This is a genomic window from Tolypothrix sp. FACHB-123 (assembly GCF_014697075.1).
Lineage (GTDB): Bacteria > Cyanobacteriota > Cyanobacteriia > Cyanobacteriales > Nostocaceae > Aulosira.
On record NZ_JACJRE010000029.1, the window covers coordinates 1 to 102,849 of the forward strand.

At 40.2% G+C, this 102,849-nt stretch carries 87 protein-coding genes, 2 tRNA genes and 1 pseudogene; 49 read left to right on the forward strand and 41 right to left on the reverse strand.

Annotation, left to right across the window (positions count from 1 at the left end):
* Positions 1 to 140: 140 nt before the first annotated feature.
* A complete protein-coding gene (locus tag H6G41_RS19025) occupies positions 141 to 1,094 on the forward strand; it encodes an NAD(P)/FAD-dependent oxidoreductase (RefSeq protein WP_242037975.1) in 954 nt (317 codons plus the stop codon).
* Between the two features lie 3 nt (positions 1,095 to 1,097).
* On the opposite strand, the gene mutL is transcribed toward H6G41_RS19025, so the two are convergent.
* The gene (mutL, locus tag H6G41_RS19030; RefSeq protein WP_190747750.1) at positions 1,098 to 2,780 is read right to left on the reverse strand and encodes a DNA mismatch repair endonuclease MutL; all 1,683 of its coding nucleotides are present in this window, start codon (positions 2,778 to 2,780) and stop codon (positions 1,098 to 1,100) included.
* 157 nt (positions 2,781 to 2,937) lie between these two features.
* On the opposite strand from mutL, the gene H6G41_RS19035 reads away from it, so the two are divergent.
* On the forward strand, positions 2,938 to 3,273 hold the full coding sequence (locus tag H6G41_RS19035) for a rhodanese-like domain-containing protein (protein WP_190747751.1): 336 nt from the start codon (positions 2,938 to 2,940) through the stop codon (positions 3,271 to 3,273).
* A gap of 190 nt (positions 3,274 to 3,463) precedes the next feature.
* Here H6G41_RS19035 and H6G41_RS19040 read toward each other — a convergent pair.
* The 3 genes from H6G41_RS19040 to hisF all read right to left on the reverse strand — a co-directional run bounded on the left by H6G41_RS19040 (position 3,464) and on the right by hisF (position 4,704).
* Positions 3,464 to 3,536: transfer RNA gene (locus H6G41_RS19040), tRNA-Ala, on the reverse strand.
* A gap of 102 nt (positions 3,537 to 3,638) precedes the next feature.
* Positions 3,639 to 3,830, reverse strand: a complete 192-nt coding sequence (locus tag H6G41_RS19045) for a hypothetical protein (protein ID WP_190747752.1) — start codon at positions 3,828 to 3,830, stop codon at positions 3,639 to 3,641.
* A 100-nt stretch (positions 3,831 to 3,930) separates the two neighbouring features.
* Positions 3,931 to 4,704: an imidazole glycerol phosphate synthase subunit HisF gene (gene hisF, locus H6G41_RS19050; protein WP_190747753.1), complete on the reverse strand. Its 774-nt coding sequence runs from the start codon at positions 4,702 to 4,704 to the stop codon at positions 3,931 to 3,933.
* Between the two features lie 155 nt (positions 4,705 to 4,859).
* Between hisF and ruvB the strand changes: the two genes are divergently transcribed.
* Both ruvB and H6G41_RS19060 read left to right on the forward strand, forming a co-directional pair.
* On the forward strand, positions 4,860 to 5,963 hold the full coding sequence (gene ruvB, locus H6G41_RS19055; RefSeq protein ID WP_190747754.1) for a Holliday junction branch migration DNA helicase RuvB: 1,104 nt from the start codon (positions 4,860 to 4,862) through the stop codon (positions 5,961 to 5,963).
* Between the two features lie 193 nt (positions 5,964 to 6,156).
* Entirely contained in the window at positions 6,157 to 6,963 is an 807-nt protein-coding gene (locus H6G41_RS19060; protein WP_190747755.1) for a tetratricopeptide repeat protein, read from the forward strand.
* Between the two features lie 671 nt (positions 6,964 to 7,634).
* Here the strand turns inward: H6G41_RS19060 and H6G41_RS19065 are convergent.
* The 4 genes from H6G41_RS19065 to H6G41_RS19080 all read right to left on the reverse strand — a co-directional run bounded on the left by H6G41_RS19065 (position 7,635) and on the right by H6G41_RS19080 (position 12,092).
* A complete protein-coding gene (locus tag H6G41_RS19065; protein WP_190747756.1) occupies positions 7,635 to 8,465 on the reverse strand; it encodes a metallophosphoesterase in 831 nt (276 codons plus the stop codon).
* A 163-nt stretch (positions 8,466 to 8,628) separates the two neighbouring features.
* A complete protein-coding gene (locus H6G41_RS19070) occupies positions 8,629 to 9,459 on the reverse strand; it encodes a metallophosphoesterase (protein ID WP_190747757.1) in 831 nt (276 codons plus the stop codon).
* Between the two features lie 186 nt (positions 9,460 to 9,645).
* The gene (locus tag H6G41_RS19075) at positions 9,646 to 10,839 is read right to left on the reverse strand and encodes an MFS transporter (RefSeq protein WP_190747758.1); all 1,194 of its coding nucleotides are present in this window, start codon (positions 10,837 to 10,839) and stop codon (positions 9,646 to 9,648) included.
* 425 nt (positions 10,840 to 11,264) lie between these two features.
* On the reverse strand, positions 11,265 to 12,092 hold the full coding sequence (locus tag H6G41_RS19080) for a carbohydrate ABC transporter permease (RefSeq protein WP_190747759.1): 828 nt from the start codon (positions 12,090 to 12,092) through the stop codon (positions 11,265 to 11,267).
* Positions 12,093 to 12,271: 179 nt separating this feature from the next.
* Between H6G41_RS19080 and H6G41_RS19085 the strand changes: the two genes are divergently transcribed.
* The 5 genes from H6G41_RS19085 (at position 12,272) to folE (ending at position 17,584) form a co-directional block, all read left to right on the forward strand.
* Positions 12,272 to 12,967 (forward strand): aldehyde oxygenase (deformylating), encoded by a 696-nt coding sequence (locus H6G41_RS19085; protein ID WP_190747760.1) that lies wholly within the window; start codon positions 12,272 to 12,274, stop codon positions 12,965 to 12,967.
* Between the two features lie 195 nt (positions 12,968 to 13,162).
* On the forward strand, positions 13,163 to 14,182 hold the full coding sequence (locus tag H6G41_RS19090) for a long-chain acyl-[acyl-carrier-protein] reductase (RefSeq protein ID WP_190747761.1): 1,020 nt from the start codon (positions 13,163 to 13,165) through the stop codon (positions 14,180 to 14,182).
* 213 nt (positions 14,183 to 14,395) lie between these two features.
* Positions 14,396 to 15,376, forward strand: coding sequence for an acetyl-CoA carboxylase carboxyltransferase subunit alpha (locus tag H6G41_RS19095; RefSeq protein ID WP_190747762.1), 981 nt, complete (start codon positions 14,396 to 14,398; stop codon positions 15,374 to 15,376).
* Between the two features lie 589 nt (positions 15,377 to 15,965).
* Positions 15,966 to 16,691 (forward strand): SDR family oxidoreductase, encoded by a 726-nt coding sequence (locus tag H6G41_RS19100; RefSeq protein WP_190747763.1) that lies wholly within the window; start codon positions 15,966 to 15,968, stop codon positions 16,689 to 16,691.
* Positions 16,692 to 16,876: 185 nt separating this feature from the next.
* Complete coding sequence (folE, locus tag H6G41_RS19105) at positions 16,877 to 17,584, forward strand: GTP cyclohydrolase I FolE (protein WP_190747764.1); 708 nt, start codon at positions 16,877 to 16,879, stop codon at positions 17,582 to 17,584.
* Positions 17,585 to 17,618: 34 nt separating this feature from the next.
* Here folE and H6G41_RS19110 read toward each other — a convergent pair whose 3' ends face one another.
* Positions 17,619 to 18,257, reverse strand: a complete 639-nt coding sequence (locus tag H6G41_RS19110; RefSeq protein WP_190747765.1) for a phosphoribosylanthranilate isomerase — start codon at positions 18,255 to 18,257, stop codon at positions 17,619 to 17,621.
* Between the two features lie 128 nt (positions 18,258 to 18,385).
* Here H6G41_RS19110 and psaK point away from each other — a divergent pair, with 128 nt between their 5' ends.
* Positions 18,386 to 18,637 (forward strand): photosystem I reaction center subunit PsaK, encoded by a 252-nt coding sequence (gene psaK / locus H6G41_RS19115; RefSeq protein ID WP_190747766.1) that lies wholly within the window; start codon positions 18,386 to 18,388, stop codon positions 18,635 to 18,637.
* A gap of 190 nt (positions 18,638 to 18,827) precedes the next feature.
* Here psaK and H6G41_RS19120 read toward each other — a convergent pair whose 3' ends face one another.
* Positions 18,828 to 19,115, reverse strand: a complete 288-nt coding sequence (locus H6G41_RS19120; protein ID WP_190747767.1) for a hypothetical protein — start codon at positions 19,113 to 19,115, stop codon at positions 18,828 to 18,830.
* A gap of 535 nt (positions 19,116 to 19,650) precedes the next feature.
* Between H6G41_RS19120 and H6G41_RS19125 the strand changes: the two genes are divergently transcribed.
* On the forward strand, positions 19,651 to 20,847 hold the full coding sequence (locus tag H6G41_RS19125) for a site-2 protease family protein (protein WP_190747768.1): 1,197 nt from the start codon (positions 19,651 to 19,653) through the stop codon (positions 20,845 to 20,847).
* A 144-nt stretch (positions 20,848 to 20,991) separates the two neighbouring features.
* Here H6G41_RS19125 and H6G41_RS19130 read toward each other — a convergent pair whose 3' ends face one another.
* The 3 genes from H6G41_RS19130 to H6G41_RS19140 all read right to left on the reverse strand — a co-directional run bounded on the left by H6G41_RS19130 (position 20,992) and on the right by H6G41_RS19140 (position 23,959).
* The gene (locus H6G41_RS19130; RefSeq protein WP_308796223.1) at positions 20,992 to 22,746 is read right to left on the reverse strand and encodes a DnaJ domain-containing protein; all 1,755 of its coding nucleotides are present in this window, start codon (positions 22,744 to 22,746) and stop codon (positions 20,992 to 20,994) included.
* 60 nt (positions 22,747 to 22,806) lie between these two features.
* Positions 22,807 to 23,568, reverse strand: coding sequence for a PspA/IM30 family protein (locus H6G41_RS19135; protein WP_190747769.1), 762 nt, complete (start codon positions 23,566 to 23,568; stop codon positions 22,807 to 22,809).
* 229 nt (positions 23,569 to 23,797) lie between these two features.
* Entirely contained in the window at positions 23,798 to 23,959 is a 162-nt protein-coding gene (locus H6G41_RS19140) for a type II toxin-antitoxin system HicB family antitoxin (protein WP_242037976.1), read from the reverse strand.
* A 73-nt stretch (positions 23,960 to 24,032) separates the two neighbouring features.
* On the opposite strand from H6G41_RS19140, the gene H6G41_RS19145 reads away from it, so the two are divergent.
* Positions 24,033 to 25,226 carry a Coenzyme F420 hydrogenase/dehydrogenase, beta subunit C-terminal domain gene (locus H6G41_RS19145; RefSeq protein ID WP_190747770.1) on the forward strand — a complete coding sequence of 398 codons (1,194 nt, stop codon included), beginning with the start codon at positions 24,033 to 24,035 and terminating at the stop codon, positions 25,224 to 25,226.
* Positions 25,227 to 25,394: 168 nt separating this feature from the next.
* On the opposite strand, the gene H6G41_RS19150 is transcribed toward H6G41_RS19145, so the two are convergent.
* On the reverse strand, positions 25,395 to 26,624 hold the full coding sequence (locus tag H6G41_RS19150) for a methionine gamma-lyase family protein (protein WP_190747771.1): 1,230 nt from the start codon (positions 26,622 to 26,624) through the stop codon (positions 25,395 to 25,397).
* Between the two features lie 87 nt (positions 26,625 to 26,711).
* Here H6G41_RS19150 and H6G41_RS19155 point away from each other — a divergent pair, with 87 nt between their 5' ends.
* The 4 genes from H6G41_RS19155 (at position 26,712) to H6G41_RS19170 (ending at position 31,391) form a co-directional block, all read left to right on the forward strand.
* A complete protein-coding gene (locus H6G41_RS19155) occupies positions 26,712 to 27,530 on the forward strand; it encodes an acyl-CoA desaturase (RefSeq protein WP_190747772.1) in 819 nt (272 codons plus the stop codon).
* A gap of 219 nt (positions 27,531 to 27,749) precedes the next feature.
* Entirely contained in the window at positions 27,750 to 28,802 is a 1,053-nt protein-coding gene (locus H6G41_RS19160; RefSeq protein WP_190747773.1) for a fatty acid desaturase, read from the forward strand.
* A 249-nt stretch (positions 28,803 to 29,051) separates the two neighbouring features.
* Positions 29,052 to 30,167: a fatty acid desaturase gene (locus H6G41_RS19165; protein WP_374939437.1), complete on the forward strand. Its 1,116-nt coding sequence runs from the start codon at positions 29,052 to 29,054 to the stop codon at positions 30,165 to 30,167.
* A 102-nt stretch (positions 30,168 to 30,269) separates the two neighbouring features.
* Positions 30,270 to 31,391, forward strand: a complete 1,122-nt coding sequence (locus H6G41_RS19170) for an acyl-CoA desaturase (protein WP_190747774.1) — start codon at positions 30,270 to 30,272, stop codon at positions 31,389 to 31,391.
* A 290-nt stretch (positions 31,392 to 31,681) separates the two neighbouring features.
* Here H6G41_RS19170 and H6G41_RS19175 read toward each other — a convergent pair whose 3' ends face one another.
* The 5 genes from H6G41_RS19175 to psbZ all read right to left on the reverse strand — a co-directional run bounded on the left by H6G41_RS19175 (position 31,682) and on the right by psbZ (position 35,320).
* Entirely contained in the window at positions 31,682 to 32,947 is a 1,266-nt protein-coding gene (locus tag H6G41_RS19175; RefSeq protein WP_190747775.1) for a glutamate-5-semialdehyde dehydrogenase, read from the reverse strand.
* A 3-nt stretch (positions 32,948 to 32,950) separates the two neighbouring features.
* Complete coding sequence (locus H6G41_RS19180) at positions 32,951 to 33,358, reverse strand: hypothetical protein (protein ID WP_190747776.1); 408 nt, start codon at positions 33,356 to 33,358, stop codon at positions 32,951 to 32,953.
* Between the two features lie 770 nt (positions 33,359 to 34,128).
* Positions 34,129 to 34,200 (reverse strand) — tRNA-Gly (locus H6G41_RS19185).
* Between the two features lie 167 nt (positions 34,201 to 34,367).
* The gene (gene ribH, locus H6G41_RS19190; protein ID WP_190747777.1) at positions 34,368 to 34,946 is read right to left on the reverse strand and encodes a 6,7-dimethyl-8-ribityllumazine synthase; all 579 of its coding nucleotides are present in this window, start codon (positions 34,944 to 34,946) and stop codon (positions 34,368 to 34,370) included.
* Between the two features lie 185 nt (positions 34,947 to 35,131).
* Positions 35,132 to 35,320 carry a photosystem II reaction center protein PsbZ gene (psbZ, locus tag H6G41_RS19195; protein WP_096643653.1) on the reverse strand — a complete coding sequence of 63 codons (189 nt, stop codon included), beginning with the start codon at positions 35,318 to 35,320 and terminating at the stop codon, positions 35,132 to 35,134.
* Positions 35,321 to 35,776: 456 nt separating this feature from the next.
* Between psbZ and H6G41_RS19200 the strand changes: the two genes are divergently transcribed.
* From H6G41_RS19200 to H6G41_RS19220, 5 genes are all read left to right on the forward strand, one after another.
* Entirely contained in the window at positions 35,777 to 38,488 is a 2,712-nt protein-coding gene (locus H6G41_RS19200) for a CBS domain-containing protein (RefSeq protein WP_190747830.1), read from the forward strand.
* Between the two features lie 1,199 nt (positions 38,489 to 39,687).
* Positions 39,688 to 41,136, forward strand: a complete 1,449-nt coding sequence (locus tag H6G41_RS19205) for a glycoside hydrolase 100 family protein (protein WP_190747778.1) — start codon at positions 39,688 to 39,690, stop codon at positions 41,134 to 41,136.
* A 332-nt stretch (positions 41,137 to 41,468) separates the two neighbouring features.
* Positions 41,469 to 42,884, forward strand: coding sequence for a glycoside hydrolase 100 family protein (locus H6G41_RS19210; RefSeq protein ID WP_190747779.1), 1,416 nt, complete (start codon positions 41,469 to 41,471; stop codon positions 42,882 to 42,884).
* A 33-nt stretch (positions 42,885 to 42,917) separates the two neighbouring features.
* Positions 42,918 to 44,270 (forward strand): 16S rRNA (cytosine(967)-C(5))-methyltransferase, encoded by a 1,353-nt coding sequence (locus H6G41_RS19215; RefSeq protein WP_190747780.1) that lies wholly within the window; start codon positions 42,918 to 42,920, stop codon positions 44,268 to 44,270.
* Positions 44,271 to 44,327: 57 nt separating this feature from the next.
* Positions 44,328 to 44,750: a TerB family tellurite resistance protein gene (locus tag H6G41_RS19220; protein ID WP_190747781.1), complete on the forward strand. Its 423-nt coding sequence runs from the start codon at positions 44,328 to 44,330 to the stop codon at positions 44,748 to 44,750.
* A 93-nt stretch (positions 44,751 to 44,843) separates the two neighbouring features.
* Here H6G41_RS19220 and psb35 read toward each other — a convergent pair whose 3' ends face one another.
* Both psb35 and H6G41_RS19230 read right to left on the reverse strand, forming a co-directional pair.
* Positions 44,844 to 45,068, reverse strand: coding sequence for a photosystem II assembly protein Psb35 (gene psb35 / locus H6G41_RS19225; protein ID WP_190747782.1), 225 nt, complete (start codon positions 45,066 to 45,068; stop codon positions 44,844 to 44,846).
* Positions 45,069 to 45,185: 117 nt separating this feature from the next.
* Complete coding sequence (locus H6G41_RS19230; RefSeq protein WP_190747783.1) at positions 45,186 to 47,666, reverse strand: transglycosylase domain-containing protein; 2,481 nt, start codon at positions 47,664 to 47,666, stop codon at positions 45,186 to 45,188.
* 249 nt (positions 47,667 to 47,915) lie between these two features.
* Between H6G41_RS19230 and folK the strand changes: the two genes are divergently transcribed.
* The 3 genes from folK to H6G41_RS19245 all read left to right on the forward strand — a co-directional run bounded on the left by folK (position 47,916) and on the right by H6G41_RS19245 (position 49,782).
* The gene (gene folK / locus H6G41_RS19235; RefSeq protein ID WP_190747784.1) at positions 47,916 to 48,428 is read left to right on the forward strand and encodes a 2-amino-4-hydroxy-6-hydroxymethyldihydropteridine diphosphokinase; all 513 of its coding nucleotides are present in this window, start codon (positions 47,916 to 47,918) and stop codon (positions 48,426 to 48,428) included.
* Positions 48,429 to 48,510: 82 nt separating this feature from the next.
* Entirely contained in the window at positions 48,511 to 49,059 is a 549-nt protein-coding gene (locus H6G41_RS19240) for an NUDIX hydrolase (protein WP_190747785.1), read from the forward strand.
* A 258-nt stretch (positions 49,060 to 49,317) separates the two neighbouring features.
* Complete coding sequence (locus tag H6G41_RS19245; protein ID WP_190747786.1) at positions 49,318 to 49,782, forward strand: hypothetical protein; 465 nt, start codon at positions 49,318 to 49,320, stop codon at positions 49,780 to 49,782.
* A 242-nt stretch (positions 49,783 to 50,024) separates the two neighbouring features.
* Here H6G41_RS19245 and H6G41_RS19250 read toward each other — a convergent pair whose 3' ends face one another.
* Positions 50,025 to 50,420: a nuclear transport factor 2 family protein gene (locus H6G41_RS19250; protein WP_190747787.1), complete on the reverse strand. Its 396-nt coding sequence runs from the start codon at positions 50,418 to 50,420 to the stop codon at positions 50,025 to 50,027.
* A gap of 526 nt (positions 50,421 to 50,946) precedes the next feature.
* Here H6G41_RS19250 and H6G41_RS19255 point away from each other — a divergent pair.
* Positions 50,947 to 52,251, forward strand: a complete 1,305-nt coding sequence (locus H6G41_RS19255; protein ID WP_190747788.1) for a DegT/DnrJ/EryC1/StrS aminotransferase family protein — start codon at positions 50,947 to 50,949, stop codon at positions 52,249 to 52,251.
* Between the two features lie 357 nt (positions 52,252 to 52,608).
* On the opposite strand, the gene H6G41_RS19260 is transcribed toward H6G41_RS19255, so the two are convergent.
* From H6G41_RS19260 to H6G41_RS19270, 3 genes are all read right to left on the reverse strand, one after another.
* Positions 52,609 to 53,241 carry a pentapeptide repeat-containing protein gene (locus H6G41_RS19260; RefSeq protein ID WP_190747789.1) on the reverse strand — a complete coding sequence of 211 codons (633 nt, stop codon included), beginning with the start codon at positions 53,239 to 53,241 and terminating at the stop codon, positions 52,609 to 52,611.
* A 197-nt stretch (positions 53,242 to 53,438) separates the two neighbouring features.
* Positions 53,439 to 53,660 carry a hypothetical protein gene (locus H6G41_RS19265; RefSeq protein WP_190747790.1) on the reverse strand — a complete coding sequence of 74 codons (222 nt, stop codon included), beginning with the start codon at positions 53,658 to 53,660 and terminating at the stop codon, positions 53,439 to 53,441.
* A 239-nt stretch (positions 53,661 to 53,899) separates the two neighbouring features.
* Entirely contained in the window at positions 53,900 to 54,298 is a 399-nt protein-coding gene (locus H6G41_RS19270) for a hypothetical protein (protein WP_190747791.1), read from the reverse strand.
* 477 nt (positions 54,299 to 54,775) lie between these two features.
* Here H6G41_RS19270 and H6G41_RS35205 point away from each other — a divergent pair, with 477 nt between their 5' ends.
* The 3 genes from H6G41_RS35205 (at position 54,776) to H6G41_RS36090 (ending at position 60,352) form a co-directional block, all read left to right on the forward strand.
* Positions 54,776 to 56,161 carry an NB-ARC domain-containing protein gene (locus H6G41_RS35205; protein ID WP_242037977.1) on the forward strand — a complete coding sequence of 462 codons (1,386 nt, stop codon included), beginning with the start codon at positions 54,776 to 54,778 and terminating at the stop codon, positions 56,159 to 56,161.
* A gap of 122 nt (positions 56,162 to 56,283) precedes the next feature.
* On the forward strand, positions 56,284 to 58,392 hold the full coding sequence (locus H6G41_RS35210) for a WD40 repeat domain-containing protein (protein WP_242037978.1): 2,109 nt from the start codon (positions 56,284 to 56,286) through the stop codon (positions 58,390 to 58,392).
* A gap of 193 nt (positions 58,393 to 58,585) precedes the next feature.
* On the forward strand, positions 58,586 to 60,352 hold the full coding sequence (locus tag H6G41_RS36090) for a radical SAM protein (RefSeq protein ID WP_190747792.1): 1,767 nt from the start codon (positions 58,586 to 58,588) through the stop codon (positions 60,350 to 60,352).
* On the opposite strand, the gene H6G41_RS19285 is transcribed toward H6G41_RS36090, so the two are convergent.
* A complete protein-coding gene (locus tag H6G41_RS19285) occupies positions 60,299 to 63,007 on the reverse strand; it encodes a zinc-dependent metalloprotease (RefSeq protein WP_190747793.1) in 2,709 nt (902 codons plus the stop codon). The two genes, H6G41_RS36090 and H6G41_RS19285, sit on opposite strands and share 54 nt — an antisense overlap.
* Positions 63,008 to 63,848: 841 nt before the next feature.
* Here H6G41_RS19285 and H6G41_RS19290 point away from each other — a divergent pair.
* The 3 genes and pseudogenes from H6G41_RS19290 to H6G41_RS19300 all read left to right on the forward strand — a co-directional run.
* Entirely contained in the window at positions 63,849 to 65,579 is a 1,731-nt protein-coding gene (locus tag H6G41_RS19290) for a diflavin flavoprotein (RefSeq protein ID WP_190747794.1), read from the forward strand.
* A gap of 165 nt (positions 65,580 to 65,744) precedes the next feature.
* Complete coding sequence (locus tag H6G41_RS19295; protein WP_190747795.1) at positions 65,745 to 66,257, forward strand: phosphate-starvation-inducible PsiE family protein; 513 nt, start codon at positions 65,745 to 65,747, stop codon at positions 66,255 to 66,257.
* Positions 66,258 to 66,372: 115 nt separating this feature from the next.
* Positions 66,373 to 67,251 (forward strand): annotated as a pseudogene (locus H6G41_RS19300) (FprA family A-type flavoprotein); the annotation flags it as partial.
* A 29-nt stretch (positions 67,252 to 67,280) separates the two neighbouring features.
* On the opposite strand, the gene H6G41_RS19305 reads toward H6G41_RS19300, so the two are convergent.
* Together H6G41_RS19305 and H6G41_RS19310 are read right to left on the reverse strand one after the other, a co-directional pair.
* Entirely contained in the window at positions 67,281 to 67,961 is a 681-nt protein-coding gene (locus H6G41_RS19305) for a PAS domain-containing protein (protein WP_190747796.1), read from the reverse strand.
* Positions 67,942 to 68,397 (reverse strand): hypothetical protein, encoded by a 456-nt coding sequence (locus H6G41_RS19310; RefSeq protein ID WP_190747797.1) that lies wholly within the window; start codon positions 68,395 to 68,397, stop codon positions 67,942 to 67,944. Before H6G41_RS19310 ends, H6G41_RS19305 begins: the two co-directional genes overlap by 20 nt.
* Positions 68,398 to 68,939: 542 nt before the next feature.
* On the opposite strand from H6G41_RS19310, the gene H6G41_RS19315 reads away from it, so the two are divergent.
* The 3 genes from H6G41_RS19315 to H6G41_RS19325 all read left to right on the forward strand — a co-directional run bounded on the left by H6G41_RS19315 (position 68,940) and on the right by H6G41_RS19325 (position 71,504).
* Positions 68,940 to 69,251 carry a hypothetical protein gene (locus H6G41_RS19315; protein ID WP_190747798.1) on the forward strand — a complete coding sequence of 104 codons (312 nt, stop codon included), beginning with the start codon at positions 68,940 to 68,942 and terminating at the stop codon, positions 69,249 to 69,251.
* Between the two features lie 80 nt (positions 69,252 to 69,331).
* Entirely contained in the window at positions 69,332 to 69,868 is a 537-nt protein-coding gene (locus tag H6G41_RS19320) for a GAF domain-containing protein (RefSeq protein ID WP_190747799.1), read from the forward strand.
* Between the two features lie 262 nt (positions 69,869 to 70,130).
* The gene (locus tag H6G41_RS19325; RefSeq protein ID WP_190747800.1) at positions 70,131 to 71,504 is read left to right on the forward strand and encodes a GH1 family beta-glucosidase; all 1,374 of its coding nucleotides are present in this window, start codon (positions 70,131 to 70,133) and stop codon (positions 71,502 to 71,504) included.
* Positions 71,505 to 71,642: 138 nt separating this feature from the next.
* On the opposite strand, the gene H6G41_RS19330 is transcribed toward H6G41_RS19325, so the two are convergent.
* From H6G41_RS19330 to H6G41_RS19340, 3 genes are all read right to left on the reverse strand, one after another.
* On the reverse strand, positions 71,643 to 72,329 hold the full coding sequence (locus H6G41_RS19330) for a hypothetical protein (protein ID WP_190747801.1): 687 nt from the start codon (positions 72,327 to 72,329) through the stop codon (positions 71,643 to 71,645).
* Between the two features lie 1,013 nt (positions 72,330 to 73,342).
* Positions 73,343 to 73,819 (reverse strand): hypothetical protein, encoded by a 477-nt coding sequence (locus tag H6G41_RS19335; RefSeq protein WP_190747802.1) that lies wholly within the window; start codon positions 73,817 to 73,819, stop codon positions 73,343 to 73,345.
* Positions 73,820 to 73,915: 96 nt separating this feature from the next.
* Positions 73,916 to 74,707, reverse strand: a complete 792-nt coding sequence (locus tag H6G41_RS19340; RefSeq protein ID WP_190747803.1) for a hypothetical protein — start codon at positions 74,705 to 74,707, stop codon at positions 73,916 to 73,918.
* 81 nt (positions 74,708 to 74,788) lie between these two features.
* On the opposite strand from H6G41_RS19340, the gene H6G41_RS19345 reads away from it, so the two are divergent.
* The 7 genes from H6G41_RS19345 to H6G41_RS19375 all read left to right on the forward strand — a co-directional run bounded on the left by H6G41_RS19345 (position 74,789) and on the right by H6G41_RS19375 (position 82,499).
* A complete protein-coding gene (locus H6G41_RS19345) occupies positions 74,789 to 75,961 on the forward strand; it encodes a sigma-70 family RNA polymerase sigma factor (RefSeq protein ID WP_190747804.1) in 1,173 nt (390 codons plus the stop codon).
* 164 nt (positions 75,962 to 76,125) lie between these two features.
* Positions 76,126 to 77,289 (forward strand): DUF1822 family protein, encoded by a 1,164-nt coding sequence (locus tag H6G41_RS19350; protein ID WP_190747805.1) that lies wholly within the window; start codon positions 76,126 to 76,128, stop codon positions 77,287 to 77,289.
* Between the two features lie 73 nt (positions 77,290 to 77,362).
* Entirely contained in the window at positions 77,363 to 77,830 is a 468-nt protein-coding gene (locus H6G41_RS19355) for a DUF4870 domain-containing protein (protein WP_190747806.1), read from the forward strand.
* A gap of 141 nt (positions 77,831 to 77,971) precedes the next feature.
* Entirely contained in the window at positions 77,972 to 79,792 is a 1,821-nt protein-coding gene (locus tag H6G41_RS19360; protein WP_190747807.1) for a sensor histidine kinase, read from the forward strand.
* 161 nt (positions 79,793 to 79,953) lie between these two features.
* Positions 79,954 to 81,027 (forward strand): WGR domain-containing protein, encoded by a 1,074-nt coding sequence (locus tag H6G41_RS19365; RefSeq protein WP_190747808.1) that lies wholly within the window; start codon positions 79,954 to 79,956, stop codon positions 81,025 to 81,027.
* Positions 81,028 to 81,142: 115 nt separating this feature from the next.
* The gene (locus H6G41_RS19370; protein WP_190747809.1) at positions 81,143 to 81,484 is read left to right on the forward strand and encodes a hypothetical protein; all 342 of its coding nucleotides are present in this window, start codon (positions 81,143 to 81,145) and stop codon (positions 81,482 to 81,484) included.
* A gap of 1 nt (position 81,485) precedes the next feature.
* Positions 81,486 to 82,499 carry a DUF6745 domain-containing protein gene (locus H6G41_RS19375; RefSeq protein WP_190747810.1) on the forward strand — a complete coding sequence of 338 codons (1,014 nt, stop codon included), beginning with the start codon at positions 81,486 to 81,488 and terminating at the stop codon, positions 82,497 to 82,499.
* A 275-nt stretch (positions 82,500 to 82,774) separates the two neighbouring features.
* Here H6G41_RS19375 and H6G41_RS35215 read toward each other — a convergent pair whose 3' ends face one another.
* A complete protein-coding gene (locus H6G41_RS35215; RefSeq protein WP_308796224.1) occupies positions 82,775 to 82,897 on the reverse strand; it encodes an element excision factor XisI family protein in 123 nt (40 codons plus the stop codon).
* Positions 82,898 to 83,104: 207 nt separating this feature from the next.
* Here H6G41_RS35215 and speB point away from each other — a divergent pair, with 207 nt between their 5' ends.
* Together speB and H6G41_RS19390 are read left to right on the forward strand one after the other, a co-directional pair.
* Entirely contained in the window at positions 83,105 to 84,142 is a 1,038-nt protein-coding gene (speB, locus tag H6G41_RS19385; protein WP_190747811.1) for an agmatinase SpeB, read from the forward strand.
* A 288-nt stretch (positions 84,143 to 84,430) separates the two neighbouring features.
* On the forward strand, positions 84,431 to 85,522 hold the full coding sequence (locus tag H6G41_RS19390) for a glycosyltransferase family 4 protein (protein WP_190747812.1): 1,092 nt from the start codon (positions 84,431 to 84,433) through the stop codon (positions 85,520 to 85,522).
* A 344-nt stretch (positions 85,523 to 85,866) separates the two neighbouring features.
* Here H6G41_RS19390 and H6G41_RS19395 read toward each other — a convergent pair whose 3' ends face one another.
* The 5 genes from H6G41_RS19395 to H6G41_RS19415 form a co-directional block, all read right to left on the reverse strand.
* Positions 85,867 to 88,059, reverse strand: coding sequence for a protein kinase (locus H6G41_RS19395; RefSeq protein WP_190747813.1), 2,193 nt, complete (start codon positions 88,057 to 88,059; stop codon positions 85,867 to 85,869).
* An 88-nt stretch (positions 88,060 to 88,147) separates the two neighbouring features.
* Positions 88,148 to 89,836 (reverse strand): serine/threonine-protein kinase, encoded by a 1,689-nt coding sequence (locus H6G41_RS19400; RefSeq protein ID WP_190747814.1) that lies wholly within the window; start codon positions 89,834 to 89,836, stop codon positions 88,148 to 88,150.
* A 199-nt stretch (positions 89,837 to 90,035) separates the two neighbouring features.
* On the reverse strand, positions 90,036 to 90,395 hold the full coding sequence (locus H6G41_RS19405) for a VOC family protein (RefSeq protein WP_190747815.1): 360 nt from the start codon (positions 90,393 to 90,395) through the stop codon (positions 90,036 to 90,038).
* Positions 90,396 to 90,433: 38 nt separating this feature from the next.
* Positions 90,434 to 91,558 carry an AAA family ATPase gene (locus tag H6G41_RS19410; protein WP_190747816.1) on the reverse strand — a complete coding sequence of 375 codons (1,125 nt, stop codon included), beginning with the start codon at positions 91,556 to 91,558 and terminating at the stop codon, positions 90,434 to 90,436.
* 148 nt (positions 91,559 to 91,706) lie between these two features.
* On the reverse strand, positions 91,707 to 92,492 hold the full coding sequence (locus H6G41_RS19415; protein ID WP_190747817.1) for an RNA ligase family protein: 786 nt from the start codon (positions 92,490 to 92,492) through the stop codon (positions 91,707 to 91,709).
* Between the two features lie 532 nt (positions 92,493 to 93,024).
* On the opposite strand from H6G41_RS19415, the gene H6G41_RS19420 reads away from it, so the two are divergent.
* The gene (locus H6G41_RS19420; RefSeq protein WP_190747818.1) at positions 93,025 to 94,806 is read left to right on the forward strand and encodes a M61 family metallopeptidase; all 1,782 of its coding nucleotides are present in this window, start codon (positions 93,025 to 93,027) and stop codon (positions 94,804 to 94,806) included.
* Positions 94,807 to 94,986: 180 nt separating this feature from the next.
* On the opposite strand, the gene H6G41_RS19425 is transcribed toward H6G41_RS19420, so the two are convergent.
* Positions 94,987 to 95,169, reverse strand: a complete 183-nt coding sequence (locus tag H6G41_RS19425; protein WP_190747819.1) for a CsbD family protein — start codon at positions 95,167 to 95,169, stop codon at positions 94,987 to 94,989.
* Between the two features lie 253 nt (positions 95,170 to 95,422).
* On the opposite strand from H6G41_RS19425, the gene H6G41_RS19430 reads away from it, so the two are divergent.
* From H6G41_RS19430 to H6G41_RS19450, 5 genes are all read left to right on the forward strand, one after another.
* Positions 95,423 to 96,295, forward strand: coding sequence for a TIGR02587 family membrane protein (locus H6G41_RS19430; protein WP_190747831.1), 873 nt, complete (start codon positions 95,423 to 95,425; stop codon positions 96,293 to 96,295).
* Positions 96,292 to 96,696: a TIGR02588 family protein gene (locus H6G41_RS19435; protein ID WP_190747820.1), complete on the forward strand. Its 405-nt coding sequence runs from the start codon at positions 96,292 to 96,294 to the stop codon at positions 96,694 to 96,696. The genes H6G41_RS19430 and H6G41_RS19435 overlap by 4 nt, the downstream gene beginning before the upstream one ends.
* 200 nt (positions 96,697 to 96,896) lie before the next feature.
* Positions 96,897 to 97,718, forward strand: coding sequence for a nitrate ABC transporter permease (gene ntrB, locus H6G41_RS19440; protein WP_190747821.1), 822 nt, complete (start codon positions 96,897 to 96,899; stop codon positions 97,716 to 97,718).
* A gap of 122 nt (positions 97,719 to 97,840) precedes the next feature.
* Positions 97,841 to 98,632, forward strand: a complete 792-nt coding sequence (locus tag H6G41_RS19445) for an ABC transporter ATP-binding protein (protein ID WP_190747822.1) — start codon at positions 97,841 to 97,843, stop codon at positions 98,630 to 98,632.
* Positions 98,633 to 98,686: 54 nt separating this feature from the next.
* Positions 98,687 to 99,991, forward strand: coding sequence for a CmpA/NrtA family ABC transporter substrate-binding protein (locus H6G41_RS19450; protein WP_190747823.1), 1,305 nt, complete (start codon positions 98,687 to 98,689; stop codon positions 99,989 to 99,991).
* A 58-nt stretch (positions 99,992 to 100,049) separates the two neighbouring features.
* Here H6G41_RS19450 and H6G41_RS19455 read toward each other — a convergent pair whose 3' ends face one another.
* The 3 genes from H6G41_RS19455 to H6G41_RS19465 form a co-directional block, all read right to left on the reverse strand.
* Complete coding sequence (locus tag H6G41_RS19455; RefSeq protein WP_190747824.1) at positions 100,050 to 100,817, reverse strand: ChaB family protein; 768 nt, start codon at positions 100,815 to 100,817, stop codon at positions 100,050 to 100,052.
* A gap of 115 nt (positions 100,818 to 100,932) precedes the next feature.
* Positions 100,933 to 101,472, reverse strand: coding sequence for a Dps family protein (locus tag H6G41_RS19460; protein WP_190747825.1), 540 nt, complete (start codon positions 101,470 to 101,472; stop codon positions 100,933 to 100,935).
* Between the two features lie 407 nt (positions 101,473 to 101,879).
* On the reverse strand, positions 101,880 to 102,239 hold the full coding sequence (locus H6G41_RS19465) for a hypothetical protein (RefSeq protein ID WP_190747826.1): 360 nt from the start codon (positions 102,237 to 102,239) through the stop codon (positions 101,880 to 101,882).
* Positions 102,240 to 102,849: the final 610 nt, after the last annotated feature.

Below are 102,849 nucleotides of genomic sequence, written 5' to 3' on the forward strand. Positions count from 1 at the left end.
ATGTCAATACATATAAGGCTTTTGGCAAAATAAAGATGCTTTTTTTGTGTTTATATGAGTGCTATAACTAATAATTTGGCATAATAGCTACTGAAGAACCAGAAATTATTGCTCAATCGACAGATAACGAGCAATTGATCTTGATTCCTCATCTTTTAGTGGGTTGTGATGGGTTAAACTCTATTGTCCGTGAAACTCTGCATCAAATGTCAGGGCGATCGCATTTATTTGAAATGCAGAAATTTCCTTCTCCTAGCTCTGGTTTAAAATACAAAGTTCTCAGTTTACCGCCGCAATTTCCTTTATCAGAACAACCAGGGGATATATCGCAATCTACAATGGCTTATGCGATTAGGTCTAATTTTAAAGGGCGTAACAAAGCAATTTCTCTCGGTTTATTACCCTTAAAAAATCAGGATTTCCCCAGAACTGCAAATATTATTGCTTATCCAGAACATCAAATATGGCAGTTAAAAACTAAGGAAGAAATTGCAGAATTTTTTAAACAAGCATTTCCTCAAATACCTATAGAAAAAATTATTTCTTCAGAAGAAATTGCTAGATTTACATCTAGTGATGGAGGTAAGTTTCCTGTTCCTCAATATTGTGAGGGATTGTATAAAATTTTGGGTAATCCTGATAACAATGAAGGTACAGCCGTAATTTTATTTGGTGATGCGGTTCATTGTTTTCCCCCTGATATTGGACAAGGAGTAAATTCTGCTTTAGAAGATATTTATGTTTTTCAGGAAATATTGACTGAAACTCAAGATAATTTATCTCAAGCTCTCCCTCAATATCAGAAAATACGCCAGCCGGATATTAAAGCTTTAATTCGGTTAGTCCAAATTAGTTATCCTTGGCAATATAATCAAGACCCTTTACAAAAACGTTTATGGAGTCTGAATTTCTTTTTGCGTTTAGTTTTGAGTAAGTCATTGCCTTTTATATTTTATCCTCATTCTTTTGTAATGATTCAAAATCAGGAACTATCTTACTCAGAAATTTTAACTAAAAGTAATCGCACTACGCAAATTTTGTTAATGACGATAGTAATATTGATATTATTTTTCAGTACAAAGTTCTCTTTCTAAAAATCAAATTCCATGACTCTTGCCAATCACCCAATTACGCCGGAAAAATCTTGCTAAGGCAGATTCTTCTAATGATAAATAAATTGGTCTGCCATGAGGACAGGTACGGGGGTTACGAGTACGTTGCCATTGATCTAAAAGTGTTTGCATTTCTGGCAAACTCATTGGTGTACCATTACGAATAGCGCTGCGACAAGCAACTGCTACTTGGGCTGTTTGTAAATCGCCGCCTAAACTTAGTTCTAAAATTGCATCGGCGCAATCTTCTCTATGCTGCAACATTGCAGGTATATTTCGGACTGCCCAAAGTTGTTCGCCAAAGGGTTCTATATCTAAATTTATACGTTGTAATTGTGCTACTTGTTTGGGAGATAATTGATAAAGAATGATTGCCGGTTCAACAGGAATTAGTTGCCAATCATCACATAATTGTTCATATAAAACTCTTTCATGGGCAATGTGTTGTTCTACTAACCAAAGTCCTTGAGGATGTTCCACAACAATATATGTATTGCTAACTTGAGCAACAGCTTTTAAAGAGTAAAGATTACTGATTTCTGCATTTTGATTGTTATCACCTTCATGGGGATTTTTGGGATTGAAATTGTAACCGCCTTTGGCTTCTGCGGCTTTGAGTAATTTACTCACGCGCGATATATGAACCGACTCTTTAATATTAGCTGAACTGAGGCGGAGAGCTTGCTCAATTGCTTGGTTAACTTGTTCTTGCCAATAGGTGACTTCGTTGAGGTATATTTCTGTTTTTGCGGGGTTGCGATTCCAGTTAATTTGATCGGGAGCAATGACAAGATGTAATAAACATACTGGATAGCGATCGCGTGGTAATGTGCGATGAAAGGCTGTTAAAATTGTTTGTTCTAGTTCTGGGGACTTCACCATCCGCCCGTTAAAGGCTACACGTACCCAGTCTGGACGATGGCGATGACAGCGATCTGGCAATCCTACTACTAATAAAAGTTCAGAATTTTCTGGCTGGGTTATTGCTAGTTTAACTTCTTGCAAGTCAGCTTCTTTCACTTGCGGTAAAAACTGGGGCAATAATTTTTTCAGCGATGTCGCCGGATAGATAGCGAACCATTCACGGTCATTTTGGCGAATCTGCCAGTTAACATGGGGATGACACAGGGCGATTTGCTGAATTGTGGCTTGCACAGCTTTCATTTGCTGAGCTAAAGCTGGTAAACCCTGACGGCGCGCTGGACAATTGGCAAATAAATTCGAGACTGTGACTACTGTACCAGGAGCGATCGCGGCGATTTCTACTCGTTGGGCTTTCCCCCCATCAGCATAAGTCACCCGCCAGCCAAAATTCTCATTTGCCGGACGACTTAAAATTTCTAAACTTGCTAAATTTGTCAAACTATGAAGTGCTTCGCCACGAAAACCTAAACTGCTAATTTTCCATAAGTCTGCACTACTATAAATCTTACTGGTGCTATGGGTAGCAGCGGCTTTTTGCAAATCTTCTAAGTTCATTCCGCAACCATTATCGGCTACGGTGACTTGCCACTGTTGCGGCCATAAAGACACAACAATTCTCGTTGCGCCTGCATCCAAAGAATTTTCTACCAATTCGCGCACGACAGCTGCTAAAGAGTCAATTACCTCTCCGGCTGTAATTAGATATACGACTTCTGTTGGTAAAGCGTGAATAGTAGATGTCATAGATTACAGTGTAGGCGAATAGCCAACTACTGAATAGAATATGCAATTTTGATTACTGCTTTCAAAGAATTTTTATTAATTGTAAAGAAATGTCGATTGAAATTAGATTTTTGATAGATTGCTTTTAAGGTTATAAGCTTAGAAGCGGAAAAAGCCGATGAGTAACAGTTTAGTCACGGATGCCCACGATTTAAAGCTGCGTCTAGAATGGGGACACCCAGCTTTGACAATTATTGATGTACGCGATCGCCATACCTACAACCAAGGTCACATTAGCGGTGCAATACCCATCCCCTTAAATGAATTAGCCCAAAGAGCTAAATCTTCATTGCATACAGAACGCCATATCTATGTTTATGGTGCAGACGATCAACAATCAGCTAGTGCTACCCAAACATTAAAAGCTGTTGGGTTTGCAGAAGTTTCTGCCATCCTCGGTGGTCTTCCTGGCTGGAAAGCCGCTGGTGGTGCAACAGAAGGTCTTAGTGCTTAATTATTATTTGTTAATATTGTTTGGTTTCTGTGTACTGCATCATGTGCAGTACATTTTTTTCTAAATTGACAATAATTTTCTCTAACTTTAGAAATTTTGTATTACATTGTAAGGTAAAATTGCAAGATATGAAGTTAAAGTTCTTCATTTAAGTCACATTTAAGCTGACAATAATTATTTAATCTACAAGTGGAGCTAAGCGGATTCGAACCGCTGACCCCTTCAATGCCATTGAAGTGCTCTACCAACTGAGCTATAACCCCTTGAGAAGCCTTATCTATTATGCCTAAACAGATGAGGTTTGTCAATCATAAAAATGTAAAGCGCGATCACTGCTACTAATAAACAAGTACTGAGTGCTTAGCTTAAGAAACTTGTAGCAGGTAGCTCATACAGTGCCCCATCAGAAAGTAAACTACTAACATTGCAGCTGCTGCCAGGGCCACTAAGGTGCCGGCTAACATTAATGAGAATTCCTTGTTTTCAAAGGCTTTCTCCATTAGGTGCAGCGACCAAGCTACCAGTGCTACGTCAAATAATAAAATAGGAATCAACATATTTGTTAATATTTATTCATACTAGTTAATTCATATTAACACTGTTTGGAGGAAGCGTCTCTGACCTGGGATAGATGTGGCTATAAGGATAATTCATGATTTAGGTAAGCATTCTTACTGGAATAGAGCGATCGCGCAGATAATTTTTGATTTGTTCGACGCTCAATTGCCCATAATGTAAAAGTGATGCTAGTAAAGCGGCTTCAGCCTTACCTTCAGTGAGTGCAGCGTGGATATGTTCGCAATTTCCAGCACCACCAGAGGCAATTACGGGAATTTGGACAGCATTAGCGATAGATTTTGTCAATTCCAGGTCATAACCGGCTTGAGTACCATCAGCATCCATACTTGTGACTAGCAATTCTCCGGCTCCCCGCTTTTCAACTTCCTTTGCCCAAAGTAAGGCATCTTTACCTGTATTTTCTCTACCACCTCGCACGTACACATCCCAGCCTGGGTTTTGTGGGTCATTTCTGCGTCTAGCATCAATAGCAACTACTATGCATTGATTACCAAAGCGATCGCTTGCCCGATTAATGAGGTCTGGGTCACGTACTGCCGCAGAATTAATACTAACCTTGTCTGCCCCGGCTCGTAACAAACCTTTAACATTTTCTAAGGTTTGAATTCCCCCACCCACAGTCAGGGGAATAAAGACCTGTTCAGCAGTTCGGTAAACTACATCAATAATTGTGTCTCGGTCTTCATGAGTCGCGGTAATATCCAGAAACACTAACTCATCGGCACCGGCATCATTGTAAACCTTTGCCAGTTCTACCGGATCGCCCGCATCTTTGAGATCAACAAAGTTAACTCCTTTAACAACCCGTCCCGCCTTAACATCTAAGCAAGGTAAGATTCTTTTAGATAACATAAAATTTTTTTAACTCCTGGGTAATTGTCCGGAATTTAAATTTTAAATGGGCGTGCGTATTCTCAAGCGAAAATCTTTGTATGCCTTGTTTATGCCTAGTTTTGTAGCCTCAATGGCACTCACATAGTCCTCAAGTTAAAGTTGATAGCTGAATTATGGCGATTATCTCCTCGAAAAAACAGCCTCAAGAACCCAATGGACAACCAGGAAAGCAGCATCAGGAATCGGTGAAAGATTCTTCCCATCAAGAACTTTTACAAGCTGAAGCTGCGCTGGATGAACAAGGTAAGCAGGAAGAAAGTATTCGGCCACAGCGATTCGCCGATTACATTGGCCAAAAAGACTTAAAAGATGTGCTAGACATTGCCATCAAAGCTGCTAAGTCAAGAAGTGAAGTGCTGGATCATTTGCTACTATACGGGCCGCCGGGATTGGGTAAAACCACAATGGCAATGATTTTAGCATCAGAAATGGGGGTAAACTACAAAATTACCAGTGCGCCAGCACTAGAACGTCCACGGGATATTGTAGGGCTACTTGTGAACTTAAAACCAGGGGATATTCTGTTTGTTGATGAAATTCATCGACTTTCGCGGATGACAGAAGAAATTCTCTATCCAGCGATGGAAGATTATCGCTTAGATATTACCATCGGTAAAGGTTCCAGTGCCCGCATCCGCAGTTTACCTTTAGCCAAATTTACGCTGGTGGGAGCCACAACTCGTGTAGGTGCTTTAACTTCACCATTACGCGATCGCTTTGGCTTGGTGCAAAAACTGCGATTTTATGAAGTTGATGAACTCAGCAAAATTGTACTCCGGACTGCCCAATTACTCCAGACCCCAATTACAGAAGATGGGGCAACAGAAATTGCTAAGCGATCGCGCGGGACGCCACGGATAGCAAATCGGCTACTAAAGCGTGTACGGGATTATGCGGAAGTCAAGAAATCTGGAGAAATTAACCAAAGTATTGCTGGGGAAGCATTACAGCTATTCCAGGTAGACCCCTGCGGTTTAGATTGGACAGACCGCAAAATGTTGAGTGTCATAATTGAACAATTTAATGGCGGGCCAGTCGGCTTAGAAACCATCGCCGCCGCTACAGGTGAAGATACCCAAACAATTGAAGAAGTTTACGAACCATATTTGATGCAAATTGGCTATCTCAGCCGCACCCCCCGTGGAAGAACAGCCACAACCGCAGCATACAAACATTTAGGTTTTAAGCCACCTAACGAACAGATGTCTTTGCTGTAATGATTTTAGATAAGAAATGGGTATGGGGTATGGGGCATGGGGCATTGGGCATTGGGCATTGGGCATTGGTCAATAGTCAATAGTCAAGAATTTTCCTCCTTGTCCCTTAGTTCCTAGTCCCTAGCCTCTAGCCCCTAGCCTCTAGCCCCTAACCCCCCTTCCCATTACAGATAGACACAGATCGACAAATTAGATGATTCAGTTAATTAGTATTTTTCTCAGTCTGCTGGTTGTGTTTGGCTGGGCGACACCAGTCATGGCACAATCTCCACAACCCGAATTTACGCAAGAGCAATTAGAACAGGGAAATGAGTGGGCAAATCAGGCGTTTGCAGCCACAAATCAGGGTGATTTTGCCAAAGCTGAAGATTACTGGACACAGATAATTGAGCAATTTCCTACCAATGCAGGTGCATGGAGTAATCGCGGGAATTCTCGCGTAAGTCAGAATAAATTACAAGCTGCATTGACAGATTACAACAAAGCCATAGAATTAGCACCCAATGTTACCGATCCTTATTTAAATCGGGGTACAGCATTGGAAGGTTTGGGTAAATGGTCAGAGGCGATCGCAGATTATAATCATGTCCTAGAACTAGATCCTAAAGATGCGATGGCATATAACAATCGTGGTAATGCCAAATCTGGTTTAGGTAAATGGGAAGATGCGATCGCGGACTATAAAAAATCTGTGGAAATTGCCCCAAATTTTGCCTTTGCTCGTGCCAACTACGCCTTAGCTTTGTATGAAACTGGACAAATTGAGCCAGCAATTCGCGAAATGCGAAATATTATCCGTAAATATCCAAAATTTGCCGATATGCGTGCGGCTTTGACTGCTGCTTATTGGGTAACAGGAAATAAAGGCGAAGCTGAGAGCAATTGGGTAGCAGCTTATGGACTGGACAACCGCTATAAAGATATTGATTGGGTACAAAATACCCGCCGTTGGCCTCCTAGTATGGTGGCTGCTTTAGATAGATTTTTGAAACTTCAGTAAAAGATTACTCCTGCATTCATCAAGGACTTTCGGTCTTAACTAGGAACTCATCAATATTATTGGTGAGTTCTCTTCATTAAAGAAGTAGATTTTTAAGAAATATTGCTAAATTATTGCAATAAATAAATACCGATCAAGTTTAGTAAATACATGGTGCAGGTAAAAAATAAAGTGCTAAATTAAGAGCAAGGTACAAAAAGGTTAAAAGTTCATCCAAACCTTTCACATTAGAGCCTGTGCCTCCTGCTCTAATCTCCTCGCATTTCCCCACTCAATTGTCGCATCCGTTGAAAGTGTTTTCGCCTGAAGCTCATTGATTGATAATTGTTGTGGAGGTGATTGAACGCACAGCCAGAAATACCTGCCTAGTTGAATCTTGGATGCACAAGCAGTTCTGGTTTAGAGATGGGGTTGCGAAAGTTGTTCACCGTTAACATTAGTTTAGTTATTCCCTCTGAATTTTAAAATTTTCTCGAACGATTGCGTTCTCAAGGAACCGCCCAAGCTGCTGATATTCTCCCATCGTAGCTTGAGGCGGTTTCAACTATGTTAGTCAATAGTCAATAGTCCAAAGTTAAAACTGTGAAGCAGAAAATGAATAACTAATCACCAGTGACAACTGACAACACTTCGACAAGCTCAGTGCATCGCTGACAACTGACAACTGACTATTAACTAATTAAAGTAATTACTGTAACTTCTGGCGGACAAAACAAGCGTCCTGGGCGATAAGTTCCTAAGCCTCGGTTAACGTATAACTGATTATTGCCTACTTGGTGAAACCCTTGGGCCCATTCCCAATAGCGCACCACTTTTGAGAAATCTCCTAACAATAACGATACCCAAAGCCGCAATTTTTTGGGTAATTTTTTCAACAACTTTTTATAGTGAAATACTAGAGGCCCAAGACCTGGTAATACGATATGTCCGCCGTGAGTGTGACCAGATAACTGTAAATCTACGCGCCATTGTTCCAATATTTTAGCGGTATCTGGGTTGTGAGATAAAACGATGCGCGGTGTAGCGGAGTCTAGTTGATTGATGACTGGCGCAGGTTTAAATTCTCGCGACCAATAATCAGCTAAGCCGACTAAGGCTAATTCTTTACCTAATGGATAGGCAATTTGATTCCATAAAACATTAACACCAATGCTAGTAAAAGCATCTGTAATTTCTGATTTTGAGTGATTGTAATGGATATCATGGTTACCAAGTATGGCATAGATACCATAACGACTTTCTAAATATTTTAGTCGTTGCACCAATTTATAAATTGGGGAGGGATCGTCAGTAACATAGTCACCAGTTAAGACAACTAAATCGGGTTCAGCTTCATTACTTAGTGCGATCGCTTCTGCTAGCATAGCTTCCGATAGCCGCATTCCATCATAATGAAAATCAGACAATTGTACAATCTTTATCCCTACTAAAGATGCAGGTAGATCCGCAATCTTAACCGTGATTTTATCTACTCTTAAATGTCCTGTAAATAACCAATGCATAATCCAATAAAAACTCCCAATAGCAGCGTTTACAGCTTACCAAAAAATAAAATCAATCTTAATTAATTGCTATAAAATACAGCACTTTTTATATATTGAGAAAATATGTAATACGTAAAATAATCAATTTAATTACTAAATTATTTGCAATTTTGCTACTAAATTACCAACGTTGTAACGTCATGACTGTCACTTCTGGCGGGCAAAATAAACGCCCGGGGAGATAAGTTCCTAATCCGCGATTGATGTATAATTGATTTTTTCCTAGTTGATGTAAACCCTGGGCCCATTCCCAATGGTGTATTACAAATTTATCGCCGCGAACATAGGGAATTCGATTTCGTAATTTTTTAGGAATTTTTTGCACTATTTTTCTGTAATACTGTAATGCAGGCCCCAACCCGGGAATGACGATTTGTCCGCCATGAGTATGACCAGATAATTGTAAATCTACTCGCCATGTTTGCAATAATTCCGCAGTATCGGGATTATGAGATAAAACAATGCGCGGAATATTGTTATCTAGCTGGTTCATTACTGCTATGGGGTTAAATTCTCTTGAGTAAAAATCCGCTAAACCAACTAAGGGTAATTCTTTTCCTAAGGGATAGGCGATTTCATTCCAGAGAACCCGAACACCAATGTTATTTAGCGCCTCTGTAATTTCTATTTGTGAGTGTTGGTAACAGATATCGTGGTTACCTAATATGGCATAAATACCAGCGCGACTTTGAAGATTTTTTAGATGTAAAGCTAATTTATGAATGGGTTTTGGATTATCGTTGACATAGTCACCAGTCAATAAAATTAAATCTGGTTCGGCTTGATTAGTAAGTGCGATCGCTTTTTTTAACATCGCTGACGATAAGCACAAATCATCATAATGGAAATCTGACATTTGCACCAGCTTCTTACCTTGTAAGGAAGCTGGTAAATCTGCAATCTTTACGGTCAACTTCTCTATACTCAACGACCCAGATAGTAACCAGTGCATAAAGTGCGCGATCGTTCCGAATATTAGCGCTTATAGCTTAACTAAAAATTATGCGATCGCCTGTGACAATTACACAACTTCTTGAAAAATTCATGAACTTTGGTAGCTTTTTGCGCATTTATACTTAAATAATTCCAATTTAGTTGGGCTGTAGATTTTAAAAATAGAGTTAAGAAGGTGTAACAATTAGCTAATTTGAATTTTCTTCGCTATAGCCACACATCCAGCCACTACAAAAAAAGCCACCTCAGACAGTAAAAACGCTCCTAACGAGCCGATAATTGCTTGTTTAACTAACAGCGACACTAAAGCCATAGCCCCAGCAGCACCGCCAAAAAATAAACCAGTAGCTAAACCTGCTTGATGTGGTGCTAACTTTCCTAAACAGAAAGGAATCATGCTGACAAAAATTAAGCTAAAACTGACACCAAAAGCAAAAATATAACCAACAATAAATGTATCGATATCATTTAATAATGCTAGCCCCATTAAACCTGTTAGGCTACCTAAGCCGAGTAATAAAGCTTTATTAGCACCTATCTGCGCTGTCCATTCGCCAAAAATAACAGCAGCGATCGCACATACTATCAGTATGCCAGAGGTAATAAATTCTAATCTCACCGCCGGGAATTGACTTTGTAATTCTTGGGGAAATATTGACATTAATAAATTTACTTCTAATCCTGTACCTAAACCAACTACAAACAGTAAAATTAATAATAAAGTTGGAGCCTTATTAGGAGCTTCTTCATTGACTGGATAAGGTTTCCAGGTATGTAGAGGTACTAACGATCGCAAAATATACGCTCCCATCATCAAAGTGATCGCTGCTAATAAAAAAGTTATTGATGCACCTAAATTATTCAGAAATATTCTTAACAATGGTTCAAGCGCAGCCACAAAGCCAAAAACGAAGACTAAAACCGCATTAGCTTGGGGTAATTCACTAATAGGTGCGAACTGTATTAATAATGCGATCGCCGGGCTGCGAAAAATAATTATTACTATTAGCCAAAAAGTCATCAGTACAGGTACGAACCAACGAATTTTTTCTGGTAAATCCTGTTCTACTAATAGAGAGATAATCGCCAAAATTAAACCAGCTAATGTTACCCCGATACTAATTATAGGTAGGCGATTACCGACAAACTGTTGCAGGCGATCGGAAAATTTACCTATTATCGGTTCTATGACAGTAGCTAATAACCATGGAATAATCCCTAACCAACTGGCTAATTCAGCAAATTCTAGCTTATGTAAAATTTTTGGCTGATAGAAACTATACACTATCCAACTGAAGATAACTGCCGCTAACAAAGCAGCTAAACCCCAAACTTGTTGCCATAAAATCTCTGTACGAGCATCGTAAGATTTCACCATAATCAATGCCTCACTTTCTTGTACCAGTGGTGCGATTCTAGGACAAGTCTGATAGGAAAAATCGCATTATAATTGGCATAATGCTGAGATCGCAACCCACTTATTAATTGATACTTAGGGTTAGCTTTGAGGAAATATGCACTTCTTGGACAATAACTATTTATTAAGGTGAAAAATCACTAAATAACTCATTTTGCTAGAAGCTTATTTTGCTGGTACTCAAGTATTATTTTGCACTTTTAATTTTCCGGCTAAAAATGCCTCCATACAGCAAGCAGCAGGATAATTTCTTAATTACCAAGCAACAAATATTTTTCATTTTATTAACTTTGCAGTCAATACACCTAGGGGTTTATCCCCATCACGAAATACCCTTTTGAAAGGTCATTTGTTAAAAAAGTCACAGTCAATTGTTACAAGACTCGCTAATTCTTAATTCCTGTAGTTGCTATACCACGAATAAACTGGCGCTGACCGATGAGAAATAGTAGCATTACTGGTACAGTTGCAATTGTTACCGCTGCCATCATCAAAGGCCAATTATTGGTAAATTGTTCCTGAAACTCTGCTAATGCTAGTTGTACTGTTTTTAATTCCGGACGTGTAGTAAATACCAAAGGTTTAAATAAATCGTTCCATTCACCAATAAAGGTGAACAAAAACAGGGTTACTAAAGCAGGGCGCGCTAAAGGTAACATAACTCGCCACAAAATTTGCCAGCGATTCGCCCCGTCGATGGTTGCGGCTTCTTCTAACTCGACGGGAATTGTTTGAAAATATTGACGTAACAAAAAAATGCCAAAACCGTTTACAGCCGTTGGGAGAATCAAAGCTCCATAGGTATTGATTAAATGTCCCCACTTCAACACCAAAAATACTGGAATCACCAACAATTGAAAGGGAATTACTAAAGTTGCTATGACAATCAACAGCAGTGCTTGTCTACCTCGAAATTTCAATCTTGCTAGGGCATAACCTGCTAATGCCGAAGTTACAATCTGAAACCCTGTCACTGCGATCGCTACTAAGGTAGAATTAGCAAACGCCAATAAAAATTTACCACGCTGCCAGGCATCCCGATAATTAGCTAATGTCCAGTTATTTTTCGCTAAACCTTCTGCTGTTACCCCTGCGGGAGCCAAAGAAGTCAAGAAAACCACAAACAGAGGTAGCAAAACGATAAAAGCGCCTATTAGTAAAACTGCGAGGCTCAAGAAATCGGTGAATTTCAGATTCCAGCTGGGTTTAGACATACGCATTGCTTTCTTTGTATTTATGTTTGTACTAGTAGAGCATCGCCCCCAGTAAAAGCTAATCTATAAATATAGTGACTTGTTAAGTTAAATTAAATCACAGTGATCATTACCCTAAACTCATAGGGTAGATTTATTTTTGGTATCAAATGATTCACGTTTACAGGGGTAAACATAACATGCAGCAGATGACAGAGCAATCTGAAATTGATTTCCACAGCGAACAATACAAAGATGCATATAGTCGTATCAATGGAATTGTCATTGAAGGTGAACAGGAAGCTTATGATAATTACATCCAATTGGCGCAACTGTTGCCAGCTTATCAAGAGCAATTGATTCGCCTATCGAAAATGGAAAGTCGTCACAAGAAAGGATTTGAAGCTTGTGGACGCAATTTACAGGTAGTGCCAGATCTGCAATTTGCTCAAGATTTTTTCTCACAATTGCACTCCAACTTCCAAAAAGCAGCAGCAGAAGGTAAGGTAGTTACTTGCTTGCTGATTCAGTCTTTGATCATTGAATGTTTTGCGATCGCCGCATACAACATCTATATCCCTGTTGCCGATGATTTTGCCCGCAAAATTACTGAGGGCGTAGTCAAAGATGAGTACAGTCATCTTAACTTTGGTGAAGAGTGGTTGAAAGCAAACTTTACAGAATCCAAAGCTGAACTCGAAGAAGCAAATCGACAAAACTTGCCAATTGTGTGGAAAATGCTCAACCGAGTTGCAGATGATGCTCAAGTATTGGCAATGGAAAAAGATGCTTTGGTTGAAGACTTTATGATTCAGTACGGGGAAGCCCTAAGTAACATTGGCTTCAGCACTCGCGACATCATGCGCCTATCAGCTTACGGACTTACAGCCGCTTAAACATAACTCATAGGGGTAACTGAAGAAAGCAGCATGAAGGTGGAAATTGACAATTTCATACCTTCATCCTTGTAGTTGACATTGTTGCCCCTAATGAATCTTACGCTTTGTGTAGTATTTTTAAGAGTAAGTTCATCCCTCTTAACTCACTTAATTCCACGCTTTCGACGCACCACGCGCCTAATATATCAATACATGTTTGGTCTAATTGGACATCTGACTAGTTTGGAACACGCTCAATCCGTAGCTCAAGAATTGGGATACCCAGAATATGCCGATCAAGGGCTAGATTTTTGGTGCAGCGCCCCGCCGCAAATTGTCGATAACATTACCGTTACTAGTGTTACTGGACAAAAAATTGAAGGCAAGTATGTAGAATCCTGCTTTTTACCAGAGATGCTGGCAAATCGCCGGATTAAAGCAGCGACACGCAAGATCCTTAACGCTATGGCTCATGCCCAAAAGCATGGGATTAATATCACAGCTTTAGGCGGGTTTTCTTCCATCATCTTTGAAAACTTTAACTTGGAACAGTTTAGCCAAGTTCGTAATATTAAACTAGAGTTTGAACGCTTTACCACAGGTAATACACATACTGCTTATATTATTTGTCGGCAGGTGGAACAAGCATCAAAACAATTAGGGATTGAGTTATCCAAAGCCACTGTAGCTGTATGTGGCGCAACGGGAGATATTGGTAGTGCAGTAACCCGCTGGCTAGATGCGAAAACAGATGTCAAAGAACTACTGCTAATCGCCCGTAACCAAGAACGGCTGCAATATCTACAAGATGAATTAGGGCGGGGCAAAATTATGTCCTTAGATGAAGCTCTACCCGAAGCTGATATTGTCGTTTGGGTGGCTAGTATGCCTAAAGGTGTGGAAATTAACCCCAAGGTTTTGAAGCAACCTTGTTTGTTGATTGATGGTGGCTATCCGAAAAATTTAGGGACAAAAATTCAGCATCCTGGCGTATATGTGTTAAACGGTGGGATTGTCGAACATTCTCTAGATATTGACTGGAAAATCATGAAAATAGTCAATATGGAAGTACCTGCAAGGCAGTTATTTGCTTGTTTTGCGGAATCTATGCTTCTGGAGTTTGAGAAGTTATATACGAACTTTTCTTGGGGGCGCAATCAGATTACCGTAGACAAAATGGAGCAGATTGGTCAGGTTTCAGTTAAGCATGGATTTAGACCACTGCTAGTTTAGAACTAGGGGCTAGGGACTAGGGGCTAGGGGCTAGAGAGTAGAAGAATATAGGGGTTAAAAGAGAACTTAGACATCGAATTTAACTCTTTTTCTTCCCTAAGCGCTCCCACTTTCTGAATTACATCTTCACTTTAGCCTTCTAGCCTCTAACCTCTAGCCCCTAGCCTCTAACTCCCATACCCAATACCCGAATCCTCATACTCATCCCTAACTATGGCAACTACCGAGCGTAAACCGCTACTGTTAGATTTTGAAAAGCCGCTAGCAGAACTCGCCACCCGCATTGACCAAATTCGGCAACTTGCAGAAGAAAATGGCGTCGATGTATCTGGTCAAATACGCCAATTAGAAGCACGCGCTATGCAACTGCGTGAAGAAATTTTTACAAGTCTATCTCCTTCTCAAAGACTGCAAGTGGCTCGTCATCCCCGCCGCCCTAGTACTCTAGATTACATTCAGGCGATTAGCGATGAATGGATGGAATTACATGGCGATCGCTGTGGTGGTGACGATCCGGCTTTAGTGGGTGGTGTCGGTCGTTTGGGTGGACAGCCTGTAGTCATGTTGGGTCATCAAAAAGGACGGGATACCAAGGATAATATCGCCCGTAACTTTGGGATGCCCTATCCTGGTGGCTATCGCAAAGCCCTGCGGTTGATGGAACACGCTAATAAGTTTTCCATGCCGATTTTAACGTTTATCGACACGCCAGGAGCTTGGTCTGGGGTAGAAGCAGAACATCAAGGTCAAGGTGAAGCGATCGCTTACAATTTGCGAGAAATGTTCTGCTTTGACGTGCCAATTATTTGTACAGTCATTGGGGAAGGCGGTTCTGGTGGCGCACTTGGTATTGGGGTAGGCGATCGCTTAATGATGTTTGAACACTCTGTTTATACTGTAGCCACACCCGAAGCCTGTGCCGCCATTTTGTGGAAGGATGCTGCTAAAGCACCACAAGCTGCTACGGCGCTGAAAATTATTTCCCACGACTTAAAAAACTTGGGCATTATTGACCAAATATTGCCTGAACCCATTGGTGGCGCTCATTCTGACCCCATCGAAGCCTCTAACACCCTCAAACAAGCTTTATTAGAGAACTTAGACGAACTTAACCGTTTAACCGCTTCCGAACGCCGCCAACTGCGCTATGAGAAATTCCGGAAAATCGGTGTGTTTACAGAAGTTGCCCACTAAAAACCTTGAGATGCTTGATTAGCATGGCAGCAATGCTATAATTGCCTATGACGCTTAAAGATTTTTAACAATCTTCTCAGTCATAGGCGTTTTCATTTTCGACAAACTCAGTCAAGGTAATTCTTAATTGATAATTCGTGAGGGAGTCCGGTCGTGGTTGTTTCCCTGACATAGGCACTACCTGAATCGAAGGTTAATTCGTAGTCATTATCAGTAGGCGGGTTCCTCTACCTAGAAGCACAACTAAATCTCTAATTTAGTGACTGCTATGTAATTTTTAATTATGAATTACGCATTAAGAATTAGTCATTATTGAACTTAGATGGTTTGTCTCATACTTTGGTAAGTACTTTTGAGTGTTCCCATGAAACTTTCCAGACGGATACTTTGTTGTCATCCCTGGGCAAAGACTTAACTATCAAAAAACCCATCATGGCACTGTAATATAACAGTTGCCACAGGTAATCATCGGATTTTTTTAGATTTCCTTAATCTATTCATTAGATTGCTTTAATCTATAGCAAACCGAGAGATTTAAATAATGGGTTAGAAAAAAGCTTGCAGAACCGCCAACAAATCTGGAGATAGAATGAGCGTTGAGCCGAAACGACGCGCCTTAATTACTGGGGCAAGTAGTGGAATTGGAAAAGCAACTGCTTTGGCATTCGCAAAGGCAGGAATAGATGTGGCTTTGGTTAGCCGTTCCCTAGAGAAGTTGGAAGCAGTTGCAGTAGCAGCAAGACATACAGGAGTTGAAGCCAAAAGTTATGCTGTCGATTTAGCGAGTGTTGGGCAAGTCAAAGCCCAAATGCAAGCGATCGCCCTTGATTTTGGCGATATAGACATTCTGGTAAATAGTGCTGGGATAGCATACACAGCCACAATTAGCGAAACACCCTTAGAAGATTGGCAGCAAGTGATTAATTTAAATCTCACCAGCGTCTTCCAGTGCATTATGGGGATTTTACCAGGAATGCGCGATCGCCAGAGTGGCACAATTATCAACATCGTCTCAATTGCTGGGAAGCAAGCTTTTGCTAATTGGGGTGCATATAGCGTGAGTAAAGCTGGTGCGATCGCTCTTTCTCAAACCCTAGCGCAAGAAGAACGCCCTTACGGCATTCGCGTCACAGCGATTTGTCCTGGTGCTGTGAATACTGAATTGTGGGATACACAAACAGTTAACGCTAATTTTGACCGTTCAAAAATGTTAACGCCAGAAATTGTGGCTCAGTCAATTCTGCACGCGGCTTTATTGCCACAACAAGCAGTGATTGATGAATTAATGATTATGCCTAGTGCTGGCGTCCTCTAATCAATACTTCGTTGTAGGTCATTTGTTTTGCCCATAACAAATGACAAATGACAAAGTGCAAAGCCTGGAATAAAACTGCTTTAAATTCAGACAAGCAGTTACTTTCAGCGGTGGAACCCAGTCAAGGGACTGCCTCAACTTTGCAAGCAATGACCAATAATTAAACCTTTACCAAGATTTACCATATGACTATCGCGAGTTCTAACGGTTCTAATCGCTCTCAATCGCCCCTAATTCCCGACTTAGCAGATGCTATTAGTCTCAGACCAGATCGCAATACCCACGACGGTCACGAACCAGACTTGCATCAGCCAAAAGACGAAGATATGGAACAAATGACCGCAGCAGTGCGGCAAATAATCTTGGGTGTGGGAGAAGACCCTGAACGTGAAGGTCTTTTGAAAACTCCCAAGCGGGTAGCAGAGGCGATGCGGTTTCTCACCAGTGGCTATAACCAATCTCTGGAAACACTGGTAAATGGAGCCATTTTTGATGAAGGCCATAGCGAAATGGTGTTAGTCCGGGATATTAGCTTCTTTAGCCTGTGCGAACATCATATGTTACCTTTTATGGGTAGAGCGCACGTTGCTTATATCCCCAACCAAAAAGTTGTTGGACTCAGTAAACTAGCAAGAATTGTGGAAATGTATTCCCGCCGTCTGCAAGTACAAGAAAGGCTAACCCGCCAAATTGCCGAAGCAATCCAGACTATCCTCAATCCCCACGGAGTTGCTGTAGTCATGGAAGCTTCTCATATGTGCATGGTGATGCGTGGCGTGCAAAAACCTGGTTCTTGGACTGTTACCAGCGCGATGCTAGGTGTATTCCAAGAAGAACAAAAGACCCGCGAAGAATTCTTGAACTTGATTCGCCACCAACCTGCATTTTTTTAAAAGATGAAGTACCAGGGATGAAGAATGAAAAATTTCAGCCTTCAGGCTTCATCCTTAAGCTGGCAAATAACTTGGCGACTCGATCTAAATCCTTATTTCCTGGTGCCTTTTCCACGCCGCTAGATAAATCAATACCGTTGGGTTTGATCTTACTCAGGGCATCCAAAATATTATCTGGTGTTAAGCCTCCTGCTAAGAACCAAGGGCAACTGGGGCTAAATTGTTGTAGCATAGTCCAATCTAAAGTTTGACCTGTACCACCCAATTGCTGGGGATGATAGGCATCAAGCAAGAAAGTATCTATATAACTGCTGTATTCTGCCACTTGCTTGAGATGCTCACTGCTGCGAATCCGAAAGGCTTTAATAATTTCTATCTCTGGTAATGCTTGGCGCAACTTCAAGCAAAATTCTGGTGATTCATTACCGTGCAACTGCACGCTAGTCAAACCAGACTCAAGAATTGTTTGCTTGACGATGGTAATACTGGTATTGGCAAACACACCAATTTTATCAATATTTTTTGGTAGCGGTGCGACTGCTGCTTGAATTTGAGCTATGGTAACATAACGCGGCGAAGTTGGCACACAAATAAATCCTAATGCTGTAGCACCAAGAGAAGCGATCGCAACAGACTGCTGGGGTTGGGTAATACCGCAAATTTTAACTCGCATAGTTATTGAGTAATCTCGGATAAATACCTATATAAAGGTAGATATTTTGGCAATATTTTCTAGTTTTTTCCTAATAAATTTTATAATCTTGATGGTTTACATGATTTTCCTATTTAGGAGATACAACCTTGAATTTATCAATTTTACTAGCTGCTGCCTCTGTTCCGGCTACACCCGCGTGGAATCCTACAGTTGGAGCTATTATCAGCATCAGTAGCGTAGTTGCTCTGTTGCTGGCTACCAGAATTGAATATCCTAATGTCGGCCCCAAATTACCTGGTCTACCTGTAAGTATTCCTACATTCATCGGTGCAATGGCCTTCGGTCACATTCTTGGTGTGGGGATTGTTTTAGGCTTGACTAATATTGGTCGCTTGTAATTTTTAGGAATAGAAGCTGGCAAATCCTGAAAATCCAATCAGGTTGTTTCTCACCTAAATATATGCGTCGCTACCGTTTTCAGATTAACTAAACTATCAATCTATTCTGACTAACGGATTCTCTAGGCAGAAAGCTAGGTGCTTAGAAGTGCTTAGTTTTCTGCCTGATTGTTAATATTTAATATGATTTTCAAATATTAAATTTTCTGACAGAATCACAAATTATAAAAACTATTTTGTAGCAAACCCAGCGACATGGTTTGAGAATAAACGTAAACATAAAACCTTGAAAGGCTTCTTTCGCTGGTTCATAACAGTAATACAAAATCATTAGTAGTGGTAAAAATAGCGCATAAATGCCAAAAGCTGGAATTAAGGAAATATTTTTGGCAATCTGACGCACTTGAATTTCACCGCGAGATAGATTTTGACTGTCTATTTTATCTAGGCTTTCCATGTATAAAACTGGTAAAAGCATACTGTCTATCTCAAAAATATAGTATTCCTAAATCCAGTATTAAGCTCACTCTAACAGAATCTGCTTTGTGCAGGAGTTCAACTATTTACAAAAAGGATAAATTGGTTAATTAAGCGTTTAATTGAGTTGTATAAAGTAACAAAAACCTAAATCCTTATTAAGTAGTAACTGCATCTAGAACAACATATCTAGAACAATATTGAGAAATTTATTGTAATAAGTATTTCAGCAGTTTTAATAAATTTTATGGTTTTTGCTTTCAGTCAAATTTACAACTTGAGTAATTGCGATCGCTGACTGCGTACTTATTTATTGATTCTTGAGGAAGAATAAATTTGTTTTCTCAAAGTGATTAAATATGATTAATTGTCTATTCTAGAAATGAGAGCATTACCCTCAAGGTCTGGTAGAGCCATTATCCCAGCCTGAGTTTTTCGCGAGCGATCGCTTGTCCATAGGCAAATATTCAGTATAAAAACACACTTGTATCATTTATATCACTTGGAAATGTAAATATCTACTTTTAGGACAAGTCATGCAAACAAATTGGAAAATCGGGTCTTTATTTGGCATTCCATTATTTTTAGATCCTTTGTGGTTCGTGATTTTAGGGTTAGCCACCCTCAACTTTGGGGTAGCTTATCAAGCATGGGGAAGCGCTTTAGCTTGGAGTGCAGGAATGGTTATGGCACTGCTACTATTTGGTTCAGTGTTATTACACGAACTCGGTCATAGTTTAGCAGCGCGATCGCAAGGAATTAGAGTTAATTCCATTACCTTATTTTTATTCGGTGGAATTGCCGCAATAGAAGAAGAATCGAAAACTCCGCTGAAAGCATTTCAAGTAGCGATCGCGGGGCCTTTGGTAAGTATTGGGTTATTTTTTATTCTGCGTTTACTATCTTACTTCTTACCAGAAACTAGCCCCATTAGCGTCATGGTGAGCGATTTAGCCAGCATTAACTTAGTTGTCGCCTTATTTAACTTAATTCCCGGCTTACCCCTAGATGGCGGACAAGTCCTCAAAGCTGCATTATGGAAAATTACAGGCGATCGCTTTCAAGCCGTACACTTAGCAGCCAGAGCCGGACAAATTTTAGGTTATGGAGCGATCGCTTTAGGTTTTGCCATAGACTTTTTTACCAGAGAACTAGCCTTAGGTTTGTGGATTGTCTTGATAGGTTGGTTTGGAATTCGCAACGCTAACACCTACGACAGCGTCACAACATTACAAGAAACTCTGTTAAAAGTCCCAGCTAGCGATGCAATGACTCGTGACTTTCGCGTAGTTGATGCCGAGCAAACATTGCGTTCCTTCGCTGATTCATATTTATTAGATAGTAATGCACCACCAATTTATTTTGCAGCTGCTGAGGGACGTTATCGCGGTATGGTTGCCATTGATGATTTACGCTTAGTAGAAAGAAGCGCCTGGGAAACACAAACCCTTCAAAATATTGTCCATCCTTTATCAGAAATACCCACAATTGCCGAATCTACTGTTTTAGCAGAAGTAATTAATAAAATGGAGAATGAACAGTTACCAAGGATTACCGTACTTTCTCCTGCTGGTGCAGTAGCTGGCGTCATCGATCGCGGAGATATTGTCAGGACAATAGCGCAAAAACTGAATTTGCGAATTGGTGATGCAGAAATTAAACGCATCAAAGAAGATGGTAACTATCCATCAGGTTTGCAATTAGGCGCAATTGCCAAATCAACTACAAATTAATTATGAATAGGGCATGTCATTGCCATGCCCCTACCAATTGGTCACATTTTTTTTGAGAATAATGATTAGTTAAAATTTCCAACCTGATGGTTTTACCGCAACAAAAACCGACAATTAATCAACTCTGCTTTGATTATTAACTTGCTATTGTTTGAGAAACTTTTGATAAGCCTGATTAAGTGCTTGCATTGATGCTTTAGCATTCTCAGAAGTATTGATATCAGGATGATACAATCTAGCTAATCGACGGTAAGCAAGCTTTACTTCTTGAGGATGAGCATTTTTATCGACACCCAAAACTTCCCACCAAGAGCTAGAAAGTAAATTATGGATTATTAATTCTTCAAAGCTTTGAGTTTGTTGCCAAATTTTGGCTGTACCGTGATTACCCCCACTAATCAAGGTTTTACCATCTGGGCTAAAAGCTACGGGACTAAATCCATAACAAGTTTGGATAATTTCCCCTGTTGGAATATCCCAAATGTAAATTACACCATCACGGCCGCTACTAGCTAAAGTTTTCCCATCACTGCTGAGACTAATAGATAAAATAGCCGTTTTGTGTCCATTTAGAGTGCGGATTAATTCGCCATTGTTGAGATGCCAAAGTTTAATGGTGGTGTCTGTACTGCCACTAATCAAAGTTTGACTATCAGCACAAATAGCAATTGTATTAACTGCTCCTAAATGTGCAGATAATATAAAGCACTGTTTCCCAGTTTTGATACCCCAAATTCTGATAGTTTTATCTGCGCTACCACTAGCAATGTATTTACCATCGGGACTAAAAACAACAGATATAACTGCATCTAAATGTCCATTTAACGTAGATTTGATTGTTCCCGTATCACTTCCCCAAATTCTGATAGTTTTATCGCTACTACCACTAGCAATGTATTTACAATCTGGACTAAAAGCTACTGAATTAACAAAACCATTATGACTGTAGGGAGAGTTTAAATAAGAATATGTCCGCCAGAATTTTTGAGTATTGATCTGCCAACTGCTAATTTTGCGATCGCCACTACCACTAATAATTTTCTGTCCATCGGGACTAATAGCTACAGATAAAACGGCTTCTGCTTGCCCAGAGAAGGTATACAGCCATTTTCCGGTGCTTAAATCCCAGAGATGAACTTGTTTGTCATTACTGCCAGTAGCCAGGATTTTACCATCAGGACTGAGAGCGATCGCATTTATTGCCGCTAAGTGTCCCTTGATTGTGCGTACACATCTCCAAACTTCATTTGCTGAAATTGTCACAGGAATTATATTTGTTTCAGTTTTGGGAGTAGAAGGTTCACAATTAACCAAATTAGGGTTTTGCGTTAAAGTTTTTCTCTTTAATTCTTTTAACTCATCTTCAATTGCCAAAGCCGCAAATTTTTGACTAAGATCCTCACCAGATACAAATGCTTCCAACTCCATCACAGATGTAGCATAATCATCCATCTGCAAAACTTTCGCTTCTATTCGCTGAAAAACCTGAGTTGAAGTTTCCCTAACCTCTGATTCATCTAAAAGCTTAGTAATTCCAAAAGTAGCAAGCCCTACAACCACACCAATCCCTACCATAGGTACTGTACCAATACCCAACACCAGCCCTAGTTTTGGTGCAACTAATCCCATCCCACCCACGACGCTAGAAACGCCAGCACCACTAACTGCGCCAATTCCTATTGCACCAAAAGCAGCCACATCTCCTTGGGCTATTGCTGTAACAGCGCCATAAATTGCTGCACCACCCACAGCACCCATTCCCACTACTGGAACTGTACCAACTCCAACTGCGCCAAATCCTCCGGCTAACCCCATTCCGCCAACTGTTACGGAAACACCAGCGCCTGTGATGCTACCTCCAGCAATAAATGCTGCACCTGTTTTAAAGTTTTCTGTCACGAAGTTTATATATGTTACTAGCTAAAAATTTTTCGGATTAACAAAAATTAGCAGCTACACTTAATCTTCAGTAATAAATAATAGTTTTTCGATATTTTCTAGAGCAATCAGGTTTCTTACAAGAATATCTACTGTTGCTTTCTGCTGCTGAAGCTGAGTTTGAAGAATAAATACAATTTTACTCTGAGCTTTTTTATTCACTACAGCTTGAAGAGCTAAATCATCATCATTGTTTATCAAAGCTGTCTGAACTTTTTCATTCCAGTATGTAGCTTCTTGCTGCGCTTTTTTAAAATCTTTTTTAATTTTTTCTTGATGTTCTACAGCCTGTGTTAAAGTTTCTTCTATCTCGTGAAGGGACTCTGCTAAAAGCACTATATTGTCTTTTCTCGCTTGAGTTTTATTTTGCGGTTCATTTGGTGTTAATAATACTTCTTTAAGTAGCTGTAAATCATCAATATCTTCATAATCAATGTTTAAAAATGTCGGTAATACTTCATTCTGTGATGCTGAAACCTTTTTCTCCCAATTATTCAAACTACTTTTAATTGCATCAACTTGTAGTTGTTGCCCCTCTACCAGGGTTTTTAGCTTACTAGCTATTGCTTGGTATCGTTCTTTTTGGAATTTTGTTTGACCAATTAAATCCTGATTGCTTCCTTTTAAAGCAAGTTGATATTCTTGTTCCCATTTATCAGCTTTAGCTTGAGCTTTCGCGTAGTCTAGTTGAGCAATTTTTTGGGCAGCAGTGGAATGACTTGTTCCTTGGCGTAACTGTTGTAGGGCATCTTGTGATGATTGATTTTGCTCGTAAAGTCCCATAAATTTATTTGACTAGCCTTATTATCCAGAAAGTAGACTAATTAATAATGTTGCGTCTTCGGAAAAATTACTTAAGCCTTGACTTTTGCTTTTAATTCTATGACACAAAAGCCTCACTACAATATTTAATAAATTCGTAGCTAATTAAATCAGGCAAAACTCTGCGTTACTTTGCGTTCCTCTGCGTTTAAAAACATGAAGATTTTACGCAAAGCTGTACTTAGCTAACTTAATTTGGCGTGACTTCCCCATGTTCAAGCTTATCTGTCAACACAAGCAAAGCTAAAGCCTGAACCCTAGCAACTACTTCTTCCCTAGTCTGCCCATAAGCCAGCACGCTAGGAAAATTCATCACTTCCCCCAAAAAGCGTCCATCTTCATTTTGACTCAATTTCTATCGTCAAGTTCATAGCCTATGAAGGTATTGTAGTAAAAGCGATGCCTGGATAAAACAACGAATTTATATGACTTCGGTTTCTCCTCATAAAAAAGCCAAAGCCTTAAAACCCACTAGCCGCCGCCCTGCTAAAGAACTGTGCAGCGAGTGCGGATTGTGCGATACATACTACATCCACTACGTTAAAGAAGCTTGCGCTTTCATTAATCAACAAATCGGCGACTTAGAAACACAAGCCCACAGCCGCCCCCGCAATCTCGATAACCCCGATGAACTCTACTTTGGTGTTCATCAAGACATGATGGCGGCGCGGAAACAGCAGCCCATCGAAGGCGCACAGTGGACGGGTATTGTCAGTTCCCTCGCCATTGAAATGTTGAATCGTGGCATAGTTGAAGGTGTTGTTTGCGTGCAAAACACCAAAGAAGACCGCTTTCAACCCATGCCCATCATTGCCCGTACCCCAGAAGAAATACTGGCAGCTAGAGTAAATAAACCAACACTATCGCCCAATCTCTCAGTTTTAGAGCAAATCGAAAAATCTGGGATGAAGCGGCTATTAGTAATTGGCGTTGGTTGTCAAATCCAGGCATTAAGAGCCGTAGAAAAACAACTAGGCTTAGAAAAGCTATATGTTTTAGGTACACCTTGCGTAGATAATGTTACCCGCGTCGGACTGCAAAAATTCTTAGAAACCACCAGCAGATCGCCTGAAACAGTAGTGCATTATGAATTCATGCAAGACTTCCGCGTTCACTTCAAACATGAGGACGGCTCTACAGAAACTGTGCCATTCTTTGGTTTAAAGACCAACAAACTCAAAGATGTCTTTGCCCCCTCATGCATGAGTTGCTTTGATTACGTGAATTCCCTAGCAGATTTAGTTGTCGGCTACATGGGTGCACCCTTCGGCTGGCAATGGATTGTGGTGAGAAATGATACAGGCAAAGAAATGTTGGACTTGGTGAAAGACCAGTTAGATACTCAACCTGTAATGTCTCAAGGTAATCGCAAAGAAGCTGTACAGCAAAGCATTCCGGCTTACGATAAAGCTGTTACCTTACCAATGTGGGCAGCAAAATTGATGGGTGTGGTAATTGAGAGAATCGGCCCTAAAGGTTTAGAATATGCGCGATTTTCCATTGATTCTCACTTTACAAGGAATTATTTGTATGTGAAGCGGAATCACCCGGAAAAGTTGGAGGCTCATGTGCCGGAATATGCCAAGCGAATCGTTGAGCAGTATAAGTTACCGGAATAAAAGGCAGAGGGTAGGAGGCAGAAGGAAAACGGCTGTTGACACTTTTGCTAGTACAGTCAAGAGCAAGGTAAAAGACTACACCGAAATAGAAAAGTTGGTAGCTCTAGTTTCAGTGGATATTTCAAACCTACATAAATAAAACCTTCTGCCCTCTGCCTCCTGCCTTCTTCAAGCCATCCCCACAGCTTCAATTGCCGCCTCTAGCGCGATCGCAATATGCGTCCAATGCGTCCCCCCTTGGCAATAAACTACATACGGCTCTCGTAACGGCCCGTCTGCGGAAAATTCCAAGGTGCTACCCTCAATAAACGTGCCCCCAGCCATGACTACTTGGCTCTCATACCCCGGCATTTCATCGGGGATGGGGTCTAGGTAGGAACCGATGGGTGAATTCTGTTGTACGGCTTTACAGAAGGCAATTAGCTTTTCGGCGGAACCGAGTTTGATGGCTTGAATCACATCGCCACGGGGAGCTAAAGGTGCTGGATTGACGGGATAACCAAGTTTGTCAAAGACGTACCCTGTCAGGTGAGTGCCTTTCATCGCCTCTCCTACCATCTGCGGTGCGAGAAATAAGCCTTGGAATAACAGCCGATTTTGGTCAAAGGTAGCACCACCATAACTGCCAATCCCAGGTGCAGTGAGGCGACAGGCTGCGGCTTCTACTAAGTCAGCGCGACCTGCAACATAACCACCAGCAGTGACAATCGTTCCACCAGGATTTTTAATCAAGGAACCCGCCATGAGATCGGCACCAACATGTGTGGGTTCTTGGGTTTCAATAAATTCGCCGTAGCAATTGTCTACAAAGCAGACAGTATTGGGATTTTGCTGTTTGACTAATTTCACAATTTTTTCAATATCGGCAATTGATAAACTCGGTCGCCAAGAATACCCACAAGAACGTTGAATTAATACTAAACCTGTGTTATCTGCCACGCTAGTACTTAAAGCCTGCCAATCTATAGTTCCTTCGGTAGTTAAGTCTAATTGGCGGTAATTTATGCCAAACTCAATAAGGGAGCCTTGTCCTTGACCCCTTAAACCAATGACTTCTTCGAGCGTATCGTAGGGAGAACCGACCACTGCTAACATTTCATCTCCAGGACGCAGCACACCAAATAACGCACAAGCGATCGCGTGAGTCCCCGACACAAACTGCACCCGTACTGCCGCAGCCTCGGCACCCATTACTTCGGCAAATACTTTATCTAAAGTTTCTCTTCCTAAATCATCGTGTCCGTAGCCGCTTACACCTGCAAAGTGGTGTGCTCCTACCCGTTGGTGACGAAAGGCATTTAACACTCGTTGAAGATTTTGCTTGACCTGAGCGTCAATTCCAGAAAAAATCTCTAACAGTGCCTGTTCTGCTTGCTGCAGCTGTTCCAAGCTGTTCATTGGTTCCTCGTTAAAAAAACATTAAATAAATATGCGGATTTTTGGGATCGCGCAGATTAGGCTTAACCGTTCCTATTCAGGTTTCTCATGACAATTGCTACCTCAACCAAACTTCAAATTAACTGGGTTAATACCCTATTCTTTGCTGCGTTGCACATCGGAGCGCTGTTTGCCTTGCTACCTAGCAACTTTAGCTGGACAGCAGTTGGTGTCGGTTTATTGCTCTACTGGATAACTGGTGGTTTAGGTATTACTTTGGGTTTTCACCGCCTGGTTACCCATCGCAGTTTTCAAACTCCCAAATGGTTGGAATATCTACTGATGCTTTTTGGAACTCTCGCCTGTCAAGGCGGGCCAATTGAGTGGATAGGCACACACCGTATCCATCATCTACACTCGGATACGGAACAAGACCCCCATGATTCTAATAAGGGTTTTTGGTGGAGCCATATGGGCTGGCTGATTTATCACGCACCCGCTCACGCTGAAGTTCCTCGCTTCACTAAAGACATTGCCGAAGACCCAGTTTATCAGTTTTTGCAAAAATATTTTATTCTCATCCAAATAGCTCTGGGTGTCTTGCTATTAGCGATTGGTGGCTGGCCAATGGTTGTTTGGGGGATTTTTGTGCGGATTGTCTGGGTTTATCACTGTACTTGGTTGGTAAATAGTGCTACTCATAAATTTGGTTACCGCACTCATGAATCAGGCGATAACTCCACAAATTGCTGGTGGGTAGCTTTACTAGTATTTGGTGAAGGCTGGCACAATAATCACCACGCCTACCAATACTCAGCTCGTCACGGCTTGGAATGGTGGGAAATTGACATGACTTGGATGACTATTCAATTGCTACAACTGCTAGGTCTCGCTACAAATGTAAAGCTGGCAGATAAAAAGTCCTAAGTTCAGTCAATGCTGCTCAGTCCAACCTTGACATGAGACGGTTGGCTGTAGACAGTAAATTTAGTGACAAAGTTTTCTTAGCAACAAAGATATCCATTCATTAATTCCGCATAAAGGATGGGTTAGGTTGCTATAATCCAAAACGCTAATGTTAAGAAACTTTGCGGCAAACCACTTTGTGGTGTGTTGGTGATAGATTGTGTTGTTTTTCAGGTTTTCATGACTACATCAATAATCAAAAATCAAAATCAAACTTATGACCTTGGTAATTCCGACCTAAGGCTAAAACATATTATTAAAACCTTGCCAAAGGAGTGCTTTAAAAAAAATCGCCTTAAAGCTTGGACAAATGTAGCGATCGCTGTTTTAATGGTTGCTTTGGGCTACGTCAGTATCGCTATTTCTCCTTGGTTTCTCTTGCCCTTTGCCTGGATTTTTACCGGCACTGCTTTAACAGGTTTTTTTGTTATTGCTCATGATTGCGGTCATCGTTCATTTGCTAACCGTCGTTGGGTAAATGATTTAGTCGGGCATATATTACTCCTACCTTTGATTTATCCCTTTCACAGTTGGCGGATTAAGCACAATCATCACCATAAACATACAAATAAGTTGGATGAAGACAATGCTTGGCATCCAATTAGAACAGAAGTATTTGAAAGTTGGGGCCCATTCCGCAGAGCAGTTTTTGAAGGCTTTATGCGTAACCGTCTCTGGTGGGTAGGTTCTATAGGACATTGGGCAGTTGTCCATTTTGATTGGCGGAATTTCCAAAAGAAAGACCAATCCAGCATTAAGTTTTCTGTGGCTGTAGTAGTTATATTTGCCGCAGTTGCCTTTCCTTTACTCATCGCCACAACTGGTATTTGGGGATTTGTCAAATTTTGGCTTTTACCCTGGATGGTTTACCATTTTTGGATGAGTACTTTCACAATTGTTCACCATACAACCTTTGATGTTCCTTTTGTCGCAGCTAATAAGTGGAATGAGGCCATAGCACAACTATCTGGTACTATTCATTGTGATTATCCACGTTGGATAGAATTTCTCTGCCACGATATTAATGTTCATGTACCGCATCATCTGTCTACGGCAATTCCTTCTTATAATCTGCGACTAGCTTACAAAAGCATTAAAGAAAATTGGGGGTCTTACCTACATGATGAAAGTAAGTTCTCTTGGGCTTTAATGAAGGAAATTACAGATAAATGTCAGCTGTACGTCACTGATGTTGGCTACACTACGTTTGACGAATATTATACAGGGCGATAAATCAAGGATGAAGTATAACTGGGAAAGTTGTATATTTTTCCTGTCAGTTATGTCTTTATCTGTGTTTTAATTAAACCTTGTTTAGTAGTTTTAATTCTGGCAGTTCCTATTGATGAACATTGTTCAAGAACTTGCCAGAAATCTCCTCGTGCGGGTTAGTGAGAACAGAAATGTCTCCCAAGGTGTCCATTGCAGAGGTAACATTTCCTTGCTAATAACAAGGCTAGAATCTATATTTCATTAAATCCAGTGCCATCAAATAGTATCCCTGCAAATAACCTTAAGCTAATCACTCTCTCTAGCTCACAATCATCTGAAGACTCCCCAAAATTACCTTTTACCCTTCAGGAATTAAAAGCTGCAATCCCACCTGAATGTTTTCAGCCTGATTTAGGAAAATCTCTCTATTACTTTTTTCGAGACATCCTGATTATTGGTCTACTCTATGCAGTTGCTAATTATCTCGATTCTTGGTTTTTCTGGCCGGTTTTTTGGCTAATGCAAGGAACAATGTTTTGGGCTTTGTTTGTAGTTGGACATGACTGCGGACATCAATCTTTTTCTAAAAAGAAATGGCTCAACGATTTGATTGGTCATCTTGCGCACACACCAATACTCGTTCCTTATCATGGTTGGCGAATTAGCCACAGAACCCACCATCTCAATACCGGTAATATCGATAATGATGAAAGCTGGTATCCTGTGAGCGAATCACAATATAAAGAAATGCCGTGGGTACAAAAGATAGGCCGATATTACGTGTTTTTCTTAGCTTATCCGGTCTATCTGTTTAAACGTTCTCCAAATAAAGAGGGTTCTCATTTTTTACCCGGTAGCCCACTTTTCAAGCCATCAGAAAAATGGGATGTGATTACTAGCACTGTCCTTTGGACTTGCATGGTAGTTTTGCTTGGGTTTCTCACATACCAATGGGGTTGGATGTGGTTATTAAAAAATTACGCCGTACCCTACATTGTGTTTATCATTTGGCTAGATGTGGTGACATTTTTACATCATACTGAGTCGGATATTCCCTGGTATCGAGGAGAAGATTGGACTTTCTTAAAAGGTGCTATTTCTAGCATTGACCGTAATTACGGTTTCATCAATCACATCCATCACGATATTGGTACTCATGTAGCTCACCATATTTTTCTCAATATCCCTCACTACAATTTGCTCAAGGCAACTGAAGCAATTAAACCTGTGATGGGAGAATTTTTCCGTGAGTCTCAAGAACCAATTTGGCAGTCATTATGGCGTTCATGTTTTAGCTGTCATTTTGTACCTGATTCTGGAGGAAAAGTTTACTACACATCTAATAGTAAACGTTTTCAAGATTCATCAATAGACAGCATGTTATGAACTGAAATCTAAGCGTAAATCGGGAGATTTAAAGTTGATTTTTACTATATATCTCCCTACGCTTTTTTATGTTTCGACATGAAATTTATGCGAGCAAATTCTATGACAACAACACCAGAAACGAGAGTTACTTTTACTAAAAACCTTGGTTTTAGAAAAGAACTCAATAAACGAGTAGATGCTTATTTTAAAGCGAATAACATTGCTACGCGAGATAATCCAGCAATGTACTTTAAAACATTCACTATTGCAATTTGGGTGATTTCTGCTTGGACTTTTACTCTCTTCGGCCCACCACAAATTTGGCTAAAAATAATTGGCTGTATGGTTTTAGGTTTGGGTATTGCTGCTGTAGGATTTAGTATCGGACATGATGCTAATCATGGTGGCTATTCGAGTAAAAAATGGGTCAATACTCTGATAGGTTCGATATATGACGTAATTGGATTATCTAGTTATTTATGGCGATATCGACATAATTTTTTACATCATACTTACACCAATATTTTAGGTCATGATGTAGAAATACATGGTGATGGCTTAGTGCGGATGACTCCTTATATGGAGCATAAGTGGTATCACAGATTTCAACACATATTTATTCTATCTATCTATACAATTATCCCTATTTATTGGTCTTTTGCTGATATACATATCATTCTGTTTAAGCGTAGATATCATTCCCATGTGGTTCCTACACCTAAACCACTAGATATGCTGATTCTGTTTGGCGGTAAAATTATTTGGCTAGCACTGTTTTTAGGAATTCCCATTGCTGTAGGATACAGCCCAATACAAGTATTAGTTGGATTTCTCATTACTTACATGACCTATGGGTTTTGGATTTGTATTGTTTTTATGCTGGCTCATGTGATGGATACAGCAGAGTTTATCCAGCCAGATGGGCAACCAGAAGAAATTGATGATGAATGGGCAATTTTTCAAATCAGAACCACTGTGGATTTTGCGCCTAAAAATTACTTCTTAAATTGGTATTTAGGAGGGCTTAATTATCAAGTAATTCATCATTTATTTCCCCAAGTTTGCCATATCCACTATCCAAAAATTGCTCCTATTTTGACAGAGTTATGTGAAGAGTATGGCGTTAATTATAAAGTCTATCCCACATTTTGGGGAGCGCTAGCTTCTAATTTTCGCTGGCTGAAATATTTAGGCACCACACCAAATTTAGAATACAAAGTTTTACCTTTAGTTAAGAGTTAGGACAATTTTATCTTTCTTTTTGCTGAGATTTGCTAGGGGCATAGTATGACTATGTCCCTAATTCTTTAGGAGCTAAATATTACAGCATTTTTTACGTAGTTGAACCACACTCTCTGGGCACAGGAATGCTGTGCCCATACGGTAAAATAGATAGCTGTAATTAATGCCAATCTTGTTGGCGATATAGCAATCCTACACTTAAATCCCTATGAAGATTCTCAAGCCGTGGTAAGTAAGCTTGCGATCGCTCTCGATCAAATTACTGGTGTTATTACTCACTTATCATCGGTTTAAAATCGCCCATTCCCTTGGACAATATGCTTCACAGTTGTCAGAGTTTCTAGACTAATAAATCCCCGACGATGGCCTTTTTGATTAGACATTCCTAAAAATACGGAGTCTCCTCGCGAGGGGTTGCGGGAAAAGCGTGGGGAAGCATTGATATAAGTAGAGGCGCTATTTACTCCTAAGGCAAACTGGCGACTTTCTTGGTAAGATTCAGTGACAATGCAGTCAGCATGACCGCTACTGTATTGGTTAATCCAAGCGATCGCTGCTTCTAAGCTATCTACTAATTTAAAAGCTACTGTCTTGGTTAAATAGGCACTTCCCCATTCTGTTTCTTTAGCTAGCTGCAATTGAGGAAAGGCTTCGACTAATTCAGCATCGCCTTTGATTTCAAAGCCTTTATCTTTGAGACTATTCCACAAAACGGCTAAGGATGAAGGTAAAGCTTGGCGGTGAATTAAAACTTTTTCAATGGCGTTGACTGGATCGGGATCGCTTTCATGGCTATCGATAATCATCCAGCGCACCATTTCTAAGCTGCTATTGAGCGACCAATAAAGATAACAGTTGCCCATTGCTGATTTTAACACTGGGCAAGTTGCTTGTCGCATTACCTGCTGTACTAAGGTAGAACGTCCGTAGGGAATGACTAAATTCAAATATTGGTCTTGAACGACCAAATCCCGCACAGAAGCACCATGTTCTGTGGTAATTAGTTCTAAACAGCCAGGAGGTAGACCAACTTCGGCAATAGCAGTTTGTAAGACACTAGCGATCGCTTCGTTAGAATGACTGGCTTCAGTACTGCCTTTGAGGATAATACTATTACCAGTTTTAATACATAAACCTGCGGCGATCGCTCCTAAATCGGGGAATGCTTCATAAATAAAAGCGATAACGCCTAAAGGCATTAACTGGGAGTAACTTTGAGAATCATCTTGTTGATACTCAGCGTTTCTTACTCGCCGCAGTGGATCTGGTAATTCCCCCAACCGTTGCAGGATATCCACAGTCGTTTCTAACCTAGTGGGAGTTAATTTTAGCCAATCTAAAACTAACTCCGGTACTGCCATTTCTCGACTGGCTTCTAAATCTAAAGTGTTAGCCTCGAGAATATCATCAAAAGCGCGTTCTATCGCCCGCGCCATCGCTAATACAGCACGACTGCGGTCTACTCCTTTTGCGATCCCCAGCTTCAGGGAAGCTTGGTAAGCGCGTTGCGCGCTATTTATGGGTTCAGGGAGATCATCCAAAGCTTCAACGGTCATTGGTTAACGTCTGTAGGTAAGCCAGACCATTAGTGCTGGCAAAATAGCCAGAAGTACCGCCACCATTGCCCAAGCAATAATGGTGGAACCATTTGCTAATCGCAGTGCTAATGGTAGCCATATAATCACTAGCACGAAAATAATGCCCAGCGCTATTGGTAGATAGCTTTCTCCCAATCGCGGATGGACAACATGCCAACTGTTTCCTAACCAGCGCCAAGCACGCTTGTAGGGGTAAGTGGTGGAAAGTTGTTCTAGAACATAAGGATCGTTTTCCACCACGAATATTTGTTGACAGCGATCGCAACCAAAAGCATCTGTCAGGGTAATCGGAATTAACCGCCCACGGCGACGGCAGGGGCAGGGATATTCCGCATTAAAGTCAATTTTTTCAGGTTTTTGAGATTGCACAAGCGTTCTAATAACTTGAGCTTATTTTTTACAATATGTGAAAAAAAATTTCCTACTCTATGCCTTAGGTACTGGTTTTTTCATATTCCAGATTTATACAGATAGGGAGGCACAGCCAATACTGTTAAGATTCCCAAGGATAGATGAGGCTAAATCCGGCTGTGGTAAATACTATTATTAAGTTTGGATTTTAGGACAGAGACTATTTGCCTGTTGTTCTTCCCGATATTGGGCAATTTTGTTTAAGGATTTTTTTGTCTTCATCTGTAGCTTAAACGGTAAATTTAGTCGTGTTCTTAGACATTTCTGGTTTTGGAAGATGGCATAGTTTTCAGTTTACGTGGCGACATCTCATAAAACAACCGTTCTCTGAGATTCAGCCATTAAGTAATCATTACCAGTAAATCAACTACTTAGCTGTTTACAATGCGCTAGTTTGCCTTGTTCATGGCTGATTCTTCATCAATACCTTGTGTATTAATTATTGCTTATTTTTGAGTATTTCTACCCTATTATTTTCCAGAAATCGCAGATGTTTTTGGAGAACGGGAGTCTGAAAACATGAATGAGTTTATCTGACTCTTGCCCTTGGTAGATTTGGGCTGCACTTCACTGCCACAAGGCATTTTGCACCTAACAAACATTAATATTAATCTAGCCACTTCGATCCAGTGTAGTGTAATGTAAAAAAATTAATTTACTACACTTATGAAGATTAGCTTAAGGCAGTCTTACAGTATGGACTGTAAAATTTGTTTGCTGTTTTTCAAAGCGGGTAACGCGATTCGAACGCGCGACATTCACCTTGGCAAGGTGACGCTCTACCACTGAGCTATACCCGCAATCTCCAGACATTTATTAATGTCTCATATATATTCTTGCTTGTCAACCCTCTAATTGAAGTTTTTAGTTGAGGGCAGGGAGCAGGGAGCAGAGGGCAGGGAGCAGGGAAGATAAATTATTGACCAATGACCAATGACCAATAATTATTGACCATTGACCATTGATTTCACCCCAAATCTTCAGATTCAGGGGAAAAATTGCCTATAGTGGTGCCTGGAAAAGAAGCTGGTAGAGATTGGCTGTTGAGAGCGTATGGTTCTGCCATATTAGAGCGCAATTGCCGCATCAGGCTAGCCATTTCTAGGGCATTCATCGCATAGTCCCAGCCATGATTGCTTTTAATCCCGGCTCTTTCTAAGGCTTGCTGCATGGTGTCTACTGTCAATATGCCAAAAATTACTGGTACCCCAGTTTGGAAACTGGCGGCGGCGATGCCTTTGGCGACTTCGGAAGAGACATAATCAAAATGAGGTGTTTGTCCGCGAATGACAGCACCCAAGCAAATGATCGCATCATAGCGACGAGAAAGTGCAAGTTGGCGGGCGACTAGGGGGACTTCAAAGCTTCCCGGAACCCAAACATAGTCAACTTGATTACCGTGGGGGTTGGGATCTACACCGTGGCGTTTCAAGCAATCTTGACATCCCTCTAACAGTTTTACGGTAACAAGATCGTTAAATCGACCAATGACTAAAGCAAACCGCAAAGGTTCTGTTTGGGTAAAAGTTCCCTCAAAAACTGCCATGACCGCCTCTTTACAAACTATACTTCAAGGCTAATATACATTTCTTCTGAAAATATAGAAGAGCAGAAGAACACAATCAGCAAAAAATAACAAGATGAAAAAATTAATCCACCTCATTACTTTTTAGCTTAGCTCTTCTGCTGTTGTAGTATCTCTGTTATTTATCCGTGTAAGTAAGCGATCGCCTACACCACAAAAAAGTTTAATAACCCGACTAAAAGTACCAAAGCGATCCAAACGCCAGAACCTAACCAGAGTAGTCTTTTAGACTCTACCCAGTTTTGGGGTGTAGCATAGGCAACGGGAACGCCAATTACCAATACAAAAGATAGCAGAACCAGTGCTAACAAAGCGATTTGAAATATTATGGTCATTTTTGTTTCTCCCAATCCAGCGAAATACTAAAGTTGACACTCTCACCGCTATCAGCAAAGCTTTAGCAGGAGATTCTTGCTTCATCGGGTTTGTCTAGCATTAGGTCATCTCTGTCCTAAAACCCCGTCCAGATTCCCCTCCACAAGCATCTGTTTAAAGTTCACTGACTGTCCGTCAGCAAACAAGAAAATATTTATCCTATAGAATATAGAATATCGTACAAGGCAACACTGAGATTTTTGCTTCTCTGTTAAACTATCAGAAATTGCGTCACTATAGTCATTAATCCCAAGTCCAAATAATAAATGTTGCCCAGTCCTTTAGATAAGGGAGATAAGGAGGAGCCACTACGCTGCGAGGGTTTCCCGCGTTGTAGCAACTGGCGTTGACAAGGGAGACAAGGGGAAATAACCGATGCCCAATGCCCAATGCCCAATTCCCTATGCTCTATGACTATGGACTTAATTCTTTGCCACACTACATCTGATTTTGACGCACTCGGCGCGGCGGTAGGGCTGACGCGGTTAAAACCAGGTAGCAAGATTGTACTAACTGGTGGTGCTCACCCGCCTGTCCGCGATTTTTTGGCATTACATCGGGATGAGTATCCCTTAATTGAACGGCGTTCGGTGAATCCGGAAAAAATTCGTTCTATCACTATAGTCGATACACAACAGCGCGATCGCTTGGGTAAGGCTGCTGAATGGTTAGATTTACCCCATCTTCAGGAAATCATCGTTTACGATCATCACCTGGGACATGAGTCAGATATCCCCGCTACTCAAACTCATATTTCCTCTGTGGGAGCTACAACAACTCTCATGGTGGAACAATTGCAACAGCAGCAAATCTCTCTGACTCCAGCTGAAGCTACTGTGATGGCTTTGGGAATTCATGTTGACACGGGTTCTTTAACCTACGAGCAAGCTACACCCAGAGATGCTTTGGCTTTGGCTTGGTTGATGCAACAAGGAACCAGTTTATCTGTAATTTCTACTTATATTGACCCTGGTTTATCGCCACAATTGCAACAGCTTCTAACCAAGGCGTTAGATAAATTAGAATATCTTTGTTTGCGTGGATATACGATTGCTTGGGTAACTTTAAAAACAGATGATTTTGTCCCAGGGTTATCGAGTCTGGCTTCTCAATTGGTGGAATTAACGGAAATCGACGCTTTATTATTGGCAAATGAATATCCCTTATCAGAAGATGATTCTCGCTTGACAATCATTGGGCGATCGCAAATTCCCCAAACTAATCTCAATGATTTATTCCAACCTTTCGGCGGTGGTGGACATTCTCAAGCTGCATCGTTGAATCTCCGCGGAGTCGATTCTCAAGCTGTTTTAAAACAACTGTTAGAGGAATTTAAAGCCAGTATCCCCCATCCCCTAACAGCCAGAGATTTGATGTCCTCCCCTGTGCGCACTATTCGTCCTGACACCACAATTATCGAAGCCCAGCGCATTTTATTGCGTTATGGACATTCTGGGTTATCTGTAGTCGATACTACTGGGCAACTTTTAGGTATTGTTTCCCGCAGAGATATTGATATCGCTTTACACCACGGCTTTAGTCATGCGCCAGTCAAAGGCTATATGACAACAAATGTCAAAACCATCACACCAGATACCACATTACCTCAAATTGAAGCTTTGATGGTAACTTATGATATTGGACGATTACCAGTATTAGATAATGCTCAGTTAGTCGGTATTGTTACCCGCACCGATGTCTTGCGGGAATTACATCAAAAAGACGATCCGGGAAATTGGGAAGCAGGAGAACAAGGAGATTTTGTACTCTCAGAGTCTTTCCGTCCGAAACTTCCCCTATCTGCTGCTTTAACTCCCCAATTATGGCAATTACTCACCCAAGCATCACAAGCCGCAGAAAAACGAGGTTGGCATTTATACCTTGTTGGCGGTGCTGTGCGGGACTTGCTATTAGCAGAAAACGCAAGCGGAACCTTAATGATTAAGGATATCGACTTAGTAGTTGATGGGTTTCATAAATCAGCAGATGTGGGTGCTGGTGTAGAATTAGCCAAAGAATTACAGCAGCTTCACCCAGAAGCACGTTTAGAAATTCACGGTGCTTTTCAAACTGCGGCGTTATTATGGCACAAAGACCCAGAATTAGACTCATTATGGGTAGATATTGCGACGGCGAGAACCGAATTTTACCCTTATCCAGCAGCGAACCCAGAAGTAGAAGCAAGTTCCATCCGCCAAGACTTATATCGTCGTGACTTTACCATAAATGCGATCGCACTGCGACTAACTTACCCCCGCGCTGGCGAATTACTTGATTTTTTTGGCGGATTGCTAGATTTACAAGCTAAAAAAATTCGGGTTTTACACGCCAATAGTTTTATCGAAGATCCCACTCGGATTTATCGCGGTGTACGCTTTGCTGTGCGCTTTGGATTTGACATAGAACCACAAACTGAAGACTATATTCGCTATGCCATTAATAGTGGTGTTTACGATCGCACTGCACAAGAGAATAGCAAAACCCCAGCTTTACAAACCCGCCTCAAAGCTGAATTAAAACATATTCTCGAAGCACCATATTGGAAACCTACTTTACAATTACTCGATAACTTAGGCGCATTACAGTGTATTCATCCTACCCTAAAATTAGATGAAAATATCCTGCGAGAACTACGCTTATTAGAACGCTGTTTAAAAAGATTTGACAGCCAACAAACCTTAATTCATTGGCAAATGCGGTTAGAAACTTTAATCGCCCATCTAGCACCAAAATACCGCGATAAAGTCGCCAAAAATCTGCAAATGCAAGAGGACAGTATTAGCAGATTGCAAAAATTAGCTGACGTAGAAACAAAAGTTACTGCATCATTATCTACTGTGAAACTTCCCAGTCAAATAGTCAATTTACTGCGACAGTATGATGTAGAAATGTTAATTTTAATCGCCTTGCAAAGTCCTAGAAATATCCGCAGACAGATTTGGCATTATTTAACAGTTTGGGCGAACATTCAACCTATTATTAATGGTAACGATCTGAAAAAACTTGGCTACAAACCAGGCCCCCAATATCGTCAAATTCTCGATGATTTACTAACCGCCACTTTAGATGGTGTAATTACAAATCAAGCCGAAGCTGAAGAATATTTGACCCAATATTACCCAAAATAAATGGGGTTTTATTCTTAGTGACTTTGTCAAAAAATAATTTCTACTTCCTAGAGCTTATGCAAATACAAACACCAAAAAAATTCTACAGCACAGAAGAGTATCTTCAACTAGAAAAAACATCTGATCCTAAAAATGAATATTAGGATGGAGAAATTGTAGTAATGGCTGGTGGGACAACTAATTACAACAAATCGTAGGTAGTATTTATGCCAACTTTAAATTAAGAATGAGGAATCAAAATTACAAAATATATATGGGTGATGTGAGGTTGTGGATACCACGTTATTGCATCTATAACATATCCAGATGTGATGATTATTCACGGAGAATAAAGTATATGAGGGAAATAGTACGAAAACAGTGACAAATACCTTATTAATTATAGAGTATTTTTTCACTCTCCCCTATCAAAAAAAGATTAGTAGGCGAATGTTTTCATCCAATTGTTGTGTCTTCGCAAGAGTTCACTTAAGTAAATCGCACCATTTTAAGTAAAATTGAATTTTTTAAATTTTTATTATTGTTACAATAACTACTTTAAGTTTGCTTAGTATCAGCTATTTTGGCTTTATTAACAAGCATATAAAGATTCCTGGTTTCTGACTCTGGTATAGGTTGTCTTTGAGCTACTGACTTCTAGAGGATCTGTACTTTATCGGTAAGTAGGTTACAATATATAATCCTTAAGATGGATGATTTTGGAAAAAAATTAATTATCCATATTGCACATTCTGAAAAAACATTATAAATTATTAAGTTATAGGGGAATAAAATAATTTTGTAGTTGTAAAAACTAAATCCTGCTTAATACAGATACTGTAACTAGTGAAATTTTTAAGTTAAATCTTAAACATTACTAGGAATATATTTTTTTATTGTCATATCAAGCCTTCTAGAGAGAAAAGCTAGATCAAAAATTTAAAAATATATTTTGCGTAACTGCCATAAAAGTAATATTATTGCTGAATGTGAAAGATAAAAATTTGTCATTCACCAATACGCTCATTGCTGATAAAGCATTATTAACTGTCAGTCAATCTGCAAAACATATTGGCAGTTACAGATATTTTTTAAAGTTCATTATTTATTCCCAAATCCAATTTGCTATTGAAAAAATCGTCTTTGTTATGATCGCAATAGCAGCATAAATCAAAACGCATCTACCACAAATTTACAGTCCTTATGGAGTTATTCTGGCGATGCAACTAAACGAATTGGTAATAGCTGAAAATATAGAAGAAGAAGCTTGGCAAGCCTTAGAAAAGTCGATTCTCTATTATCAAGGTCGTCCTGTTGGCACTTTGGCCGCATACGATCCGTCTGTAGAGGCGCTAAATTACGACCAATGCTTTATCCGAGATTTTGTTTCTTCGGCGCTAATTTTTCTGATTAAGGGAAAATCAGAAATTGTCCGTAATTTTCTGGAAGAAACCTTAAAGTTACAGCCTAAAGAAAGGGCTTTAGATGCATATAAGCCAGGAAGAGGTTTAATTCCGGCTAGCTTTAAAGTTGTTTCTCTCAATGGAGAGGAATATTTAGAAGCTGATTTTGGCGAACATGCGATCGCGCGCGTGACACCTGTTGATTCCTGTCTCTGGTGGATTATTTTATTGCGTGCTTACATAGTCGCTACAAAGGATTTTTCTCTAGCTTATCGACCTGAATTCCAAACCGGTATCAGGTTAATTATGGAAATTTGCTTGGCGAATCGCTTTGATATGTACCCAACGCTCTTAGTTCCAGATGGCGCTTGTATGATTGACCGTCGTTTGGGTATATATGGTCATCCGCTAGAAATTCAAGTTCTATTCTACACGGCTTTGCGTGCTGCTCGTGAATTACTAATTTGCCAAGGTAATCAAGATGTTGTAGCCGCAATTGATAATCGTCTACCACTTTTATGCGGTCATATTCGTCAACATTATTGGATTGATATCAATCGACTGAATGCAATTTACCGCTTCAAAAGTGAAGAATATGGCAAAGGCGCAGTCAATTTATTCAATATATATGTAGACTCTCTCCCTTACTATGAATTAGACAAATGGTTACCAAGAAAAGGTGGTTATTTAGCTGGTAATGTTGGCCCTTCACAACTAGATACACGCTTCTTTTCTCTTGGTAATTTGATGGCGATCGTTTCCGATTTAGCAACTGACGAACAATCGCAAGGGATTATGACTCTGATTGCTGAACGTTGGGAAGATTTAGTCGGAGATATGCCAATGAAAATCTGTTTTCCAGCCTTAGAAGATGAAGAGTATCGAATTGTCACAGGCTGCGATCCAAAAAATATTCCTTGGTCATATCATAATGCTGGTAGCTGGCCTGTGTTGATGTGGATGTTAGCAGCCGCTGCGGTGAAAACGAACAATACAGAGTTAGGTAAAAAGGCGATTGAAATTGCCCAACCACGTCTGAGTGAAGATGAATGGCCAGAATATTACGATGGTAAAAAAGGTCGATTGATTGGTAAGCAAGCGAGGAAATATCAAACTTGGTCAATTGCTGGTTTCTTATTAGCAAAAGAACTGATAGCTAACCCCAGCTATTTACGATTGGTGAGTTTTGATGAATTATCCCCAGAAGCTATTTCTCGAGCATGTGAGTTTGAAATTAACAGTATAGATCCATACATGCCTCGATAACAGCACGGTTTGATTACTGCTACAAATTAACTAATTGTTCAGCATAAACAATATTTTCAAAGCCCCTTTGTAACCTCTAGGGGCTTTTCTTTTTGCAAGATTGTTCTCTACGATAGTTTTCAGAATATATCGTTAAAGAAAATGAATCAACCCAAAAAATTGGGCTATGCTGAAAGAATAAATAATCTAATATAGTGCTGGATGGGTGCTGATAAAAGCTCAGTAACTATATATTTTAGTCTCTATTGATCCGTAAAAAAGCATTGCACTAATCAAAAAAATAAAAGTATTATTTACTACCAAAATTCCCAAAGAATGGAGTGGTAATTGCAATGAAAAGAGATGATTTATTAATCTCTAATGAGATAGAGAAACAAGCATGGGAATTACTAGAAAAGTCGATTGTTTACTATCAAGGGCGTCCTATAGGTACAATCGCTGCTGGCGAAGCATCACAATTAGGATTAAATTACGATCATTGTTTTGTGCGAGATTTTGTATCCTCAGCCTTACTTTTTCTGATCAAAGGTAGGTATGATATTGTCCGTAATTTCCTCGAAGAAACTTTAAAATTACAACCTACACAAAATCAATTAAATGCTTACACCCCTGGTCGCGGTTTAATACCAGCCAGCTTCAAAGTTGTAGTTAATAATGAGCAAGAATCTTTAGAAGCTGATTTTGGCGAAAAAGCGATCGCGCGCGTGACACCTGTAGATTCCTGTTTATGGTGGATTATTATTTTATATGCCTATGTCAAAGCTAGTAAAGATATAAAATTTGCATTGCAGCCTGAGTTTCAACAGGGAATTATGTTAATCATGGAACTCTGCTTGGCGACTCGATTTGATATGTACCCAACCCTATTAGTTCCCGATGGTGCTTGTATGATTCACCGTCGTTTGGGTATTTATGGGTATCCTTTAGAAATTCAATCTCTATTTTATGCCGCTTTGCGGGCTGCGCGTAAGCTATTAATTTGTGCTGGAGATGCAGAGATTGTTAGAGGTATTGATAATCGCTTACCTTTATTACAAGAACATATTCGCCATCATTATTGGATAGATATACATCGGCTGAATGTAATTTATCGCTTTAAGGGTGAAGAATATGGTCAAACAGCAGTTAATCAATTTAATATCTATGCAGATTCAATTGCTTATGCTAAGTTGGCGCGTTGGCTACCAAAACAAGGTGGTTATCTAGCTGGTAATGTGGGGCCATCGCAACTCGATACTCGCTTTTTTGCGCTGGGGAATTTGCTGGCGATTCTTTGTTCTTTAGCTAGCGATCGCCAATCACAAGCAATAATGAATATTATCAGCGAACAATGGGACGATCTAGTGGGAGAAATGCCCATGAAAATCTGTTTTCCCGCTGTAGAAAAAGAAGAATATAGAATTTTTACAGGCTGCGATCCTAAAAATATACCTTGGTCATATCATAATGGTGGCAGTTGGCCTGTTTTATTATGGTTATTAACGGCGGCTGCACAAAAAACAGGTAACATAAGTCTTGCTCAACGTGCAATTGCGATCGCTCAATCTCGCTTGAGTGAAGATGAATGGCCAGAATATTATGATGGTACAAGAGGTTTGTTAATTGGTAAACAAGCTAGAAGATATCAAACTTGGACAATTACTGGGTTTTTATTGGCAAAAGAATTAATGCGTCAGCCTAATTATTTAGAATTAATTAGTTTTGGCGAATTTGATTTAAATAATGCTTCCCGAAGTTGCGATTTGTAAATTAAAAATTTCTATAAAAGTTTAAATATTTCCATGACTAATCCTCGTCAAATAGCATTTTTAGCCCTGCGAGATGTGCATAAAGGGGCTTATGCTGATGTGGCTCTAGATAAAGCGCTGCAAAAAGTTAAATTACAAGATAGCGATCGCCGTTTAGTCACAGAATTAGTTTATGGTAGCGTTAGACGACAACGCACCCTTGACGCTTTAATTGACCAATTTGGTAAAAAGAAAGCCCACCAACAACCAAAAGACTTGCGCACAATCCTGCATCTTGGTTTTTACCAACTGTGCTATCAAGAACGCATTCCGGCTTCTGCGGCTGTAAATACTACAGTTCAACTAGCTAAGGAAAACGGCTTTCCCGGATTAACAGGCTTCGTCAATGGGATGTTGCGTCAATATATTAGACAAGCAGAGGGAAATGGGGAAATACCCTTACAACTACCAGAAAATCCGGCAGAACGGTTAGGAATTTTACACAGCTTTCCAGATTGGATAATTCAAGTCTGGCTAGAACAACTGAGTTTTGCGGAAGCAGAACAGTTATGTGAATGGATGAATCAATCACCCACCATTGATTTACGCATCAACCCGCTACGCACTTCTATAGATGTGGTGGAACAGGCGTTAAAATACGCTGATGTGTTAGTTAAGCGTTTGCCTCATTTACCCCAAGCTTTACGATTAATTAGTAACAGTGGCGCGATTCAAAATTTACCTGGTTTTCGTGAAGGTTGGTGGGTTGTCCAAGATAGTAGCGCCCAATTAGTCAGCCATTTACTTGACCCCCAACCAGGTGAGGTAATAATTGATGCTTGTGCTGCACCTGGGGGGAAAACTACTCACATCGCGGAATTGATGGGGGATAAAGGAAAAGTTTGGGCTTGCGATCGCACTGCTTCCCGACTGCGAAAACTCCAAGACAATGCACGCCGTTTAAATTTACAATCTATAGAAATCTTTACTGGGGACAGTCGCGAGTTCTTACAATTTACTAATACCGCAGACCGAGTTTTACTCGATGCACCCTGTTCTGGTTTGGGAACTGTCCACCGTCATGCTGATGCGCGTTGGCGACAAACACCAGAAACAGTCCAGCAACTTTCTCAACTGCAAAAAGAATTATTATCACGCACTGCAACTTTTGTCAAGAGTGGCGGCGTTTTAGTCTACGCTACTTGTACCCTACACCCAGCAGAAAACGAAGCGGTAATTTCCCAATTTTTAGCGGAGTCTCCCAATTGGAAAATAGAACCTCCGAGTCCAGATTCACCACTATTTAACTATTCCACTCCACAAGGCTGGTGCAAAGTCTGGCCGCAGCGGCATAATATGGATGGCTTTTTTCTGGCTCGCTTAAGAAAAACTAATGATTCCGGGTGATTACTGTAACGAGACTGTAGGATTTGATCGAGGTTAAAATCTCCCAGAGGATGCAGCATGGTTACTGATTCCAATGTGAAAAACTTAGTGAAAATCCTGATCGGTGCAGCCTGGATTGACGGTGTCATCCAGCCGGAAGAAAGGCAATACCTGAGGGAAATAGCCCAAGCCAAAGGTTTAGCTACCGATCCAGAAATTAAGCCTTGGTTGTACGAATTAGTTCCGGTACAGCCAAAAGAGTGTTATAGCTGGGTGCAAGAATATTTGGGCGATCGCCCTAGTATTGAAGATTGCGTCAGCTTGATTGAAGCGATTAGTGGTTTAATTTACAGCGACGGCGACGTGGCGATCGAAGAAGCGAGACTCTTGACAAAATTACAGGAGATTACTAAAGCTAGCGAGTCAACCCAATCAGCCCACAAAACTTTACTCAAACAAATTCAAAAGCTTTATCGGCGTTGGGTTGAAGTGCAAAATTAATCGAGATATATGATTGTTGAGTTAATCAGACGCGGTTTATCGCGCCTGTTGATGATTTTAAAATTCGCTCATTTAATTCAGCCTCATCACTACTTATGACTTCGGTTCGCCTAGACCCGGAGTTTCTTCTTTTTTCACTTGGGGTACAAAGTCAGGGCGTTCTTTACTTTCCCAACCGGGGGGACGCTTAGAGTTGTACCAGGCGATTGAACCAATGGTGACAGCAGCAATAAAACCAAATACATAAACAAAGGTAAAAGCAAACGGAAAATGCGGCCCATTTGCGGCTTCTGCTGCTGTCTGCATCAATAAAAGCATGAGTATATTCTCCTATTTTAGGTATCGCTACTTAACAGACTATAAAATGAGCGTAACACCTAAACATCCTCCATGAGTTTGAATCAAAAGGTAGAAATACTAACTATCATCAGTCAGTTATTGGGATGATGGTCTAAGTCTCTCCCGCCAAGAAGGTTGTGTTGGTGATGAATTACCGGAACCAGATGAGCTACCACCAGATGAACTACCACCTGAGGATGATGGCGATCGCCTGGATCTACGAGGTGTAGAAGGCTCAGATGATTCTACCCGCCGACTGCGCCGTCGGGAACGAGATTCAGAAGAATTACCGCTGTTGCTTGATTCTTCACTGCGATATCTTCGCCTTCTGCGAGATGAAGATGAAGATGTGTCATTATCTTGCTGTTGGTAATAACGTCTCCGGCGTCTGGGAGTTTCCTCTTGTTGGTCTTGTTGCGAATATCTGCGTCTTCTTGATGAACGTTCTTCGTTATTATTGTCCTCATCATCCGGCGATGATATGGCTTTATTGACAATTCGTCTAGGTTTGAGGGGTTTAGCTTTAATAGTGGCTTTACGACCTTCCAGTTTAGGACGTGCCGGAAACTTTTCTACTGGCATATCTTTTACGGCTTGTTCCATAAATTCGTGCCAGGTGTAAGCTGCACTACCACTACTACCCCAGGTGGGGCGATTGTTATCATTTCCTAACCAAACTCCAGTTACAAGTTGGGGAATGTAACCAATAAACCATAAATCGCGGGCTTCGTCGGAGGTACCAGTTTTGCCAGCTACTTGTCTATTATTTAACTGAGCAGCAGCACCTGTACCAGCTTCTACCACATTGCGGAGCATCCAGGTCATGATAGCGGCACTATCCGCATCAAGCACCCGCTTGCCGGAGAAATTTGCTGACCAAATTACCTCACCTTGGCGGTTGAGCACGCGGCGAATACCATGAACTTCTGCGTGTAAGCCTTGGGTGGCAAAGCTACCATAAGCGCTAGTTAATTCCAGCAGATTGACTTCATTGGAGCCTAAAGCTAGGGAATATGTCGGCTTGAGTTGGGACTTAATGCCCATTTCTTGGGCAAGTTTAATTGTTGGCTCAAATCCCACATCGATTAATGCTTTCACCGCAATGATATTAATGGAACTGGTGAGGGCATCGCGCATGGTCATCCAGCCCCGGAATTTCTCAGTGTAGTTTTTCGGTTCATAGCCATCGACAACAAAGGGGGCATCGAGGTAGCTATGATAGGGACTCTTACCAGAAGCGATCGCCGTTGCATAAACAAAGCTTTTAAATGTCGAGCCTGGTTGTCGTTGGGCTTGAGTAACTCGATTAAACTGGTTCTTACCAAAGTCTTTACCACCAACCATTGCTTGAATTTCCCCGTTGCGGGGATCGATGGCCACCATTGCAGCTTGTTTAAAGTTTTCCCAGCGTCCCTGATTTCGCAGGGTTTTGGCTACTGCTTCTTCGGCAAATTTTTGCCAAGATGGGTTTAAGGTGGTTTCTACCACTAAACCCCCTCCCGCTAACACATCAGCTGAAACATACTTGGGCAGTTCTTGTTGAATGTAGGTAGTAAAGTAGGGAAATTCTACTTGCAGTCGCTTTGGTAAACTGCTGTTGAGGGTGAGAGTTTCGCTACTGGCTGCTTCCCTTTCGGCGGCGGTGATAATGCCATCTTCCTGCATTCGCTGCAATACCAAATTTCGCCTAGCCTTGGCGGCTTGAGGATTTCTGTCTGGGGAGTAGAGGCTGGGGGCTGGTGCTAAACCGGCGATGGTAGCCATTTCTGGTAAGGTGAGTTGATCTACCGATTTACTAAAGTAGACCCATGCGGCATCGGCTACACCATAAGCACCTGCGCCCAAATACACCAAATTCAAATAACGCTCGAGAATTTGGTCTTTGGTTAATTCTTGCTCCATCTTTTGCGCTAGTCGGACTTCTTTGAGTTTGCGCCAGATGGTTTTTTCTTGTTTGATGAATAAAATCCGGGCTAGCTGTTGGGTAATAGTGCTACCGCCTTCGACAACATTTTGCGATCGCAAGTTATTCCAAACTGCTCTGACTATACCTTGGGGATCGACGCCTTGATGTTGCTCAAATCGCCGATCTTCGGAAGCGATAAAAGCTTTTTTCAAGTTATCTGGTATTTGCTCTAGTTTTAGCTGTTCTCTGGCGGCTTCACCTTGTTGTTGCAAGATACTACCGTCCGCCGCTTTAATGGTCAATGTTTGTTGGCGGACAACAGCATTTAACTCAGATTTATCTGGCAAAGTCTTGTCTATGCTAGCAATCCCATAGTTAAAGGCGACGATCCCACCACCGATACTTAAGCTTCCCCAAAACCAAAGGCGACGATAAAAGGGTTTTTCTTTGGTGGATAGTTTAGCAATTACTCCAGATGAGACTTGTTGCATCTGGCTGAGTACTCGCTTTCCTTTTCCCAGCTTTGTTGGTGGTAAGTTCTCATTTATAGATTCTTCTTGGACAGATTCTTCGTTTTCGAGATGATTACCAGGGGACAATCGTGGTTGCTCCTTGTCAGATGCACTTAAATCAGTTGTTCCTTGCTTGAACCAGGAGGTTAGTTTCCTCACGTTAGTTTCTCGCTCAAATGTAGTTGCTACCTAACCACCAGTGCGATCGGGGTTAGCGTATCACCTTTGTGTTAGTATAATATCCCATAAATAAACAAGTGAATTCAGTAAAATACAATGATTTTTTGGAATTCTTTAAATTTGATCCCGTAAATATTAATACAAAATTTTATTAATTTGTCACAGTTAAAATACTGTGATTAGCAACTAAAAAATATGCCGTCAGGTATAAGCACAAAGACGAGTAGCATGTCAAAAACTGGCACGCTCACCAAAGGCGTGATTGCGGCGATCGCTCTTGGTAGTAATATTGGCGATTCTCAAGAAATTTTAGAAGCTGCGATCGCCACTTTAGCCAACACACCAGGTATTTTTCTCCAAGCAAAATCTCAATGGTATCAAACTAAAGCCATCGGCCCGCCACAACCAGATTACTTAAACGGCTGCGCTTTAGTGAAAATATTCATGCTACCGCATCTGTTATTAGAAACATTATTAGGAATCGAACAAAAATTTGGGCGTGTACGTCAACAGCAGTGGGGCCCCCGTACCCTAGATTTAGATTTGCTGTTATATGATGACTTAATTATTGATACACCCACCCTGCAAATCCCCCATCCGCGAATGCGGGAGCGGGCTTTTGTCTTGGTTCCCTTAGCGGAAATTGCTCCGAATTGGGTTGAACCAGTATCTGGATGTGTTATTAAAGATTTGGTTAAAGAGGTTAACTGTTCTGATGTACATTTATTGATGGGCAGTTAAAATTACACCCCATAAACCCAGGAAACCTAGAGCTAACAAGCCTTAGAGTTGACCTGTGTATCTAAAGACACACAATTTTACTATGCCACTAGGTAGAGAATTACCACAGCTGCTGAGACAACGTTTGTTCTATAAAGGACGCAAGTTTAACTTTGAAGTTAATCGCTTGCGGTTACCTAACAAAGCCGAGGGCGAATGGGAATGTATTCGTCACCCCGGTGGTGCGCTAGCTGTGCCTGTGACAGCGGATGGTAAGCTGATACTGTTGCGCCAGTACCGCTTTGCAATTCAAGGAAGAATCATCGAATTTCCCGCCGGTACTTTAGAACTCAATGAAGATCCCCTAGAAGCAGTACAGCGAGAACTTCAAGAAGAAACTGGTTATCGTGCCCAAAAGTGGGATAAATTAGGAGAGTTTTTTCTAGCTCCTGGATATTCTGATGAAATTCTCTATGCTTTTCTGGCGAGAGATTTAGAAAAGTTAGAGACACCGCCAGAAAAAGAAGAAGATGAGGATATCGAAGTTCTTTATTACACTCCTGAAGAACTGGAGAAAGCCTTTATCGATGGCGAACCAGTAGATGCGAAAACGATTTCTAGCTTTTTGTTAGCTCGTCCTTTCTTAATTTAATTGTAGATATGCTCATCGAATTAGCAATTGGTGACGCCTAAGGTGCAGGCTGGGAATAGGCTAACAAAATGAGCGTCTATAACAATTTGAGTCGATACGTATCATACCCTCGTCATCGACTCATCCCCAGTAGTTATACAGACGAAGTTTCACACAGGTTCTGGAACTAGGCGATCGCCTCCACGAGGTTACCTTCAGTCCTCATTTCCTCCTGTGAGTGGTACGATGTTGAAGTAGCTGCTTGACTAGTTGGGATCGATGAATAAACCATTGGATGCCGCGCTTTCGGTTGAAATTTCTCAACGCATCAAAAGCAAAGCCAAAAAAATTTTTGATAATGCTTATAAAGCAGCACTGGCGACGGAGAAAGCAAAGTATGTCCAGGGGTTTTTAGTGTTTCCCGGTCAGCCATACCGACCTGTTGAACATGCTTGGATTGAATTAGAAGAGTCAATTGTCGATCCCAACCTACCTCATCTGCAAAAAAAACCAGAGCATCTTTACTACTTTCCCGCAGAAAGCTTTTCTGTAAAGAAACTTAAAGCAATTATCGAAGAATCTGAAGAAGATTATCCAGAAGATGACCCCCTACCAATTTATGGTGACCCACCTTATGAATATTATGGTGATGTCATGTTGGGTGGGAAAAATTATTTGGATGCATATCAAGCCGCTGAGGCTAAAAGCAATGAAATTAATCAACCTAAATTGGATAGTAATTAAGGGACTTCCAAGTAAAAAAATATTCCATTACTATTGTTCACTGTTGACAGTTGACTGTTAACCGTCAACCGTCAACGACTTGAACGGAATAATTTATTTTTTTGAGTTCCCTAATAGATTTTCAAAGGTATGGGGCATGGGAAACATGCCTAATCCTCAATTCCCAATGCTATTTTGTCAAGGGCGGGGAGACCCAGCCCCTAGGGATATATGGGTATTAAATTACGATTTTTGATGATTAATTAAGATTTACCATCACTACCAAAATATTCCCGATAGGCGCAGATTTTGTCTCCACGCACATCAAAAAATACTGCTACCCGATTTTTGTAAGGTTGTCCGAATAATAGCGCTTCATCCCGAAATTCAAATACAACTGTTGTTTGACTACTAGTAATCCTGTCTAAAGCAGTCAGCTTTATACCCTGATTAAAAGCCGCAGAAACATATTGAAAAAACTCTTTGGCTCGCTCTTTCCCGTGATTCCAACCGGAAAATTTACCTATGGGAAACCAAAAGGTAAAATCTTCTGTCAGCATATCTAAAAATTCTTGCCATTCGCCGGTTGCTAGACCATGTTTAAAATGCTCAAATCCTTGCTGTGCAATTTTTAAAGTATTTTCTGAATCTGTTACCATCGGATTTCCCAACTGTATATAAATTTAATTTAAAGTTATACATCATGTTAATTAAACCCTACCGCAAGCTAAGGAAAATCAACCTTGTGCTGCATTTGTTCATTCCTAGCCCATCGTCAACTGTCAACATTCAACCAAAATTTTCACATCAACCTTCACGCCATGTTTTGGCAGAAATCTTATGGTGAACATTTATATTTTTTATACCTCATGCCCAATACTAACTTTCACATCAGGCGATCGCACTTAAATTATATAACTGCTTTTTCGCTGTTTAGTAAGCAGTTATTTCGCACATATTTTTAATTTCCATCTTTACAAACATAGATAATTCCGTAGTATTACTGAATAAAATATAAATTTTTGATGAAGAAAGCGGTAGAAATCCGAAAAAACCTCAGTATTATCCGGTTTGGTGTATTAAACTGATGACAAATTATATGAGCATTTTGTTTGCTAAGTATCAAAAAAATAGCGAAGAATAGCAGTTTTTGAGAACTCAAGTTTTAGAGGACAAGAGAAAATTATGCGAAATTTTGGGACTCCGCCAAAGAATCGCTTGTATACGAATTTGAACAGCTACCTGCTGTTTTTAAGTTATGTCCTCCTAGGACGATTAAAGCAAGACAAAAAAGAGATTGAGTTGTTTGAAAAGGCGCTATGTGAGAGGTTTGCTACTCAACATGCAATTTGCGTGTATCAATGTCGAGTGGGGATATATCTTGCTGTTAAAGCTTTAATTAAGCCGGGACAAGAAGTAATTTTGTCTCCTTATACGATTGCGGATGTAGTCAATATGGTGATTTTTGCGGGGGGGCGTCCTGTATTTGCTGATGTGGATCGCCAAACCTGTAATATCTCACCTACAGAAGTAGAGCGTTTGATTAACCGGAACACGGGAGCGGTTTTGATTACGCATTTGCACGGATTGGCTGCGGAAGCGCACCGAATTAAAGAAATTTGCGATCGCTTCCACGTTCCAATGATCGAAGATTGCGCTCAATCTTTTGGCGTTTACGAACAAGAAAAAGCTGTGGGAGCAATTGGCGATGTTGGTGTATTCAGCTTTGAAATGCATAAAAATTTAACTACCTGGCTGGGAGGCGCAGTCATTACCAACCGCACAGATGTAGTAGAAAAAATCCGCGCTGATTTAGAAAGTTTTACCTATCCACCGCTTCCTGGTATTCAAGGCAAAGTTAAAACAGGATTGATTCAAGATATTGCTAGCTCTCCTATTATCTTCCAGTTATTTACCTACCCGATACTGCGATTGAGCTACCTCAAAAATCTTGAAGTTGTCAACGAAAAAGTTCGCAGAAAACCCCAAGAAAGCCAACCAGCAGAACATTTACCTGAGATATATAAGTCATGGTACACACCATTTCAGGCTCGTCTTGGGTTATTACGACTGAAGCATATCGATCGTGATATTAAGACGAGAGTTGATAACGCGCTGTTGTATTACGAGGGATTAAAAGATATCGATGAATTAATTTTGCCGCCTCTGCGGACGGATGGCTCTCATACTTATCTTTGGTTCCCCGTGCAATATTCTCGTCGGGACGATCTGCTACGATTTATGTACAATCATTATCGAGATATCGCGGCTGGACATTTTACTAGCACTGCTGATTCGCCTCGATTTCAAGAATTTTATCGAGACTGTCCGAACGCGAAAAAAGTTGAGCAAGAACTATTTTATTTGCCTACCTATCCTTCCTATTCGCAAAAACAAATCGAGAAGAATATACAAGTAATTCGGCAATATTTCCGGCAGATATCATCAGTTAATCAAGCCAAAAATACACCAATATATACTCATTCTTAATATGTATTTTGGTGGGCAATACCCACCAAAATACATATACTAATTGAGATTTGCTATAAACAACGCTTTTACTCTTGTTCTTCTTCAAAAAACCAAGCTTCTGCCAATAGTGTAAAGCCAACCAGCCAAAGTAATAAGAAAATCGAAACCAGAATTATTCCTGTCATGGCTAATAACTCCCCCGATTTAATTTCAGTACAGAGTTATATTCAAGTTAGCGAGATTTTCATTGACTAAAGACAAGTTGCAACAAAGATTGACAATAAGTTTATGGATAACGGGATATGTATCTCTGTTGCTTACCCACTCCATCATCAAGGAATACCTTCGTTGAGCGATGATTAGTGTTGTTGTGTGTCACTTCTTTTTGCTAGCAGATTGAGTTTGCTCAGAATTAACTAATTCATTCTTTGATGGTGGAAATGTCTGCTTGACATATTCAGGTGTGGATGATGGTGTTGCTTGACTAGAAGGCTGCTTTTTATTCTGATTTAAAAACCCGATAATACCGCCACTGCCAATAATAATTGCTGTCAGAGGTATGAGTACGTATTGTATCCACCATTGAATATTTGTGGTCGCAAGTGAATCGCTGAAAACAGCACCGCCGCTTTTCAGCGCCTCTTTGACTTCTTTTGAAAGCCCACTACTTCCTCCAAATAAAGCAGATTGGACATTAGTACCACTGAAGTCAACGCCATTGAGTTTTGTGTGTTGTAAATTAGCATGGGACAGATCAGCACCGATTAAAATTGCTTCTCTTAAATCAGCACCTTTTAAATTAGCGTTACATAAGTTAGCACCCCGTAAACTGGCATTACGTAAATCGGTACCGCATAGTTGAGCATTCTGAAGCTTTGAACCGTTGAAAATACAACCTCTCAGATCACTGCCATTGATTTTTGTACCGATAAATATATGATAGGAAAGGTCTTGATTTTTGCGATCGCAGCCATTCCAATCTTGATAAGAAAAATCGTTATCGCTCATAGTTGAGATTCCCCTTGTGATTGTTGGCGATTGAGCTTTGAGCTTGCATACCAAAACCACCCAACAACTCTGAGAGGTTATGGCTGTGAAAATAGGGTTTAGAGAAGAAATATTTTCCTATGAGAGGCTAATTTGTAGCCTTTAGCTGAATGGGAATGAGCTAAAGGCTATATCTGAAACAGCACCGTAAATTGAGCTTAACGCCAAGATTCAAAAATCATGGCGATCGCAAATAAGCAGAATAGCGCTACTGCAACCCGTAAAAACCAGATCCAGACATCAATAGATAGCAAGCTGTTAGCCAGTGAGAATGCACCGAAAACTTGAAACACCACAATAGCGATCGCAAAACCAGCTATAGCCAATACCAAATACTTCAGTCCTTTACCTGTGACAATTAATAGGGGATTGGTTTTCATAGCTTTTTTCCTGTCTTCAGTAGGGAGTTGAACAACAGACGTTTCATGGTGTTTATTGCTGTGCATAAAATTTCCTCCGGGATTAAAAAAGCCGGTCAGTGCCAATTGCACCACCAGCTTGTAAACTTCTCATTTATCAAAAGCCAAATGTCTTCAGAAAATTAGATATTCAATTGTGTAAATGACTTGATTCAGCTACCAATCCTCTTCACTTTGGGTAGCTTTGACCATGTAGCAAATTATTTTCCTTTGTGTGATTGCCTCCAAGCTATCCAGCTTTCAATGATGTAGTGATGCAACTGTTGAATTTCTTGCAGTTCTTGTGGAGTCAACTTGTAACGGTGACTAATATGACCGCTTAATTCCACGATGGTTTCATATTTAGCCTTTTTACTGGAAATAATTAACTCACCGTGTTGAGTCTCAGCCAAGGTTTCAATCAGCAAAAAGCTCATGTGCGAAAAGACTGGTAGTAACTCAGTTACAAACTGTTTGGGTTTGGCGAAAATTTCGGGGCTACCTCTTTCTTGCGCTTTGAGTCTTGGTAAAGGTTCTGGAGGCTGTTCTCCTATTTTCAAGACGGTTTTGATATTGTTGGAACTTCTGATAAAGTCTGGCAAGAGTGAGAAGCTGTCCATGTTAGTTGCTCCGTGATGTTGGCCGTTGAACTTGAAACTTATCTGTATATCTCACATATACCTCACGTGAGAGTACATGGATATAAGGATACATGCATTTGCCTGAAAAAAGCAAGTAACTAATGGGAATATTTCTTGAGCTTGGTGAGTTTTTGTAAAAAAATATATATTTATTGTCAGAAAGTTCTCACGTATAAATAAAAAAGCTATACTACAAGTAGGATTTTATACAAAAAACTTTTGACTGGCTAGAACGCACTGGGTGTAGACTATCTTTTTTTTAATTTTTTGGCAGAAAAATAAGTATAAACTGTTGGTAAAGCTGAAATGCATAACTACCAACTAGTAATATAATCGTGTAGTTACTAGAAAATCTAGAAAAATGGTACAAGCTAATCTTTTCTAGATTCGATAGTCATGCTATAGATATTCTCACATACTGATAAATAAAATATTATAGTGTGGAGCTTAGATGTAATGAAGAGCGCAGCTGATATGCCTCTGTTTCCGGATGATTTCATTAAAGAAGTTGCTAGTAAACATGGTGTTACGAAAACCGAGCTAGATGCATTAATACTGGCGTTAAAAGGTGATTCTGGTGCAGAAATTGCGACTAAACTGAAAATTACCCAAGCAGCAGTTAGAAAAAGACTAGGAGAAAGCTACCGGAAATTAGGTATACAAGGAAGCGGGAATAAAAAAATTCAGAACCTCAAACAAAAGCTATATGCGCAATATCAAGGTATTAATGAAAATGTCAGTTTATCAAAAGAAGACTGGGGTGAAGCTGTTGATGTCGAAGGTTTTCGGGGTAGAAATGCAGAAATTCAGGACTTAGAGGAATGGATAGTTAGTGATGATTCCCTCAGATGTCGGTTGGTAGCAATTTTGGGAATGGGGGGAATTGGTAAGACGGTAATCGCGGCTAAAATAGCTAAACAAGTGCAGCCACAGTTTGATTATCTGATTTGGCGAAGTCTCCGTAATGCCCCACCTTTAGATGATATCCTGACGCAACTTTTAAGATTTTTACCGAATGATTCAGAGGATTACTTAAGAGTTAGTGAAAATGACAAAATACTTTTACTGATTGAGATTTTAAGAAAACATCGATGCTTATTAATTTTAGATAATATCGAATCAGTACTGCGCAGTGGTGAGGGTAAAACTCAAGAATGGGCTGGGGAATATGAACCCGGACATGAAAATTATGGTTATTTTTTCACCAAGGTAGCAGAAGCTTATCATCAAAGTTGCTTACTACTCACTAGTCGGGAAAAACCTAAAGAAGTAGCCGCACTAGAAGGTAAAAATTTACCAGTGAAAGTTTTGCAATTATCTAGCCTGGATTTAACAGCAGCTAGAGGAATTTTACTGGATAAAGGATGCAACTGTACTGATGAGCAATTGCAAAAATTAGTCGATAAATATTCGGGAAATCCTTTAGCTTTAAAGATAATTGGCACGACAGTGTATGACTTGTTTAGCAATAACATTACAGAATTTTTAACAGAAATTGAAGCAGCCAGTATTGTTTATGGAGATATTCGCACCCTACTAGATACCCAATTTAACCGCTTGTCAGACTTAGAAAAACAAGTGATGTATCGGTTAGCAATTCATCGAGAATATATTTCTCTGACACAGATGAAAGATGAATTACGCACCACAGAAGCAGAATCGAAAATATTAGAAGTTGTGGAGTCCTTGTTAAGGCGATCGCTACTTGAAAAAGAAGCAAATGCGAGCAGATTTCGTCAGCCGTCTGTGGTGATGGAATATGTGAGTAAACGCTATATCGAACAGGTAACTCATGAGATTAGCGAAAAAAAAAACCGGAGTTTATTAATAACCACCCTTTAATTCAGGCGCGATCGCTCGATCATATCCGGCAAACACAAGAACGGCTGATACTAGAACCAGTTAAGCAAAAGCTACTCAAAGCTTTTGGCACAAAACCAGAATTAGAGTCATATTTACGGCGAATGCTGCGAACTTTACAGCAGGAATCACCGCTAACAAAAGGTTATGCAGGTGGTAACTTGATTAATCTCCTGCGACAACTGCAAATAGATAAATCCCAGCCAGATTTGCAGATTGATTTAAGTGGGCGCGATTTCTCTGGTTTGACTATCTGGCAAGCTTATCTTAAAGATGTCAACTTACAAGACACAAGTTTTGCTAATGGGGATTTAACTGGTTCAGTATTCACAGAAACGATGTCTAGTATTGTTTCTGTAAGATTTAGCCCTGACGGGAAATTGTTTGCTACTGGTTTAATGGCCGGCGAAATTAGGCTATGGCGCACTGCGGACACAAAACAAATTCGCATTTATACAGGTCATACTGGTTGGGTTTGGGCTTTTACCTTTAGCCTAGACAGCAAAATTTTGGCTAGCGGTAGTGCTGACTACACAGTTAAAATCTGGGACTTGGAAACAGGCCAATGTCTGAAAACACTGAAAGAACATACAAATAAAGTTTATTCAGTAGCTTTCAGTCGAGATGGTTCTGTGTTAGCTAGTGCTAGTGAAGACCAAACTATTAAAATTTGGGATATTAATACAGGAGTTTGTCAGCAAACATTCCGCGATCATGATGGTTGGGTGTGGTCTGTCACCTTTCAACCATCTCCCACTAATAACAATAGTCCTTTACTTGCTAGTGGTAGTGCCGATTGCACAATTAAACTGTGGGATATTTCCACGGGTAAGTGTCTGAAAACATTGAGTGGTCATAGCAGTGATGTCTACTGTGTAGCCTTCAGTCCCGATGGGCGGACAATAGCGAGTAGTAGTAGAGACCTGACTGTGAGACTGTGGGATGTGGCTACAGGTAAATGTCAGAACATCTTGCAAGGACATAGCAAAAAAATCTACTCGGTTCGGTTTAGTCCTGATGGGCAAATTTTGGCTAGTGGTAGTGAAGATAGAACAATTAAAATCTGGGATATTGCACGGAGCGAATGTTTGCAAACCTTACAAGGTCATTATAGCCAAGTCTGGGCGATCGCCTTTAGCCCTGATGGTCGTACCCTGATTAGTTGTAGTGACGACCAAACAGCTAGACTGTGGGATGTAAATACAGGAGATTGCCTCAATGTATTGCAAGGCTATACCCGTGATATTTATTCGGTAGCATTCAGTCCTAATGGACAAATCCTCGCCAGCGGTCGGGATGACTACAGCATTAACCTGTGGAACTTAGAAACTAGCGAATGTCACAATCTCCGAGAACATCAAGGACGCATTCGTTCTGTAGCTTTTCATCCCAATGGGCAAATACTTGCTAGCGGTAGTGCTGACAATACTATTAAACTCTGGGATATCACAGATATTCGTCATGGTAAATGTATAAAAACCCTCATCGGACATAGTAACTGGGTGTGGACTGTGGCGTTTAGTCCTGATGGGCAAACTTTAATCAGCAGTAGCGAAGACCGCAGCATTCGCATTTGGGATATCTCTAGTGGAAATTGTCTCAACAAAATCAAAGGTCATAGCCATTGGGTATGGACAGTGGCGTTTCATCCTGATGGCGATACCTTAGCCAGTGGTAGCGCTGACAGCCAAATTAAACTTTGGGATATTGCTAGCGGCGAATGTATGCAAACTTTCAACGACCATCAAGACATGATTTGGTCGGTAGCATTCAGTCCCGATGGGCAACTTTTAGCCAGTGGTAGCGAAGATCACACTGTGAAGTTATGGAATTTGCACACAGGCACATGTCAAACCTTGACAGAACATAATAAACCTGTATACTCAGTGGCATTTAGCCCTAATGGGCAGATTTTGGCTAGTGCAGGTGCTGATACCACTGTGATGTTATGGCAAGTAAATACAGGTGAGTGTGTAGAAATACTGAAATTGGGACATACAGCGGCGATTCGTTCTCTGGCTTTTAGTCCTGATGGTAAGTTATTGGCTAGTGGTAGCGAAGACGAAAAAATTCAACTGTGGGATATGCAAACTTGTAGTCGAGTGCGATCGCTTAAATCTGATCGCTTATACGAACGTATGGATATCCACGGAACTACAGGCTTGACTGACGCTGAGAGAGCTTCTTTAAAAATGTTGGGTGCTATTGATTAAACTCTAAGCTTTTCCACAATGGGTTTTGCCAAATTAAATCCAGGGTGATTAATTTTTTGTCCAGAATTGTTTTGAAGTATATGTATGTAAATACATCATATCTTTTTTGGTTAAACACAAATTAATTGTGCAAATTAATCTCAGTCCTGCATCAACCAAACAATGAAAAAAGAGTAAATTCAGGTATGTAATAGTGTTATTATCTCAAATTAAAAATCAACGAATAGCCACTCCTATTAATTGCATCAAAATTATATTAATTGGTGAATTTATCAAACATAGAAGCTTTAATGGTGCCAACAAAGCCTTACCCGTTTTGGCGTCTAGTTTAGCAAATGCCGGATTTGTTCAAGTTTTACAGTTCGATTTAGAACGTCCTGACTTGAATATTGATGATGTTTTAATAGAAGTTAGAGACGCTGATTTAATTATCTTTGCAGGTTGTTTAACAACCCAATGGACAGAAATTGATATACATAGTCATAAGGTTTTTGGAGAACTGCAAAAATATGGTAGAGAAACTGTACCAATTTTAGTTGGGGGCTATGCTACTAAAAGTGTTGTAGATATTGCTCAAATAACCCCTTGGATTACAGCATTTTGTGATGGTGAAGGTGAAGAATCAATTGTAGAAATTGCTCATGCAGTTGCCAGAGGTACTTTCTATGAAGAAATGAAATCTTTACCGGGCTTATGTTTTATGACTCAAGATGGTGAATTTTATCGCGTTACTTCTAACGAGCATAAAAATGCCATTTTTCACCGTACCATTGCCCAAAGAGTGAATAATTTTGATGATATTGACCAAAATTTTAATTTAATTCATGTACCACAAGTACATGATATGGATATTTTTAAAGCTGCTGATGGTAAGCAATTAAAAACAGCCCAACTTTTTACCCAACGCGGGTGTCCTTGGGGATGTGGTTTCTGTAATAAAAGTAATGAAAGTAATTATATTACTAGGTTAAGCGAAGCATCTTTTCGGCGGCAATTACAGCAATTAAAACAGCGTGGATATGAAGCTGTTTATTTAGATGTAGATACTTTTACAGTTCACGATAAAGCAGCCAAACAAGAAGCAGAAATTTTACAGGAAGAAGGCTTTGTTTGGGGTTCTAATACGCGCATCGATAAAATTAACTACGAACAGATGCGTTATTTAGTAGAACATAATTGTGTCTATATGTTTTTTGGCGTTGAGCATATTTTACCAGAAGTATCATTGGCAAATCATAAATTTAATGGCTCTATTCTCAGCCAAATTAAGCAAGCTTTTGATTATCCGGCTAAGATTGCTAGAGTTTTTCAGGATATGAATCAAGCGGGGTTACCTAGTAGTTATTTTTTAATTTTAGGCTTACCCAAAGCTAAACTCAACGCCGCAAAGACGGAAATCATGGGTTATGAACCAACCACTTTTGCAGATGATATAGAAGCAATTAGGTTTGGGATTGAAACTTGTAATCCAGATTATTTAAATTTTAATGTTCTGCGATTTATGCCAGGGAGTATGGCAGCTGATACAATTGGCGATTGTAGCTATTCTTGTGTACGTCCTTCAGGAAATCAGCCAATTACTGCTGGATATTTCTTACCCCGCGCTGTCAAGCATTATGGCTATTCCCAATCTCAAACACATGGTGTTTATCGCTTGTGTGAATCAGTGAGTGAATATCAACCGATTACAACGGCGATGAATCCCCAGCGAGTTTACGATACCATTTGCTACGCCATGCAGTTAATTAATCATAAGATTGATTGTGGCGGTAAAGCTACAAAGTTATTTATTGATAAAAACTTGCAAGGCTTAGGTTTAGTCAGTCAAGATGAACGGGGAAGATATACGATCGCACCTTTAGAAAAATTTGCCAACATACCGCCTGCTGTTGTCAATCCCTCAAGCTTACAACTGAGAAAGCAATTGAGCGTTGAAGGCTTTAGTAATGCGATCGCGTGACAGTTCCAAGTGCGCTACTGTGGAAATATCCAGGTTTTCGCTAAATTGCTGTAGCTGCTTGTCAATGGCTGTTTGTAGTTGACGCAATTCATACCAAGCCAACGTTCTACCATCTTCAGCAGCGTCAGTATGCTGTAACATCATTTCTAGCAAAATATTTAGGTGTTCCCGTTGTAAGGAACGGCGAATACTCGAAATTTGTTTTGGTTTTTCTGGTGTGAAAATTTCTGTCCAAATACCTTTTTGTAAGGTATCAAATAGTTCGGGGATGGTTAAAGCTTCCCCTGGTGGTGTTTTTAATTCTATGTCTTGTAGGCGCGTCAGGCGATCGCTATTTAAAAGCGATCGCAGTATCCGACTTTGGAAGCGAAAAATGCGATCGTGAAGGGGATAATCTAAGCGATCGTTAGGGATGGGATTACCCCAATGTTGCCAGCGTGACGGTGCTAGCTGATTTAATAATTGAGGGGAAAAACTAAAGGCATCTTCCGCAAATATATATTCTTGCAAATTTGTCAATGCTTGACGCTGTTTTTCTAGGGTAACGGGGACAAAAGCCCAAGAGGTGTCATCCCCAGCATGAACCCGGCGGAAGGATTGCCCACCAATATATTGAGAAACTAAGGTAGCGTTACGAAAATAGTATCTAAGGACGCGATTAAATAAGACGCGCAAATTGCTATAGCTTTCGCCTTTGGGGAGATAACGCCGATCCAAACGTTCCCACATCAGGCGGGCATTATCCATTTGCCATTGGGAATACATTAATACATCGCTGCTCATATCCCAGAGGTTTGCTAAGGGATTGATATCCCAAATATCTTCGTCAGTGGCGTAAGATAATTCTGGCTGCGGCGATGCTAAAGCTATCTGTTCTAAAAAGCTTTTTTCTGCTTCTGGTTGCGGGCTGATTTTATAACCATATTCAATTGCCCATTCATCATAAGGCCCTATCACCCCAGGAAAATAATCACCTTGCTGTTCTCCTTGGGGAGCAATATTCACCGGTAAATAATCCATCACCGAACCCGCTAAACCTTTGGTGTGGGTGATTTCCATGTTATTTAATTCCTGGGGCGCTAACATGGTGCTGCCATGAAAATTATGGCGTAAACCCAGAGTATGTCCAACTTCATGGGCAATCACAGAACGCAAGTATTGATGCACATATTCCTTCATGGCTTCGCTATCGGGTGTGTTGTTCTGCAACAGCGATAACGCCAACGCCCCCATAGCTGCTTGATCTAGAGAATCTTTACCATAGCAAATTTCGGAAGAAGGCAGAAGTAGAGAATTCTTCCCTTCTGGTTTCTGGCTCACTTCGACTTCGCTCAGTGAGCGGCCACATGGGTTTTTACTGGCATTTCCATCCATCAAGGCGCGATATTCTTGCTGAATGGAACGCACCATACCTGCATCGACGATAATATCTGCATCTAATATTTCCCCGGTGAAGGGGTTAACGCGCATCGGCCCTTTGGCAAAACCTGCATCGAGGGAATTGAACCAGCGAATAGTGTTATAACGCACATCTGCGGGGTGCCAATCAGCATCATCTGGCATTTGTCGCACTTCAATGGCATTTTGGAATCCCGCTTTAGCAAAGGCTTTGTTCCACATCAGCACGCCTTCTTGAATGGCGTCGCGGTACTCTAATGGCACAGCGTTTTCAATCCAAAACACTATCGGCTGTTTGGGTGGCGATAAAGGTGCGTGAGGATCGGTTGGTTCTAAATGCCAACGATTGATGTAACGTACAAATGGTTCTTGAGTGCGATCGCTTGAGAAATCTTGGAAGGCTGTAATAAAATATCCCACTCTATCATCAGCCATTCTCGGTAGATAACCGTTATTTTCTCGCAGTTGGGAAAAGCTGTAGTGGACTTTTAAAGAAAGTGCCCGACTATCAGGCAATGTTACTAAATTTGCTCCTTCCGGTGAGTAAAACCCGTAAATATAATCAATCTCTAGATTTTCGGGAAAACTATTAACATCATCAAAATAAGACTTACTTCCATCTAAGCGATAATCTGCTTGTAAAGAGTATTTTAATAAGGGAGTTAAACCGGGAAAATCCTGCATCAACAGACTATCCAGGTTAATCAATATATTTTTACTCCGTGGATCGATGGTGTCTATTGGTATAGCATAAAGAACTGAATCGCTAAAAGAACGAGCAAGCGATCGCTGTTCTGGTTCGCCTGGATCTGTCCGGAATTTTACATTGCGCACAACAAAGTGCAAATTATTATTGACTCGGCGGAAATAAAAAAGAAAATCGGACAGGGGTAACCCGCTATAAATTCCACTCTCCCCCAATCCCGATTCTAAGGTTACTGTCGCTAAGTAATTTTTATTCAGCTGTTCTGGTGTCAATTCTAAATAAATGCTTCCATCTTCATGATGGCGATAAACGGTGAATAGTCCCTCTAATTTCTCCGTTCCTTTGACTATCTCTCGAAATCGTCGCCAATCTTCCTTTCTACTTTCACCAAAAACATTGTCCGCAATGGCGATATTTTCCCATGCTGGATTTGTGGGAATTTGCGACACATCAATATTTGCAAGTTGGTTGGCGACTGCGTAATTAGTTCCTATTAACCAGTTATACAGTAACAATAAACAGATTAAGAATTTCCCGATCCAGTATTTCATCCTTTAGTTTTCCAGCTGAAGCGATTCTCGTTTTCAGGAAAAAATGTAGATTCATGCGTTATCAGCCAGCCTTACCAATACTTCCCCAATCATTTGAATCTACGCACTCGATAAATCCACCGCAGTCTGACAAACAATTGTTTGTCAGGGAATAAATTATCCATTTATAAGATGAAATTCATTATATAGCAAGTTTTTATGTCTTTAGGTAGATATGTTCTCATACTAAAGATATAGGTTTTTTGAAGTTATATCTTGTATTTAAAAGCAAAAGACGCGCATAAATTGTATTTAGAACTACATTTAAGCGCATCAGCAATAATGACTAATTTTTCATGAGTAACTGATAGGACTTACGCAGAAGTTACGAAACCAAGCACCTCTCACGACAAGAAAGATCAAGCATAAATGAGATTGTGTAAGATATTTTGCATCAGTCAATCAGATATCTGCGCGTCTCCTCGCCAAGCATAATTCTGTTGCGTGAAGGTACTTTCTCTCAAGCCATATTATCGAGAGAGTGATGTCTGAAGACAAGCCGATACGCTTTGACGCATCTGTGACGCATATTTTTTTGCACAAAAATCTCTACTATTTTATTGTTTGGCTTCTATTTTTCACTAAATCATTAATTTTCAAAATAGACTTAATTTGCCATATTTATTATTATGTAAAACTTCAATGATAAACATTGATTAAATTCAATGATTATTTGATAGATAGAACAATAAGTCTTACTGATAACTATCTTTATAAATTAACATTTTACGAATTGACTAGTTTGCAGTCAATATAAGAATAAGAACTTCAAATATAGAAAATATCTTTTTGGTAAAAAAACATGGCATTACTTACACAAGCTACTCCAATTACAAATTTTTCCGGAAGATTGACGATTGAAACTGCGGAAATTGCTGCTGAAACTACTGCTATACGTTGTCTTGACTGGGATAGAGAACGTTTTGATATTGAATTTGGTTTACGGAACGGTACAACCTATAACTCGTTTTTAATTCAAGGCGAAAAAATCGCTTTAGTTGATACTTCTCACCGCAAATTTGAGAATTTATACCTAGAATTACTCGCTGGATTAATTGATCCTGCTGATATAGATTACTTAATTATTAGCCACACCGAACCCGATCATAGTGGTTTAGTGAAAAATATTTTAGAATTGGCTCCTAATATCACCGTAGTTGGTGCTAAGGTGGCAATTCAATTTTTAGAAAATATTGTTCACCAGCCATTTAAATCAAAAATGGTGAAAAGTGGCGAACGTTTAGAATTAGGTAATGGGCATGAATTAGAATTTATTTCTGCGCCGAATCTACATTGGCCAGACACTATTTTGACCTATGACCATAAAACTAAAATTCTCTATACCTGTGATGTATTTGGAATGCATTACTGCGACGATCACACCTATGATGAGAATTTTAATGTCATCGAAGAAGATTTTAAATATTACTATGATTGCCTGATGGGGCCTAATGCACGTTCGGTTTTAGCAGCGCTAAAGCGGATTGAAAAATTAGAAATTGGCACAGTAGCGACAGGACACGGGCCTTTACTACAACACCATATTTCTGAATGGTTGGGTAGATATAGTACTTGGAGCCTAGAACAAGCAAAAACAGAAACATTAGTAGCCATGTTTTATGCTGAAGACTATGGCTATAGCGAACAATTAGTGAGAGCGATCGCACATGGTTGTACAAAAATAGGTGTCGCCGTTGAATTAGTCGATATTAATAGTGCTGAACCTCAAGAAGTCCGGGAATTAGTCGGACAAGCTGCTGGTTTAGTAATTAGTATGCCATCCCAAAATTCAGTGACAGCACATGCAGCGATTGGTACTATCTTAGCTGCGGCGCATCAAAAACAAACCATTGGCTTATTAGAATCAGGTGGTGGTGAAGATGAACCAGTTTATCCCTTACGCAACAAATTTCAAGAATTAGGCTTAACTGAAGGCTTTCCACCGATTTTAGTCAAAGAACATCCTACTCAATCTACAGAACAATTGTGTGAAGAAGCCGGGACAGATTTAGGTCAATGGTTAACCCGCGATCGCACTATTAAACAAATCAAATCTATCAATACAGATTTAGAAAAAGCCCTTGGTCGCATTAGCAACGGACTATATATTATTACAGCCAAAAAAGGCGAAGTGCAAAGTGCTATGTTTGCCTCTTGGGTTACCCAAGCTAGTCTCAATCCTTTAGGTGTAGCCATTGCTGTTTCTAAAGATAGAGCCATAGAATCTTTGATGCATGTAGGCGATCGCTTCGTGTTAAACGTCTTAGAAGAAGGCAAATATCAAAGCCTGATGAAACATTTCCTCAAGCGTTTTGCTCCCGGTGCAGATCGTTTTGCTGGTGTGAAAACTTATCCTGCAACTAATGGATCGCCCATCTTAGCTGAAGCTTTAGCTTATATGGAATGTGAAATTACCAGCCGCATGGATTGTGGCGATCATTGGATTATTTATAGCACCGTGCAAACAGGAAGAGTCGCCAAAATAGATGGATTAACAGCAGTCCATCACCGCAAAATTGGCAATCATTATTAATTGGGAATGGGGCATTGGGCATTGAGGATTTGTCATTTGTCCTCCTTGTCCCCCGGTCGCCGAGCGGAGCCGAGGCGCTACCCTCTGCCAGGTTGGTGAGCGAAGTCGAACCACTGCCCTCCGCCTTCTCATAACACCGCTTCACACATTAATTGAGAGTGCTCTATGTATCAGCCTGCTGAAAATAACCCAACTCCCATGTACCAAATTAATCGGGGTCGGATTGTGCGTAGCCTGGAATTTATCCAAGACATAATTGTGATTTCTTTATGTATTGGGTTATTTAGTTTCATGGTGATTCAAGTGAGAGATATGTTTCTCTCCTTGCTTCCGCCTCTAGATTTCCATGTTGTCACTGCGGATATTCTCTTTTTACTGATTCTCGTTGAATTATTTCGACTGCTGATTATTTATCTCCAAGAACAACGCATATCTATTGGTGTAGCTGTTGAAGTTTCTATTGTTTCCGCTTTGCGAGAAGTGATTGTTAAAGGCGTATTAGAAATAACTTCGAGTCAAGTGTTAGCAACTTGTGCATTTTTACTAGTTTTAGGAGTCTTACTTTTCCTGCGCGTTTGGTTACCCCCCACCTTTGAAGGTATCGATCCAGAACAAGAAGTATCCAAACGTTATAAACGTCGCCATCTAGAAGAATTAGCAAAAAACAACGGACGTTAGGAAGACAGGCTTCTCTGCGAGAGGCTGCACCAACGACTTCGCTCAGCCTTCGGAGGACAAGGAAGACAAGGAGGAAAAATAACCAATGCCCCATGCCCCATATCAAGAGGTTACTATGAATGCTACTTTAATACCCAACCGCAGTAGAGATGTTCAAGTTGCGGAGATTGGTGTAAATACTTTGATAATGCGATCGCGTACTTGGGAACGTCTCAAATTTGAGGTTGAATATTCCCGTCAACGCGGAACGACAGCAAATTCTTATTTAATTCAAGCTGATAAAAAGGTTTTAATTGACCCTCCTGGTGAGTCTTTTACGGAGATTTTTTTAGAACAAATAGCACAGCATATAGACTTGACTACGTTAGATTACATCGTGCTTGGTCATGTCAACCCCAACCGCAGAGCCACTTTAAAGGAATTGCTGTCTTTAGCACCCCAAGTAACTTTAATTTGTTCTCGTCCGGCGGCTAATGCTTTAAAAACCGCTTTTCCGGAGTGGGATTCCCATATTCAGGCTGTGCGATCGCAAGATACCCTGGATTTAGGCCAAGGACATCAACTCTCATTTATTACCGTTCCTACTCCCCGTTGGGCTGATGGGCTTTGTACCTACGATTCGGCTACAAAAATTCTCTACACTGATAAGTTTTTTGGCGCTCATATCTGTGAAGATACTTTATTCGATGAAGATTGGAAAACTTTAGATGCGGAGCGGCGTTATTATTTTGACTGTCTCCATGCACCGCAAACGAAGCAGGTGGAAGTTGCTTTAGATAAATTAATGGTATTGGGTGCTAAATGTTACGCTCCAGCACATGGCCCGGTGGTGCGTTATAGTCTGAGTCGTTTTACTTATGATTACCGTCAATGGTGTCAAGGTCAAAAATCCCAGGAGTTAAGTGTAGCTTTACTTTACGCCTCAGCTTATGGGAATACGGCAATTCTCGCCAATGCGATCGCTCAAGGTTTAATTGAAAATGGCATTAATCTGAGCGGAGCCGAAGTAACCTCTCTCCCCTTTCAAGCTGGCTCAAACACTCCTGAGGGAATCGGCACTAGTTGCGGAGTAGATAAACAGATTCCCTGTCTATACCAAATCCCCTCAACCTCAAAAGCTTCAAACTGCGTGGTCAAAATTGCCCACGCTTTTTCATTGAGTCCAGCCGAATAAGTCCAAGTGAATCCTCTATCGTTGTGCAATCTTTGTTCTAGTTCGGCTAAGTCCTCAGGTAGCCAAAACTGAGTCATAACCCTTTGTGTCGCAATTTCGGGCGGTGTTTGTAACATCTCAACCATTGGCTGATTCACAATAATTTGTTTGCGAGTATCTTGCCTAACTATACTTACAGGGCGATCGTTTTCCGCAGCAGCAACCATGCGGTATAACAACTCTGATGGAACGTGTAGCTGGCTGCAAAATACCGCACCCTGATATTGCAAAATGCGTTCGGCTGTCTGTGAGGCTGTAGGCGCTGGTTTGGTAGCCATCCACCCAAAAAATTCAATCGGTTGCTTACAGCCTCGCCATTTAATCCGCACTTTCCCATTAATTTTGTATGCAGTTTCGCTGAGTGCTTCTGCGTAGCTTTGCGCTAAGTAAGTGGCATCCCGCTTTGTTGGGGCTAAAATTGAAACCCCTTCATAAGACATTTTGTAATTCCACCCCGGTAAGTTGAGGATTCTAAGAATACTCGCACTCATCTTCTTTGACACCTTGAGAATCTTTATCTACTTTTACACCCTGTGTATCTTGATATACGGAAATTTTGAAAGTTTCTTGCCAGATTTTTTTTCTTTCCTCTTCCGGGATAGCTAAAGCGGATGTAATAATCGCAAAGTCCCCTGGTGTTGGTAGTACTTCGCCTTTGGCTAAGGCGGGCAAGTTTTTGACCCCACAACGCTTGAGTTTTGCCATATTGATTCTGACGACATCAGCAATTGTTTTTGGAGCTGCTTTTTGAGCGTTGAGCGCATGAGCATCTGTTTTTTTGGCTATCCACTCTTGAGCCATTTCTTCTAAAGCGTCGCTTTGAGAAATACCCAGGCGGGCACAAATGCTTTTAAACTCTAGGGCTAGCTCCAGGGGGATATAGCCGCTGATTTGTTTGTAATCGTCAGAACGCCTTCTGTCAGTCATATGTCGAAATTGTGAATATTATCCTTGTCTCTATTTTCTCTCATGAATTCTAAAAAGCAAGACATTCGTGTGTGTCACATTTAAATGACAGCTTGACAAAAAAAAATGACAAGCCTAGTATGATGACAAGGAGCAGTAAAACGGCTGAAGATCAAAGAAACGGTAGACTACCTAGAAGCTAGCTACTTATTTGCTAGTTAGCTTCTCACCTTTATTGAGGAATCTAATGGGTTTATCATGTCCTTAACTTAAGTATATATGCTTGTGTTTATTCCGCCACATGGAAATCGTCAGAGCTTTAAATTTGCTTATCCTAACTTCAACAAGTTGCAGCGGTATTAGCGGTCTGTCTCATTAATTTATATAGTTTGTATTCAGCACCTCAAAGACTAATGAAATAAACTGCTAGAGTCCATCGCACAAAGAATTTCGCATCGTCAAAAGTAAGTCCAAATTGTTCGCACTCAACCACAACAGTAGACACCTTAATAGCTGATTACCTTAAGTTTGAGCTTATTTATACAATCGACTCGGCTAACACTATGACTAAATTAACCTTCGATCAATTTGTCCATCCCTTATCTGAGTTTCCTGGTATTGTCCATCGCGAAGATAGTGATGAGCCGATGTTAGATATGTACACTATGGCAGGTGTATTACTTTATGCAGCTTGTGCCAATGGTAATTTAAAGGCCCAAGAAAATATTTTAGAAACATTAGCAGCCCATACAGAATTAGATGCCCACCTTTTATTTGAACGGTGTAAGATAGGCGATCGCGCCGCAATTTTACAAACAACTAGCCTGATAGTCGCTGGCTTAGAAAGCAGTATGGAGACCGTAGAAGTATTCTAAATAGGTGAATTGTATCCGTAGGGTGATGTTTTTCCTAGCCCAGCCTAGAGAAAATATCACAGAAACTTACCTACATATTGATGAATAGCTTAGTTCTGCCAAAAAATATTCAATCTGTGCTAGATAGAAACAGCGATCCTGACACGATTTTTAGGGAAATTTTACCCCTAATTGGCGAAGTGTTACAGTGCGATCGCTGTTTTCTGTATTTGCGAAATCCCCAAACTAAATTAGCGAAAGTTGCTTATTGCTGGCGACGCCATCCAGACATCCCAGATGCAACAACTTCAGACTGGGAATTAGAATCAGAGTCTTTACCTCAAGAAGATCCTTTATTTGCGGCTGCACTCCGCACCGATCCTTCAGTTTATGTTGAAGATATAGAAACTTCTAGCCCAAAAGTTGTCAATAAAGACTTTGAGCATGAGTATATGGGACATAGAGCCTTAATTCATGCTCATTTACGCCATAATCAGCAATTATGGGGGATTTTGCAACCTGCTGTTTATGGGAAACCGCGAGTTTGGTCAGAAAGCGATCGCGCTTTAGTCACAGAATTAGAAAATAAACTTACACCCTTAGCGATCGCTTATGTCAAAGCTGTAACTGAATCTTAATTTGGTAAGTGGTTGGCGCAATTAACAATAAATGAGAAGGTTGTCATTTGTCATTTGTCAGAGACGCGATAATCCTTGTCTGTAAAGTTGTCATTGGTTTGAAGCTACGTATACTATTAGGTAAATTTTAATAAAGACAACACAGATATTAGATATAGAGTCTGTGAGGGAGATTTAACTTGGAGTTAGGGAAAATCTCATGGATACGTTTTCCCCTAATACCTAAAATTTCTGCCTCTTCTTTCAGAGACGAGTATTAAAAATGACTATATATCAATTTAGCGAAGATTTTTACTGGGGCGTTGCTACTGCTTCCTTTCAAATTGAAGGTGCAGTTAATGAAGGTGGCCGGAAACCCAGCGTATGGGATAAATTTACAACAATACCTGGAAAAATCCTCAATCAGGATACTGCTAAAGTTACTTGCGATCACTATCATCTTTACGAACAAGATGTAAAGCTGATGGCAGAATTGGGTATCAAGCACTATCGTTTTAGTATTGCTTGGCCTCGTATTATCCCTGATGGACGAGGTCAAGTTAATGAAGAGGGTGTTGATTTTTATAAGCGCTTGGTAGATTGCCTGCACCAGTACGATATTACTCCTCACGCTACCTTATATCATTGGGATAGTCCCCAAGCCTTAGAAGATTTATATGGTACTTGGCAGAATCGCCAGATGGCTGTTGATTTTGCTGATTATGTTACCGCGATTGTCAGCCGTTTAGGCGATCGCATTACTCACTGGATGACACTCAATGAAATTTATTATTTCACCCATGCTAGTTATGGTTTTGAGTTAGAACCATTACATGCGCCAGGACAAATTCTCAGCAGTCAAAAAGCAGTATGGCAAACTTCCCATCACGCCTTACTTGCTCACGGCTTAGGATGTCAAGCTATCCGCGCCGCTTCACCGATTCCTTGTAAAGTTGCTTTAGTAGATAGCATTGGCGTAACTGTTCCCATCAACGAGTCTCCTCGCCATATAGAAGCTGCTAAAAAAGCCTTCCAGACATTTAGATTTAATGGGGGTATTTTGATACCCGCCCTCACTGGTGCTTACAGTCCAGCTATGCTTGAGGAATTAGGAGAAAATGCCCCAGATATTAAACCAGGAGATTTAGAAATTATTCATCAGCCCTTAGATGCAATTGGTCTTAATATCTACAGCGGTGCTTATGTGCGTGCTGTCGATAATGAAGCAGGGTATGAATTACTCAACTTTCCCAAAGGCTACCCAAGACTGCATATGCCCTGGTTACATATCGTACCTGAAAGTATCTATTGGGGAATTCGACATATCAGTGAGACTTTAGGGCGAGATGATTTACCAGTCATGATTACAGAGAGTGGTTGTGCGGCAGAAGATGACTTAAATGCTAATGGTGAAATGATAGATACTGACCGAATTATGTATCTACGACAGTATTTAAAATCAGCTAATCGCGCTGTGAATGAAGGCTACCCATTGAAAGGATATTTTCTCTGGACATTCGTAGATAATTTTGAATGGGCTTGGGGATATTCTCGACCTTTTGGTATTGTTTATGTAAATTACAATACCCAACAACGCATTCCCAAAGCCAGCTATGAATGGTATGCAGAATGTATCCGTCAAAATCGAGTTGTTTAGCTCAATTAAAAGTCTGAAAATAAATTTTTTGTGATTACTAAGAGAAAATCCCACCTTTAAAAAAGATGGGATGAAATTAACAACCTACATAAAATTTGTAAGAATTAGTTCGGGGAAAGGCTGCGAATTTAAATCATTTTAAAAATCCTCATGGGTAGCAGAAGAATGGATTAAACTGCTTATTTCTCGCAAACATAATCTTGTTAAATAGGTGAACCAAGTACTAATACCTACTAGTTTCCATAAATCTTCTATTTTCGCAACCAAATGAGAATTATAAATCCTATCAGACACAATTGATAATACAAAAAATACTACCGCAGCCAATAAAATAATAAGCTCTGTTTTCTTAATAAAATTGAAATTTTTGAAAGTACCAAATAATATAATTGCCAGATAAAACACATAAAATACATTTTCGGAAATATTTAAATATTTAGGAAATACTTCTTCATGAAGCAGCAATAAATCGTCAAACATTAGAAAACATGTTAAAAATCCTGAAAACAATAAAAATTTAGATAATTCTCGATAACGATGATTTTTCTTTAAAATTGCGTAACTAAAAAGACAACTTGTCGCACCAGCGCACCATAACAATATACCAATATTGGAAAATAATCCTATATAGAAAGGTGTATGAGTAAGTGCTGATGGGTCTCTTGTTAAATAGCTTATCCCTGTTTTTTGCCCTATATTTAAAAATAGAAAAATTAAAGTAACTGGAATCATTGTCGCTAAAAATATCAAAGCAACAATTTTTATTTGATAGCTAGGCTTTGTGCCTGCGGTAGGGATTAAATTTAAGGCAATTAAATTTTTCATGAGTCTCATCAATTATTATTTCTGTAATTCGATTTGTAAAAATAAATCTATGATTTTGCTCCTGAAAATGGGTAGTTGGAAATTAAAGGTAAGAATGAATTAATATTGTTATTAATTAAATTGTGACAATACTGATTTATCAAGCAATAAAAATTAGCTCAAAAATTATTCTTTGAGTCAAAAAATTATTTGATTTCTGCAATTGGAAATGCTGGCTTATTAATTTATGTTAAAATTAACCGTCATTAACCAAAACTTTAAATCAAACTTAAATTTTGGTTAATTGAAAGTTAACTAATAGATTTTATACTTACACATGTATAAAAAATAATCAAGATTTTTAGATATTATTTTTTTAAAGTTTTCATGAAGCACATTTCTTTTTAAGAAGAATTACCTAACAGATACATCAACAGCTTTAGATTTGAGTTGATGGGATGGTATGACGAAATAGAGATATGGCTTGAGCTTCTTTAAAAGTGTTTGTTCACCCGAACAACTAAAACAATTATTTGTCAACTATCTATAAGAGTGATAATTGATTTGGAAAACATTAAATAATTTTTAAGTCGATTTGATATTCGATATTGAGATGTTGCGATCGCCTGTTAAGCTCAAACTAGTACAGCTTGGAGATCCTTATTTAAACGAGAAAACAAGGCTGTCGTCAGGCGATCGCATTATCAATAAGGTGTCGAAAATCTCATAAAATTCTGGGTATGAGGCGCAATCTTCCAGAATCGCCAACGCTATCCTTAAAGAATCAAGGATCTCAATTATCATCACCAATTTGGATAGAAGCACAAAAGCATAAAGAAACAATTATTAATAATTATTAAGCAATGACAAAATAAAAAACCACAGATATTCATCCAAGAATAGAGGTAAATATCTATGGTTATCAATTAAATTTATCTAACAAAAATGCTGGGTGATGGGGAAGAGAGTAAGGAATAAAAAACCTTTTTCCTTACCCTTTAACCTTTATCCCGCAAAAGTCTCTGGGTAAACTACTACTTATTTGGGTTTATAGGGTATGTTTGTAAATCCAGAGGAACTCTCACTTTTAGAGACTTTTGAAAGTAATCGCGGGAATAATAATTTTGCCTACCACTATTATCTAAAAATTGGGTAAAGCTTTGCAACATAATTTGAGAACCAGCATGGTTTAAATTTAATGCTGTGTTAGCAAACCCTTTATTGTAGTTAGCTGTTGCATAAGTATGGTTTGTATCTTGTACATTTAAACCATAGGTAACAACTGATGTAGTTCCCCAGTCACAATCTGTAGGATGACATTTACCAAACACCTGAATGTTTAATTTATTGCTACCTGCTGAGGTAATTACTAAGCGAGTTACACCACGAGTGTTACTATCTTTATTGACCCAAGTACCAATGAAATCAGCGGGTGCGGCTAGTGCAGGGCTGACTAGATTAGCCGCTAAACTGACACTAGAAGCAGCAATCATTAAAAAACGTTTTAGCATTTTACTATGACTCCGAAATTAGTAATTTGTTTGTGTATTTTTGGAAAATCAGATATAGAGATTGGTGTCAATTAGTATTGAAAATTTACTAATTTATTACCGCCATTTTTCATTCCAAGCACCTGTAACATTAAAGCCACCAGATGCAGGAGTTAATTGCAATGAACCCCAGCCAAAGGTGTTACAAATGGGGCCGAAACCATTCCCACAAATATCACCTGCGCCGTAACCATTAAATGAACGAGTACCTATGTGGGAATAAGTAGAATTTCCCCAATTACCGTTACCAAACCAAGTTGTATTTTTTGTCCCTACACGCAGAACACAACGCAAGCCTTCACCATTGTTAGTTCCACTTAAATCAGAAACTTTGTATTCATCAAAATAGCCACCACAAGTTTTTGGTCTGGGTAAAGGTATATAGTTAGTGCTGGAGACTAATTGCCATTGTTCATTCCATGCACCTGTGACTCTAATAGTTGAAGCACCGATGATTTCTATCTTGAGATTTCCGGGAAAATTATTGTTAATATCTTCGCCGTTTCCGTGAATATCCGAAGCAAAGCCGACAAGATTAGCACTACGGTAAATCGCTTGTCCCACATGACGATAGGTCGCACCACCCCAATTACCTTCGCCGTACCATGCTAATCTGGGGATTTTCGTTCCCGGTCTACCTTGACTGAATTTGACGCAACGGATACCTTGACCTTGACGGTTATCTAAAGGCTTAACAATGTAAGTCCGCAGATGGGGGCCGCAACTAAAGCTAGGTACTTGAGTTAAATGTAAATTTTGGCTGACAGGAATTTGGGCAACAGCACTAGTTACTGTAGTTAAGGCTACCATAGTACTAAGTGCTAAAGATTTGATTGAAAGTCGCAACATGATTTTCACCTGGTGTAGTAAAGTTTGTGGAGGCACTTTTTAACGCCTTCACTACTTCTCTAGGTAGGCTTCAAGTTTTTTATGCACCCTCGGCAAAGCATTATTGAAATTTATTCAACTTTTGTGCAGTTTGTTGCCGATCGCTTTAGTCATTGGGCGACAGAATCAAGATTGCGTAGCAGTATGCAAAGTTGTCTCAAACGCACACCGCAAGAAACTTCGGAATATTTTTGGGCGCTTTACTGGTATAAGTTTTGGCAGCTTCCCGAAACTCAATCTCTGGCAAGACAACATCTAACTGCTTATTTGCAAGAATCTTGCTATTGGGTATCGCAAAAAACTGTCAATAGTTTTGCTAGTACCCAGTATCAATTATCAGACTGTTTTCAAATAGCGATCGCTCAAGTCGATCGAGTCCTCAAAGGTTTTGACCCCAGTCACGGTTTTACTCTCAAAAACTACGCCAGCCCCATTTTTGCTAGTGCGATTCGTGAAACTTTACGCCAACGGCGCGAAGTTGATATCTGTACAGATTGGGCTTTATTACGCAAAATTTCGCAAAAGCGTTTACAGGAAGCGTTGCAAAATGCAGGTTTAGCCAAAGATGATGTTCATGGCTACATCCTGGCGTGGAACTGTTTTAAAACCTTATATGTTCCCACTAATACGGGAACCTCACGCCAACTTTCTCGACCAGATGATCGCCTTTGGGAAGCGATCGCCAAAGCTTATAATTCTCAAACTAGCCAGCATGTCAATTTCTCAACTTTAGAGAAATGGTTACTCAATGCGGCTAAAGCTGCACGCAAATATCTTTATCCTACCCCCGAATCCCTGAATATTACCCAAGGTGGAGATAATACTTGGGAATTACTCGATAATTTGCCAGGAAATCAACAACCATCCTTAATTGAGGAATTTATTACCCAAGAAGAAGAAACAACCAGAACTTCCCAACAAACTGAAATTAATCAGATTTTAGCGGATGCGATCGCCAAATTAGAACCAGAGGCGCAACAGATTCTCCAACTGTACTACGCTCAAGGAATCAACCAGGATACAATCGCCAAACACTTAGAAATCAAGCAGTATACTGTGTCACGGCGATTGACAAAAGCTAGAGAAAATTTACTCAAGTCTTTAGCTACTTGGAGTCGAGATACTCTGCATATTTCCATCACTCCAGACCTACTCAAAAGTATGAGTACAGTAATGGAAGAATGGTTACAAAATTATTTAGGGCATGGGGTATAGGAGGCTGTTGACTGTTGACTGTTGACTATTGACTGTTGACTGTTGACTGTTGACTGTTGACTGTTGACTGTTGACTGTTGGCTGTTGACTGTTGACTGTTGGCTGTTCCCTCTAACCACTGACTACTGACTACTGACTACTGACTATTTTCTGGAGGAACTGCCATGACTCTATCAGCTTTTGCCAATCCCACTGATTTATTGTTAGAAATTCCCGTTAATGCCCAAAATCGGGCGGATATTGCGAGTCCATCTTTTTCTAACCCCAGTTCTCGTTATCAAGGTTATATTAATGAACTTTGCCTGAGTGCAGTCTTGCCTTGGTTGCAAGAAGATTTTGCACCACAAGCAAAGGTCTGGCCAACTACCACTGCTTTACCTAGTTTTTGGGAACTGGTAAATGGAACCGCAGTTTTGGTTGACGCAAAACGATTTATTTTGGTTCCCAGTGAGACAATAGATTTAAGTGAAATCCGCGTACCTCAAGAATGGGTAGATTTACTTAGTTGGTCTGGTGATTATTATTTAGCGGTGCAGGTGGAACCGGATGAAGGTTATGTCAGAATATGGGGTTACTGTACCCACGCACAACTGAAGAATCAAGGCCATTACGATGCAGGCGATCGCACTTATACTTTAGATAAAACTGAACTAACTAATGACATCAGCGTTTTAGCAGTAACTCAAGAACTTTGTCCGCAAATAGCTACACGCAGCGCTATTTCTGCTGTGCCCAGCTTACCACAACCACAAGCCCAAAACCTGATTGCGCGCCTGGGAAAGCCGGAAGTGGTGACACCGCGTTTAGAAATTCCTTTTCAACTATGGGGTGGGTTAATTGAACATGGGGGTTGGCGACAAAGCTTATATCAACAGCGTTTGGGAATACCAGAACAATGGTCTGTTTTACAATGGTTACAAAACGGTGTTTCTCAGGTAGGCGAAACTATTGGTTGGGAACGCTTAAATTTGCAATTGAGTTTTGTCGGTGCTAGAGGTGTAGAGGAAACACAACCAGATTCTATCTTGTCGCGTCAGTTGGCGATCGCTGGTCAAATATACGAACTTTTAGTGATTCCCCAAGGTGAAGCAGATGCATTAATTTGGCGGTTTCAATTGCGTAACGCTACAGTTGGCGCAGCTATCCCTGGTGGCTTTAAATTGCGACTACTGACTGAAGATTTACAACCTTTTCCTAATAATGAAGATATCGCCACAACTGCTGTAGAACAGCTTTTTGTAGAAGTTGCCCTAGAACCAGGTGAAGGTATAGTCTGGGAAATAGAACCCCTCCCAGAAAATTATGACCGAGAAATACTCAAATTTTAAATTTTACCTTGGCTTTTTTTATAGATACTAAGATGGAGGATTATTTCTTCAATCCACTGCAAATTAAAAAGCCATGAGAGAAAAACCAAAACGACAAATACGTATCTGGGCGATGTTTTGCCATCTCTCGGCTTTATTGGCTTGGATGTTATTATTTTTTTTGGTATTTCTGGGTATTCCTTTATATTTACCGTTAAATATTTTTCTACCACTAATAATTTGGCGCTTCAATAAAGCTAAATCTTCTTGGGTCGATTTTCAGGGTAAAGAATCCTTAAATTTTCAAATCTCTCTCACCCTTTATATTTTGATTATAATTCTCATATCCTTACTGATGCTCCTCACAATTTGTGGTATAGCAGTAACTACTAACAGTACAGGACAAGAAATTAAAACACTTTTAGATACCTTATTATTCGTATGGTTTGGCATCACATCAATCATGATATTATTACAGCTATTTTTAGTGAGTTTTGCCAGTTTTAAAGCTTACAAAGGCGAACATTATCGCTATCCTTGGACAGTGCGATTTTTAAGATAGGGGTATTGGGTATTGGGTATTGGGCATTGGGCATTGGGCATTAGTATTTTTTCCTAGAGGTACTTATACTTTCTGCAACAACCTTCGATTTTGTCACATCAATAGGGAACTCTAATATTAAGTTGACTTTTGAAGGTTAGTATGGACTTACACACTAAAGACTCAGAGCAGAGACTGGTATCACATCATGCAAAAACCTTACCACTAAGTGGTAGGAATCGGTTCTTGCAGCTTATTAGTGGACTGAGTATTAGCAACAAAATTAAATTTGGATATGCGATCGCCCTGGGTGTGGGAATTTTTGGCACCACAATTGGCTTAATTTTAGGCGATCGCTATCAGCAACAGGCGTTTAAAAAAGAAGAAAACGCCTTTAAAGAAATTAATATGCTCCATCGTTTGCAAGCTAGTATTCTGCAAACGCGCACCCATCAACAGCAACTTATTCCCTTGCTAAGAAACCCAGAACTGTATCAGGAAGAATACAGTCATATTACTGAAAAGCATACGCCAGATATTCAGCAAGTCTGGGCGGAACTGCAAACTTACACCACAAGCGCTGATTATGTTACAGAAAATCATACTGATAATACTCCCCAATTTCTCAAAACCTATGAGGGTGTCCCTCAAACTTATCTCAAGGAACTGGCTATACTCCTCAAACAACTGGATCTATCTCCCCTAACTGAAGAAAAAATTGCCATAGCACAACAAAAATTGTTGAAGTTTACTAATAGTGAATTAGCACTTAAGTTTGACGCGATATCTGATAATTTAGTAGAAGTAATTGCTACTTCATATGAAGATTTAAAAATCACTACTAACGAATTTCAAGTAGCAGCGGAAATCCGAATTAAAATCATAGTTGGTAGTATTATTTTATCAGCGGCAATCGCTACTCTGTTAGCCTTGTTTACGAGTCGCGCAATTACTCGCCCTGTCCAAGTGCTAACAAATATGGCGCAGCGAGTTACCAAAGAATCTAACTTTGATTTGCAAACACCTGTGACAGCAACAGATGAAATTGGCATACTTGCTGATGCTTTTAACCAAGTTTTGCAACGAGTTAAAACTTTACTAGAAGAACAAAAAGCATCTGCTTTGCGTCAGCAGCAATTGCAAGAAAATCAATTAATCCAAAGTGAGAAAATGTCTAGCTTAGGCAGAATGCTAGCTGGTGTTGCTCACGAAATTAACAATCCGGTGAATTTTATTTATGGTAATTTAGACCCGGCTATTCAGTATGTAGAAGATTTATTAGAATTACTGCACATTTATCAGCAAGAAATTCCTCAAGCACCGCCAGTAGTTGAAAATTATGCTGATGAAATTGATGTGAAATTTATAGAAGAAGATTTACCAAAAGTTTTGCAATCGATGAAATTTGGTGCCGATCGCATCCGCCAAATTGTCTTGAGTTTAAAAAATTTCTCTCGCTTGGAAGAAGCCGAAGCCCATGCAGTAAATTTACATGAATGTATTGATAGTACCCTACTTATCCTCAATAACCGCATCAAAAAAGGCATTACAATTGAGCGTAACTATGGCGATATTCCCCATATAGAAGGTTTTGCTGGGTCACTTTATCAGGTGTTCATGAACATTATCAACAATGCGCTTGATGCTTTAGAAGAAAAGCAGAACAATCAAGAACCACCAAAAATTACGATCGCTACTGAACGTCAAGACGAAAACTGGGTAGTTGTGCGAATTGCAGATAACGGTTGTGGTATTTGTGCAGAAAATCAAGCACAAATTTTTGAAACTTTCTTTACCACAAAACCCAGAGGTGTTGGTACGGGAATGGGACTGTCAATTAGTCATCAGATTGTAGTTGAGAAACATCGAGGAAAACTAAGCTGTAAATCTGAGGTGGGTAAGGGTACAGAATTTATGATTTCTCTCCCCACTCGCTTACAATTAGCTGAATCATTATCGGTTTTAGCTAGTTCCACTGTGTAACTACAATTTTTTTCTACTCAAAATAGTTTGGGTTGGCTATAAATGAACAGAAGTTAATATCTGTAAGTAAAGCTACAGAATATTTAATTTTAGCTAAAAAAAATACTGAGAATTTCTGGTTTGTAAATAACCCGGATTTTTCCTCAAAGAGGAGTAGTCACATGGCTAGGGAAACGACATATCTAGAACTTTCGGATGGTAAGTCGCACAAATTCTATGAGGTGACAATCGATGATTTAGAGGTGACAGTACGCTATGGGCGAATTGGGGATGCTGGTAAAACGACTGTGACAGTCTATGATACTCCACAAACAGCACAGAAAGAAGTTAGCAAACTCGTTAATTCTAAGCTGAAAAAAGGCTACGAAAGCGCAACAAAGGGCGATCGCATTAAGCAACCCATTTCTCGAAGCGATCGCCGTTTAGCGCGGTTAAATCATCTGCGGCGCACTGGCTGGAAACCCTTGATAAAACCAACTCTTGACGCTCCTTTTGCATCTAAATATCTCGGTAAACCTTGGCTGAGTCCTGAAGCAACTCATCCCCATTGTCCTAATTGTCAAGGTGCGCTCAACTTTCATTTTCAACTGAATCTGCAAGAACTACCTGAAAGTTTGCAAGGTAAATTTGGCACTGGACTATTTCAACTATTTACCTGTTTCTCTTGCTATAGACATGTTCCCCAAATAGTGGCGCTTCCTGAATCAGCAAACTCAACACCATTAGTAACAGAAATTAGTGCCGAAGATGCGGCAAACCTCAGTACATGGGCACCCTATGTAATTCAAACCAGTGGTATTGATGACTTTCATGGTCGTTATATGCTGCAAATTGTCGGTTGGCAACCTTTTGATGACTATCCTTTTTATGAAGAAGCACAGGAAACCTACGGCACAGAATACAGCGAATACGAAGAAATGCTGATTTTTCATGTTGATGAGCAGGATTGTGAATTCTACGAAGAAGATGACCCCGACAGACCGACACCAATAGATATTCAATTATCTTGGAATAGAACAGCAGATAAGCTTTCCGGCTGGGGCTACTGGGGGCAGGCTGTAGAGCATCAATATTGCCGGATTTGCGGTCAACCAATGCAACTTTTATACCAATTAGGTGAGGGTATTGAATACGCAGGAAATCAGGGTATGACATATGATACCGATAATCTCCTGCTGGTGTTTCAGTGTGCGGAACACAAAGAAGAATTTAACTGTTATGGAAGTGCCTTTTAGTCAATGTTCAGGAGGGGCGGGTTTATTTAGATTGTGGTTGATTGTTGAACATATCTGTGAACCCGCCCCTACAGTGGTTAATTTTCCTTCTGCCTCCTGCCTTATTTAAAAAACTATGCATTCAAGCCTCATCGTTGTATTAGTGCTGCTGTTCTTGGGGCCATCTCTATGGATTGGCTATCAGGCGTTTATCCGGTTTGGCTGGACGTGGATGTTGCTGTTGTTACCAATTGCTTGGTTGGTGGGGTTACTCCTGGGAGCGATCGCGGCAATGTTTGTCACGGGAATCCTGGAATGGCTCAGTAATTTCAACCAGCCACCTGCGGCATCAGGTTCAATGGGTGGGGTCGCATGGTTGGGTATCTGGGTAGTTCTAGCATTGATAACTAGCCCATTTTTTGCTGCTGTCTCTACTTGGCTGACTGCAAATTTCTTATTACCCGCTTTTAGGAGATAGTATGGCAGAAACTTTGTTAGAGTCGCAACAAGCACTCATTATCTCGAAAAATCTATCTCAATGGCAGAATATCGGCAGTAAAGCTCTGGATTTAGAGCAAGCAACAATTGCCATTAAAGCATTGTATAAATATGCTGGCTTGGCTCAACCAGAAATCCTGTTTTTTGCCAGTCCGGCGGCGGCGAAAGAACAAATTGAGCAAGAAAGTATGCAGTCGGACTGTGTGTTAGCTGAATTATGGGATATGTTGCGTGAGGATTTGTGGCAATCGCTTTCTAACAGTTTAGGTACGTTACAAAAGGAATTAACTCACAGTATCAAAAATCCCCTAGCTGACATTTGGGAACGCTCTTTTCAGCGGATTATGTTGGATGGATTAACGGAAATTTTAGGCGATTTTTTAGGAGATTGTCTGTTACCAGAATGGGGTATTTCCTGGGCTGGCATGTTCGCAACAGCACATCTGTTAGGCGCTTCATTACCAAAAGATAAATACAATCTGTTTTGCAACTATATGCAACAGGTTGGTTGGATGTTCCCTTATGAAGGAGTTGCGATCGCAATTCAGCGTCCTGTGGTTCGCCGCAATAGTGCTGGGGAAATTCATGGTGAAGGTATTCCCGCAATTGAGTTTCCTGATGGTTTCGGTGTCTATGCTTATCGGGGAATTAATCTTCCAGAACAGTATGGTAAAGTCCATCCCACAAACTGGCGTGGTGAGTGGTTGCTAGAACAACGAAACGCGGAACTACGGCGAGTCTTGATTCAAGGGATTGGCTATGAAAAGATTTGTCAAGATTTACAAGCCAAAGAATGCGATCGCTGGCAAGAATACACTTTACTGCAAATTGAGTCTGAGATTGATGTGGAACCGATACATTTACTGAAAATGACTTGTCCCAGTACAGGTTTTATTCATGTGTTGCGAGTTCCGCCTGATATCAATTCTGCTCGTGAAGCTATTTGCTGGGTAAATTGGGGAATTGACCCCACTGAGTTTGCTGTTCAAAGCTGATATTTATTGATATCGACCTGATTATTTTTATGAGAACAGAGAACTGTTCTAACAATTGTGGCTACTGCTATAAAAGCAAAATATACCTCAAAGTCGTGTTGAGGTACCTCAAAGTCGTGTTGAGGTACTTCAAAGTCGTATTGAGGTACTTCAAAGTCGTATTGAGGTACTTCAAAGTCGTGTTGAGGTACTTCAAAGTCGTATTGAGGTACTTCAAAGTCGTATTGAGGTACCTAAAAGTCGTATTGAGGTACTTCAAAGTCGTATTGAGGTACCTAAAAGTCGTGTTGAGGTACTTCAAAGTCTGCAAAATCTGTATATTGCCACATTTTCGGCTCATGGAATGCCAAAACAATATCTTCCTTGGGAACACCCGCACTAACTAAGTCATTTGCAATACCATTTTCTGTCTAATCTTCCTCAATCCAGAATTTGCGATCGCGAATCCGAACGTAAATAATCAGTGGAAGCTGGTTTCGATTATTTGGATAAAAATATTACCTAACATTTTTCTTGCCGCATTGAAAACCTATCCCCAGAGCGTTAAGCTATTAAGGCGCAATCTTTAACATAGTTTTTATTATTCTTTCACATCATCAGGTGTTATGGCTAACCCCCTCCAAGACTACAACCCCAGCGGCGTAGGTGAAATCAACGGTAACCTTTTTGGTTTACCCGGCGATTACGAATCTGCAAACCTGATTGTGTTTGGCGTACCTTGGGAAGTCACCGTTTCCTATGGTGCAGGTACAGCCAACGGCCCCCAGCAGATTTTAGACGCTTCTAGGCAAATGGATTTGTTTGATTTCGATCATCCTGATGGTTGGAAACAGGGAATTTTTATGATGGAAATTCCCCAAGATATTTTGGAGAAAAATGAATACTATCGCAATTTAGCTGCCCAAATTATCGAAAGACTTGCCCAAGGGAAAGCACTGACAGACGAGCCAGATTTAACACCTATACTTACGGAAATTAATCAAGTTTCCCAGCAGGTAAATCAATGGCTCAGGGAAAATTGCCAGAAAGCAATCAATGATGGTAAGCGAGTGGCGGTGATTGGTGGCGATCACAGTTCACCTTTAGGTTACTTTCAAGCCTTAGCAGCTAAGTACCCAAATTATGGCATTTTACACCTAGATGCCCACGCAGATTTACGGGATGCCTATGAAGGGTTTGAATTTTCCCATGCGTCGATTATGTTCAACGCCATGAAGATACCGCAAATTTCCAAGTTGGTGCAGGTAGGTTTGCGAGATATTTGCCATGATGAAGTGCAAATTATCAACGAATCAGGCGATCGCATTATCGCCTATTACGACCCAGCCATCAAACAAAAACTTTATTCGGGAACAACTTGGATTGATTTGTGTCAAGAAATTGTCAGCCATTTACCCGAACTCGTCCACATCAGCTTTGATGTTGATGGTTTAGATCCCAAACTCTGTCCGAGTACAGGTACTCCTGTTCCTGGCGGTTTGGAGTTAGAACAAGCCTTTTGTTTATTTCGGGAAGTAGTGAAAAGCGGTAGAAAAATCATTGGCTTTGATGTCTGCGAAGTTGGTGATGCTGAGTGGGATGGTAATGTCGGTGCGCGGATCGTCTATAAATTGGCGAATTTCCTGGATTTATCATGGCAATAAACCAGGCGATCGCGGCAATTTTTCCGTCGCTCCAATACCATCTTTTCCAGATTTAAAAAACTATCTTTAGATAGATGAAATTAGATTCTCGAGTCTGCCAGATTAAAAACATTCAATCCACTTAAACGCTCACTGGAGATGAGTTTTCGGTTCGGTTCACCTAAATTACGCAAGTCTGCGGCAAGGCAGGTGACAGTCATTGCAGATATCCAGGAGAAATTGTTTTCCTTATATCTACAAAGTGGAGTCCATGTGACAAGGACTTTTGACCGCTGAACCCTACACATTATGAAAATCGCACAAATCGCACCCCTGTGGGAACAAGTTCCGCCTGTTACCTATGGAGGAACTGAGCTAGTTGTGAGTCGTTTGACCGATGAACTGGTACGTAGAGGTCACGAAGTCACACTATTCGCTTCAGGAGATTCCCAAACTCTAGCTCGTTTAGAAGCTGGGAGTCCGCGTGCATTACGCTTGGCTACCGATATCCAAGAACCGATAATGTACGAACTCATGCATGTTGGTAATGTTTATCAACGCGCTAGCGAATTCGATATTATTCATTCCCACGTAGGGGTTTGGTCTTTGCCTTTAGCTAGTGTGGTCTCAACACCAACAGTGCATACCTTACATGGTATCTTTACTCGCGATAACAACAAAGTTTTTCGCCAATATAGCACGCAACCATACATCAGCATTAGTGATGCCCAACGTCTGTTAAACATTAATTATGTTTCTACAGTCTATAACGGTATCAGCGTTGAGAAGTTTCCTTTCTTTGCCGAACCGCAAGATCCGCCATATTTGGCGTTTTTAGGGCGCTTCTCACCAGAAAAAGGGCCACAACACGCGATCGCTATTGCGAAGCAGACCGGTTGGCGCTTGAGGATGGCTGGTAAAGTTGATGTGGTAGATAAGGAGTTTTTTGAAAAAGAAATTGCTCCTTATATTGATGGTAAACAAATCGAGTTTCTCGGTGAAGTGAACCACGAGCAAAAAGCCGAACTTTTAGGTAACGCCGCAATTACCCTCTTCCCCATTACCTGGTGCGAACCCTTTGGATTGGTAATGGCTGAATCTATGGCCACAGGTACACCCGTAATCGCGATGAATATGGGTTCTGTTTCCGAAGTAATTGCCAATGGCCAGACAGGTTATGTCTGCCAAAGTTACGATGAAATGGCGGCGATGATTCCCAAAGCCTTAAAGCTGGATCGCCAAAAATGCCGCGAACACGTAGAAAATAGATTTAGCGTTACCCAAATGGTTAACGGCTATGAAGCAGTCTACGAAAAACTGGTTGGCGATCGCAATTGGCGTCATTGGTTCAACTCTGCAATCAGAAATTCTTTGGAATCTCTAACATCTTTGACAAAATAACTACTAATTTGTAATTAGGAAATTTGGACACCATCTAAATACATCGCCACATTAATCATGATGGGTAAATTCCGTAGTAAAGACTTCAGTCTTTATATTCAACAATCTTTGTGTTGATTAATATTAATGCATCCATCATAAATTAATGGGACAACCAAAGAGGTTTTAGGTTTTCAATTTGTAAATATTTTATCTGCGGCTCCCTGGATAGGGGAGCTTTTTTGTGAAAAGATGCAAAACTTATAATACTTTGCTACCAGAATGTGACAAATAAACTGTAAAGGCGGGAGTAACCCGCCTCTACAAGTAAATTGATAATAGAGATGTTTTTTATTAGGAATTTTCTAAGGTGTCGGCGTGACTGTAGGCGATGGTGATGGCGATGGTGTTGGTGTTGGTGTCGGCGATGGCGATGGTGTTGGTGATGGCGTGACTGTTGGTGTGGGTGATGGCGTCGGCGTTTCCGTGATGGTGGGTGTGGGTGTGGGGGTAGGAGTTTCAGCCGCGATTGTCAGTTGATAATCTGCTGGTTGAGATCCAGTATTCACAACCACAAATTCATAAAACCCTTTTTCTGGTAATGTGGTTGACAAACTGCGTTTAGTGGAATCTTCTAAAAAGATAATCTTGCCAGTTGGGGAATAAATTGACAGCAAAACTTGATTATTAGCTTTGAGATTCACTTCTAAAGATTGCTCTTGAGCTAATTCAGCAATAAAAACTTTGCCGTTAGTTCCACTTAGCTTACCACTGACTGTTTTACTGGTGGCTGCTTCCTCAAAGGTAATTTTTTGAAAAGCACTATTAGCTAAGATAGCGCTGAGTTTATCACTGACAAAGGCGTACCATACTTGTCCCGTGGGCTGTTCGACAAATTCCTTACCGCGCTGGGTGGGAAAGGCGGCGAAAAAGGCTGCATCGCCTAAATCGTATAAAGAACGACTACCAACATTAATGCGGTTAACTTCGACTTTCCAGCGATCGCGTTCTGCTGAAGTGTATGTTCCTAGTTGCTGGCGAGCTTTGTTACTCAGTGGTGCTAGTTTAGTTAAGACTTCGCTAGCTAGTTTATCCCATTCTGCCCGCAAACTTGCATCTTCAGGGCGATCGCTCAAAGTCCTTCCTTTTAAGCTGGGATTTTTCTCCCAAAACAGTTGGTTAACTAATCTTACATAAAAATCATTAGCTATACCCAACTGCTGACGGCGATCGCGCAATTTATCTTTGCGTGCTTGTTCTTCTGCGGAATATTGCGGAGGGCTAGTAGTTACAGTTGGTGTTGGTGAAGCGGAACTTCCCCCACCACCAGGATCGCTAGGGTTAATCACCTTACTTATACCCCACAAACCTAAACCTACAACCCCTGCTGTTACCAAACCTACCAGAAAAGTTTTGCTTGGCGTCCAAGAATCGCCTGGTGGGGGAGGAGGGTAAGCAACCGGAACGGAGGGATTTGGGTAACGGGGAGAAGATATGGCCATCGTCTCCGTTGATGTGGGAATTGGTGCTGGTGGGGTAGGAATTGGCGCTGGTGGTGGTGCTTGGGTAGGCGGTTGGGTGGGTATATAGCTAAATCCTTGGGCTTGGTTGAGTACTTCTTGAACTTGACGCGCCGATTGATAGCGATCGCCTGGTCGAGCCGATAGCATTTTATTAAGTAACTGTGCCAAACTCGGACTCAGGCTAACTTCTCTTTCCCATTGCCAATCTAGACTATAAGTATCAATTAATTCCTGGGGCTGTTTCCCTGTCAGTAAAACTAACATGGTAGCCGCTAAAGCATATAAATCGCTGTGGGGAGATACCAAACCAGTTTGCATTTGTTCTGGCGGTGCAAATCCCACCTTACCTAGTAAAGTTGCGGCTGGCGGCGATGCCACAACACCAGGCTGATAATATTGAGAAGCTACCGTAGCTACAACTTGTTTTACACCGCCAAAATCAATCAATACTGGTAATTGATCGGCTTGACGCAAAATTAAATTATCGGGAGAAATATCGCGATGAATTACGCCTAAAGTATGAATATATTCTAAAACTGGGAGAATTTGCTGTAATAATTGTCTAATTTCCGCCTCTGTAAACCGCATACCTTGCAGTCGGCGATTATTTAATAAAGAATTATAAGTTTGTCCTTCCACATAATCTTGGACTAAAAATAAATATTCCTTACCACCTAAATTAATATGAAAATTTTCCCGAAACCGGGGAATTTGGGGATGTTGCAGTTTGTAGAGAACGCTCGCTTCCCGTTGAAATAATTCTTCAGCCTTTTGTAAAACGTAAGCCGTTTGTACCTGGGGAGAAAATTCTTTTAAAACACAGAGTTCCCGGAAACGGTTGATATCTTCCGCCAAATAAGTCCGCCCAAAACCACCTTGACCAATTTGGCGGACAATTAAATAGCGATCGCCTAAAACTTGTCCTGGTTGGATATTGTAATTTACAGGTGAATCTAATAACTTTTCACCGCAATTCAAGCAAAAGCGGCTACCTGCGGGATTTTCATGTCCTTGGGAGCAATAAAAAGAAGGCATATTAATTAGTCATTAGTCATTTGTCATTAGTCATTTGTCAGTTCTTGGCTGTCATTTGTCAAGCAGTCAACAGTCAACCATCAACAATCTAGTTGCCAGATTGTACCTTACTAACTTGATCTGCTGCGATCGCATACCAAATTTGACCATAGGTTTGGAGATTACGTTTCTCCTGCTTTTCTTTAGGGAACAAGCGATCAAATTTTGTATTAGTATCTTTTGTTAATTGATTGAGCGTATAATCCCCAAACTGTCCCGCTTGTGCTTGTCGCCTCCATGTATCAAAATCTCGCTGAGAATAGCTTCCTAGTTTACGACGAGATGCGGCACTGAGTTGAGCCTGTTCCAGTTTTTGTAACAAGTTTTCGGCAATACTAGACCATTGATCGCGTAAGGGTGCATCTTCTGGTTTAGCAGTGAGGGCGCGTCCTTGTAATTCTGGCTTTTGCGCGTAAAACAAATTATCTACCATCCGAATGAAATATCCTTGCGGAATTTCCAGTTGTTGGCGACGGTTGATAATTTGACTGAGGCGGCTTGTTTGTTGGTTTTGTTTGTCGCTAACTGGTTTACTGATAGGATTGGAGACAGTAGGCAGTGTTGGTAAGGAAATTGAAGATACACCGCGAATCAGCGCATTAACTGCGGCAAAACTACCTGCACCAATTAAAACTATCACAGAAGTTCCCAGCATACTTACTGCAAAAGGACGCATCCACCCTGGAAGCGGCATTTTATTGGCGATTAATTGCGTCTGATTGTGGATTTTACTGACAATTTGATGAGCCTGTTTGCGTCCAGGAGCGACTATCATTGTCTTGAGTTTAGTAATTTGCGGATTCTGGGGTTTAGTCGCCACCTTTGACGGTAAATCTTTCAAGACTTGATTGGCATTTTGATAGCGTGAATTCGGTTGATATGCCAACATCTTTTTTAAGACAGTTTCTAGTTTGGGACTGACTTGAATTTCTTTACCCCATAACCAAATTCCTTGGTAACTGTCATACAGTCCTTGTGGTTCCTTCCCTGTCAACAGCACCAAAGCTGTCACCGCTAGAGAATATAAATCACTACTAAAATAAACCTTACCTTGACGCAGCTGTTCCTCTGGCGCATAACCTGTTTTTCCCAACAAAGTATTGTGTACCGCCAATTGGGTAAACCAAAAACCTTGAGAAGCAGGTAATTGCTTCACCCCACCAAAGTCAATCAATACCGGGAGATTATCAGAACGCCGCCAAATCAAATTATCGGGGGAGATATCGCGGTGAACTACATCCTTAGAATGGAGGTAAGCCAGCACGGGAAGGATTTTTTCTAATAAATTTAGTACTTCTTCCTCGCTAAAAGTCTGCTTTTGACTTTGACGCTGTTCTAACAACTGGCGGTAATTGTCACCATCTATATAATCTTGGACTAAAAAGAAGAAATCTTTACCCCCTAACTTCTCTTGTAGGGAAGCGTGAAACATAGGGATTTGCGGATGCTGGAGTTTTTTGAGGGTATTGGCTTCTCGTTCAAATAATTCCTTAGCTTTTTGTAAATCCTGGGGATCTTGAACTTGTGGCGCAAATTCCTTCAGTACACATTGTTTATTGGGTTGATTTTTATCCTCAGCCAAATAGGTACGCCCGAAGCCACCTTGCCCTAATTGACGTATAATTTTGTAGCGCTTATCCACAACTTGCCCGACAGGTAGAGGCAAAGGTTCACCGCAGTGAGTGCAAAAACGGTTACTGCCATTATTTAAGTGATTTTTAGTGCAATAGACTTGCATGGCGCTGAGGGATAAACTAGGTTTTTAGAAATTGCTACAACAGACAAAGTTCCAATTACAGAAATTTTCGCAATTTTCACCCAGTCCAGCAAGTAAATATAGCTTTTAGACCTATATCAGGCTTGTAACAATTATTTAATTGATGTTAAGCGATCGCATTGTCGAAGTGCAGCGATCGCACACCATACCACAGAAAATTTTACTGCTGACTTAACTCGATAATATTCCCATCGGGGTCTTGGGTAAATACAGCAGGACGACCGGAGGCGCTGGCTTGAATGGGATAGTTGCAATTGAGTAATTCTTGTTTGGCTGTTTCTAAGTCAGCAACGGAGAAAGCTACATGGGGGTTGCGTCCCCATTTTTGGTTTTGGTTTTCGGTGGGAGAAGAAGGGGCGACTATTAAGTGAATTTGATAGTTACCGACTTGATACCATGCACCAGGGTATTTCAGAGAGCGATCAATTTTCGCTAGTCCTAATACTGTGCCATAAAAATGTTCGGAGCGTTCCAAGTCAGTAACAAGAATGGCGGTATGCAGACTGTTGGTAATTTGCATTGTTTATGAGATGCGATCGCGTTTATTTCAATTTTCGCCTATTTCAGGGACTCTATCCAATCTACTGTATGAGATTCGGTGATATTGGGCACTTCTAGTTTGTGTTTTAACCGATAAAGTACAGATTCTGGAATTTTGGCAGTGCGATCGCAGTTTCTACGTAATAATTCTTGCCAAGATGTTTCTAGATACACTATGCGAATGTTGGCTTGATAATTAGCAAACAGTCGAATCAGCATTGACCGTAATTGACGGCTGATGTTAGTAGCATTCCAAACAAATGGTTGTCCATGACGCAGATATTCTTTAGCCAAAGCTTTAGCTGCACTTGTAACTACACCTTGGTCATCCTCTGGTTGAATCCCCATTGTCTGACGCAGTTTATCTAGAGAAATTACTTGCCAATCTGGGAGATTTTCGCTAATCCAAGTATCTTTCCCTGCACCAGGTAGGCCTGACATAAGTACTACCTGCAACCTGGTATCATCGTATGCTTCATAGTTTGGGTTACCATCTTCTTTTTGGAAGTAAATAAACCGACTATGGGCTGAGAAAAATGGGCGCGGCTGGTGTAGACATTGATTTTCTTGGCAGAATTCCCGGAAAAATTCGATGCGTTCGAGTAATTGGGCTTGGTCGTCGCAGTAACGCCCTTTTACGTCTGCTTCTGCTAGTAAAGCTAGTAAATCGCAACTGATAATTTGACTAGCTTTGATAACTGACCTTTCAGGGTTGGGTTTATCCCAAAACCATAGAGGTAAACTACCGTATTTTACCAAAGATGCGATCGCTTCCCGTTCTGGTAATGGTACCTGCAAATCCCAGAGAATCTGCTGTGCCATTTTTGCACCTTGGACTACGTGACCTTTGGAAGAGATAGCCCCATCATCGGCGATTTCTGTCGCCGCAGGTTTGGCGACATCATGTAGCAAAGCAGCCGCAAATACTATTGAACGTTCTTTAGCAGGTAACGCCCGCCATTGAGGTAAAGCAACTAAAGCCTCACATACCAGTTTTGTATGAATAAGAACATCCCCTTCCGCATGATACCGTGGATCTTGGGGACAATCAGCAAGCGATCGCAACCAATCAAATTCAGCTTCTAATGCTGTCCAATTAATCGACCAATCGCTTTCATTAGGGCAATGAGGAAAAGAGTTCATAAGGAGATAGGGGCTAGGGGCTAGAGGTTAGGGACTAGAGGTTAGGGGCTAGGGGCTAGGGGCTAGGGACTAGGGGACAAGGGAGACAATTGTACAGACGCGATGAATCGCGTCTCTACCCAATGCTCAATGCCCAATGCCCCATGCCCTAATTAAACAAATCAACATCACCACGCAGCAGATTCGGTATAATTGGGCGATTCAGCCAATGCCCATCTGATTGTTGGATGGTGGTTAAAAAGCTGGAACGCACATATTTATACCTAGCAATTACCGTATCTTCCGCTTCTACTTTGATGTATAAACCTTCCATTAAGGAACTTTGGTCAGTTTGTTTCAGGGAACGTTCCACATCAAGTCCTTGTGCTAGACAAGTTTCGCGGAAGTTTTGTAAATATGTGGCGGTTTGATAATGGGAATTACCCAGCAAAGCAATCATTTGTTGGTAAGATTGCAGCTTTCCAGTAAAGAGAATGGGTACGGAAACTAAAGGTAATCCACTGAGTAATTGCTGACGGCTTTTAGTGCTGAGAAATACTTGCTGTTGTAAATCCAGCACATCGTATTCTAAAAAGTAATGGGGTAAGGCATCATAAAATACTGTGTGCTTGGCGTATAGCCATTCACCATAGAGAATATAACGACTTCCCAATACTTGCCAAAATGCACTGGCGTGAGTATGCGCCCATTGTTTGAATAAATTAAAGTGCTTTTCGCGCAATCCACCTGTTAAATAATGTCCGCGACTTTGCAGCCGGATTTGTCCGTTAGCTGTAAAGCTAATTGCTGCATTGGCACCATCCACTTTTTCTTCAATGACTACGTACTGTTCCTTTAGGGCATCAAAGGGGATACAATCGAGGTCTTCATCCCCAGGTTGCGATCGCGAACCCTGAATATGATGAGTACGCGGATATTTATAAATTTGTTCCATGACTTTTCTACCTTGGTAAGGTAAATAAAGCAGATTTATTGTGAAGAATTACCTTCTGCCTTCTTCAATGACTGCAATCAATTAAATTTGTGACGAATCGCAACGAATCAGCAAGTTTTTTACATGCTTGATATCATTATTTTTTTGATGTAAATAAATTTGTAGTCAAGACTTTAGTCCTTGATTTCGCAGTCCTACACTGCTAACTACCAACACATCAAAATTAATGACACCAACTATAGATACTTTCGATCTAATACTTGCTACCATTCGCCATTAAATTAAATTTGATTGAGATGAGGGGCTACATATACCTTTACCGTCGTTTTCCAAGGGTAGTATTTTTCTAATAATTATACTTCACCAGCTTAGGCAATGTTTCCGGAAACTGGATCGGACTAACTCAACAGTTAAGTTGAAATCTATTTCTCGAATTCTTACGCCGTAACACACCACCATAAATGGTGCGTTAAGCTGATGCTAAAGACTTAAGATTTATCTATCAATCTGTTCTCGCAATTTAGGACTGAAGATGACTGAAGTAACTGCTCCTCCTCTCAATAGCCGCATTCAAGAACGCCTACCAACTATACATTATCAGGTCGCAATGCCCCATCCAGAAACCCATCTGTTTGAGGTAACTTTGCAGCTTGTAGACTACCCAGCAGCGACTGTTGATTTGAAATTTCCGGTTTGGACACCAGGCTCTTACTTAGTGCGAGAATACGCTAAAAATATCCAAGATTTTACTGCCTTTGCTGATGGCAAACCATTACATTGGTGGAAAAAAAGTAAAAATCATTGGCAGGTAGATAAAGGCAATGTTTCCCAAATAACAGTAAGTTACCGCGTATTTGCGAATGATTTATCAGTAAGGACAAATCATTTAGATATCTCTCATGGTTATTTTAACGGTGCAGCACTGTTTTTTAGATTACCAGATTGGGAACAGCAACCAATAAGCGTAACTATTGTACCTCCCCATCCCCAATGGCAAGTAACTACAGCTTTACCCGCAGATAAGCAAGAGGAAAATACTTTTTACGCTGCTGATTTTGATACTCTGGTTGATAGTCCGTTTGAAATTGGTAGCCACAATTTATATCAGTTTGATGTGTTGGGTAAACCCCATGAATTAGCGATTTGGGGACAGGGAAATATTCATCCTCAAAGTGCGATCGCGGATATCCAAAAAATTATTGAAGTAGAAGCACAAATGTTCGGCGGTTTACCCTATGACAGATATGTGTTTCTGCTGCATTTATTTCATCAAGCTTATGGTGGTTTAGAGCATAAAAATAGCTGCTCTTTAATCTATCAAAGATTTGGGTTTCGTCATCAAGATAAGTATGAGCGCTTTATGCAATTAGTCGCCCATGAATTCTTTCATTTATGGAATGTGAAGCGCATTCGTCCTCAAGCTTTAGAAGTATTTGATTACGACCAAGAAAACTATACCCCGTCTTTGTGGTTCTGTGAAGGTACTACTAGTCATTATGATTTACTCATTCCTCTGTGGGCAGGAATTTATGATAGTAAATCATATTTAAATCATTTGAGTAAGGAAATCAGCCGCTTTCTGACTACACCAGGGCGCAAAGTACAGCCACTAGCTGAATCAAGTTTTGATGCTTGGATTAAACTTTATCGCCCAGATGCTAACAGTGCCAATTCGCAAATTTCTTATTATTTGAAAGGAGCGATGGTTTCTTTGCTACTGGATTTATTAATTCGCGCTAAACATCGCAATCAACGTTCGTTAAATGATGTGATGCGGCAAATGTGGCAGCAATTTGGTAAAGCAGAAATTGGCTTTACTCCCGAACAATTGCAAGCTGTAATTGAATCGGTAGCGGGGATGAATTTAAGTGATTTCTTTCAACGTTATCTTCATGGTACAGAAGAGTTACCTTTTAATGAGTATTTAGCACCTTTTGGCTTACAATTGCTGGGCGATGCTGATGAAGAACCTTTCTTAGGTATGAAGGTAGCCACTGAACATGGGCGCGAGACGATCAAGTTTGTGGAAACTGGTTCGCCAGCACAAAAAGCTGGAATCGATCCAGGTGATGAGTTACTAGCTATTAATGGTATTAAGGTAACTGCAAATAATTTAAGCGATCGCCTTAAAGATTTCCAGCCCAAAGATACCATTCAAGTGACAGTTTTTCATCAAGATTTACTACGTTCTGTCAATGTCACTTTAGCCGAACCAAGGGCTACAAGGTATCAGGTGATTTCATTAAATAATCCTGAGCCGGTTCAGCAAGAAAACTTAGCTGGCTGGTTGGGCGTAAAGAAAGTAATTGCATAAACCATAAAATATATCGCTAAGAACAAAACTTATTGATGTTCTTAGCGATACTACCTTGATAATTGCTGTATGTACCCTAGAAAACTAGTACAGCAGGACGTAAATAAACAGACTATTCCAAATTAACAAAACACTACGCTGTAATAATTTGGAATTTGGAATTTTGAACTCAGGATGGTACTAATCTATAGCTTTTTTGAGTTCATCCTTGATGTTTTCTGTGGTGTGAGTAACCTGGGCTTGGGCTTGCTTGGCTTTACCTTCAGCCTTATCTGCTGGATCGCCAGTAACTTCACCTATAACTTCTTGAAGTTTACCTTCAATATTTTTAGCAGTAGCTTCTACTCTTTTTTCGATATTCATAGTTTTTATTGTCAGTCTTAGCTGTTGAAAATTTATTGACAAGAAATAATCTATAACATCCACTGACATTGTGTATCTATCATTCGATAGCTTATTGCTTTAGCAATATTTAAACTTAGGATAGATGTGCAATCAAAAAGTATATATTAAAGAATAATATATATTGATAATTTTAGGTCAAAGATGGCACTAATAAAATTTTACACATAAAACTTTGTTGAGTTAAAAAACAAATTTTCAATCTAAGGAAAGTATAGGAGTGAACAAAAAAAGTCGGAAAAATGTCTGGAGAAGCGAGCTAAATGACTTAATTCGTGGTACTTGTGGAGGGTTTTTATTTGGAACTCCCTTGCTGTATACAATGGAGGTGTGGTGGATTGGATCGCTAGCAAAACCACAATTGATAATGACAGCGATCGCTTTAATGTTTATTGGTGTCTTCTTACTTAATAAAACAGAGGGCTTTCGTAAACGCAAACGCAGAAAGCGTCCTTATGAAGCTGTAATTGACACAGTAGAAGCGATCGCGATCGGGTTAGCTTGTTCTAGCTTTGTGTTATTTATCTTACAAGAATTAACAATTGAAACTCCTCTGAAAGAAGCTTTAGGTAAAGTTATCTTTGAAAGCGTACCTTTCACCTTGGGCGTAGCATTAGCAAATCAATTTTTAGGAGATACTGAGGGCGATAATAACGCAAAGGCTGAAAGTAAGAAATTAAAAAGTGAATTATCTGCCACCCTTGCTGATTTAGGTGCAACAGTAATTGGTGCCACTGTTATTGCCTTTAACATTGCACCTACAGATGAAATTCCCATGCTAGCAGCCACAATTTCACCTCTTTGGCAATTAGCAATTATCGCCACATCCTTAATAATTTCCTATGGTATAGTCTTTCAAGCAGGCTTCTCCGATCAGCAAAAACGTAGGGAACAAAAAGGTATTTTTCAACGACCATCTGGCGAAACAATTATATCATACCTCATTTCACTTCTTGCAGCTGCAATCATGCTGTGGTTCTTTCAAAAATTGACTTTGAGTGATCCTTGGACAATGTGGTTAGACCATACATTAATGTTGGGTTTACCTGCAACTATTGGCGGTGCAGCAGGTAGGTTAGCAATATGAATAATACAGAAGAAAATCAATATCAAGAACGTTCTATAGCTGAATGGGTGACATTTAGCATTGCTTCATTAATCTTGGCAGTAATTGTGAGTTTAGTAGGATATACCTGGCTAACCGACAAAAATCAACCACCAATTGTTTCTGTTAGTAATAAACAAACGATTCGCGAGAGTGATGGACAATTTTATGTTCCTTTTGAAGTTGTCAATACTGGTGGAGATACAGCCGAGTCAGTACAAATCATAGCTGAGTTAGAAATTGACGGTAAAGTTGCAGAAACTGGAGAACAGCAGATTGATTTTTTATCTCGTGGGGAAACAGAAGAAGGCGCATTTATTTTTAGCCAAAATCCTAACCAAGGTAATTTAAAGATTCGCGTTGCTAGCTACAAGCTGCCATAGCTAAGTGTGTTTTAGTATAAAGCCTACCTCAGTAAAACAACCTCTGAATAACTGAGTCTATGCAGGTAAGCTACCCTGGGATAAATCTCTTAACCCCAGCTTACAGCTAGGGGCGTTAAGTCCTGAGTTTTTAAATATATTACTAATACTGGAACAATTGGGATATTTTGGGTATTATCAGTTATTTATGCTGCAAATAAATGTATTCCCAACTTCAGTATAGAAACTTCTTCCAGCGAATAGCAAAAGGATCTTCCCAAAAACTCAAGCAGTTATTGCCCTCTATATTTGGCATTTGTATATTTTTGGTAATTTGGCATTTATTAAGCTTGCGTCCTGATACTTCTTTACCTTCACCATTTGCAGTTATTACCGAAACCTGGGATTTAATTAAAGATCCTTTTTTTCATAAAGGCGGAAATAATAAAGGTTTTTTCTGGCTAATTCTTGCCAGCCTCAATAGAGTAATGCTAGGTTACTCGTTGGCTATATTAATAGGCATTCCCATTGGTTTTATTATTAGCCTGAATAGCTTCTGTAAAAAAGCCATAGATCCACTTATACAATTACTGCGTCCAGTGGCTCCTTTGGCTTGGCTACCTTTAGCCCAGGCTGTCTTTCTCAAACCTAATCCTTCAGCGATTTTTGTAATTTGTATAACCGCAATTTGGCCGATTATTTTGAATACAGCTTTGGGTGTCAGTCTAGTACCTAAAGATTACATTAATGTTTCTAAAATAGCTGGTTTATCAGCATTTGAACATTTTTATAAAATCCTTTTACCAGCAACTTTACCCTATATATTTACTGGCTTGAGAATTGCTCTAGGTCTTTCCTGGTTAGCAGTGGTTGCAGCAGAAATGTTGCTTTCTGATGATGGCATTGGTTTCTTTATTGTGGATGCTTACAACAATGCTAATATTCATGAAATTATTTTGGCAATTTTTTACTTGGGTGGTTGCGGTCTAATACTTGACAAAATTATGGGCTATATTTCCGAAAAAGTCACTCCGCAAGAGTAATTTATATCAGTTAATTACCAAAAAATTTCACACCCAAACATGAAATATTTTCTTATCTAGCCCCTAGTCCCTAGACCCTAGCCCCTATTTAGTTATAACCATCATTAGGTGAGAGTGAATACATGCCAAGTTTCGTAGAAATCAGGGATATAAAAAAGGAATTTGTTCAAGATAGTACTAAGAACACAGTTCTCAAAGATATCAACTTAGAAATTCAGCAAGGAGATTTTGTATCCTTGATTGGTCACTCTGGTTGTGGTAAATCTACACTCTTAAATATTGTGGCAGGTTTAGAAAAACCCACTCAAGGGCAAGTGTATGTTGATGGTCAATTAGTCAAAAGGCCATACCGCGATCGCATGGTAGTCTTTCAGAATTATTCCCTATTACCTTGGCTCACTGCTTGGGAAAATATCGCTTTGTTCGTTGATAAAGCCATGCCCCGCAAATCTAAAAACGAACGCCGTGAGATTATCGCCTCTCACTTAGAATTAGTGGGTTTAAAAGATGCAGCCCAGAAAAAACCCGCACAACTTTCAGGTGGAATGAAACAACGAGTAGCCTTAGCCCGTGCTTTGGCTGTTCAGCCTAAATTACTCTTGCTTGATGAACCCTTTGGCGCTTTAGATGCCCTCACTCGCGGTTCATTGCAAGCAGAGTTAATGTGTATCTGCGATCGCTATCACATCACAACTATTATGGTGACTCATGATGTGGATGAAGCTTTATTACTTAGCGATCGCGTAGTCATGTTGAAAAATGGCCCAGCCGCTACCATCGGTCAAATTTTAGATATCCCCTTTGAACATCCCCGTTCTTTAGAAATTAGAGATACTACAAAATATCATGACCTGCGCCAAGAATTAATGCAATTTTTACAAGGTCAAGAAAAAGCTAAACACTTGCCAATCTAAATTTTCACTACTTAATGAGCTTTAGTACAAGTTTTGATTTATGAAATCTCTCACATGGTGAAATTTAACCGACGACAATTTATCACAACGGCTGGTGCAGCTGTTTTGACTCATAGCTTAAGCAACTGTAGTAATTTCAGTGCGGCAAAAACTCAGTTAAATGCTGGTGTCTATGCTGGTTATAGCGATAGCCCAGAGGTAACAACTGCTACACTGGGATTCTTGCCTGTTACCAGCAGTTGTCCTTTGATTATTGCTAAAGCTAAAGGCTTTTTTGCTAAACATGGTCTCCCCGATGTTCGAGTTCTCAAACAACCTTCATGGGCAGTAATGCGCGATAAACTCATGTTAGGGGCGGCAGATGAAGGATTAGATGGCGGACATTTGTTATTTCCGATGGTTTACCTGATGGCTACAGGGGAAATTACTTATAAACGGAAAATACCCATGTATATTTTGGCGAGAATGAATGTGAATGGTCAGGGTATATCAGTTGCCAATATTTATCAGAATTTAAATTTGGGTACAGACAGTTCTCCCTTAAAATCAACTTTTTTGCAAAAGGCGAAAGCAGGTGAAACTATCCGTTGTGCCGTTCCCTATCGCCGGGTGACTGGTGATTTTTTCATGCGCTGGTGGTTGGCGGCTGGTGGTATCGATCCTGACCGCGATTTATCAATCATTGTCATCCCACCCCCACAGATGGTTGCAAGTATGCGTAGCGGCAGTATGGAAGCCTTCTGTGTGGTTGATCCTTGGCATCACCGCCTAATTAAACAAGGGCTGGGTTATTCAGCAGTGACAACTGGTGAGTTGTGGGCAAATCATCCAGAGAAAGCCTTTACAGTCCGTGCTGAGTGGGTTGATAAATATCCTAAAGCAGCTAAAGCCATGTTGGCGGCATTTTTAGAGGCGCAAATTTGGTGCGATCGCCCAGAAAATAAAGCAGAATTATTTGATATTGTCTCCCAAAGACAATGGATTGGGGTCAAAAGTGAATTGATCCGCGATCGCCTTTTAGGTAAATTTGATTATGGTAATGGGCGGGTAGTTGAAAACAGCCCCCATGCAATTAAATACTGGCGGGAAAACGCCTCCTATCCCTTCAAAAGCCACGATTTGTGGTTTTTAATTGAAGATATGCGTTGGGGTTATCGTTCCCCTGATTTTGCGACTAAACCCTTAATTGATGCTGTTAACCGTGAGGATTTGTGGCGAGACGCGGCTAAATTTATCGGTCAAGAATCAGCAATACCAGCTAGTACATCACGGGGAATCGAAAAGTTTTTCAACGGCTTAGAATTTGACCCCGAAAATCCCCAAGCTTATCTCAACGCTGCCAAAATCACATTGACATAGTCAATAGTCAACAGTCAACAGTCAACCGTCAACGCCATTTCCAAGCTAACCCCTAATCCTAAACCTTTACCTTCGCTTTTGACCAAACACCATTTTCATCTTCATCAAATTGCTGACGTACTGCGTCCCAAGCAGCTTGTTCAGATGTAAACTCGTCACTGGTTTGGGCTAGTGTCGCATTATAGCGTTCAATGAAGGTACCCTGTGCTTCTGCTGACAGGTGAGAGCGAACTTCGGGCGATAAATCTTCTGGTTTGTTGCAAGGGCCAGGACAAGGACGAGCAAAGATTTTTTCAACTGTGTGAATTTCCTCGCCGCCAGCGCTTTCTAATAATAATTGAAATTCGCCAGCGCGATCGCTTGGTACTTCTGCCATTAAGACAAACTCGCCAGCTTGCAGACGGGTTTGGTAAACTGTAGCTTTATCTTCTGGCATTCCCAACGCCGTTAGAGCCGATACTAATCCAGCACCAGCGCTACCTGCGATCGCACCAGTTGCAGCACCCAATAATACGGCACTAATTGGCCCGGCTGCCACAATTGGCCCCACAAAGGGTATAAATAGTACCCCTACTCCTGTTAGCAAGCTGAGAAAGGAACCAAACAAAGAACCAAAAATTGCTCCTGTTCTCAAACCGCCTAAAATCACATCTTTTTTTGTAATAAAACCAGCAATTCGAGTCTCGGAATGAAAGTTTCTACCCAATACAGAAATATGATCTCTGGGTACACCCCGATCTAACAAACGGCGAATTACATCATCTACTTGCTTTTGTTCTTTGAATAAAGTTGAAATAGTACGTTCTGCAATGTATGTTTCTGGCACTGGAATCTCCTTGAATTTTGTTATGACAAATGACCGATTAAATAGGCAGCTGCGGATAAATTTCTTTTGCCACAGACTGCCATTTAAAGTTAGATGTTATGCTTGAAACATTGAGCTATACGCCTACAGGAGTTTGAGTATCGGCTGCTGATTGTTTATTGCTGGGATCTAATGCTTGTCCTTCAATAAAAGAGCGCAGCATCCAAGCCATCTCTTCATGTTCTTCCATCAATCCAGTTAAAAAATCAGCAGTTCCTTGATCGTGGAACTCTTCGCCAGACTGATCTACATGTTCCCTAAAGTTACGAATTACTTGCTCGTGATCTTGCACTAAATTAGCTACCATCTCTGTAGCTTTAGGAACTTGACCACCATGTTCTTTGAGGCTAGCCATTTGGAGAAATCCTTGCAATGTACCTACAGGATAACCACCTAATGCGCGAATCCGTTCTGCTAAAGCATCAATATTTTCCGTTAGTTTCTCATAGTGTTCTTCCCAAAGTTGGTGCAGGGTACGAAACTGAGGGCCGACCACATCCCAGTGATATTTTTTGGTTTTAACTAACAACACATAGGCATCTGCTAAGTCTTGATTTAACAGATTAATTACACCTTGACGCTGTTCTTCTGTTAACCCTATGTTAATTTTTGGCATTACTTTCTCTCTCTTGGCGAACTTATTTACTAAGTTCCCAAATTTAATACCTAAACTACATCAGTCTACAGAAAGATAATAAAATATATTAAAGTTATTTTATTAATTTTATTTTTACGCTAATAGATAGATGGTAATTTATCAATAAAAATTAGCATGGTAATTATTCAGTAATTGTTAAATGTATATCAACAATTTCCCAATAATTTACAGTAATTGCATATTTTCTGAATATTTAACAACCTATAGCAAGAGGCATCTTGAATATTATCTGTAATCAAGATGCCTTTACTCTACTGCAATATTTTTGAAGACGGTCATTAGTCTTTGGACAATACAAATGACTAATGACTACGAACTACTAAGGTAAATTGACAGCGACTTCTCAAAGGTGATATCGATTCTGCTTACTTTCTACCTGTGACTTTTTCTAAGAAGTTTTCTACTTCGTCTTCTACTGAAGTTGCACTGGTGGAATTGCTAGGACGCTTCATCTTGTCGATATCTGCATCTCCTTGAACTTCATTTAACCCTTTATTGGATTTTTCTTGAACTTCTTGCAATCCAGGTGGGTTGGATCTGCCAACTTCATCAGTTTTACGCTGAGTTTCTAAAAGTTGTGTAGTGGCTTCTTTAGGATTACTTTGATAGCTTTCGATGGCAAAAGCAGGAAACGCATTAGACACAAATAACAGCGTGCAGGTAAAGGCAATAACTAGAAAACGCACTGGACGTAGTAAAGTTGAAACCAAAGCAATAATTTTCATTTGCATTCCTCAATTAAAGCGTCAAAAACGCATAAGTTTTAATTCACTAGAGCAGAGCATTATCTGTCTCTATCTCGTAGTGATTTGGCAATATATCAAGTGAAGAAATAAACTTCTTATTGACTAAGCTGAATAATGAATTAATATATAATTATTACTCAACAGATAAATTAGGTTTGAAGTTTTAGATTCTTCACCTGAGGTCGATAGTTTATTTTTATCCCGATTTTTTTCTGCCTGCATCAATCCGAAGAATGAAATCGATTTCGGATTAATTTGCTATAAAATCACTCCCTAGGCAGAGCAATCTAATAAGATTTAGACAGGTTAATTGTTTTAATATTTAATTTAGCTTAAGTAGTTGTTCAGTAGCTTGACGTAACTATTTTAATTTGGGATTGGGCAGGACATAGACGGTAGAAAGCATCACAAAAGGTAATTTTTACCTGATTCATATTTCTTCACATAGTTATGTTTATGCTTGTCTCGCCATTTAATTACTATTATTTATGGTTCTTTAGTACTTGTTATGCTAAACTAACAATCAAAATGCCAGTTTAACAAGCATCTAATTCGGAAGTTTTCAAAGTTTCTAAATCCATAAGCCGAG

Bases quoted from the DNA above. Each gene is read 5' to 3' on its own strand.
- H6G41_RS19075 (WP_190747758.1), bottom strand. From the start codon at position 10,839: ATGGTGAAATCTTACGATGCTCGTACAGAGATTTTATGGCAACAAGTT.
- H6G41_RS19405 (WP_190747815.1), bottom strand. From the start codon at position 90,395: ATGCAAATTACCAACAGTCTGCATACCGCCATTCTTGTTACTGACTTG.
- H6G41_RS19065 (WP_190747756.1), bottom strand. From the start codon at position 8,465: ATGCATTGGTTATTTACAGGACATTTAAGAGTAGATAAAATCACGGTT.
- H6G41_RS19400 (WP_190747814.1), bottom strand. From the start codon at position 89,836: ATGCAAGTCTATTGCACTAAAAATCACTTAAATAATGGCAGTAACCGT.
- psb35 (WP_190747782.1), bottom strand. From the start codon at position 45,068: ATGCTTTTATTGATGCAGACAGCAGCAGAAGCCGCAAATGGGCCGCAT.
- H6G41_RS19120 (WP_190747767.1), bottom strand. From the start codon at position 19,115: ATGCTTTTACCAGTTTTATACATGGAAAGCCTAGATAAAATAGACAGT.
- H6G41_RS19375 (WP_190747810.1), top strand. From the start codon at position 81,486: ATGGCAGAAACTTTGTTAGAGTCGCAACAAGCACTCATTATCTCGAAA.
- folK (WP_190747784.1), top strand. From the start codon at position 47,916: ATGTCAAAAACTGGCACGCTCACCAAAGGCGTGATTGCGGCGATCGCT.
- H6G41_RS19090 (WP_190747761.1), top strand. From the start codon at position 13,163: ATGTTTGGTCTAATTGGACATCTGACTAGTTTGGAACACGCTCAATCC.
- H6G41_RS19100 (WP_190747763.1), top strand. From the start codon at position 15,966: ATGAGCGTTGAGCCGAAACGACGCGCCTTAATTACTGGGGCAAGTAGT.
- H6G41_RS19360 (WP_190747807.1), top strand. From the start codon at position 77,972: ATGGACTTACACACTAAAGACTCAGAGCAGAGACTGGTATCACATCAT.
- H6G41_RS19200 (WP_190747830.1), top strand. From the start codon at position 35,777: ATGGACTTAATTCTTTGCCACACTACATCTGATTTTGACGCACTCGGC.
- H6G41_RS19415 (WP_190747817.1), bottom strand. From the start codon at position 92,492: ATGGAACAAATTTATAAATATCCGCGTACTCATCATATTCAGGGTTCG.
- mutL (WP_190747750.1), bottom strand. From the start codon at position 2,780: ATGACATCTACTATTCACGCTTTACCAACAGAAGTCGTATATCTAATT.
- H6G41_RS19255 (WP_190747788.1), top strand. From the start codon at position 50,947: ATGCGAAATTTTGGGACTCCGCCAAAGAATCGCTTGTATACGAATTTG.
- H6G41_RS19270 (WP_190747791.1), bottom strand. From the start codon at position 54,298: ATGGACAGCTTCTCACTCTTGCCAGACTTTATCAGAAGTTCCAACAAT.
- H6G41_RS19265 (WP_190747790.1), bottom strand. From the start codon at position 53,660: ATGAAAACCAATCCCCTATTAATTGTCACAGGTAAAGGACTGAAGTAT.
- H6G41_RS19390 (WP_190747812.1), top strand. From the start codon at position 84,431: ATGAAAATCGCACAAATCGCACCCCTGTGGGAACAAGTTCCGCCTGTT.
- H6G41_RS19135 (WP_190747769.1), bottom strand. From the start codon at position 23,568: ATGGGACTTTACGAGCAAAATCAATCATCACAAGATGCCCTACAACAG.
- H6G41_RS19355 (WP_190747806.1), top strand. From the start codon at position 77,363: ATGAGAGAAAAACCAAAACGACAAATACGTATCTGGGCGATGTTTTGC.
- H6G41_RS35205 (WP_242037977.1), top strand. From the start codon at position 54,776: ATGAAGAGCGCAGCTGATATGCCTCTGTTTCCGGATGATTTCATTAAA.
- folE (WP_190747764.1), top strand. From the start codon at position 16,877: ATGACTATCGCGAGTTCTAACGGTTCTAATCGCTCTCAATCGCCCCTA.
- H6G41_RS19160 (WP_190747773.1), top strand. From the start codon at position 27,750: ATGACTACATCAATAATCAAAAATCAAAATCAAACTTATGACCTTGGT.
- H6G41_RS19330 (WP_190747801.1), bottom strand. From the start codon at position 72,329: ATGAAAAATTTAATTGCCTTAAATTTAATCCCTACCGCAGGCACAAAG.
- H6G41_RS19285 (WP_190747793.1), bottom strand. From the start codon at position 63,007: ATGAAATACTGGATCGGGAAATTCTTAATCTGTTTATTGTTACTGTAT.
- H6G41_RS19410 (WP_190747816.1), bottom strand. From the start codon at position 91,558: ATGAACTCTTTTCCTCATTGCCCTAATGAAAGCGATTGGTCGATTAAT.
- H6G41_RS19145 (WP_190747770.1), top strand. From the start codon at position 24,033: ATGACTTCGGTTTCTCCTCATAAAAAAGCCAAAGCCTTAAAACCCACT.
- H6G41_RS19125 (WP_190747768.1), top strand. From the start codon at position 19,651: ATGCAAACAAATTGGAAAATCGGGTCTTTATTTGGCATTCCATTATTT.
- H6G41_RS19110 (WP_190747765.1), bottom strand. From the start codon at position 18,257: ATGCGAGTTAAAATTTGCGGTATTACCCAACCCCAGCAGTCTGTTGCG.
- H6G41_RS19260 (WP_190747789.1), bottom strand. From the start codon at position 53,241: ATGAGCGATAACGATTTTTCTTATCAAGATTGGAATGGCTGCGATCGC.
- H6G41_RS19425 (WP_190747819.1), bottom strand. From the start codon at position 95,169: ATGAATATCGAAAAAAGAGTAGAAGCTACTGCTAAAAATATTGAAGGT.
- H6G41_RS19290 (WP_190747794.1), top strand. From the start codon at position 63,849: ATGGCATTACTTACACAAGCTACTCCAATTACAAATTTTTCCGGAAGA.
- H6G41_RS19320 (WP_190747799.1), top strand. From the start codon at position 69,332: ATGAATAGCTTAGTTCTGCCAAAAAATATTCAATCTGTGCTAGATAGA.
- H6G41_RS19350 (WP_190747805.1), top strand. From the start codon at position 76,126: ATGACTCTATCAGCTTTTGCCAATCCCACTGATTTATTGTTAGAAATT.
- H6G41_RS19215 (WP_190747780.1), top strand. From the start codon at position 42,918: ATGACTAATCCTCGTCAAATAGCATTTTTAGCCCTGCGAGATGTGCAT.
- H6G41_RS19450 (WP_190747823.1), top strand. From the start codon at position 98,687: ATGGTGAAATTTAACCGACGACAATTTATCACAACGGCTGGTGCAGCT.
- H6G41_RS19420 (WP_190747818.1), top strand. From the start codon at position 93,025: ATGACTGAAGTAACTGCTCCTCCTCTCAATAGCCGCATTCAAGAACGC.
- H6G41_RS19210 (WP_190747779.1), top strand. From the start codon at position 41,469: ATGAAAAGAGATGATTTATTAATCTCTAATGAGATAGAGAAACAAGCA.
- psbZ (WP_096643653.1), bottom strand. From the start codon at position 35,320: ATGACCATAATATTTCAAATCGCTTTGTTAGCACTGGTTCTGCTATCT.
- H6G41_RS19365 (WP_190747808.1), top strand. From the start codon at position 79,954: ATGGCTAGGGAAACGACATATCTAGAACTTTCGGATGGTAAGTCGCAC.
- H6G41_RS19205 (WP_190747778.1), top strand. From the start codon at position 39,688: ATGCAACTAAACGAATTGGTAATAGCTGAAAATATAGAAGAAGAAGCT.
- H6G41_RS19465 (WP_190747826.1), bottom strand. From the start codon at position 102,239: ATGAAAATTATTGCTTTGGTTTCAACTTTACTACGTCCAGTGCGTTTT.
- H6G41_RS19315 (WP_190747798.1), top strand. From the start codon at position 68,940: ATGACTAAATTAACCTTCGATCAATTTGTCCATCCCTTATCTGAGTTT.
- H6G41_RS19095 (WP_190747762.1), top strand. From the start codon at position 14,396: ATGGCAACTACCGAGCGTAAACCGCTACTGTTAGATTTTGAAAAGCCG.
- H6G41_RS19335 (WP_190747802.1), bottom strand. From the start codon at position 73,819: ATGCTAAAACGTTTTTTAATGATTGCTGCTTCTAGTGTCAGTTTAGCG.
- H6G41_RS19035 (WP_190747751.1), top strand. From the start codon at position 2,938: ATGAGTAACAGTTTAGTCACGGATGCCCACGATTTAAAGCTGCGTCTA.
- H6G41_RS19250 (WP_190747787.1), bottom strand. From the start codon at position 50,420: ATGGTAACAGATTCAGAAAATACTTTAAAAATTGCACAGCAAGGATTT.
- H6G41_RS19060 (WP_190747755.1), top strand. From the start codon at position 6,157: ATGATTCAGTTAATTAGTATTTTTCTCAGTCTGCTGGTTGTGTTTGGC.
- H6G41_RS19070 (WP_190747757.1), bottom strand. From the start codon at position 9,459: ATGCACTGGTTACTATCTGGGTCGTTGAGTATAGAGAAGTTGACCGTA.
- H6G41_RS19220 (WP_190747781.1), top strand. From the start codon at position 44,328: ATGGTTACTGATTCCAATGTGAAAAACTTAGTGAAAATCCTGATCGGT.
- speB (WP_190747811.1), top strand. From the start codon at position 83,105: ATGGCTAACCCCCTCCAAGACTACAACCCCAGCGGCGTAGGTGAAATC.
- H6G41_RS19080 (WP_190747759.1), bottom strand. From the start codon at position 12,092: ATGTCTAAACCCAGCTGGAATCTGAAATTCACCGATTTCTTGAGCCTC.
- H6G41_RS19085 (WP_190747760.1), top strand. From the start codon at position 12,272: ATGCAGCAGATGACAGAGCAATCTGAAATTGATTTCCACAGCGAACAA.
- hisF (WP_190747753.1), bottom strand. From the start codon at position 4,704: ATGTTATCTAAAAGAATCTTACCTTGCTTAGATGTTAAGGCGGGACGG.
- H6G41_RS19370 (WP_190747809.1), top strand. From the start codon at position 81,143: ATGCATTCAAGCCTCATCGTTGTATTAGTGCTGCTGTTCTTGGGGCCA.
- H6G41_RS19305 (WP_190747796.1), bottom strand. From the start codon at position 67,961: ATGAGTGCGAGTATTCTTAGAATCCTCAACTTACCGGGGTGGAATTAC.
- H6G41_RS19295 (WP_190747795.1), top strand. From the start codon at position 65,745: ATGTATCAGCCTGCTGAAAATAACCCAACTCCCATGTACCAAATTAAT.
- H6G41_RS19175 (WP_190747775.1), bottom strand. From the start codon at position 32,947: ATGACCGTTGAAGCTTTGGATGATCTCCCTGAACCCATAAATAGCGCG.
- H6G41_RS19460 (WP_190747825.1), bottom strand. From the start codon at position 101,472: ATGCCAAAAATTAACATAGGGTTAACAGAAGAACAGCGTCAAGGTGTA.
- H6G41_RS19395 (WP_190747813.1), bottom strand. From the start codon at position 88,059: ATGCCTTCTTTTTATTGCTCCCAAGGACATGAAAATCCCGCAGGTAGC.
- ntrB (WP_190747821.1), top strand. From the start codon at position 96,897: ATGTATTCCCAACTTCAGTATAGAAACTTCTTCCAGCGAATAGCAAAA.
- H6G41_RS19435 (WP_190747820.1), top strand. From the start codon at position 96,292: ATGAATAATACAGAAGAAAATCAATATCAAGAACGTTCTATAGCTGAA.
- H6G41_RS19340 (WP_190747803.1), bottom strand. From the start codon at position 74,707: ATGTTGCGACTTTCAATCAAATCTTTAGCACTTAGTACTATGGTAGCC.
- H6G41_RS19325 (WP_190747800.1), top strand. From the start codon at position 70,131: ATGACTATATATCAATTTAGCGAAGATTTTTACTGGGGCGTTGCTACT.
- ruvB (WP_190747754.1), top strand. From the start codon at position 4,860: ATGGCGATTATCTCCTCGAAAAAACAGCCTCAAGAACCCAATGGACAA.
- H6G41_RS19045 (WP_190747752.1), bottom strand. From the start codon at position 3,830: ATGTTGATTCCTATTTTATTATTTGACGTAGCACTGGTAGCTTGGTCG.
- ribH (WP_190747777.1), bottom strand. From the start codon at position 34,946: ATGGCAGTTTTTGAGGGAACTTTTACCCAAACAGAACCTTTGCGGTTT.
- H6G41_RS19240 (WP_190747785.1), top strand. From the start codon at position 48,511: ATGCCACTAGGTAGAGAATTACCACAGCTGCTGAGACAACGTTTGTTC.
- H6G41_RS19345 (WP_190747804.1), top strand. From the start codon at position 74,789: ATGCACCCTCGGCAAAGCATTATTGAAATTTATTCAACTTTTGTGCAG.
- H6G41_RS19155 (WP_190747772.1), top strand. From the start codon at position 26,712: ATGACAATTGCTACCTCAACCAAACTTCAAATTAACTGGGTTAATACC.
- H6G41_RS19310 (WP_190747797.1), bottom strand. From the start codon at position 68,397: ATGACTGACAGAAGGCGTTCTGACGATTACAAACAAATCAGCGGCTAT.
- H6G41_RS19170 (WP_190747774.1), top strand. From the start codon at position 30,270: ATGACAACAACACCAGAAACGAGAGTTACTTTTACTAAAAACCTTGGT.
- H6G41_RS35210 (WP_242037978.1), top strand. From the start codon at position 56,284: ATGCTGCGAACTTTACAGCAGGAATCACCGCTAACAAAAGGTTATGCA.
- H6G41_RS19150 (WP_190747771.1), bottom strand. From the start codon at position 26,624: ATGAACAGCTTGGAACAGCTGCAGCAAGCAGAACAGGCACTGTTAGAG.
- H6G41_RS19245 (WP_190747786.1), top strand. From the start codon at position 49,318: ATGAATAAACCATTGGATGCCGCGCTTTCGGTTGAAATTTCTCAACGC.
- H6G41_RS19445 (WP_190747822.1), top strand. From the start codon at position 97,841: ATGCCAAGTTTCGTAGAAATCAGGGATATAAAAAAGGAATTTGTTCAA.